Origin of the sequence: Bartonella sp. PS17NMGDW, from assembly GCF_042193555.1 — a bacterium.
Classification (GTDB): domain Bacteria; phylum Pseudomonadota; class Alphaproteobacteria; order Rhizobiales; family Rhizobiaceae; genus Bartonella; species Bartonella grahamii.
Genome location: NZ_JBHILY010000001.1, coordinates 1 through 115,343 on the forward strand (window position 1 = coordinate 1; position 115,343 = coordinate 115,343).

The window sequence follows — 115,343 nt, forward strand, 5'->3', positions numbered from 1 at the left end:
AACAAATTAGGTAAAATTATATAAACTGTAGAAGGTGGTCTAAAAGGTGGTCTGAAAATGGCTATTTAAAGAAAAAAGCTATATATTTCAATATGTTAAACACAAAAAGTGGTGCCCAGACGCGGATTCGAACCACGGACACGCGGATTTTCAGTCCGCTGCTCTACCAACTGAGCTATCTGGGCATGCTTCATAAAAAATATAAAGCGTTTGCGGTTATAACATTAAAATTTTCTCTGTCCAGTCATCAAAAGAAAAATAATTGATTTTTTAATAAGTTTATCTCCCTATTCTAGAGAGTTATCAATGAATCTTTATCATAAAATAAATTTGATAGGCATATTGGACGCGTTAGTGTATTGTTAGTAGAATGCTGTCTTATCGTGGTGATGATACAAAAAAATAAAAGAATCAATCGAGAAGCATGATTAAGAAAGATTTTTTTATAAAGTTTCCGTGAATTTTAAGCATACGAAATAATAGAAAATATTTTTGACTTTTTTCTAAAAAGATTATTGATTAGTCTTTATAATAATTTGTTTTTCTTTATAAAGAAAGAAAAACATCTAAAAGGGGAGAAATAATGATAATGTTACAAAAACCAAGCAGTCGTCCCAATAATACTAATTTTTCTTCAGGTCCTTGTAGCAAACGGCCTGGTTGGACTCTTGATGTTCTTAAAAATGCATTAGTTGGGCGTTCGCATAGATCTAGAGAAGCAGAATTAAAACTTGCTGAAGTTATTAATTTAACCCGTGAGATTCTTGAGGTTCCTTCTAATCATCGTATAGGAATTATGCCAGGTTCAGATACCGGTGCTGTTGAGGCTGCTCTATGGTCTCTATTAGGTGAGCGTGGCATTGATATGGCGGCGTGGGAAAGTTTTGGATTTGGGTGGAATAAAGATGTTGTCGAGCAATTAAAGCTTTCTGATGTACGTCGTTTTGAAGCTCCTTATGGTGAAATACCAGATTTAACACAACTTGACTTTGATCGTGATGTTGTTTTTACATGGAATGGGACAACTTCTGGTGTGCGTATTCCTAATGCAGATTTCATTCCCCATAAGCGGGCTGGATTGACCATTTGTGATGCAACATCTGCAGCTTTTGCGCAATATCTTGATTTTTCAAAATTAGATGTTGTTACTTTTTCATGGCAGAAAGTTTTGGGAGGTGAGGCTGCGCATGGTATGGTGATTTTAAGTCCTCGTGCTGTTGAGAGGCTTGAGAATTATGTTCCAGCTTGGCCTATGCCTCAACTTTTCTATATGACAAAAAATGGAAAATTGAACGAAGATATTTTTAAAGGAAAGATAATCAATACACCTTCTATGCTTTGTGTTGAGGATTTTCTTGATGGGTTGAAGTGGGCAAAATCTCTAGGAGGTTCAGCGGCATTAAGAGCACGGGTGGAGAAAAACTTTTCTGTACTTGATGCTTTTGTTCGCAAAACACCATGGCTAGAATATTTGGCAAAAGATCCTGAAGTGCGTTCTAACACCGCTATTTGTTTAGATATTGTGGATCCAGTGATTACTGCTTTGGATACGGAAAAGCGAGTATCTTTCATAAAAGCGGTTGTGAAACGTCTTGATGAGGAAGGAGTTGCTTATGATATTGGTTCGTATCGCGATGCTCCTCCGGGGCTTCGAATTTGGGCGGGTATAACAATTGAGGCTTCCGATCTTGAAATTTTAACACAATGGCTTGAGTGGGCGTTCCAAGTTGAAAAAGCACAGCTTTAAATAATTACTGGTGATTTTCACAACGTGTTTTTAAACAGAAAAAGAATACGAGAGATCATGATAATCTTTCGTATTCTTGTATCAGACAAACAGCCTCTAAATATTACATGAATTGTAAAAGATTAAGAGGAGGAATGAATGCTCTGTCAGGTGTTGGATACGCACAAATTAAAATCTCTAATTTTTTACTTTTTGTAGCAAAAATGACAGATTTAAAATATTTTGGTATTTGCTTATCTTTATTATCATAAATTTGAAAATTTAATCACTTGAAGATTGAGAAAAATCTGAAATGAGGAGTCGCACTTGCTCTAAGGTTTCGTTATAAAGAAGTATTTGTTTTTGAATGCTGGTTTTTTGACCAAACACGACGGAGAAAGTTATGGCCAATGTAGTTGTTGTCGGTACACAATGGGGTGATGAAGGCAAAGGTAAAATTGTAGATTGGTTGTCTGAGAGAGCAGATATCGTGGTGAGATATCAGGGGGGGCATAATGCTGGCCACACATTGGTTATTGATGGAGCTAGTTATAAATTATCACTTTTACCGTCTGGTTTAGTGCGTGGCAAATTATCAATTATTGGGAATGGTGTTGTAGTTGATCCCCATCATTTTGTAGCAGAGTTGAAAAAGCTACGTGATCAGGGCGTGGAAATTACACCGGAAATTTTACGTATTGCTGAAAATGCTCCTTTGATTCTTTCTTTGCATCGTGATCTTGATGCAATTCGAGAAAGCGGTTTATCTGGTTTAAAGATTGGTACAACAAAGCGTGGTATTGGACCGGCTTATGAAGATAAGGTGGGACGTCGTGCTATCCGAGTGATGGATTTAGCAGAAAAAGATACACTTATGGCTAAGATTGAGCGGCTTTTGAGGCATCATAATGCTTTACGTCGTGGGATGGGGGGGGAAGAGATTGATTCTCAAGCGCTTTATGATGAATTGATGCAAGTTGCGGATAAAGTTTTGCCCTTTATGGATTGTACGTGGCGTCTTTTAGATGAAGGTTATAGAGGAGGGAAACACATTCTTTTTGAAGGTGCGCAAGGTGCTTTACTCGATAATGATTTTGGAACTTATCCTTACGTAACATCATCGAATACAGTTTCTGGGCAGGCATGTACAGGTTCAGGGATGGGACCTAGTGCAATTCATTATGTTTTGGGTATTGCAAAAGCGTATACCACACGTGTTGGAGAAGGGCCTTTTCCTACAGAGCAGATAAATGATATTGGTGAATTTCTGGGAGTGCGTGGGCATGAATTTGGTGTTGTAACGGGTCGAAAGCGTCGATGTGGTTGGTTTGATGCTGTCTTAGTCCGTCAGATGGTAGTAGTTTGCGGTGTTCAAGGTATAGCATTGACAAAACTTGATGTTTTGGATGGTTTGGATGAAATAAAAGTTTGTATTGGTTACGAGCTTGATGGTAGAAGGATTGATTATTTACCTTCTTCCATGGGAGCCCAAGCCCGTGTGAAGCCTGTTTATGAAACATTAGAAGGTTGGAAGGAAAAAACAGCCCATGCATTGAGGTGGGAAGATTTACCAATGCAGGCTGTTAAATATATACGCTATATTGAAGAACTGATTAACACAAAAGTGGCTTTATTATCTACGAGTCCAGAACGTGAAGATACTATTCTTATTACAGATCCTTTTGCAAATTGATTATTATTTTTAGGTTTCCATATAGATCTTTTGTTCACTTCTATATCTTTTAACAAAAAGAGTTTTTAAGAGTGCGTGAAAGAAAGGTGTAAAATGACATTGTTTATTTTTCATATTCATTTTACACTATGACAATAGTTGTACCAATATAAATGACAATAAACTTATGAGCCTAAAATAAAGCTGTTTTAGCCTGAGTGCTAGGGTTTCTTTGCTTAGTTTAAGAGAGATTATAGAGGAAATGGTAGATTTCGTTGGAATCTTAAAAAAGGCAATTAATGCACAAAATAATGTTACACCACAAGTGCGTAAGCGGATTTATAAACGGGCTATCGAAACACTAGAATATCAATTTGTAACAGCAAAAATACCACAAGCAATAGCCGATGAACAAAGAAAGATTCTTCAGAGTGCTATTGCAACTGTTGAAGAAGAATATTTAGCAGTTGAAAAGAAGTTGCTTTCTTTAGTTATTGGGTGGAATCCCACAAATGTAAATGAAGATAAGAAATATACAAAAAAAACTATATTACCAAAGAATAATGAATTTTCAGTGGTAGACATAAAAAGAAAGCAGGATTTTGTTACACATCCAAAGGATAGCAAGTTATTTGATGAGCCTTGGGTATCAGATATACCAGATGCAGAGCCTGTTAATATGGAGGCTGATGTATCTTCTCAGCATGTTAATAGCTGTGCGTTAAAGATTTCTTCGTCGCAAGAAGATAATCCTCATATTGTTTCGCATATTTTTTCTCAGGCTTTACGTCGTGCTAATAAATCATTGGTGCAAAGGCGTATTGTGATAAGTGCTTTTTCTGTTGTTAGTTTTGCTGTTTTAACTATTGGTATTTTTTTTATTGGTGGGCGTGTATTTGTATCAAATGATCATCAGGTGTTAGGAGAAAATCTTCAAGTTTCTCACGAAGTACCAAAGGCACTTTCGGTTAAGAGAAAGTTAACACAACGTTTATTAGAGGATGGGAGTGAAATTGATGTCGGTTTAAAACAAGCGACAGATTCTTCGGATGAAGAAGGAATCTCAACCGTTGTTTCCAGCAATTTGCAATCGCTTGATAAATTAGGTGAAGCTGTTTTTTATCAAGCACGTACAAATTATGATGCAGAAAAGATAGCAACCGGAAGTGTTCGCTGGACGCTTATAAAGGAGTCTTATGTGAAAGGGGCTCCAGAAGAAACAGCCATACAAGGTGATATAACAATTCCTGATGAAGGGCTATCATTACGGTTAATTTTACGTCGCAATACCGATCGGTCATTTCCTGCTGCATATATTATGGATCTTATTTTTATTCTTTCTGATAAATTCTCAGGTAAAGCTATAAGCAGTGTTCAAGCATTAACCTTTAAAGCAAGCGAACAATCTATTGGGCAGCCTTTAGTAAGAACTATTTCTATAAAAATTAACGATGATTTTTTTCTTGTCGCATTGAGTGGTAATCATCCATTTCTTGATCGAAATTTACAATTGATGCGAGAATTAGATTGGATGCGTTTGGTGTTAACGGATAAAAACGGGCGTATAAGTGAACTAACCTTTGCAAAAGGACCAACAGGTAAGTCTATTTTTAATGAAGTTATTGGACAATGGCTTGCACAACAAGATAAGTTAACAGTTCTTGGTCAAAAAAATAAAACATAGATGCAAAAAAATAAACGGCTGTGAAGAATTTTCCACGACCGTCTTTATCAATTACATACCACATACATTCAATAAAGCTTTACATATCAATAACTTAAAGAATTCGATAGGCTAATTTACAAGTATAAAGCCAAGGCATGCTTTTTTTCATTTTCACATTTAAAGAATGAGCAAACCATTGGCTTTATACTTAACTCTAGGTTTTATACTTGACTTTGAGATAAAGTAGAATCTTTGATAGAGTTTTGCACTTTTTCAAATGCACGCATTTCAATTTGTCTTACTCGTTCTCGACTAATATTAAATTCACCAGAGAGTTCTTCTAGGGTTAGTGGTACATCGTTTAAACGACGCGCTTTAAATATACGCTTTTCGCGTTCATTGAGATTGTCCATGGCATTTATGAGCATGGAACGGCGATTTTCTAATTCACTTTTTTCAATTAAAATTTGTTCTTGATCGTTAGATTCATCCACCAACCAATCTTGCAACTCACTGTTTTCCCCTTCTTTTGTTCGAATTGGTGCGTTGAGTGAAGTATCGCCACCAAGCCTACGATTCATTGATACAACTTCATCTTCTGTGACATTCAACTGAATTGCAATTTTTTTCACTTGTTCTGCATTGAGATCGCCACTATCAAGTGCTTGAAGTTTACTTTTTAACTTACGAAGGTTGAAAAACAAACGCTTTTGATTAGCTGTTGTCCCCATTTTCACCAAACTCCAAGAGCGCAATACATATTCTTGGATTGACGCTTTAATCCACCATATTGCATAGGTTGCAAGACGAAAACCCCGCTCTGGTTCGAAACGTTTAACAGCTTGCATGAGTCCAACATTGCCTTCTGAAATGACTTCCCCAATGGGAAGTCCGTAGCCCCGATATCCCATCGCTATTTTAGCTACGAGACGCAAATGGCTGGTTACTAGCCTATGCGCAGCCTTTAGATCATTATGCTCACGGTAACGCTGAGCTAACATATACTCTTCTTTTGGCTCAAGCATTGGAAAACGACGCACTTCTTCCAAGTAACGGTTTAAACCACCATCACCTGTCATTACTGATAATAAATTCATATGGGCCATATAGCACCCTCCTTTTGTTTGAATTCCCTGATAAGGCAAATTCTATGTTTTAGATAGCTAACTATCCTCATGACCTCACTCTAGCATATTTTTCAATTTTGTTCAAAAAAAGATATTTTATTGTGAAATCTTGAGAAGGGGAAAAGTTTCAATTCATTTTTTTAAAAAGCTTAATAAGTTTAGCCATATCTTGAGGCAGTGGTGCGGAAAACGACATAACTTTACCGGTAGAAGGATGTTCAAAAGTAAGACTTGCAGCATGGAGTGCATGTCGGTTGAATTGATCGATTGCATTTCTAATAGTGGGGTTGAATGTGTTTGATTTTGTTTTAAAAGCGTTTCCATAAACTGTATCGCCTATGAGTGGATGCCCAATATGAGTCATATGAACACGGATTTGATGGGTGCGTCCAGTTTCCAAGCGACATTCCAGAAGGCTAGCAAAAGATGTTGAGTTTGCATGAGAGCCATATTTTTCAAGCAGAGAAACATGTGTAACAGCATGACGAGCATAAGGGTTTTGGTTATGGATGACAGCTTGCTTTGTCCGGTTATGGGGCGAACGGCCAAGTGATGCATCAATTGTCCAGACATTGCGCTGAGGTGTTCCCCAAATCAAGGCATGGTAGCGTCGATCTAATGCGCAGGTACGTCCATGATCAGAAAATTGTGCACTGAGACTTTTATGAGTTAGATCATTTTTTGCAACAACCATAACACCGCTTGTATTTTTATCAAGACGATGGACAATGCCAGGGCGTTTAACACCACCTATACCAGATAAACTATTCCCACAGTGGTAAATAAGGGCATTAACCAATGTACCGGTCCAATTGCCATTCCCAGGATGAACAACAAGACCAGCTGGTTTGTTAATAACAATGACATGATCATCTTCAAAAAGAATGTCCAATGCAATGGCTTCAGCGCTAGGTTCTGCATCACGAAGGTCAGGCATTTCCAATTCAATTATTTGGTTAGGTTTTAATTTTGTTTTTGGTTCCTTTATGAATTGCCCATCAATTTTAAGACAGCCTTCACGGATGAGGGTTTGCAAACGCGAACGTGAGAGCACATCATGATATTGTTTTGCGAGCCACTGATCAAGACGTTGCCCAAGAGCACCTTCATCCGTTATTTTCTGTATTACCATACGATTCCTATTAAGTTTTTAATAAGATTTTACCAGTACGAAATTGCTTTACTATCGAGAAATTCTTTAATTCCCCAATGTCCTCCTTCACGAGCGCGCCCAGAAAATTTTACACCTCCAAAGTAGCTTCCACTGGGTAATCCATGTCCATTAACTTCTACCATACCAGAGCGTACTTGTGCCGCAATACGACGACATTTATTGCGATCTTGCGATTGAATATAGTTTGTAAGACCATACTCAGTCTCATTCGCTAAAGCGACGGCTTCTTCTTCTGTACTAAAAGAAAGAATCGAGAGAACTGGACCAAAGATTTCTTCTTTAAAAATACGCATATGAGGTTTTACATCAGCAAAGACTGTTGGACGGACATAATAACCGCGTTCCATTCCTTTTGGTAAACCAGTCCCGCCTGCAACAAGAGTTGCACCTTCATCAATTCCCGATTGGATAAGATCTTGAATTTTATCATATTGTTTTTTTGAAACAACGGGTCCAATATGATTTCCTTCTTGGCAGTTTGGTCCTATTTTTGTTGTTTCTGCAATATCTTTGGCTATTTTTATGGCTTTGTCATAGATGCTCTGTTCCACAAGCATACGAGTCGGTGCATTACAACTTTGTCCACTATTATAAAAGCAATGTCGTGCACCACGTTGAATAGCATCTGAGTCGGCATCAGCAAAGATAATATTCGCTCCTTTTCCTCCAAGTTCCAGACAGACTCTTTTTAAAGTAGCGCTGGCATTTTTAGAAATATCTTTTCCTGCTCTAGTTGAACCAGTAAAGCTGATCATTTCTAAATCTGGATGTGCAGAGAGGTAAGAGCCGACAGTCGCACCATCACCATTGATTAAATTAAAAACACCGGCTGGAAGTGCGGCTTCATCTAAAAATTCAGCAAAAAGCATAGCAGAAAGAGGCGCAATTTCAGAGGGCTTTAACACCATGGTACAGCCAGCCAAGAGAGCAGGAATAACTTTAAGAGTTACTTGATTCATGGGCCAATTCCATGGTGTAATTAATCCTACGACGCCGATAGGATCGTAGTGAAGGATTGCTTGCTCATTTCCCTTTATTAAAGTTTCTTGGAACGAAAACTCTTTATAAGCTTCGATAAAATTGCGAATATGGGAACTTCCGGTTGCAGTTTGCGCATTAAGCGCCATATCAATCGGTGCTCCCATTTCCATTGAAATGGTTTTTGCCATGTCTTTGGAACGTTTTTCATAGATCTCTAGAATTTTTTCAACAAATCCAAGACGCTCATTTGGTGACGTTGTTTTCCATTTTTGAAATGCCTCTTTAGCCGCATTAATTGCTTTATCGGCATCTTTTGTACTTCCAAGGCTAATGACAGCACAAGCCTCCTCTGTTGATGGATTAATGACGTCAAAATCGTGAGGAATGCTTGGCTCATCCCATAGACCATTGATATAAAATTTCCGTTTATTAAACATAATTCACTCCCTTTTTTCTATTTGTATTTATGTAATTATGATTGTCTTAGTCTAAGCCTTTTTAAACGAGGATAACAAGGGTAATCTTATAAAAACGCGAGAAATTAGATTATATCGTGATAATTGAGCATGGAGAATTCAATAGAGCAATGCTTATATACCCATTTGTATTATTGGGACTAATTGCTTTTATGAAATAGGAGAGAAAGAGGGCTATAGACAATTTTCCTGAAGTTTTCTTCAAAACAAATGAAATACGAGCTCTATGACATCATAAACGAGACAATTTATATCGTAAATATTTATATCGTAAATATGCAGAAGGGGGATTATGAATATGCATTATGGCATTATTTTTTTCATTAAAAAGTGACCATCAGCAAAAGGTTATTAACCTTCGTATGATAGTTTCTACGAATTCTTTTTGAAAAGGTTATTTTTCTCATTGCTATAAATTTGTTGGGTGCCATGCATAATTCGAAAACAAAATCTATTTCTACGCCTTCTTTTTCTGATGATGGTACGAAAGGTGCATCAAGAGAAGATTTATCTGTTAAGATTACGGAGATATTTCCTTATCCGGAAGTATGGAAAAAGGCATTTACCCTCGGAAAAAATGTCCGTTTCACGCGAACCCCAGAAGTTGAGATTTTGCGTCGTCGTATAGAAACAGATCCAGTTTTTGCAAAGCAGTTTAAAATTTTTACGAAGCAAGATCAAAAAAAAATTACAGATACAGATATTGCACGTTGTAACAAGAAAACAACAAGCGTTTCATCGACAAAAAAAGTCATTAATCCTCAATCAATAGAAAATAAAACGTCGGTTTGTCATTCAACAGTTTTGAAGCAGTTGTCACGACAAGTTACTCGTATACCATCAGAAAATATCCCACTTGAGGAGGGTAAACAAGAACGTAAATTACAAGTGGAAAATGTGCTACAAAAAATAAAACCTGCTTTGCATCTTTCCGATGATGCATTTTTTGAGTGTGAATCTTTGATATTTGAACATATGGATACTCAAACTTCAAAAGAGGATCAAACATCGATTGACACGACAAATGAAATTACATCCGATATTCCTTCTATCTTTGATGAGTCAATAACTGCTCTTTACCGTGTTCTCGAATACCGCTTTCCGCAACTCTATGATTCAATTACATCAGAATCTCCAGCGGAAAGGATGCGAGGCGTTGAGCAAATTTCTGATTTAATGCATACGAATAATGATATTACTAAAGAATGTCATTCTAAGCTTTCTGTTGAAGATCCCGCTCATACGTTAAGTAATGCAAGGGCGTTAAACGATACTGTGGCACTAAGCGACGCTGAGTCTAATATAGAGACGAAAAAAACCAATAATAATATTGTCGACTGCATAACAAAGAATGTCACACCAAATTTAAAAGATTTGTCTGTGATGCAAACAAACGGTAAAACGAAAATATTGCAATCTGCCCGCGTGCCATTAAGCAATTATGATTCTGCTTTTATGCAAAATATTCAATCTATTGACAGTGATGCTTATGAGTTTCCTCCGATCAATTTATTACAGGAACCTGTTTTTCATGAAGGTACGATGATTCCTCAGGAAACATTGGAACGCGGTGCTGGGTTTTTGGAAAGTGTTTTGGAAGATTTTGGCATTAAGGGTGAAGTTATCCATGTACATCCAGGGCCAGTGGTTACAATGTATGAATTTGAGCCTGCTGCGGGTGTAAAGTCATCGCGCGTTATTAATCTTTCTGATGATATTGCGCGTTCTATGTCTGCTATTTCTACACGCGTTGCTGTCATTCCTGGACGGAATGTTATTGGGATTGAGTTACCCAATGCGGTTCGTGAAACCGTTTATCTACGGGAATTAATTCAAACACGTTCTTTTCGTGAAAGTGAATTTAAACTTGCTCTTGCTTTGGGGAAAGGGATTAGTGGTGAGCCGGTCATTGTAGAATTAGCAAAAATGCCTCATTTATTGGTTGCAGGAACAACAGGATCAGGTAAGTCTGTAGCAATTAATACAATGATTTTGTCGATTCTTTATCGTATGACACCAAAACAGTGTCGTTTGATCATGGTTGATCCTAAAATGCTAGAGCTCTCTGTTTATGATGGCATTCCACATCTTTTAACACCTGTTGTAACAGATCCTAAAAAAGCGGTAACAGCTTTAAAATGGGCGGTTCGTGAAATGGAAGAGCGTTATCGCAAAATGGCTAAGTTAGGTGTACGTAATATTGATGGTTTTAATGCACGTGTTGCACTTGCGGCTCAAAAAGGTGAAACGATCATGTGTACTGTACAGTCGGGTTTTGATAAGGAAACAGGGGAAATGCTTTATCATGAAGAAGCCATGGATCTTACGCAGCTTCCTTATATTGTTGTGATTGTTGATGAGATGGCTGATCTCATGATGGTGGCAGGGAAAGAAATAGAGAATGCCATTCAGCGCCTAGCACAAATGGCGCGTGCGGCTGGTATTCATCTTATTATGGCAACGCAGCGCCCTTCTGTTGATGTTATCACAGGGACAATTAAAGCGAACTTTCCTACCCGCATTTCTTTTCAAGTGACATCAAAAATTGACAGTCGTACGATCCTAGGTGAACAAGGTGCTGAAACGCTTTTAGGTCAAGGAGATATGCTTCATATGGCGGGTGGGGGGCGTATTGTACGCGTTCATGGACCTTTTGTCTCTGATGAAGAAGTTGAATCCATTGTTGCACATCTTAAACTGCAAGGAAAACCTGATTATTTAGCAACCGTCACAGATAACGAAGATGATAACAAAGAGGATGCTTCTGCCGATTCAACGGTTGAAGTTTCTGAGGAAGAAAATTTTGATGAAGAGGGAGAGGAGCTTTATAATCAAGCTGTAAAGATTGTTATGCGTGATAAAAAATGTTCAACATCTTATATTCAGCGCCGACTTTCAATCGGCTATAATAAAGCAGCTTCTCTTGTTGAGAGGATGGAAGAAAACGGCATTGTTGGAGCCGCTAATCATGTGGGAAAACGTGAAATTTTACTCAATACAGGGAAATAAAAAAGCACATTAAAATGTGCGATTTTTAAAATGTTTGACAGACATTATTTAAATAGCGAATGCTTGTTTTATTTTTTAAAGCAGATGTGACCATGTATTTATAATAATATTAAAAAATTGAATGAAGAGTAATAAAACAAAAGTGATCTTTTGACTGCTGATACCAAAAGGGGAGGTATTTTTAACATTTCTAGATGATCTGGGATGTAAAGAAATTAAACAAATCTTTATATGAGAACAGATGATTTTTGTTCTCTTTTCTGATTGCAGAAAAATTCTTTGGTTAAATAATGCAGTGGTATATTTTTTTGTTTTCTCTTCTATAGCGGTTCTGATGAAAGAAAGGTCTTTTGGGGATTATGGAGAGCATCATAAGAAGAGTATCTAATATGCAAGTTTTGTTGCATTGGGTGTTTTAAAGCACTATGCTAAATTTGTTATTATTTGATATTATTGGTACAAGAAAGGTGTTCTTACGAGAAACTTTATTTGAAAAAGAAATTTTAATTTCTATTTTTATAATGCAATTTATTGATTTATAATAATAATTTATCATTATAAATATTGAATGAAAGTTTCAAATATCGTAAGATTTTTTTATTTCAAATCTGTTTCTGTTGAAACAAATAAAACGATTTTCTTGCGTATCGTAATGAATGTAGGGGTAAAAAGTTAAAAAAAAGAAATAAAAATGCCGCTTATGAACGCCTTCAAATGCCAAGAACTATTGGTGACATTAGGGGTTAAAATTAGTATAATGATGGTCCTAACCAGCTCTTTTATAAGCATAAAAATGTAATGTACAATGCCTTGCTATCTGTTATGCGGGCCTTTACATTCTACCATTTACGGATGCCGTCGTAAAATAAGCTTGGGGAGCTTGGGGGATATCTTTTTAAAACAGGCACATGAATGCGTAAAATAAGTGTATTCTTTTTGAGTACTATTTATGCGAGGGAGATGTTACCATTATTGTAACAAGTTTGTTACAATAATGGGTGAATAAGCAACAGGAGTTGGAGGATTCTTTTTATTCTTGTTTTGTTGATGAAACAGTCAAAATTTTGCTACAGACAATTGATATGAGATATCAAGTTATTTTAACCAGAACAGGTAATTGTAAACAAATTAGCATTATTTATTTGAGAGTAAATCCAACACTTTTTAGTTTTAGTTATGCCATTAAAAGCAGATGAATTGAAGTTAAATACAAATGAATTAAAATGTCAGCAAGGAGCTTTTCGTTTTACACCAGAGCTTTTGCCTCGGCCTTTTACGTGGGAAATCGATCATAATGGTTTATTTTGTGAAGTCTCAAAAGAGCTAGCTGAAGTTGTTGGTCCTCTCTCTTCCTCTATTTTAGGATGTAGCTTTCATGAGCTTGCTCATCAATTTAATGATGATCGATATCTGGTTCTCAGTCATTTTATTGAAGCTGCTATGCCTTGGAGTAAAGAGATTGTTCAATGGCCTGTTGATGGTTGCTTACAATGGCTTGATGTTGAGTTGTCGGCTTTGCCAATTTTTGATGTTAAAAAGCAGCTTAAGGGGTTTCGTGGCTTTGGTGTTTTAAAAATACGAAAAGAAGTCCAAGAAAAAATAGATGAAAAGCTGGAAACAGAAATGCCATGTCTTACGGAGATAGAACGTTCAGCTTTTCATGAAATTGCAGAGAAATTACGTGATGAATTGAATTCATCGGTAAAAGAAAAAAAATTAGTTGAAGAAACAGCTATTCAGTTACCATATACACAAACATTGCCGGTAAATGCTATAGAACAAGCTCTCGTAAAAGAGCCCGCAGCAGTTTTATCATTGTTGGATACAGCAACAGATGGTGTTTTATGGTTGGATGAAGAGGGCTTTATTCAATCAGCAAGTAGGGCAGCCTTAGCATTAATGGGTTATGAAATAAATGAACTACGAGGACAGCCACTCTCTTCATTATTTACTTTGCAAAGCCGATTTTTTGTTGAAAAATATTTTAAATCAATCCGTGTGGAGGGGAAAAATCAGGTTTTAAATCGCAGAGAAACAGCTGATTTAATGACGAAAAATCATAAAAATATAACCGTTTTGATAACGATTGTATTTTTGGCACAGCAAGGCAATTATGCTGTTATGTTGCGTGATAGGGCACAAATAGTTCCATCAGGAGGAAAAAAAGCAGAAGAGGATAAAATTGTTGGGGTTGTTCATGAAATACGAACACCTTTGAATGCTCTTATTGGTTTTGCAGAAATTATGAGAGAAGGCCGTTTTGGTTCGATAGAAAATGAGCGCTATCGTGGATATTTACGCGATATTATTTCCTCTGGAAAACATATATTATTGCTGATTAATCAATTACTAGAGTGCTCGAAGATAAATTATTCTGTTTCCAATAACCAGATTGATTCTTCCATTATTTCTGAAACATTTGATGTGATATCTTGTTTACGTGCGACGATAGCTTTTCTTGAAACTCAAGCCAATCAGAACGGCATTATCATGCGTATTGTTGCTCCACCTCATGTTCCATTTATTCCTGTATCACAACAAGTGTTTCGCCAGATTATATGGAATCTTCTTTCCAATGCTATTCGTTTTACACCTTTGGGTGGACAGATCATTGTTCACGTTTCTTATAGAAAAGAACGTGTAAAAATTTCAGTGAGTGATAATGGTATAGGGATGAACGAAGAAGAGATTATAAAGGCACTGCAGCCTTATGGTCAAGTAGAGCGCAAAGATGGCCGATCTGGTGATAGCGCTTTTATAGGAACAGGTTTAGGCCTCCCAATGTGTAAAGCAATGGTGGAAGAAAGAGGGGGACAATTTTTATTGTTCTCAAAACCCAATCATGGAACAACTGTGGAAATGTTTTTTCCTCGTGTTCCATGATGTAAATCTTGCATAAAATTATTTTTTCTTAGCCAAAAGATCTCTAATTTCTATTAAAAGTTGTTCTTCTGAAGACGTTTTTTTTGGGCTTTCTTCTTCTTTTCTACGGATTTTATTCATAGCTTTAACGAATAAAAAAAGAACCCAAGCGATAATGAGAAAATTGATAAGTAAAGTAATAAAGTGTCCATAGCTAATGGTTGCTCCAGTTGCTTTGGCGGCACTCAATGTTGCTTGTTTTTCGCCAGCAAGTTGAATAAACATATTAGAAAAATCAATTCCACCTGTAATCAGCCCAATGATTGGCATAAAAATATCATTGACAATTGAGTTAACCAAGTTACCAAAAGCACCTCCTATAATCACACCGATAGCAAGATCAATCATATTACCTTTTAGGGCAAATTCTTTGAATTCTTTAAGCATTGCGTTTTCCCCTTTATGTAAGCGATATACGGTAATTTACTTACCGCTTTTGATGAAAAAGGAAAGGGCAGATTTTATTTTTAGGATTATATTACAATATTAATGTTATTTTCAAAGAACTTTATAAGGTTTAATAACGAGCATTAGGGCTCTATTTGAATGTACATAGAACCTTTCTGAGAGAAAAGCTTTTTTGATAAAAACTATATCTGCTTTTTTCAACAGAAAGTAGAAAACCGTAACTTAATTTATATAATTGCCTCAAGATTTTTATGATAACATTAAAAAAAAGATTTTCACAGAATACCACAAAATGAGCAGCGTTGAAAGTTGAGCTATCAGGACACTTCTCAGATGAAGTGCATATATTGGTATAACATATTGTTATAAAAAGATAATTTTTAAATAAAAAATATATTTCAGTATTGATGGAAGAAATGGATAGATGAGGCAGGAGAAAACTTATAATTTAGTTCCTCTTAATTTAGTAAGCGATAATGGCAATTAGGAGGGCATTATGGCTTATCTAAAAGCTATTTTTACTGGGGTGCATGAGCTAAAATGGCGATAATTCTGATGGAAGAAACACATTTCATCTACTGGAAGATTGTATTAGTTTATAAATAGCAGAGCTCTAGGGTTTGCAAGATCATTTTGGTTTGGAAATCGTTGGTATGATAGGTGGGAGTTCAATGATCAACTGTCATTACTTAAAATATATGTTAGACAGAGCACTTATAGATGCAGAATTATATTTAGCGCATCAGAAATGGCAAAGCAAACAATGCAGTTTCTTTAAAATTTTATCAATAGAGTACAAATGATTGAATACCCTGTTGCTAATAAATAGCGCAACAATAGTATGAATTTAGATAATTTTATGAACTATGTATTCTATAAATGCTAGGAAAAATAGCTTTATAGAGCAAGCTCTGTTTCTATTGGCAACAATATCACACAAAGGAACTGTGGGAATAGGGATAATTTGCGTGCATTTTTAAGAGAATTATGAGCTTTCCTGCATGAGATGTCACAAAAACATGGTTATGGTGAAGAGCCATTGATGTTTCAATTCATGCTGCATTCTATAAGATTAGGATTCACATTTTAATCTTTAAAAAATGTCGAAAAAGAGAAACGTTTTTTAAGAATAAAAATTTTTTACACAGTATACATCAAATAAACATGTATGGCTATTGTGTAATGAATTTTCTTCTAGAAGGGAAATGTTATTTGGATAATATGCTCTCTTTGATTGGTGATCTTTTGTGTTAAAAGATATAGGTGAGGTGCGATAGATCATTTTTATGTTGTGGAGAAGGATTGATGAGTTTTTTTCGTTGTATTGGCCGTTCTGCCTTATTTATGTTGGATCCAGAGCAAGCACACAGTTTAGCGATTCTCGGGCTGAAAAGTGGATTAAATGGCTGTCAAAAGGTTATCGATAAACGTTTGTGTGTAACTGTTTCTGGTCTTGAGTTTGAAAATTTTATTGGTTTAGCAGCGGGATTTGATAAAAATGCAGAGGTTGTGGATGGTATTTTTCGTTTAGGATTTGGTTTTACTGAAATTGGGACAGTGACACCAAAGCCTCAGATTGGAAATCCTAAACCACGGCTTTTTCGTTTAAAAGAAGATGAAGCGATTATTAATAGAATGGGCTTTAATAATGATGGACATCAAGTTGTTTACAACAGATTGCGTGCGCGTAAAAAAACTGGTGTTGTAGGAGTCAACATTGGAGCCAATAAGGATACGGTCGATAAGATTGATGATTATACTGTTGGTATTGCTCATTTTTATGATGTTGCTGATTATTTTACGGTTAATATTTCTTCTCCCAATACACCAGGTTTACGTGATTTACAGGCCCGTGACAGTTTGCATCTTTTGTTGAGTGCAGTTTCGCAAGCGCGAAATGAGCAAGAGAACAAGCATGGATTCTCCATTCCTATTTTTTTAAAAATTGCACCCGATTTATCAGAGAAAGAATTAGATGATGTTGCTGAAGAAATAAAACTTTCTGATTTTAATGGACTGATTGTTTCTAATACAACTCTTGCACGCCAAGGTCTTAGCAATAGTCACCTCAGTAATGAAGAGGGGGGGCTTTCTGGACGTCCACTTTTTGAGTGTTCTACGATTGTGCTTGCAAAAATGCGTAAAAAATTAGGGAAGGACATTGCAATTATTGGTGTTGGCGGTGTAAAGGATGCACAAACCGCTTTGGAAAAAGTAAAAGCTGGTGCAGATTTAATTCAATTATATAGTGGGATGGTTTATGAAGGTCCAAATCTTGCTATAACTATTCTGCAAGAGATTTTGCAGATGATGCAACAAGACGGTGTTGATAACATAAAAGACTATCGTGATCATAGTCTTGAGCATTGGGCAAAATGTTCTTTGTAAAAAAACGCTTTTTTCTTCACAAAAAATTGCGAGATTTTTTTAAAGGGGCTTGCAAACTTTGTTGATCTTCCTTATGTCACATAAGCGAAGAATAAATGTTTACGAAATCGTGAACAGTTATGATACATTTGCTTTTTATGCGGTTGTAGCTCAGTTGGTTAGAGCGCTGGTTTGTGGCACCAGAGGTCGTAGGTTCAAATCCCACCAACCGTACCATTTGTCTTGTTACAACTTTTCTAATTCTTATTTTTGGCGTTTTGTGAGGCGGTTAAAAGCCGTGCTTGGCGGGCTTTTTTGCGTGTGAGCTGTCACGGAGCAGAGACCTTGCGCGGATGATTTTTCTCAAATTTTGTCCAAAACGGAATGATACGATCAATAATCGCTTGAAATATAAACGGGTTAACTAAATCTATAATTCTGATTGCAATTGCAACAATAAATATCTCTATCAGTATATTTACATACTTTTAGTATATTTTGTAAACCAAGAGAATCTTATTTAACTTTCATTATTATTGCTCATAATATAAACTATTAAGTTTAAACACATAAAATAAGTAAGCATAAATTTACTAAAATATGCCATATTTTTGACACAATATCCTTGATTTTATCAACTATATATTATAAATGCGAACTTGCATGAAAGTGCATTCATATCTCTAGGGGGTGTTTCGGTGGTTGATTATGGTAAGCCATTCTGGCGCGGGGACATAAGTAACCTTGGGGGATTTATTTATGCACTAAATTGGAGAAAATAAATAGGAAGTTCAAATCGTTCGCACGATTATTGCAGTGCCGATAATTTTAGTAGCAAATATAACTCTGGTACTGCGTTTGGTAGCAAGTATGGTGGTAAGGTTGGCCTTGCGGGTGGTTTTTTCGCAGGATGGGCAGGGGGGCGTAATCCTATGGCTACCATGACCTCAGCAGGCTTTGGGCAAATTGTAGGCAATGAATTCGGAGACACCATAGGCGGTTATGCTGGTTATGGTATGGCTGCTGCCCAGTGTGGCACACAGTTGTTGGGTCAATCTTTTGCTAATTCAGGTGGTGGGATGTTGATGCACTTTTGATGTAGTTCTTTGGGTTATCCTAAAGCCTAGAACGGTGGTACTGTAAAAGGTGCCACCTTTATGTTTGGAATATTGCACAGGAGGAGCTATGGGCGCGTTTGGTTTAGTGCTCGCTTATTTTTGTCTGTGGTTTGGCATGTATCTATTCTTCAAAACTATTGCTATTAATGGAAAAAGCATGTTAGGCAGGGAGAACATAGTTGCATTCATAGTGGTGGCATTGGTTGCTCCTCCCCTCATGTATGTCTTTGAGTATATAGTTGGTGTGCCGATAACATCTCCTCATGTTGCTATAATTATGTTCTTTCTTTCTTTTTGCATTGAATTTATACCCAATATAGTAAACAATATAAAATGCTTTAGTTTGGCCATTATCGCAAGTTGCCCCATTTTTTTCATCGCAGCTGGTTTTATTGTTATGAGTGATGACCTTCTGTTAGATTTTTTTGATCTGCAGCTTTCGGGCTATATTTATCTGCTTTTCATTATTCCGTTGATGATAGGGGGGGCTCGCTATGTCCTAATTGCTAAAGCTTTGAAGGAAAAATCTATGTCAGTGCTAGATTTAAGCATTTGTATTGGCTGTGGGTTTGCCATAGGCATCTTTTTTGTGTCATCACTGCTTTTATCAGACCTTCGAGAAATCTATCAACAGATAGGTTTTGCAAACAGGGAGGCAGTGAAAAAAATGTTTGATTATGCGGTGTTTGGTTTCGCTATTCTAACGGGCCAAGTTTTTTTGACATTTTTGATGGTTCTCTTTGTTACTACAAAGAAATATTATTGGTTGGTCCTTGATGTTCTTGCAGAGCTGTTTTTTAGCCTCTTTGTTTCTTATTATGTAGCGTTTGTTCATACAGATGATGACTATAGAATGGTTAAAAATTGGATTTGTTTGCTGTTTGTTGTTTATGTGTACGCGCGTTACATTAAATCAAAGAATGTGAAGCTTAGCGTGATTAACCCGTTTAAAAAGAAAACTGAGTGAGAAGACAGGAGGCTATAGTTCTTTGGGTTATCCTAAAGCCTAGAGCAGCCAACCCAGGAGGGGCAGTTTCTGGAGCAATAGTAGGCAGGGTCCCGTGGCGCAGCCGCGGGTATTGCTAAAGCTGGTTAGGATTGTGCTCGCTCTAAGTGGTGAAATTGTTGTTTGACCTGGCTTTTTAACAAGGTAAAGGCCTTGCTAAGGGGTACACTATCAGCCTCTTAGCAGGGAGTTTTTCTCCCGCAATAATATCTTGGTATGCTTGGGAGGGCAAGGCGCTTTAAGGAAATTATATGTCTGACTTAATTTTTGGAATGCTGCTTAGTTTTGGGATAAGTTCCAGCCCTCGTCTCCTTAAAAACAATGGCTTGTTGGGCGAGCACGTCATTTTTTTTGGGGGGGGCTAGCTGGCCTTTCCTGCGCTATCATCTTCGCTTATCCACATAGTGAAAGTGGGCTTCCAGACTTATCTTTGCTTTTGGTATGTTATCTTGGCATTCTTTTAATTCTGCACGAGCACTACTTATATAAATATTTAGTTCTTGGGTTCTGTGGTGCAGTTGCTACCTTGTGTATTGGGGCAGGTTTTGTATATTTGAGCTCTTTGTTGCCATTGCCTGCTTTGTCTGCTGCTAATAATAGCCAGCAGCAGGTGGTGCATTACATGAGTTTGGTTGCTGCAAACTATCCCTTTTTTATCCTTTTGATATCAGTTTTAACTGCGGAGCTTTTGCGTTTGTGGTTGCTTCGCGTATATAAGCCAGAATTAGCTGCGCGTGAGGTCCTTTATTTCGGGCTGGGCTGTGGGGGTGTTCTAGACTTATGCTATAAGACCCTCCCAGCTCTTTTTCTTTACTTGAATTACCGTGTTGATAGGGCGCCACAAATGGTGGGCTATGTCGCATTTGAATCTTGTCCACAAGCGATCAGCTATCTTATTGCCGCGGGCATGATTGTATTGATGCATGTTGTAAATACGCGCTTTATGTATCTTGGTTTCCAAGATAAGCGCAAGGTCTATTCCTATCTGCCTTTTGTAATTCATTTTGCGGTTGGTCTTTTGTTTATGTTTGACATTTCTTCAGGCTATGCAATATTAATAAATTCTATTTTTGAGGCTTGCAATAATGCTTGACAAATTGACATTATCTGTTATCGGCGCCGTTTTTTGTCTGGTGCTGATTATTTTTCCTTTGATGAAGAAAAAAACATTGGTTGAACATTTGGTTTTCTTGCTCGTTGTTTTGTGTCTTGTTTTTCTTTATGTTTATGGCGCTACGAGTTATTTTCCTTATTATGTTTTGGCGCTTTCGCTTATATTGGGGTACCGCTGGTTACTCTCTTTGGTTAAAACGTTTAAAGGCACGAAGGCGATTATTGGGTCAAGCGCTGGTTGTTATGTGCTTTTGATTTTTTTTCTATACGGCTTTATGCGTATGATAGGCAGTTTGATTTTAGATTTTTCTGCTTATAGTACGCCTAATATTGTTTTTGCTGTTGGTCTATTCCCTATAGGCATGGCGATTATGCAGTTTTTTTTGCTCTCTCATTGGGTGGCAGAAGATAATGGCAATGGTGTAGAGGCAGGACTGGGCGTGGGAATGGGGATTTGGGGGGCTGCTATAGGGCTTGTACTGCTTACATCTCTACCAGAAACTGTGAAAATCCTAAAAGGGGCTTTTAGTCTTGATAGGGACGCCTTACTTTCTTTACTTGAGACGGTAATATATTATGCGTTTATTATAGGTCTGAATCTTTTATCAACTTTCTTAATGCTTGTGGTTTGCCTTGACAAGAAATGGCGTTTTTTTGTTCTTATCCTGCTTTTACAATGCTTGGCGGCTTGGGCGCGCTTTTCATGGCAGGCCGCTGAGCCAGAACTTCTTGCAATTGGGCATTATACAATCGCTACTATTCTTATGTTTGCTCTTATGCGGCAAATTTATGATTTTGTGCAAGACAGATTATCCATGAAGAAAAATAGCAGTTACGTTGTAGTAAATGAGGGGGCATAATAATGTTGGTTTTATTTATTACTTCGCTTCTCGCAGGCCTTATTTATGGCGCTGTCATTTATAATTTTTTTCGCTCTACGTTTAGTTGGATAAATGTGCTGTTGAGCGGCATAGTTTTTGGGGTGATTGTTCTGTTAGTATGGCGTTACTCGGAAACAGAACATAAACTTGATGCCTTACGTTTACTGCAAGTGCTTGGCGTTGTTTTTCTTCTATGTGTGTTTCATCATTTTCTGAAGTTCAAATTGGTTGTCGCTGGTGCTGTGGGATGGTTTGTTGCTAGCTGCATTGTTTTCGGGCTTATTGCTTTTTGGGAGCAATCTGTAATAAAAACGCTTTATATGATGAATATTGTTGAAACCAAGAGTCGTGCAGAGCAGGGGCTGGCGCTTGTTTTTTTATTTTTAACATTTTCGGTTTTTTTTGTTGTAGCAGAAGAAGCTATGCGTCGTTGGTTAGTTACTAAGTTTTATCGGTGCTCGCCTAGTTTTTTGTGGCGTTTGCCGCTGAATATTGGCATAGGCTGGGGTTTATGCGAATTAGTTTATAAGGCGCTAGGGCCTTTCCTTGTTTATAATGGCTGGCCTATTCGATCTAGTTTATTAGCCGGTGAATATGTAATTTTTTATTCCTGGACGCAAGCGAGTATTTTTTTGTGTGCTTTAATGAGCGTTATACTCATGCATATTTTCAATACATGCTTGGCGTATCGTGGTGTTGTTACGCGCTCTAAATTTTATGCGTGTGCGCCTTTTTTTGTCCACGCTATTGCTAACTGTTTCGGTGCAACAGTGATGGTTACAGAGAAGGTTTGGTTTAATGTTGGGGGCAGCTTGTTTATTCTACTTTGTGTGATATTGTTCGTATATTTTGAAAGCAAAAATCCTTTAATACAAAACATAAAATTGCGCGCTTAAAGTGTTGTAGAGTGATGAATAACTTTGCGTACTCTAAGTATGGCTAGAGAGCCTGATATGCGCTTTCTGTTCTGCAAAAAATAGAGAAGGTTAGCACCGGCGTAACGCGTCCAGTACCAAGAGCGACGTCATTTCTGCACTAATTGGGGGGAGGGTGTGCTAATGGCCACGCGCATATGGGAGCCTAAAAATATGCTATCATGCGACTTTCTAGTGTCCTCCATGAGATTGAAGCTGGGAATCTTGAGGCGGTGGTAACGCATTATTGCAAAAACAAACCCTGGCTAGGGTTTGGTCATTCGATTATGCAACGGGATGTCCGGGTTGATTTCTTTTTTTTACGCTTTCAGGCGCCTATGCGCCCCTTCAGTTCGCTTGCGCGATCTATTTTGGACAATACAGGACTGCAACCCAATGTCGATTTTCTAATTGCAAGCATCATGAGCAAACATCGGGCTGCTCCTGAGCTGGGATTGTTGGCTTTTTTCGTTTGTCGTATGCCTATACTTCTCGCGCACTATCAAGCGCGGTTTAGCACTCATTCCTTCAGTTTATCATCAAAGGATTTAAGAAAAAAATATAAAAAGGTCTCCCAATTATGGCTATAAAGCATCACACCGAGCCAAATTTCTTGGGTATATGTCAGAGTATCACCTTAACCACACCGATGCGTGCTTGCGGGCAAATCGATATTTCTCACTGGAATTTAGCCCATAACTATTTGAAACAGGGCTTGTTACTCGAAGCCTTGCATCAGTTTTCAGTTCGATTCGCCACCGTGGTGGCTAAAAACTCGGATCTCACTTATCGCTATCTCCCTGTTATAGTTGAACAGTTTTTCTCTACCGCCCATTTTGATAGCGATCGGTTGCGCGTTGAAGGACATATTGAACCCATTAATGAGGCCTACCGTATTCACTGTAAGGCCAGCACATATGACAATGGAAAGGCCGTTATTGCGCAGGCAATCATCATTGTCAGTAAGGTCTTCTTCCCTAGCTCGTGTTCTGAGAAAGCCGCTCTTCCATTACTAGGCGATTTATGTAAGATTTCCTCCGTAACCGGAGATTCTTGTACTTTTTCATTTAATGCGCATCACCCGCTTTTTGAGGAACATTTCCCCTCCCGCGCCGTATGTCCTGGTTCACTATTGATTGAGATGGTTCTGGCTTTGGCCACGCAGGGTAGGGCGACAAATATCGCATCTGTTGCGCTGAAAAAAGTAAAGTTCATTGAAGCAGTTTATCCGGGAGATACCTATCAGTTGACCATTAAACAGGATACAGAGGGTGAACCGGGTGGCGTTTTTTATATTCATACGGAAACTAAAAAACGAAGCACTTGCGGTAAGTTTTCTATCAAATATAAAAAGGGGGATGCGCCATGTTTAACATAATAATCTCTTTTATTCCGTGGAGTATTTACTCCTGGGTTATCAATGGAAACTTTTTAACTCTGGTCGAATGCTCTCTCATCTTGACTGTGCTTTTATTATTAATTATTGCTCTGAATATTAAATTTATCCGACAGGGAGAATCCGTGATGATTACGAACATTCTGGCATTTATTGTCCTGTTTGTTAATTATTTCGCTGGATGGTCTACACTTTTACTGAACTACCCCACAGTTTTTTGCTATCTGTCACTTGCTCTGGTTTCATTGATGAGCTTGCTGGTAAAGAAACCCTTTACCATTTTTTATGCTCCTGCTGGTGTTTCTGAAGAAAAACGCAAACATATCCTCTTTTATCTCATCAATAAATATATTACATGGATTTGGGTCATCATCTTTTTTGCCAATGGTCTTCTAGGGGCTTTTTTTACATGCTCCCCCCAGCTTTGGTTGATCACTATGGGTTTAATTTGGGTTGGTATTCTTTTTTCTAAATATCTTCCTAACATCATACAATATTTTTATCGCATCAAACATCATGGAGCATAATATGTCATTGTTTAATATTCTGACCGGAACCCCTTTATGGGCTTGGGTTTTGCTTATTTTTCTCATCGCGAGGGGAATAATCGCATTGAAAGATAGGGAAACGAAGGTTTACCGCCTTTTTCTCTTGCCGTTAGTCTTTCTTTTTTTGGGTGCAAGCGATGTGATTAACCAGCTGGCCTTCCCGCGCTGGGGAGCAATCGCAATGTTGGCAGGGCTGATGATCGGCTTTGGCGTTGGCTGGTTGCTCTGGCGTGCTACTCCGCGTTTAAAAATCAAAGAGGGAACGGATTTCATTATTCTGCCTGGTACACGGTTGACGCTGACATTTATTCTTATCGCTTTTGTCATCAAATTCACATTGATTGTTTTTCTCAAGGTTGAACCTGATTTGAAATATGCCTTTGATTTTAACCTTCTTTTTGGTCTTTTAAGTGGGTTTACTGGTGGTGTGTTGTGGGGCGGCACATTAAATTTATATATAGCATTTCGAAAGAATCCAAATTAATCCCTATACCATTAGCTGTGGGTGCTTCCCATTAGAACTATTTCAATAGAAGCTTATACCTAACAACAACGCTGCATACAAATGCAGCGTTGCCTCGTAGTTTCAGATTTTTTTATCCCAGCACGTGAAGAGGTGAGGGAAGTGATATATCTGACTATGCCCCCTTGGGGGAAGAGCGAGCCTAAAGGTTTAGAATGCTATGAGTTTGAGCTAGCTGGACTTTGAGCAGATGGTTTATCGCTCATGGGAAATCATTTTGTTTTACGATTCAAAAAGAGGATAGTGATGGTCTCATTGGCGTAGGTGGGCAAGAAAACTGTTAGCTTGGCAATGCGTCAACAATTTGTAGAACTATGTTGTGGAACCCCTACGCAAAGCCGTTGCTATGATGGCATGATGCTTTTGTCAAGCATTATGATATGGGGAGGAACCAGTGTTTAAGGGTGCAACTGCGGTCACTATACGATCCAGTAGCATTACGTTTTTACGTTTGAGTATTTAGGAGCGGTAGACTCTGTACAGGCTATGCGTACAATATGTGAAGCACGCTTGCGGGAATCAGTGTGTCATTATTGTGTTGTGCACGCAACCCTCTAGCGAGTACTTCATTGGTAAGGCTGTTTTTTGAAGCTAGTTGTAATTATCTGTGTGTTTTTAAAGAGAACGTTAGCACCGATGTATCGCGTGCAGTACCATTTTCCTTTATAAAACTATTCTCATTTCTTTTGTTTCTTTAAGAAATCTGCACTTCTCAGCCTTTTTTGCATATGATCGATAACGTAGCTCAAGTTCCTTGAGACAGTGAATTTTTCTCTCTTTTTGCTAAAAATGCCCAAACCATCTTATTTAGTCGAGACTTAGTTTAAGAAGGGATCTTCTAAATTTATTATTTTTTTCAATAGGATATAAATTTCTCGTTTTGGGTGCGCGGTAGACTTATAGTAGTAACAAGCTTAGGCGTATAGTTAGCAGATACCGTCATTATTGAGGAGTTTATTTAAATTGTGTTTGATCGATTGAGGTATACAGAAAAACGTGATCAATAAGCTTAGGTTTATTGGTTCTAAGCGTGGAGGGGGGTGAGCTATCCAATGCAAAAGAATAAATTGTTTTTTTGCGCTGAGCGTTGGTTATTTTTCGACATAATTGCATTTTGGTCTAACTTTGTGAACACACACTATTTCTGACTAATCGAGGAAATAGAACATTCATGTGTTGAGAGGATTAGACAATGAGTTGTAAACAATTAGAGCAAGAAATAGCCACTGTAAAGTATACGTCAATGTAGGAGTCCAAAGCCTTATGACACACTTATTTCAGTGACGATTATTTAGGACAAACGCATCATGTGCTTGTGGTGCCAAAAGGCTATCAATATGAGGGAAAGATTTACAAAAGCTTGAAAGCTATTGCCAAGCATATTACCGACATCAATTGGAATGGCCATTTATTTTTTGTCCTTTTAAGGCGTGGATGAGAGGGTGACAGGGGACAAGAAAGGTGCTTAAACAAGCGATAAAACCAATACGCGGCGCTATATATAGACGTAAATTCACCGAAGAAGGCTTAGGAGTTTAACTCACTGGATGACAAAAAGAAGCAGGCGAAAGCTTTGTTAAAGCTTATTGTCATGAAGGTTGGCAATGAATACCAACGTTGTTGATAATGTAAAAATCATGCCGCAATATATTTAAGGAGTGAGTGCAAGAGATTAATACATTCCTATGGCAGATTGTAGAAGCATGGTTTGCGATCCTAATTATATGATTGGTAAGGCCAAATCATTCAGGGACAAAATGATAAGAGCTATATTTTATTATGAATCTGACGCACAGTATAAAACCTATAAAGGTAAAGCGTTTTATAGCATGGGGAAGATTTTCAACATGTTGTCGGACGTTTGAGGGTGTTTTTACCCTCCGTAAAAGGTATTTTAGCAAATCTTGCTTGCACGGACAAGGGAGAACTAGAAGTGGATGCCGACATAATCCCTTGAGAAATTGGTTTTTATTGCATCGAAATAAATGATGAAGAAATTTATGTTTTAGTTGACAGTGATAGTACTTGTATGTGCTTGACTAAGCCACATGTGACGCAATTTTAAAATTACCTATGGTGGCATGTCGTCAAATTGACGATACAGCTCTTCGATTTGTCAGAAATAGGACAAGGCTAAAAGATAGACATATTTTGGATGTGCTTGTGCCAATTGATAAGCTTACTGATAATGTTTGTAAGTGCCATAATAGCACACAAGAAAAAATATAAAATCGCCGCATGTGGTAATGCGAATTGATCTAGCTGACTTGCGTAAGTAAAAAGAAATAAAACAAGCACAAGAAACTTTAAAAAATAAAGAGAACAGCTTATACGACACTTTGCATGGAAGTAAATTTGCAGAGGATACAGAAATAAATAGGATAAAAGGAATTGCGACGTACAAAAGAAATATTCATAGACATATTTTATACTAAGCGTAACGGAGAAGCGCAAAGATGAGTATAATAGCAGGTGAAGATAAAATAGAGGGCATGAGTCAAAGTCCAGTTAATCCAGACATAGAAAAGTTAAAAGCAGCCTTTCCGCAATGTTTTGCTGAGGGAAAGCTCAATATAGATCAGCTTCTTAATCTATGCGGCGAATATATTGATAATGATTTTGAGAAGTTCAAATTTGAATGGAAGGGCAAAGGAGCAAGTTTAAAGCTTGCTCAAAAGCCTTCATTTGCGACATTGCGCCCGAAGCGCGAGGAGAGCGTAAACTTTGATAATACACATAATCTTTATATTAAGGGCGATAATCTTGAAGTGTTAAAACTTATCCAGCGGGCTTATTTTGGCCAAGTGAAGATGATCTATATAGACCCGCCCTATAATACGGGTAATGATTTTATCTATGGTGATGATTTTAAAGACCCATTGGCGCGATATAAGGAAGTGACGAGCCAAACGACAAAATCGAATCCTGAGACAATGGGGCGGTTTCACACTGCGTGGCTCAATATGATCTATCCGCGCTTGCGTTTGGCACAGACCTTATTGCGTGACGATGGGGTGATTTTTATCTCAATAGATGATCATGAAGTTCATAATTTGCGCAAAGTGTGCGACGAGGTTTTTGGCGAAGAGAATTTTGTTGCTCAATTGGTGTGGAATTTGTCTAGCGGAACGCAAGCAGGGCATTTCACGCGGTCGCATGAATATATTCTTGTTTACGCAAGATATAAGACAGCCTTAAATTATTTTAAAGATTTAGACGGTGGAGTTATCAGTGATAGGGCAGTAAAAAAAATCTCGGCTGCAAATCCAGCGAGTGAAGTATTGTTTCCTAAAGGAAGCATTCAATTTGAAGGAACAGATGCAGAGTTTCCTGATGAGTTGGGGGGCTCAGAGAAGCAATATGTTGTTGCAGGTAAATTGCGCTTTGAGAATGGCTTATTAGCGGAAGATGTAACGATTAAAGCAGGGTGGGCTATGAAGAACCAGCTTATGTCATGGCTGGGCGGAAAAGAAACTTTTGATAGTAAGGGACAAAGAGTCACTCGATTTTATTTTAATGCGCAAGGTCGTGTTTGCTATGAAAAAGAAAGAGATACGGTTCATCCGAAAACAGTGCTGCCTCTGGAGATTGGGAGTACCAAAAAAGGCTCTTCGGAATTGATTCAATTGCTGGGTGCGAAATTATTGGAGTATCCAAAGCCTACTGCGCTGCTTGAGTATTTAATAAAGCACATTTGCACCAGCGACAACGACATCATTCTCGACTTTTTCGCTGGCTCTAGTACAACAGCGCATGCAGTGATGGCTTTGAATGCCGAAGATGGTGGTAATCGCAAATTCATCATGGTGCAATTGCCTGAATTATGTGATGAAAAGAGCGAAGCCTATAAAGCTGGTTATAAAACTATCTGCGATATAGGTAGCGAACGTATTCGTCGCGCTGGTACACAAATCAAGCAAAAGCATGAAGCAGAACTCACAAGCAAGCAGCCTCTAGACACCGGATTTCGTGTGCTAGAGCTCGATAGTTCCAACTTTTCCATATGGGACGATAGCCCGATTGATCCGAATGCACTTGACGTTAAAGAACAATTGCAAATGCGCTTGGATCATATTTTGCAGGGGGTGAATCCCGAGCGCTCTCATCAAGATATTATCTTCGAAATCATACTTAAATATGGTTGGCCACTGGATTTAAAAATTTATTCTTTACCAATCAATGGCAAAAAATTCTATTATATAGGCGAGAGCGAAGGCGATGTCTTGGTAATTATAGCTATAGACCCGCCCTTTGAACCCGAAGATGCGGAAGAGATGATAAAGTATTTGCCCGTAAAAATCGTAGCGCTTGATGCGGCCTTTAAAAGTGATGAGGCGCTTATTAATTGCGATTTTATCTTTAAAGACAATGAAGTAAGTTTTGATAAAATTTAAACTATAGAGAGACGATTGGGGCGGCGATATGAAACTTAAATTTAAACAACAAGAATTTCAAAATGATGCGGTTAAAAGCGTCATTGATTTATTTAAAGGCCAACCACGACGGAATTCTTCTATTTTCTTGCATTTAGAACAAGGACAATTAGCGTTAAATGAATTTGGTTGTGGTAATCAATTATTAATTAGTGATGAAAGCATATTAGCAAATCTACAAGAGGTGCAACAGAACAATAAACTCTTGGCGAGTGAGACGCTAGAGCAAAAGCAGTTTTCTATTGAGATGGAAACGGGAACAGGCAAAACTTATGTTTATAGCAAGACGATTTTTGAGTTAAATCAACGCTATGGCTTTACCAAATTTATTATTGTCGTACCAAGTGTTGCTATTCGCGAAGGGGTATATAAATCACTTCAGGTAACAAGAGAGCATTTTCAAGCAGAGTTTGATAATCTGCCCTATCGTTATTTTATTTATAATTCAAAAGATCTTTCGCAAATTCGTCAATTTGCAAGCTCTACCAATATTGAAATTATGATTATCAATATTGATGCATTTAAAAAAGCAGAAAATATTATCAACCTTCCGCAAGATAGACTGAATGGCGAAAGTGCTATGCGTTATATCCAAGACACAAATCCGATTGTGATCATAGATGAACCGCAATCGGTGGATAATACAGCAAAAGCGAAGGAGGCTATTGCAAGCCTTAACCCGCTTTGTGTTTTCCGCTATAGTGCCACGCATAAAGATGAGATTAATCTTTTATATCGTTTAACACCTGTTGATGCTTATCAAAAAGGACTGGTAAAGCAAATTTGTGTCTCTTCTAATCAGATAGAGCAAGATTTTAACCGTCCCTATATTGCCTTGAAATCCGTATCACACAAACATGGCTTTAAGGCGCGCTTAGAGTTGGATATTGCGGGAAAGAATGGCACTGTGAGCCGCAAAACAGTTACAGTGAGACAAGGCGATGATCTGTATCGCGTTACGGGCGGGCGTGAGCTTTATAGGGGTTATATTGTTTCGGGTATCAATTGCATGGCGGGGGATGAAGCAGTTGAGTTTTCTGATGCTGAAATTGTCAAGTTTGGTCACGCGCTTGGTGATGTGAATATAGTAGAGCTTAAACGCGCGCAAATTTATCGCACTATAGAAACACATTTAGATAAAGAATTGCGGCTTGCGCCTTTAGGGATTAAAGTTTTATCACTTTTTTTTATTGATGAGGTGGCTAAATATCGTAGCAATGATGAAGAGCCAGCACTTTATGAGCGTATGTTTGAAGAATGCTATGAAGAGCTGTTGGCGAAAAAGAAATATGCCTCCTTGCGAACTAAGTTTGCGCAAAATGTTCGAAACGTACACGGCGGTTATTTCTCGCAAGACAAGAAAGGCGTGTATAAGGATACAAAGGGCGACAGCCAAGCTGATGATGACACTTATAACACGATTATGCGCGATAAGGAGTGGTTATTATCTTTTGCATGCCCCTTGCGTTTTATCTTTTCGCATTCGGCATTAAGAGAAGGCTGGGATAATCCGAATGTGTTTCAAGTGTGTATGTTGATTGAGCAAAAATCGAATTTTACTGCGCGGCAAAAGATTGGTCGCGGTTTGCGTTTGTGTGTAAACCAACAAGGTGAGCGGGTGGAAGATAAAGATATAAATGTGCTGCATGTCATGGTGAATGAAAGCTTTGCTGAGTTTGTGAGTACATTGCAAAAAGAATTAGAGGCGGATATTGGTTATAAATTTGGTACATTGCAGATGGAGGAGTTGGTTGGCTGTGTTTATGAAGATGTAAAATATATAGCCGCTAAAGTGGAAGTGTCACAAGCACAAAAAATTATTAAAACGCTTGTTGCAAAAGATTTGATTGACGAGGCGGGTATGGTTAAAGCAAATCAAGATTTGGTAGCGAATGAATTTGAAGTTATAGGGGCGGAGGAAATGCCACGCGAATTGCGTCAAGAAATTGTGAAAAAAATTGATGCGGGCGCACTTATTAATGTTGAGACGCTGCAAGATCTGACGTATGTGACAGCTGTGACGGAAACAAAGTTTATGTCTTCGCAAGAGGCTGCTGATGTATTGGCTGAGTTGCGTGAAAAAGCCTTGCTTACATCAGAAGGAAAAATTACAGATACATTAAAAGCACAATGGGCAGCGGGGACATTGGATTTAAGTGAACGTTTTAGTAAAGGGCAAAAGCGGGCTGTGATGCAGGCGCTAGAGGCGATCCAAGCCATGCCGATTATTCGTAATGCTACGCGCGAGGTGCGGGTTAAGCTTAAAAAGCAAACAGTGGCTTCGCCCGAGTTTTTGTCCTTGTGGGAGAAGATCAATAAAAAGACCACTTATCGTGCAAAGCTTGATCGCACAGAGTTTGTTGCCAAAGCAGTGGATGCAGTGGAAAAAATGGCGCCAGTTGCGCCCGCGCATTTGGTTTATCAGACAGCAGAGATAGAACTGGATAGTGCTGGCGTGACCTATGAAGAGCAGTTATTAAAGCAGAGTGCGCTTAATTATATCTCGTGTGCACTGCCGGATATTGTACATTATTTGACCTTAAAGCTGAAATTAACCGCAAAGACAATTATTGGTATTTTGACAAAGAGTGGGCGTGAGCATGAGTTTGTGAAAAATCCACAAGCTTTTTTAGAGCGCATAGAAGAAATACTCAATAAAACCCATGTTAATCTTACAATTGATGGCATTAAATATTTAAAGCTGGTCGGGCAAGAATATAGTGTGCAAGAGCTTTTTACCAGTGAAGAGCTTGTGGCGAATTTAGAGCGTACAGCTGTTGTGAGTGAGAAGAGTGTGTATGATCATGTGGTTTATGAAAGCAGTGTGGAGAAAGAGTTTGCACAAAGTCTTGAAAATGATCCTGAAGTCAGATTGTTTTTTAAACTGCCAAGAAGTTTTAAAATAGCCACTCCCATTGGTTCTTATACGCCTGATTGGGCAGTTTTTTTAGAGCGGGATGGCGAACAAAAGCTTTACTTTGTGCTGGAAACAAAAGGGGCAAACAGCGAGTTTGATTTGCGTCTTAAAGAAATGCTGAAAATTAAATGCGGCAAAGCGCATTTTGCTGCACTGCAAACGAGCGTTGCATTTAACGACCAGCCGGTGACAAATTGGCGTGAATATAAGCGTACTTTGCCCGAAGCGGCGCATGAGTTTCCAAGTGCTGCGATGGTTGTTGCAGAATGATTGGTGCATGAAACACTTAACGTGAGCGCGGGGAGGACAGCCAAACTTTTTATATCAAAATAATAAATTGACAAAAGCTAGCTAAAAAGTAGCTATAATGTGTACTTCATGTGAAATTTAATTGTTTTCATTTAATACAGGAGGTAAAGTTATGAAAACTAAAAATATGTATAAACCACTGAAAAAATCAAATTAAGCGGGGTGATGTTACTGCGCTCAAAGCCCGAGCAAATGAGCAGAAAATAGCTGCTCGAAGCTCCCTTCTGAATTGAGGTTTTAAAATATATAAAGCTGCCAGCTTTATAGCTTTTGGATATATTAATGACGATAGATTATGAAGTTAAAAAGTTGCTCTATGGCTGTGCGGCAATGAGTGGGGTTCGGCTGATTACAGGTTCGTTCCATGCTTTTTTTTTCTTGTCTATGGGCGTTAGTATAACACAGTTAGCTTTATTGCAAATTGTATTTAGCGTCGCTATTTGTATTTTTGAAGTGCCTTGTGGGATTTTAGGAGATAAAATCGGCGTTAAACAAAATGTTATCCTATCATGTTTCTTTTTTTCGCTCTTTTTCTTTTTATGTATCTACGCACCTAATCTTTCTGTCTTAATTCCGGCAGAAATTATTTATGCTTTAGGCTTTGCTTTATGTTCTGGCGCTGATAGCACATGGATTAAAGGCTTAATCGATAGCGGTGGTTACAAAGGTAGTTTGGTCTACCACCAAGTAAACGCCTATAAGCGGGAACTAACGGCATTCATGAATACGGTTGCTGGTGCGCTAGGTGTTCTTATTGTTTTGTGTATGGATAATTATCAGTCGGCATATTATTTTTGTTCTTTCGGGTTTCTCGTGCTTGTATTCTTGTTTAGTCGGGTGACGGGGATAGCTATTGCATCCGTTTCGAGTAGTCAGTCAATAGACTCAGGTTCTTTGTTGCATGCAACAGAATCTTTTGCTTATTTAGTTACCTCAAAAATCGGGTTATATTATATATTGATATGTGGTTTTATTGTTGCTGCATTGCAGCCAATATTTCATTTTTGGCAACCTTTTATTTTGGGACAAACAGGAGTATTAGACAATGCAACAGGAAAGACTAAAATTCTTATTCTTGGCCTGTGCTTTGTGTCTTATACTCTCGTAAAATACTTATTTAATCGCTTTGTAATTAAATATCTTATGCAAAAATACGCTCCTATGGCGATAACTTTGTGCTCACTCGTCCTGAGTGCTGTTATTATGCTTGCTCTGCTTCTCATTGCAAACAGCTGGGCCCCCATTATTTTATTCACCATATTTCACAGTTTTTTTTCTGTCCCCGTAACGCAGTTTGAAGCAGAATTTTTTAAACATATTCAACAAAAGAATGCAAATACGGTTTTATCCATTGTTAGTTTTCTTGCACGTATTTTTGGTATTTTAGCGCTTGTGCTGATTGGTTGGTTGGCAAACAATGTTTGTATAGAAGCAGCTTTTTGTTTCACCTTGCTTTGTATATGTTTAATTATTCCGCTTAATTTGGCCTGGCTTTATACTGATAAAAAGTTAATAAAAGACGAGGAGGTTTGAAAGTGAAAATACAGTTGAATAGGGACTTGCCTATGACTTACATAAAGACACAAGAAAAAATAGTGTGTGGGTCATCTTATATGGATTGAGTTGAAATTAATAGCTGTCCATCGTTTTTAGTAGAGATGCTTATGATATTGATGTTTTGCTAAATAGTAGGCGCGTATTAGATTTTGCAAAAAAAACGCAAGCTTTTTTAGAGTGCGCGGAGGAAATCCTCGATAAAGCGTATGTCAATCTTACTATTGCTGGTATTAAATATTTAAAACTAGCTGGCCAAGACTATAGTGTGCAAGAATGTTTTGCAAGTAGCTAAATTTCGGCGAATTTAGAGCGTACAGTTCTGGTGAGTGAGAAGAGTGTATATGATCATGTGGTTTATAAGAGTAATATTGAGAAAGAATTTGCGCAAAATTAATGATAATGCCTCCGAAATAAAATTATTTTTTAAATTGCCAAGGAGCTTTAAAATCGTGGTGCTCATAGGCTCTTACACGCCGGATTTTTGGGTGTTTTAGAGTGAGATGGCGTGCAAAAGCTTTATTTTGTACTGGAATCAAAAGGAACGAATAGCGAGTTTGATTTGCGCCTTAAAGAAATGCTGAAGATTAAATGCGGCAAGGCGCATTTTACCGCCCTTGAGACTGGTGTGGTGTTTAACGAGGCACCGGTGATGAGTTGGCGCGATTCTAAGCGGGGGATGGTGGTAGAGAGAGTGGGGGGGCTGTGGTAGGAATGGGCGGCACGAATGACGCTGTCTTTAGTTGCGTACCGCCAAGCTAATTTTGTGCTTTGCGAAATTCACCAAGGCTTTTGGACGTACCGCGTTTACCGCGTAATAAAATCTTATGAATATCATGCAGAAGGCACGCAGAAATGGGTGATTGCGTGTCTAGCTTCCCAATGCCGTAATTAAGTACAGCCACATAATGAGATAGCTCTTCAATATCATCAGTCGCACTGATACTTTTTCTTTATTTTCAAACAATAATAGGCCAGATGGTAACGGTTATGTCCTTTCTATTTGAGAAAAGAGTAGCACCGCTTGCGTATATGCACGAGTAAAAGTCAATCAACATTGGTCTGAGGGAAAAACCGCCAATTATTTCTAATACACCTAAGGATTTCATAGCTTGCTCTAACGGTTTATATAAAGTCGCCCTTTTAAAAGGTGGATTGGGTGGAAAATTTATTGGGATATAGGCTTTATGAATCTCTCGAACTAAGCTTTCTACTATGCAGATCCTAAGGCGTGATTGCATATATGGTCGCATCTGTTGCTGCGTTGTGTAGGCAGAGATTCTAAATTAGGAAAAGAGGGCTGCTCTTTTAATTCCAAAGGAAGAATACGGCGCGTAAGTGCAGCAAAATGTATTTTGAGGAGCAGTAAAGGGGTGAGGCATTTGATATTCAGCGGGTGACGGATTAACTGGAGTATAAGTGGGCATTGCTAGGGCGGAGTTTTTAGTTAAGAATTGCGCTCCGTACGCTATAAGCTCTCTACATCCTTCATATAGGCGTTGAGATCATCGCCCAATGCAACGTAAAGGGGCTATTTTGCCTTTAACGCTTGTTTGGCTGCTTCCATTAGTGTCGCTGGCTCTATCAGCCATTACGGTTATAATTTCCTCGTCCAAAGAACAGGTCAATCGATTGCGTAATAGGGTATGTGTGCCTTTTTTGACCGTGTCTTTTTTAAAAGGCAGCTGTTACCTCGTGGCAGGGTTGGGTGTGTCTATATGATCAGCCTGCCAAAGAAATGGAAGCGTTATCGCGATAGCCACCAATAGTAGTCCAGCGATAAAGGCGGCAGCAAACTGCAATGATATAAAAGAACCAAGGACGCCGACCAAAAAGCTTCCGACCGGCATTCCAGCATAGCCGATCACCCGAAAAGCAGAATTAGCTCGCCCGAGAAGTTGCTTTGGTGTGAGGCGCTGCCTGAAGGCGGTAACACCAATAAACCATAAGCTTGCTCCAACGCCAGCGATAAAGGTGACGCCCCATACGACGACAGCACTTTTTGAAAAGGCTGGAACCAGCAGCAAGATAACCGTTCCTAACCCGTCAGTGAGAACAGCTAGGCGCACCGGTGCATAGCGTATATGTGGTGCAAATAGGGCACCTGCCATTGTACCAAGCGCGTAGGCTGCAAACATCACGCCATATTGGCTGCTATGTAGACCCAGATACCGACCGTCGGTAACGAAGAAGATGAACGAGGTTAGGAATGCTCCAAATACCACCGATAGAAAGAATGTGAGTAATGTAAGGGAGGTAAGATGCCGATTTGAAAAAATGAAACGAAAGCCGGCAATGATATAACGGAAAGTGATGTTTTCTTTATCAGGTGTTGGCGATGTCGGAACAGCACGGCGAGCAGTAAAAATCAATGTGATAAAAAGCACGATTAACAGGCCAAGAAATAGCAGTGTGCTATGCGCTAAAATGCTGCTTGTTATAACAGGGGCAAGAAAATAGGAGACCCCGAAATCTAAAAACAAGACAATTGAGTAGAAGGTCATCAATCGCTCTCCCTCCATGATAAGTGGTGGAATCGTCATTATATAAGCTTCGGCAGAAACGACGATGAATCCAGCAATGGTTGCATAGAAGAAAATTTGTTCGGCTGGAGCAATCTGTATCATGAGCAGTACGAACAGTACAATATGCAGTAGCATGAAGATGAAGAGAGCCGAGGTGGCAAGTTTTATTTTGTCGCAGTGATCAAGTAAAGCGCCTGCAAGGATGCCGAAAATTGGCCACGCTAATGAGAAGAGACCTTGCGCCCAACTTACTCCGACTACGCCATATCCAGATTGTCTTGCTAATAGCGGGATGGCAGTACGCAAAGCACCGCTGAGTAAGGCGAGCAGACTAACAGTTAGGCAAAAATAGCGTATGTTCTTATTGGCAAAAAGCGTGAACATTCTTTTCTCCTTAAGATGCCACACAGGTTTCCGCTGGTCCATCAAGTACGGCGGTTGTATTCAGCATGTTTGCGACATAGCCGTCCAAGATATTCCTATTTTCCTGAGGTAGAAGAAAATACATAAGGTTGGAATACCATTGCCAACCACGCTGAGTCAGCTGGAGATCGTTATCACTTTCTGCGACGAGACCTGCGCCTATGAGCTGTTGTAGGTTATTGTAAACGAAAGAGGGGAGTGCGGTCCAGTCAATTCTTTCTTTTTTGGCATAGCCGTTATAAGGTAGCCGCATACACAAAGCCTTGGAGGCTTGTTGCTCCGCTGATACCCAATTGTAGTATACTTTGGATTTGCCTTTAAGTTGTATGTCGGTAATGTATCCGCTTCGACTAGGATTGGCTCGTGTGACGAGTGAGCCGAGAATCGACATTGCTGACGCCCCGAAGCCAACCACATAATCGTCATGATAACCATGCAAATATTTGTGATAGCGGAAATAATTAGCTGAACTCGTTTTAGCGAGCGTTAGAGGAGTGTTATTGGCAATTTTGATATAGGAATGCCCATTACACGGCGCATAGCCGCAGCTGCGCATAACGATGTCGCTAAATAAGCGAAGCATCTGTCGATGCTGTAGGCTGGATGGCTTTAGCCCTTTTTGTGCGTAAGACTTATGCAGTTGCGACGTGATAGCCAGATTGTTGATTGCATAGAGGTTGATGGTTTCAGGATGAAGCTCGCTGGCTTGCTTCAAATCGTATAATAGTTCTTCAGTTTGCTGGCTGTGCATGCCATATAGTAGGTCGAAACCGACATGTCCAATGATCTCTTGTGACCAAGCCACGGTATTGTTGATTTGTTCACGTGTTGAGGTGAGGTTAAACAATGATCGGAAACGCTCAATGAAACTCTGTATACCGAAGCTGATCCGGTTAACGCCGATCTCACGGGCAGCATAAAGTTTATCACGTGTGACGCTCTTCGGTTCGCTTTCCAGTGTAAACTCGGTTAAGGAAGAGAGCTCAAATTCGGCATGCAATACTTTTCCGATGTGTCGGATATTATCTGTGGACAAAAGCGACGGTGTGCCGCCCCCTATATAGATGCTGCGGATGGTCCCTCTAAGCGAGCGAATGAAATTTCCTTTGGTTCTGTTCTCTGTGGTAAGCGCTGACATATAAGATTCGATTTGCTTAACGTGCTTGTAGGCCCCTTTCTGAAAGGGACAGAAGGAACAGATGGTTTCGCAAAAGGGAATATGCAAATAAAGAGAAATGGTACGCGCTTGTGGAATCTGCTTACTTTGCGCTAGTTTATTAAAGTCTAGGTAATCGTAAAATTCATTTGAAATAGTGCGAAATAACGGATATGTGAAGTTGTAAATCGGCTTGAGTTGATCGAATTTTACAAAAGGATGATCCACGAGTTGCACAGATTACCTCCCCCAATTTCTTAACTTGCACTGTACTATTGACGGGCGACTGGTGACCCAATCACCCGAGTGTATTACCAAAGATTTTCACGGAACATAATGAATCCTCCTTTTTTAATAAGTTATATGTATTATACATATAACTTATTATATGAACAGGCGAGCTTGTTTAAGAGGCAATATAAAGATAAAAATATAAAAGAACTTTCTCTTGCAGCCTTATGGTCTGATATTGTAATTGGTATCCTGTTTTACGTGGTCGGGCTATGAATGCCTAGAGCGAGAAAAAGCAAGGTGTTTTAATGGACGTGCGGGGCATCATTGTTATGTTGCTGGGACTTGGAATTTGCGTCTGGTTATGAAATATCATTAGCGCAAAAAGATGGTTTTAAAGGTAGAGATATATTTTTTAATATCCCTGTAAAACTTCGAGAAGAGATAGAATTATCTATTAGAAAACATATAAATGTCCAGTGTGATAATATTATCGAATTACATGACATCATCGCTCTTGCCCGCCATTTTGACATATTGCCTAAAATCTCATTGAGATTGTGCCATGTACTGGCAAACGGGGATAGATCGCGTTTTGATATGACTGCGGCGGAGTTACGTGCCGCATTATCTTTGCTAGAATCCAATAGGATTAGGCTTAATGTGGTGCCTTTGCATATGGGCTCTAATTTGAATTCGACTGAGTTAATAGTATCCACCTTAACTAAGGTTGGAAAGGATATTTACGCATTGAAGGATCAAAAAAGTTTTATCAGTCTAGGCGGGGGATATCCGACTTCCACAGCGTTCTGCTATGCCGTGACGATCAATGACGAATACCCTCGTAAAATTTATGAGGCATTATCACAATTGGGTTATGATTTACATAAGCTTACGGTAATTATTGAATCTAGGCGTATTATATCTGAAGATTATGGTTATTTATTTTATAAAAGAGCAGAGTGGTACGAACTTAATTACAATCTAGGCTTTGGGGATGTGTACTCAATCTGCACAGTATCACTAGGTCATAAGTCAAAGTATGTGAAAGCAACTGATACAAAAAAGATTTTATGACGGTGGAAGATCGACGATGAAGGACGTTAGTTCAAAGGAAATTGATATTATTGTGTTCTCATATCCTGATTTTTGGGGCTTTTTAGATATAAATAACACATCTCCTAGTGGGCTGGAGACTATCAAATATTGGATCACGCATGGCGCAATTAGCAAAAAATCCTATCTATTGGATTTGGTATGCTCTACTGTATTTTCAGCTCTAAATATTGTGTGCGAAGTGCAATGTCAAGCGGTGGGAATTTATATAAGTGCAGAGTCTATAGGTATCCGCTCAGAACAAGGTTGATAGCTCTATTATGCAGGGGATGGTTAAGTTTCATGTCGGAAATGCTGAGCGTATGTCTTATCCTGAAAATACATTTACGCATATTACGGCGTGGTGAGTGTTTGTAAGCATTAGTTGTAAAGGCATAGCTACTCACTATCCTAGGCTGTTTTCTTCTATGTGAATAACAATAGAGTTACAAAACTTGCTTCATATTAAAAGAAAAGTTTCTTTTCTTTTAATTAAGCATTGCTACGGCCAAAAGAAAATTAAATATCTCGCCTTTATTATTCTCGCCAATGTTTTCTTATATATGATTATTTGAATCGGAATTAGGTTACGTCCACCATGGTATTTCTCGCTGTTTTATATTAAGGAGAAGGTTCGCACCGATGTATCGCGTGCAATATCAACTTTTTCACTATGGTGATAGGATAGCTTGTTGAGCGTAAAGTTCTTTTACCTTGATAGATCTTATAGTATTCTTCAAAAATATCAGTTGATAATTTTTTTTCGTGTCGTTTATGCAGAGGCTGATACTATAAGAATAGAACTTGATTGTTTGTAAAGTTGGTATGTTATGGCTGTAAAAAATGGTAAACAAACGAAAAGTAAAAATTTTAAACCTGTCTCTCGTTTTCTCAAAAGTTTACGTGGTGTGCACAATTGGGAACAAGTTTCACAATGGCTTGCTTTCCGTAAGGTAGAGGATATTGAATGTATTACGCCTGATCAAGCAGGGGTACCACGGGGCAAGATGATGCTTTCTAAAAAATTTACATCGGAAACATCATTGGCATTGCCTTCAGCCGTTTTTATGGCAACAATTTCAGGGGATTATCCTGAAGATGGTCATGGTTTTGAATATCCTAAAGCAGATGGTGATTTACGCCTTGAACCTGATCTTTCTACGTTAAGCATTGTTCCATGGGAAGATGCTCCCACAGCACAGGTGATTTGTGATCTTGTGTATCAAAATGGTCAGATTGTGGATTACACACCACGCAATGTTTTACGAACGGTGGTTCATTTTTATACAAAAATGGGTTTAAGCCCTGTTGTTTCACCAGAAATTGAGTTTTATTTAGTACAGAAAAATCCCGATCCTGATTATCCGTTAGTTCCACCGGTTGGTCGTTCTGGGCGTTCAATTGGTGGTGGACAGGGGTATTCCATTGCTGGTGTTAATGAGTTTGATGATTTGATTGATGATATTTATCAATTTTCAGAGGCACAAGGATTGGAAATTGATACTCTCATTCATGAAGAAGGAGCAGGTCAGTTTGAAATTAACTTACGTCATGGTGATCCTATTGAATTAGCGGATCAAGTTTTTATGTTCAAACGAACAATTCGTGAAGCAGCTCTAAAACATAATATGTATGCAACTTTTATGGCAAAACCCATTCAAGGGCAGCCGAGTTCTGCTATGCATATTCACCAATCGGTTGTTGATAAGAAAACCGGTATGAATATTTTTACACAGGAAAATGGTGAAGAAAGTATCTGTTTTCGCCATTTTATTGGTGGATTGCAAAAACATATGCCAGGGGTACTTGTGATGCTTGCGCCTTATGTGAATTCTTATCGACGTCTTGTCCCTGATAATTCGGCTCCTGTTAATTTGCGATGGGGATATGATAATCGTACTACAGCTTTTCGAGTTCCCCGTTCTGCTCCTCAAGCGCGGCGTGTTGAGAATAGACTTCCTTCATCAGATGCGAATCCTTATTTAGCCCTTGCAGCTTCTTTAGCGTGTGGTCTTATTGGTTTGCAACAAAAAATTGAGCCGGATGAGCCAGCGACAAATAATGTAAACGCTGATAATATTGAGTTACCGCGTGGACTCATTGAGGCAGTCAATTTGTTTGAACAAGATACAGCAATACGTGCTATTTTAGGGGATGTGTTTGTCAGTACTTATGCTGCAATCAAACGACAAGAGTTTGAAACTTTTATGGAAGTAATTAGTCCGTGGGAGCGTGAATATCTTCTGCTGAATGTTTAAATTTTATGACGATGATTGATTATAATTCAATTTCTCCAGGAATTTCTTGGTATGAAGATACTTTAAAAGAACGTCCCTCTTATCCTTCTTTTTGTGAAAACAGACAGTGTGATGTGGTCATTATTGGAGGCGGATTTACGGGTCTGTCGGCTGCTTATCATTTAGTCAAGGCTGGAGTAGATGTTGTTTTATTTGAAGCATCACGTTTTGGTGATGGTGCTTCAGGGCGCAATGGTGGACAGCTGGGAACAGGGCAACGGCAATGGGTAGAAACATTAGAAAAAAAGTATGGTTTTGAGCGAAGTAAGGCTCTGTTTGATTTAGCAGAAGAAGCTAAAAGAGATATTTTATCTTTATGCGCGATGCCTAATTGTTCGTGTGATTTGATAGGAGGACAGCTTTCTGTGACACATAAAAGGCGTGAGCTTCTTTCTTATCAACGGCATATTGAGGTGATGCAGCGTTATGGCTATCATGCGCTTACTTTTATGGATAGGGCAGAAACATCTAGGCGACTTGGATCGTCTTTTTATTGTGGTGGTATTTATGATGCGGATACCGGCCATATAAATCCCTTAAAATTGATTGTTGGATTGGCAAAAAAAGCTAAAGATGCTGGTGCTAAGCTTTATGAGAAGTCACAAGTAACGACAGTAAAGCGCAAGGGAGCCCATTGGAAAGTGATAACAGAAAAAGGCAGTGTAACAGCAGAGCATGTTTTACTTGCAACAAATGGGTATAAACTTGGTCTGGAGCGTTTTATTGAAAAAAATATTGTTTCTATTCGTTCTTATATTGGAGCAACGGACCCATTACCAAAGCACAGTTCAATTCTCGCAGGCGGGGAATCGGTTGATGATTCCCGTTTTATGGTTCGCTATTTTCGCAAAAGCATTGATAATCGTCTCTTATTTGGTGGCGTAGAAAGTTATGATAATAAACATCCTTTGAATTTAGATGAACGTATAAAACGGCAAATTGCTGAAATTTATCCTCAATTACATTCTATCAATTTAAGCCATTGTTGGGGAGCAACGGTTGCCATCACAGTTGAGCGCATGCCCTATGTTCGACAACTTTTCTCAAGGATGACTTATTGTGGTGGTTATTCAGGGCATGGCGTTATGCTGGCTCCTTTCATAGGAAAATTATACGCAGAATGGTTGACTGGAAAATATGAACGTTTTTCCTATTTCCAAGACTTAAAGATTTCATCTTTTCCGGGGGGAGGAGTTTTGCGTTATCCGCTTATATTTTTAGCAATGCGTTGGTTTTCTTTAATGGATCGCCTTTAATGGAAACATTGCTTGAAATGAAGAAAATTAATGGCTTATTTAGTATCTGTCTGCTTTAATAATGGAAGCTTTTATAAGTGATATGGGATTTCATAATCGAATAGAAAAATAAACAAGTTCATGGTGCGTAAAATTATTCCAGTTTCTTCCTTTGATTGTATTGTTTTTGGTGGCAATGGTGATTTGGCGTCGCGCAAGCTTTTGCCGGCTTTGTATCATTGTCAGTGTGTTGGTCAATTCAGTGAGCCAACACGTATTATTGGGGCTTCCCGCACTTCCTTAAGTCATGAAGAATATCAAAATTTTGTCCGCACTTCTTTAGAAAAACATATCCATCCAAAAGATCTCAATTCAACAGAACTCAATCGTTTTCTTGCACGTTTAACTTACGTTTCTGTTGATGTTTCCTCAAATCGAGGGTGGGAGGATTTAGCTCTCCTTCTGTCACAAGATTCAGCGAATATTCGAGCTTTTTATTTGGCTGTTAGTTCGTCACTTTTTGCTGATATTGCGATGAAGTTGGGAAAAAATGATTTGGTGACACCACAAACACGGATTATCATTGAAAAACCAATTGGTTGCGATGTAAAAACAGCTGTTTCACTTAATGATGCATTTGCAAGCGCCTTTAATGAAGAGCAGATCTTTCGTATTGATCATTATCTTGGGAAGGAAACTGTTCAAAATTTAATGGCATTGCGGTTTGTTAATACACTTTATGAACCGCTATGGAACTCCAACTATATTGATCATGTTCAAATAACCGTTGCTGAATCTTTAGGGTTAGAGGGGCGTACAGAATATTATGAAAGCACTGGTGCTCTACGCGATATGGTGCAAAACCATATGCTACAATTACTTTGTTTAGTTGCTATGGAAATACCATTTACCAACAGTGCTAATGCTGTACGTGATGAAAAACTTAAAATTTTACATTCTTTAACACCGCTTGATGTACATAATGTAGGGCAGCATACTGTACGTGGGCAGTATCTTTCTGGTCTATCAAATGGTATATCTGTAGAGTCTTATTTTGATGATCTGGGAAGAGTGAGTAAGACTGAAACATTTGTAGCGCTTAAGGTTAAGATTGATAACTGGCGTTGGGCTAATACGCCTTTTTATTTACGAACAGGTAAGCGCATGTTCACGCGAATGTCTGAAGTTGTTGTGGTTTTTAAACCTATTCCTTATAATATTTTTAATGTGGATTTAGATGAAATTTTTTCTAATCGGCTTGTGATTCGTCTCCAACCTGATGAGGGTGTAAAACAATGGTTGATGATTAAGGATCCAAGTTACGGCGGTATGCGGTTTCGTCACATTCCATTAGATATGAGTTTTGCTTCCGCATTTTCTGAACGTAATCCTGATGCTTATGAACGTTTATTAATGGATGTTATTCGTGGAGATCAAACGCTGTTTATGCGCCGTGATGAAGTTGAGGCTGCTTGGCGTTGGATTGATCCAATCATTGAGGGGTGGGAAGAAATAAAACAGCCTTTTCACAGTTATAACGCTGGTTCGTGGGGGCCATCTGCTTCGGCGATTCTCATGGAACGTGATGGGCGTATATGGAACAATTTAGTTTAGAGCAATAAGTATGTATAGAATGAATATTGACCGTTTAGATTTTGAAACCCCTCAGACTTTAGCCTTGGCATTAGCAGATCGAGTAGCCGCAGAGCTTAGTGTATCTGTTCTTGAGCGTAAGAGAGCAGTTTTAGCGGTGTCTGGTGGTAAAACACCAGAATTGTTTTTTCATTATTTGTCAAAAGCGGATATTGATTGGAAAAATATCATTATTACTTTGGTCGATGAACGTTTCGTTCCTACACACGATGAACGTTCAAATGAGCATATGGTACGGTGTCATTTGTTACAAAATTTTGCCGAAAAAGCGCGTTTTGTAGGGCTTTATCATAAAGCGATTACTGCTGAACTTTCAGCTTTTTCAGCGGCGAGTCGTATTAATACTTTGCCTAAACCCTTTGATGTTGTTGTTTTAGGAATGGGGGGTGATGGACATACGGCTTCTTTTTTTCCTGATGCTGATCGTTTAAAGCAAGCGCTTGATCTGCGAACACAAGCACTTGTTTTGCCCCTTCATGCTAAGAGTGCTGTTGAGCCAAGACTCTCACTAACTTTGCCAGTTATTATGCAGTCTCGTTGTATTATTCTCCATATCGAAGGTTTTCAGAAACGCGATTGTTTTGAAAAAGCTTGTCAAGACGGGTCTGAAATAGAAATGCCTATTCGGGCAATTTTGCGTAATTCCCCTCATCTCGTTCAGGTTTATTGGTCGCCTGCAGAAAATGAAATAAGTGAATCAAAATATGCGACACAAGGTGAATAAAAACGTAATCTCTCTCAATGAATGAGGGGCAGCAACAATGAAAGGGGGAGAGAAATATGGCACTTTCCAAGACAATTGCCACAGTTACACGAAGGATTTATGAACGTTCTCGATCAACACGAGAAACTTACTTAGATCGTATTGCAAAAGCACAAGTTCATCGCCCCAAACGAAGTTTTTTAGGATGTGCCAATCAGGCGCATGGCTTTGCTGCTTGTGGTGCAATAGATAAAGAGCGTTTGAAGGGAAATATCGTTGGGAATATTGGCATTATCACGGCATATAACGATTTACTTTCAGCTCATCAACCTTTTGAAAAATTTCCTCACTTAATTAGAGAGTCGGCCCGTATGGTTGGTGGTGTTGCGCAGGTTGCAGGTGGTGTTCCCGCGATGTGCGATGGTGTTACGCAGGGAAATGCGGGGATGGAGCTTTCCCTTTTTTCGCGTGAAGTAATTGCAATGGCGACAGCTATAAGCTTATCACACGATGTCTTTGATGCAGCATTGTATCTTGGAGTATGTGATAAAATTGTACCAGGTTTATTGATTGGTGCACTAACATTTGGTCATTTACCAGGAATTTTTATACCAGCTGGTCCTATGACAAGTGGTCAAGGTAATGATGAAAAAGCGAAGATACGTCAACTTTACGCGGAAAATAAAATAGATCGCCAAACACTTCTAGCATCAGAAGCTCGTTCTTATCATGGACCAGGAACATGTACATTTTATGGAACCGCTAACTCTAATCAGGTGATACTGGAGATGATGGGGCTTCATATGCCGGGAGCTTCTTTTGTTAATGCGAATACACCGTTGCGTGATGCTTTAACAAAAGAAGCTACGAAACGTGTACTTGAAATGACAGATCTTGGTGATCATTATAGTCCACTTGGTATGATCATTGATGAGCGTTCTTTCGTGAATGCCATTGTAGGATTAAATGCAACAGGAGGTTCTACCAATCATACGATTCATTTGATTGCTATGGCTGCTGTTTGCGGTATTAAATTGACATGGCATGATATTGCAGAAATTTCTTGCCATGTGCCTCTTTTAGCGCGCATTTATCCTAATGGTTTAGCGGATATCAATCATTTTTATGCTGCTGGGGGGATGGGATTTATTATTCGCGAGCTTATCGATGCAGGTTTAGTACATGAAGATGTTTCAACGGTTTTTGGTAAAGATCTCAATGCTTATGCAATTGAAGCAAAGCTTTCTGCTGATGGTCATGTGGTGCGTGAAGCGGCTCTCAAGGAAAGTGGTGATCATAAGGTGTTAGCAGGGTGGAGAAAGCCATTTCAGCCTGACGGTGGTCTTCGTGTTTTATCGGGAGATTTGGGAACAGCTATTATAAAAGTTTCCTCTGTTAAACCAGAGTATTGGCAGATTAAAGCACCAGTCTTTGTTTTTAATGATCAAGAAGAACTACAAAAATCTTTTAAATCTGGAGTGTTGTATGATAAAGATTTTATCGCTGTCATTCGCTATCAAGGACCAAAAGCCAATGGTATGCCAGAGCTTCATAAATTAACGACCATTTTAGGCGTTTTACAAGATCGCGGTCAAAAGGTAGCATTGATAACCGATGGGCGTATGTCAGGGGCGTCAGGAAAAATTCCTGCTGCCATTCATGTGACACCGGAAGCAGTGGATAATGGTCCCATTGCACGTTTGCAAGATGGTGATATTGTTTTTCTTGATGCTCATGAGGGTAAATTAACTCTTTTGGAGGATTTAGCAAAATTTAACGTACGAAAAATCATACCTCCTGATCTTTCAAAAAACGAACACGGTTTTGGACGCGAACTTTTTCATGTTTTTCGTCAATCCGTTAATCGTGCAGATCAAGGAGCATCTGTTTTTATGACATGAAAAATGCAAAAATAAACAAGCTTAATCATGTACAATAAAACCATATACAAGGAATTGTTATAATTCTTAGAATTTTGGCATAGGCAGATTGTGTGATCGCGCGGCGGCTTTGAGTGTATTAACCATAAGCATGGCAATTGTCATTGGTCCAACGCCTCCTGGAACAGGGGTGATCGCGGCAGCTTTTTCTTTTACGTTTTCAAAATCGACATCACCAACAAGACGTGTTTTCCCTACACCTTTTTCTGGTGCAGCAACGCGGTTAATACCGACATCAATAACAATTGCACCATTTTTGATCCAGTCTTTTTTAATCATTTGTGGGCGGCCTACAGCTGCGACTAAAATATCAGCGCTTCGACAAACATCATCAAGGTCACGGGTACGACTATGGGCAATTGTCACAGTGGCATTGGCTGCTGTTAAAAGGGCAGCCATAGGTTTTCCAACAATATTAGAGCGTCCAACAACGACAGCATCAAGTCCAGATAAATCTTGCCCACAGTGTTGTTCGATCATCATCATGGCACCAGCTGGTGTGCAGGGAATAATCGCATCTTCAAGTGCATTTGCCGCGAGTTTTCCTACATTAATATAATGAAAACCATCAACATCTTTTTGGAAAGCAACGGCTTGTGTTATGCGATTTGTATTCATATGAGCAGGGAGAGGCAGCTGTACCAAAATACCATGAATTTTTGGATCAGAATTTAATGTTGCAATAAGTTGAAGGAGTTCTTGTTCTTGTGTTTCTTTGGAAATGACATGTTTGATTGAAAGAAACCCACATTCTTCGGCTTTTTTATTTTTTGAGGTGACATATACTTGACTTGCGGGATCATCTCCAACAATAATAACAGCGATACTAGGTTGTATATTATAGTGATGGCGGAGCTTTGTTGTTTCGGCCTTAACTTTCGCAATAATCTCTTCAGCAAGTTTTTTTCCATCGATAATATTATTCATTCAGAGATCCTTTCGGTAAGGCTGTTTGTTTTTTTGTAAAGCATTTTCTAATAATACGATAGAGTTTTATAGCAATATTCATATGAGAACAGTAAGAATGGTTTTATAATGTTGTGGATTTATAGTTTTGAAGATTTTTAAATAATTGCTTTATAAAGAAGCAGCAACATTGCTGTTTGAATAAATTTTGGATAAAGAACAAAAATAATTAAGATACAAAGTGGATATAGTGAATTATAGGGTTATAAAAACTTTTTTTGATCATTTAAGTTTGTTTTTAATCTGTTATAGGGGGATAAATATAGAGGGATATTGTGCGCATCAGAATAATAAAATTTTTGAGCGGAATTTTTATTACAATTATCTTTTTATTTGGAGTGGGGATTCTCGTTTTACCTTATCTTATCTCTACAGATGCGATTCGCATTCGTTTAGCGCAGGATTTGAGTGCATGGACCGGTTACAATGTGCAATTGCGTGATCCACCGCGGTTACATCTTTTTCCTTATCCTAAAGCATTTCTTTCTGGTGTTACTTTAACATCTAAAATGGATGATGTTGGGCCATTAATGGAAGCTGAATCAATAGAAGTTGATCTTTCTGTCGTCGATCTTCTTTGGGGACATGTTTCTTTTTCAGAGACGCGGATTATGCGTCCTCAATTTGTTATGGAAAAGCCTGTTAAAACAATAGCAGATTTTTTTGATCGGTTTTCTCGCTCACAAGGTGCATTAGGGTTGGCAATACGCAATACGCGTGAAATATTAAAACATAATCCTGAACATCCAGAAATAGAGCACCTTTTAAAACAACCTTTTGGGCGGATTGTCATTAAAAATGGTGTTCTTGTGTATCACGATAGTTTTTCAGGATTAGCAGAAAAAATAACAGGATTAAATGCGACTTTAGATTGGCCGGAATCGACTCGGGAAGTACGGTTACGTGCAGATGCGCGTTGGCGCGGAGAATTTACAAAGTTATCAATTGATGCTTCTCAAGCATTGCTGCTTCTTGCAGGAGGAAAAAGTCATATTAGGGCAAGTCTCAATTCTGTACGTGGGGGAATAACTTTTACAGGAAAGGCTCGGTTATCTGAATATTATATTTTTGACGGAAAAGTATCGATGCGTTCTCCGGGATGGAATCAGACATTGTCTTGGGTTGGTGGAAATCAGTTTTGGGGATATAAATTAAAAATACCCATTGTATGGGAATCTCATTTTTTAGCGCAGCCAATGCATATTCAAATGAACAATGTTACATTTACGATGGGGAAAGCCAATGCGCGAGGAGCTTTAAAATTCGATTTTCAAGATTATGTACCAAATGTTATGGGTTCGTTAGCCTTTGATAACCTAGATCTTAGCCTCTTGGGTTCAATGTTTTTTTCAGGTAAAAAGAAAAATTCCTTCTTTGATATGACAATTTTTCATCGTATTGGCGTGGATATACGACTTTCTGCGCCACAAGCTAAAATAGGAAATATTTCACTCACAAATTTAGCTGCTGCAATACAAATAAGAAATGGGCATGGTATTTTTGATCTTGGACATGCGAATATTTTTGGTGGATCCGTGCAAAGTAATATTGAAGTTACGCCAGCTGGACAGAAAGTGCGTATAGGAGGAAATATTTCAGGTGCTTCTATTGATATGCAGGAGACTTTAGAAACCTTGGGATTTATTCCATTTATACAAAGCAAAACGAATTTTACTGCAACGGTACGAACACTTGCTGATTCTTGGCGAGAAATTTTTACAAAAATGCAGGGTGAATTAACACTGAAGATGTCTTCTGGTCGGCTCTTAGGGTATGATTTGAACGAATTACAAACAAGACTTTTAAATAAACAACAATTTCTTTTAATGACTAATGATACTTTTTCAACAACATTTGATCACTGGGATATTCAGACAAGCTTTTCAGAAGGTATGATGAAGGTGACAGAGTCATTAATGCGTACAGCAGACTCGAGCTTATCCATTCAAGGAACCGTTGCAACTGCTATTACGCAAGGGAAGCAGAATGAATTGATATTACAGGCACAACTACGCAAAAATTATAGATCAGAAACTTTATGTAAAGATGTCCAATGTCTCGCTAATAGCCTTGCATGGCCTTTTACATTTTCTCTAAGCTCTAAAGGACAAAATCATGGTAACTTTTGGGTTACAAAAGACATTGACGCAGATTGAGAATTGTTTTTTATCTATATAACATTCTATCTTATAATGGTAATCCATCTTTTTGTAACTTAAAATTGTCTTTTAAATTTAAATCAGAGGTCTCACTATCGGAAGATTTTCTCATTTTAAATCCGTTCGTGATGAAGCAGTAAAAATCGTTCTCTCTGTCATAAGTGTGGTTGATACAGATAAATGATTAAAGAGAGAAATAAAAATCCTTCTTATGGAATCTTTCAAATACAAGAAATTCATAATATTGATGCAAGTTCTTAGAAAAGTTTCTAAAAAACATTAAATTTTTAAGAGGGATGTCGGCCAGTGCTTACTGAATCCCAGAAGAAATACCATAGCCATCTTTGGTAATTGTATGCTTCCCATCTGCTCCAACAGAACCAATTCCCACTGTAATCAAAATAAAGGCTAAGAGGGTTGTAATCGTAATAATTGTAGCTTTTTTAGCAGACATATTTTTCCTCCACGGATGCATCAATGACTGAATGCAAAGATGAATGGTGCATTATTTAAACTTTTATGAAAGTAGAATCACTTAAGGATCTATAAGTTCCTATTATTATCTCATAAAGCTAAAAAAACTCTATAATTCTTTAATATATTATAGTTCTATAGATATAATTTTTTCTTTTTGCTATATATTTTTCTTTATTTTCTCGATGACGATAGTGAGCATTGGCAAAATTTTTATGCGCATAAATTATAAACTTAAAAGATTATTTATACGACAGACATTGGCTCTGAATGAAGAAATAAAGATAGAGGGGGCACAAGCTTCTTATCTTGTGCATGTTTTGCGTATGAAAGAAGGAGCAGAAATTTTACTTTTTAATGGACAGGATGGTGAGTGGCTTGCTAAACTTATCATTGTTAAGAAAAAATTTGTTGTGGTTCAGCTTATCCATCAAGAAAGATTACAAACGACGCATTCCAGTCTTATCTATTGTTTTGCTCCACTCAAAAACGCGCGGTTGGATTATATGGTGCAGAAAGCTGTTGAAATGGGGGTATCGGTTTTGCAGCCTGTTATAACGCATCATACGCAGGTTACGCGTATCAATATGGCGCGTATGGAAGCCAATGTTATTGAAGCTTCTGAACAGTGTGGTATTTTATCTCTCCCTGAATGCGTATCTGCTCTATCATTAGCAGAACTTTTAGCACGATGGGATGAGACACAGCCTTTATTCTTTTGTGATGAAGAGCATAAATCGCATAATCCATTACCTTCTTTTAAAAAGCGTGACGTTACAACACCTGGTATTCTTATTGGACCGGAAGGTGGCTTTAGTGAAGAAGAGCGGAGCTTTTTAAAAAAACATCCTTTTGTGGTTCCAATATCATTAGGTCCGCGTATTTTACGCGCTGACACTGCCGCTGTTGCTGCTTTGGCTCTTCTTAATGCTACCGTGGGGGATTGGGCAATGGATTGAGAAATCTGTAAAATCATTCTAAACAATTCATTTAAGATGATGATACCAATGATAGGATACGATAAGTTATGGCGCTTGATATAACTGATGAAAGTGAAATTTATAACTTAGATTCCTTGGTTAGTTATTTCCAAGGGGGGTATAAAGCAGAAGATGATTGGCGTATTGGTACAGAACATGAAAAATTTCCGTTTTATAAAGATGGTTTTCACCCTGTTCCATATGAAGGAGAGAGGGGAATCCGAGCGCTTTTAGAGAGGATGCAAAGTGCCTTAGGATGGAAACCTATTTTAGATGATGAGAATATTATTGGGCTCGTAGGATCAGTTAATCAGGGAGCCATTTCTTTGGAACCTGGAGGACAATTTGAATTATCTGGTGCACCATTAAAATCAGTAGGCCATACATATCACGAGTTGATGGAGCATTTAACTCTTCTCAAAAAAATTGCAGAACCATTGGGTATAGGTTTTCTAGGTCTTGGAGCTAGTCCAAAGTGGACTTTAGCTGAAACGCCGCGAATGCCTAAATCACGTTACCAGATTATGACTGATTATATGCCTAAAGTGGGGCATAATGGTCTTAATATGATGTATCGCACATCAACAGTTCAGGTTAATCTTGATTTTTCATCTGAAAGTGATATGCGGCGAAAAATGCAAGTGTCCATGAAATTACAGTCCATTGCAACAGCATTATTTGCAAGTTCACCTTTTACAGAAGGACGCCCAAATGGCTTTTTGTCGTGGCGTTCTGAAATTTGGCGTAATACGGATAATCAGAGGACAGGCGTTCTTCCCTTTATATTTTCTGAGCGTTTTGGTTTTGCTGATTATGTTGAATGGGCTCTTGATGTTCCAATGTATTTTGTTGTGCGGGATGGTCGTTATTATGATTGTACACATATAACATTTCGTCAGTTTATGAATGGAGCATTAAAAGGACAAGTTGCAAATTCAATTCCAAACATGGGAGATTGGATTAATCACTTATCGACGTTATTTCCTGAAGTCCGCTTAAAAAGATTTTTAGAAATGAGAGGAGCTGATTGCGGTTCTTGGAAGCGCATTTGTGCGTTGTCGGCTTTTTGGGTCGGGCTTCTGTATGATAGGGAAGCACTTAATGAGGCAGAAGCTTTGACAAAAGATTGGTGTTTTGAAGAAGTTTTAGATGTGCGCCAACGCGTTCCTAAAGAAGGGTTAAGAACTCCTTTTCGTCAAACTATTCTTTTAGAGTTAGCACGACAAGCTCTTGCTATTGCCCGCAAAGGCTTAAAAAATCGCAAACAGTATGATACGAATGGTTTTGATGAAACAAATTTTCTTAATCCTTTAGAAGAGGTTGTTGCAATGGGACAAACAGATGCTGAAAAATTTTTGTCTCACTACTATTCTATTTGGAATGAATCTGTAGAACCTTTATTTTTAGAATGTGCCTATTAAATTTGAAGAAAAGAGGCTTCCTACTTTTTAAAAAATGCATATCACCGTGGTGGCTCATCCCACTTATGAATAGGTTTGAAAATAATATTTTTCACTTTTAAAAGGGATAAAAAAATATAATTTGCGTTTAAAGGAGGAAATATACCAAAAATCATTTTTAATGGATAATTTCTTGAAATTATGTTGCTAATATGAATGTTTCTTTATGTCTTATTATTCTCACTCCATGTATTTGATTATATTATAGCAATATGTGTTATTCTTTTGTTACAAGAGTAAAGTATGGAATAAAAATAAAAAATTTCGGTTTTTGTAGAGACGGGCAACAAAAACTTTTTTGTTAGTTAAACATATCTAGTGCACTTTTAAATTTTTCTTCTTCCATTTTTTAGTAGCCAGATCTCAAGGGGCTTTTATACCTTTTTGTACCATTATACGATATAGTTATACACTCATCATGAAGGCAATAGATGTATTTTAAAAACGGGTAGGAAAATTACAGGAGATCATTTTCTCTATACAGATAATTTATTCTTTTACTATTTCCTCTTTTTAGCGATATTCTGAATCTCTATAGTTGTTATTTGAGGTATGACTGATAAAGTTCGTTGTACGGATCGAGATCATTTACTTTGGTATATCCAAGTGATATTAATACAGCGAACAAAACGATCAATAGAGAAGATAAAACAATAAATGTTACGGTACGTTTCATGAGTGATTTAACTCCTTATCTTCGATAAATAGGTCGGTATTGAATACGGGGCTATTACGACGGTTGATATCATTTAATTTGGTTATATCAATGGTATATGTGATATTTTTGTTGGTATTGTGTTTCAAATTATATTGAATGATATGTAGATTACGAGTGGCGTTGCATTTCCCATAAAAGGGTATTGTATGGCATAGCTACATCCGACAAAGTACTCATATACTAACAAAAACATAAAAGACAGTCAGTATTTTAAAGGTATGGAAAATGCTTTTTCGTAACATATAAACTAATATATCTAGAATTTATGTAACACGATACGTATTTATTGTAAATAAATATTTTACAATTTTATATTTTTTAAATATATTATGTGTAAATATTGTTTATGTGCTTATTACTTGATTATTTTTTATTATGTATTTTAAAGATATATTGTGTAATTTATTAAACAATTGCGTTATTTATTATCTATAACATTAATAATATTTATAAACGCTCTCATCATGCGTATTTTTAGCTTTATAACGTATCAGTTTTTTACTAAATGATTTTAATGATTTTTGTAGATTTTGTTTATAAGGGGCTCTAATTTGAACAACTTTAATAGGCACCGCGTTCTTTATAACCAACGCGTTCATTTGCATTGTGATTATGAAAACCTGTTTTTTCACGCATGCTCTATAGCTATTATATTTTTTATAGTCGTGGCATCATTTTTCATTTTCATAATATAAATAATAAAGATGATAATGCGCTTTATTGCCTGTTATAAAGACATCTAAAGAGAGACTGATAATTATAGAGGTCAGAAAACTCCCTTTTAATAGACTTTTGTCATTTTTCTGTCAGTAAATTGAACCGACAAAATAGATCATTTTAGTGAGTGATTAAATATATCTTATGATAAGCATGTGATCCTTTAAAGCCATTTCAAAAGATAGGTTCTAGTCATAAAAAATGCTATTAAGACCATTATGGTTATTAGTTTTGAGGTTCTTGAAGATTTTGAGGATTTTAGACACCTTCAAAATCTATAAGTAAAATGAATACATATAGCTCTTTTTCAACAGAGCTTTTGAAAACAATAAAGCTATCATTTTAGATTATGATATAATCTTTTAAAAGCAATCCAAATAACAGTGTCTAAAAGTGCAAAGCCTTGTCTTTAGAATAACACATATAAACTATCCTTTTAAGATTGTAGGTAATAAACTTAATAAGATGGTTAAAGTTATAGACTGCCGTTTTAAAGCAATACACAAGAGATCTTTATGAGGTGTGTTAACCTCATAAGTCTATTCGGTTTCTCACACTTCTAATTTTGGTAGTTTTTTAACAATTTTCATTGTTTCTAAACTTATAGTATGATCCTTTGAAACAACTCTAATGGATAAGCAGGGTTACCAATGGTTCCAATAGCATAGCGATTGGCATCATTAACGATGCCACTCTTTTTATCTATCTTTACACATTGACGCTCCATAACCCATTCAAGAGTGGGGTTGCCATTAACGATATACTCATAAGCTTCAAGAGGGATGTTTTTCATGATGATATTGCTGTTGTAAATAACAGTAGATTTATCCTTTTTAAAGGTCACAAGATAAGGCTCCACACTTTCATAATTTATGTGCAAGTGATCAAACTCACACTCTGTTGTCCACAATATCCTGAAATCTTCAGCGCTTTTTACACAGGGGATACGAGGCAATTCTTTGCATAAATTATGAGCATAGCGAGTACGGTAATCTTTTGAATGCAATAATCCGTAAGCTTAATAGAATAGATCATCTTTAGTTATGGTCTCACTAGGATAAGCAGCTTAAAATGCGTTAATCCTTTATCAGTGATGGCATCACGCCTCTGTAAACCAGATGTTTTTCTTTCCTTTATTGAATTTGTAAACAAATGGGATTGTTTCTCATCATGATCAGTTATAGAAGATTCAACATTTTTATAAAAATACTGTGGAAAGCATTGGCCTGTATCTATTGCATCTAGATTAGGTAAATTCTTAGCTATCAACACAGAAAAACAGCTTCGTGCTCCTATGCTTGTAATTTCTATGACTCTATTTTCTACTGCTTGCCCCATAGGGAATACATGTGGTATCTGATCAACTCCGTCATTTAAGATACGATTATAATAAAGTCATAGTCGTGTAAAAGGACGATACGAACTTTGCGTGAGACATATCTCTTCAAATTCAAAAACCCTTCCTCTGATTAGTTCTTGCTTAACATTATAACTACAACTTATCTTTTTTACATCTAAAGTGATAAAATTATCTACGGTACGTGCACGTGTTGTTCGATCAGCATATAGATAGGTATCATTAAAACATTTTACTGCACTATTATAAAAAGCCATCATATTATTTATATTTTCTGCCCAAGCTCCGCCCTCCAATGTTGTGATAGCTCTTGAATTAAGACGTTTCATAAGAAGTATTTCTACTCCTTTCTTATACATTTTTTATTTACACGCCAGCCCTGCTTGTGACGTGCAAGCAAGTGATTTTGATTGATTCAAGATAAACAGGTTTGAAATAAGAGAATCTTACGTTATTCGGGACTCTCATTTAATATGCAAAACAGTAAATTATTTTTATAAATCAATATTTTGTCATTCAATAGGTATTGTGGCGTTCAAAGTCTTTTTTATGACTATAAAAAGAATTTCGAAAAATAAAAAAGCTTTCATTGAGAGCAAAGAAAGAATGTATGAAAGGTCTTTTCAATAAAATAATTATATTTGAAATGCTGGTCAAAGCTGTTGAGAGTACAGTCCATAAAATTAGCAAAAGTAGCTTGTTGGTGTATTTTCTAGAAAAGTCATGAATGTTCGATTGTTAATTCATCCTTTCTTGGAAAGCTCGCTTCAGTTCAAATAGAAAAAGAGAGAGGTAAGGATATTGATAGGATAAGATATGCTGGAATTATTCAGTATTAAGACGCAATGAATGTTGTTTATATTTCTCTTTTTTAACTATTTTATGAGAGCGTAAATTTAAAGAATAGGAAAATAATTTTATTTATTTTATTTAAACAGTTATTAGTAGATAAAAAGTTCTCTTTTAATCGATAAATTAAAAAAATAATGATTTTGTAAAATCCTGGTAAGCTTTATGTTAATTTTAAATATCATGCATTGATTTTGAATTATGCAGATTATTGACGTCAATCATAACAATAGTAAGTGAGCATAGACAATGACATTTAATTTTTTCGTCAATTTATTTCTATTTGTTATTTTTTTATTGTTGGTTTCTCAAAGTAAGAGAATGCAATGGAGTCTTTCACTACGTGTTATGCTAGGGCTTATCCTTGGCTTGATTTTTGGAAGTGTTTTGCAGTTTGTTTATGGAGAGGGTGAAAGCACTTTATTGAAATCCGTTGAATGGTTTAACATTGTTGGTGAGGGCTATATCTTATTGTTGCAAATGATTGTTATGCCACTGGTTTTTATCTCTATTGTTTCAGCAGTTGCTCATTTACATTCTGTTTATGCTGTTGGAAAGATGAGTATAATAACAATTTCAATATTGCTTTTTACAACGGCTCTTTCAGCATTGGTTGGTGTGCTTGTGGTTAATTTTTTTGGATTAACAACTGATGGTTTGGTGCATGAAGGGCAAAATGTTTCTGCTCTTCTTGAAGGTCATATTTCTAAACTTGGAGATATGAATATACCAAAGATGATTTTGTCTATGATTCCTAAAAATCCATTTGCTGAGTTGAGTGGAGCCAAACGTACGTCAATTATCAGTGTTGTTATTTTTGCGTCATTTTTAGGTGCAGCGGTTCTTCTTTTAAAGAAAGATGAGCCAGAAAAAGGAGAAAAAGCGCTTTTATTTATTCAAGTGGGACAAGCTTGGATTATGCGGTTAGTCCGTATTGTGATTGCTTTGACGCCTTATGGTATTTTTGCACTTATGACGAAAGTAGGAGGAACATCGCGTATTGCAGATATTTTAAATTTACTGGTTTTTATCATTGCATCTTATGTCGGTATTATTTTAATTTTTGGAATTCATGGTGTATTGCTTGGTATTTCTGGGGTTAATCCCTTTCGTTTTTTCAAAAAGGTTTTACCGGTTTTAACATTTGCTTTTAGCAGTCGTTCAAGTGCTGCAAGTATTCCTTTAAATATTGAAGCGCAAACACAGTGGATAGGTGTACCACAACCCATTGCGAGTTTTGCAGCTTCTTTTGGGGCAACAATTGGACAAAATGGTTGTGCTGGTCTTTATCCAGCGATGCTTGCGACCATGATTGCACCGTCTATGGGTATTAATCCTCTTGATCCTACTTGGATTGCTACGCTTATTGGGGTCGTGACGTTGAGTTCTATTGGTGTTGCTGGTGTGGGGGGAGGCGCTATTTTCGCTGCATTGATTGTGTTACCAATTATGGGGCTTCCTGTTACTTTGGTTGCTGTACTTATCTCTATCGAACCGCTAATTGATATGGGACGTACTGCTCTAAACGTGAGCGATTCAATGATAGCTGGAACGGTTACCAGTCAAATATTACGGACAACAGATAAAAGTATTTTTAAAAAATAATTTTAGATTATATTTTTTTGGGCTGTAAAACATCTGTAAGAGATATTTGCGCTGAACCAGGTTGTAGGGGTTTTTGTTGATGGGGATGAGGAGCCCAACCAGAGAGCCAGATGAAAGAAAAATGTGCACGAATACGTCCATCAGGATCACTAAATCGTTGTGCATAGATTTCAGCTGCGCGGAGAAAAAAACGTTTAGATACAGGGCGTCGTGAACGATTGATGAGTGCATTTTGCATTCCCATAGCTTTAAGATCGTGCATAAGGTCAAACATTGTATTATAACGTATTGTGATATCTTCAACGTCTGCTACAGGCAGAGCAAAGCCCACACGCTGTAAAAGAGCGCCTGCATCACGAATGTCGGCAAAAGGATAGATTCTAGGGCTTGCTCCACCATAAATTTCACTTTCAGCTTGCAGCAGGCTTTCCCGCAATTCTCTTAATGTACCAGCTCCTGCCATAACAGCAAGAAATAAGCCATCTGGTTTAAGGGTATTTTTTATCTGGCTTAGAACACCAGGGGTATCATTGGTCAATTGTAATGAAAGAAGTGAAATAATAAGGTCACAGTAACTTTGAGGTAAATCAAGAAATTCTCGATGACGTAAATGAAATTTTTTATCATGGCTTTGGTAAAGCGTATCGGTCTCAATACGTTCTATAGAACAAACTTTTCCAGATTTCATTAAAGCTTGCGCAGCAAGGTCTGTATGGCTGTGTAAATCGAGAGCTAATGTAAAGAGGCGATCAACAGTGCTAAGACGTTTATAGAGATCTTCTGCCATGTGAGAGAGTAAAAAGTCGTATCCTTTTTTTGCTTTTTGAAAGGCACGTTTTCGGAATTGTTCAATGCGGTTATGATCAAAAATTAAAGGATGCGACATATTGTGGAACACTTTCGATCTATGGAAGAATATATTTTGAAAAGGTTCATTATTTGTGCAAGCTCTGTCAAGTTTATAATATAAAAGAAAAATAAATTTATAGAAGGTAAGAGTTTTTAAAGGAATTAAAATTATAAATTGAGGAAATACAAAGGAACTTTTGTTCTGAGGGAAACTTGTAAAAGCCTAAATTTATAATGTTGTATTTTCGAGAAGCGGCGTTAAGTAGTGGGGATATACTAAGTAAGTTCATTGAACGCTTGAAAACTGTGCTTTATCCACCAATTTGTCCTGGATGTAAGCAAAATGTTTCTACCTATGGTACGATTTGCTCCGAATGTTGGAAAGACCTTCAATTTATCACAAAACCTTATTGTCCTGTTATGGGGACTCCTTTTGTTTGTGATATGGGGGATGGTTTTCTTAGTGGTGAAGCACTTCGTAATTCCCCTCCTTTTTCACGTGTTCGCTCAGCTATTGTTCATAAAGGGCTTGCACGAACTTTAGTAACGCGCTTAAAATATGGTGATCATATAGAATTGGCATCATTTATGGCCAATTGGATGATGTTTTCTGGACGCGAGCTTATTGATGATTGTGATGTTATTATTCCCATTCCATTGCATTTTCGTCGTTTTTGGGAGAGGCGTTATAATCAATCTGCTGAGCTTGCACGTTATATTGCAGCATCACAAAAAAAGCTTTTAAAACCAAGTTGGCTTGTTCGTTGTCGGCATACCCGTCCGCAGGTTAGTCTTTCTTCAAGAGAAAGAAAACTTAACGTAAAAAATGCTTTTAAGGTTTCGCATAAGGTTAAAAAATATCTCAAAGGATGTTCTGTTTTGCTGATTGATGATGTATTTACAACGGGTGCAACAGTTACAGCAGCAGCTGCTGCATTAAAATATGCAGGTGCACGACAGGTTGATGTGCTAACATTTTCGCGTGTTCTCAAAGAAGATTCTATTTTTCCCTCCTCGTAAGAGGGCTTTAAAGTGAATATTATTTAAAAATATTGGAGGATAATACTATGAAAGAGATAATAATTTATACACGCCCTAACTGTCCTTATTGCACAAAAGCACGTGATTTGCTTGATAAAAAAGGCGTAAAGTATACAGATATTGATGCTTCCACATCCCTTCGCCAAGAAATGGTACAGCGTGCAAATGGACGTAATACATTTCCACAAATTTTTATAGGTGATTATCACGTTGGCGGTTGTGATGATCTTTATGCTTTAGAGGCTGAGGGAAAGCTCAATTCTTTATTACAAGGCGTATAATATTTGTAAATTACATATCCTTAAGACCGTTTTGCGAGAAGGAGATAGTTAACGCTCATGTCTTTTGAGCGATTCCAGCTGTCATTTAATGGGTTATAAGTAATACCTATCTCATCAATGACAGTCAGAGCGTTTTTTGATAAGAAATTTTTAAGTTCTAGAGGTTTTAGGAATTTTTTATAATCATGTGTTCCTTTAGGAAGCCAACGTAGAATATATTCAGCACCTACAATAGCAAGCCCCCATGATTTCCACGTGCGGTTGAGTGTTGAGACAAACATTAACCCTTGTGGTTTCAACATTTTTGCTGTAGCTGCTATGAAGAGATTAACATCAGCGACATGTTCAACAACTTCCATATTAAGGATAATATCAAACTTTTCTCCTTCATTGGCAAGTACTTCTGCTGTCGTCGTGCGGTAGTCAATGGAAAGGTCATTTTGAGCTGCATGGGTTTTTGCGACTTCAATATTTGTTTGTGCAGCATCAACGCCTACGACCATAGCGCCAAGACGTGCCATTGGTTCAGATAACAAGCCTCCTCCACAGCCAATATCAAGAATTTTCAAATTGTCAAAGGGCGTAAGCGAAAAAGGGTCGCGATTAAACTCTAAACAGATTTTTTCTCTGATGTAAGCAAGGCGTGTTGGGTTAAATTGGTGAAGAGGTCGAAATTTTCCTTGTGGATTCCACCATTCTGTAGCAATACGTGAAAAATGATCAATTTCACTTTGATCAATAGTTGTTTGTGTTTCATCTATCATGTTGCCTGCCTTTTATTTTTAATGATCAAGTCCAGTAGATTTTATACAAAGTCAAGAGAAATTAATATAATCATAATGAAACTTGCACAAATGATAGATATTCGCTATGTCGAGAAAATGGTTAGTTGATACAGCATCTAATTCTCATTACCGTTTGAGATAAGAGATGTAAAGGTAAGAGTGTTATTAATGGCGCGCATTGTCATGAAATTCGGTGGAACATCTGTAGCAAATATTGAATGTATTCATAATGTTGCACGGCATGTCAAAAGAGAGATTGATGCAGGCAATGAGGTTGCAGTTGTCGTATCTGCGATGGCTGGTAAAACCAATGAGCTTGTTCAGTGGACGTGTGATGCTTCCTCCAAGCATAGAGATGCTCGTGAATATGATGTTGTGGTTGCTTCTGGTGAACAGGTTACTTCAGGTTTGTTGGCTTTGACACTTCAAGAAATGGGTGTGAATGCACGTTCATGGCTTGGTTGGCAAATTCCCATTCATACAGACAATGCGCATGGACGTGCACGTATTACTGATATTGATGGATCTTTTTTAATCGAGTGTTTTCAGGAAGGTCAGGTTGCTGTTATTGCTGGTTTTCAAGGGTTAGCTCCAGATAACCGGATTTCTACCTTAGGGCGTGGGGGATCAGATACAAGTGCTGTTGCTATAGCCGCGGCTGTACAAGCTGATCGCTGTGATATTTATACGGATGTAGATGGTGTTTATACAACGGATCCACGTATAGAACCGAAAGCGCGTCGTTTACCGAAAGTAGCTTTTGAAGAAATGCTGGAAATGGCTTCTCTTGGTGCAAAGGTTTTACAGGTTCGTTCTGTTGAATTGGCAATGGTTCATAAGGTTCGTACCTTTGTGCGTTCAAGTTTTGAGGATCCTGATGCGTTAGGCATGGAGGATCCAAAGAGTTCTTCTGGAACACTTATTTGCGATGAGGATGAAATCGTGGAACAACAAAATGTTACTGGTATTGCTTTTGCTAAGGATGAAGCGCAAATTTCCCTTCGTCGGCTTGCCGATCGTCCAGGGATTTCGGCAGCAATTTTTGGTCCCTTGGCTGAAGAGCGCATTAATGTTGATATGATTGTGCAAAATATTTCTGAAGATGGCTCAAAAACGGATATGACTTTTACTGTACCATCATCAGATGTAGAAAAAGCTGTTGCACTTCTTGAGAAGAATCGCAAAGAAATTGGATTTGATGTTCTCCAATTTGAAAGTGATCTTGCCAAGGTATCTGTGATTGGTATTGGAATGCGTAGCCATGCAGGTGTTGCCGCTACAGCATTTAAGGCTTTGGCTGAAAAGGGTATTAACATTCAAGCAATTACGACCTCAGAAATTAAAATTTCTATTTTGATTGATAGTGCTTACACTGAACTTGCGGTTAGAACATTACATGCTGTTTATGCACTTGATAAGGGATAAGCATTTTTTAGTTTCAATAACATAAAGCTTTAATATATATTAATAATTTTTGTTAAGGATAATTTATATTTTTAACTTAAATAGAATATTTAATACAGCAAAACTCTCTTATTTTAAACTTGTTCATGATGAATTTAAAAATGGTTGCTTATACATTACAAGAGAAAGATGTTTGGATAAAACTGTTTAAGAATGGATATAAAATATGCCGTTTATAAACGTTTTAGAGCCTATAGATAGGGATGGAGAAGTCTTTACAATAAGCTTTAATAGAAGAAGGAATAATGCACTGCGTTTATTCAAAGGATGCATGTTGCATGAGGGACAGCCTCGTGAATACAGATTTAATGTTATAAATCTTAGAGAAATTTGAGCTTATTGGATTAGTGACGGCATTACTAAAAATAGAATTGAAGATGTATTTTCTAGAGATATTTAGCTTGTCTCAAATGGTTGTTTATGGCTTTATATATATCTTGTAAATTTAATTTTTTCTGTATTATGAGGCAATAAAAAATATATCTCTATAGACAATATTTATGTTGCGCTATAAGTTATAAAATTACTATATCTTATGCGTTTGTGGCTTATAGAGCTCTTCAGAAGCACTTTTCATAAAATCATGTAACGATAGATCAAAATTAAATGATAATGTTATAGCGTGTTGCTTTCATTACTTAAATTTTTTCTTATGTCTATTTGTCTTTTTTTGAATTATGATTAAGATTTTTAGAGTTTTCGATACCTCCGTATATTCTTTAGGTTAACTTTCTTCTCTTAACTACTCTATTACAAGTATTTTCTTTGTCATACTGCCAATTACGCATGAAATACATTCTTTCATTTATGCCGTATATCGTGCTAGTTTCTTATCATGTTTACATATTTTTCCCACAATTTGTTTTTATTCAGTATATGAATGCGAAACGTATTCTCTTGTTTTGTAATTACTTTTTAATAGCATAATGCATTCGAATGGGGATATCCATTTGAAGTGAATATAAGATATGTTATCAAAGTGCAGTAATTAATACGTTTATTCCCAATAAAGATATTTTTATAAATATTATTTTACTCTTATTATATTTAATGTAGCGTTGTATAATTCGAAAGTCTCGGAAATATTGTTTTTTAAATTATCTGTAAAGAGTATTTTATGGTATCAAGAAATATAGAGCTAACTCCGTAAACAAAAAGAAAATAAATATCAACTAAGAGCGGGAAAAGGGGAGAGCAGCGGTATATACGCTCTATTTTTCTCCTGATCGTATGTTTTAGAATAGTCTAAATGACTAATTTTTTCCCGCGAGTTAATTACGTAAACGAGAGTGCTCCCTATGGAAGCATGCTTCAAGTTTAATTCTTTCATGGAGTGAGACAAGCGATGTGTTTATGATAAAAAACGAGGATATTTTTCCACTCCATTGTCAATCGAGTAGTGATTTTATGACGTTGTTATTCCAAATAAATCTTTTGTTTTTTGTTACCTGTATCAATATCTAATGTCAGCGTAGATGCATGTTGGACGATATATATTGAGACGAATAAGGGGACTACGAGCAACTCCTGTTTTTGTATGCCAGATAGGAACAAGGATGTTGCGTATACTTGTTGGGGGAATCTCTGAAATGGAGATAAAAGCTAATTGGGGGAGAATATAAAGCCATAAAAGTGAAAACCAGTTTCCATTTTACAATTTCCTTTTAATTCTGCTTTACAACTTTCAAAGGTATTGACAGAAATATCTTTTAAATAATGGATATTACATATTGGTTCACGTTTTTGTTTATTACGTTAAATAAATCGTATATGCCTTTCACGTAAAACAAAAACGCTATTATATTGCCAATTTACGCGCTTGTTTTAAAGAAATATTTTTACCAAAAATAATGTGCCTTTTAAGAAGATAAAAATTAAAGTTGTTTAAAATACCAGCAATAAAATCAGTAACGAGAAGGGTGGTTTATTGGGAAAAATAAGCCATGGAATTACTTAACTGATTACGGAATTTTGTTTATTCTTATCTGTTTCTTATAATTGAACATAAGATATTGATTTATAACAATTAAATTTTTATTTATAGTGAATAATTTTTCCGACGAAAGGCAGCTTCTCTGAAACCACGAAGCCTTTTATATTGAAACAATTAAAATCATTCCTGTGTATATCACGAGTGGAGTTGGTGTATGAATAAAAGATTATTGAAGAAAGGAATAAAAATATTTCTTATGAATCTTCTTAAGTGTCAAAGGTATTGCGACATTAGAGGTTAGTAAATAGTATGATGATGTTAAATTTCTCCTTCATAAGTGTAAAGATGAGGTGAGACAACGGATTTCACATTAAATATTGTCCGAATCCAACAAATGAGCAAAATTACTTTTTAAAAGTTTTGCATAAAAATGTATTTTCAATTAGCTCGTCAGGAGCTACGGGAAATTCCTTTATTGCGCTTAATATAAATAAATCCATATCCCAGACCGATAAGAGCAGATAAACCAGAGCCACAAAGGACCCCAATTTTTGCAGCATCAAGCAGAACAATATCTTTAAAAGCGAGCATTGAAACAAAGATAGACATTGTAAAGCCAATTCCTGCTAAAAAACCAATGAGTAAAACGCCTGTCCATGTCATATGAGGGGGTAGGCGGCATAGCCCTGATTTTACGGCTATATAACTGGCTGTGATAATACCAAGAGGCTTACCAACGAAAAGACCAATGACAACACCCAAAACAATCAAGAATGATTTGTCAGAAGAAAGATCAAAGTTTGCAAAACTTACTCCTGCATTTGCGAAGGCAAAGATTGGCATGATACCGTATGCAACCCATGGATGCAACGCTTTTTGAACGCGTGTTACTGGAGCAATCATGGCCCGTTGTCCTTTGCGCATTTTTTTCAATGCGGTTGAAATATGATGCAGATCTGTTTTTGTATTTTTTTCTTGAAGAATTTGCATAGCGTTACTGAGCATGGTGAGTGGCGCTACAAGAGTACGGGTAGGAAGAACGGGAGTCATCATCCCTAAGATTACACCAGCAAGTGATGGGTGAACACCTGTTACCATTAAACCCCACCAAATGATTGCACCAGGTAAAATGTAAAGCCATGCTGATGCAAGCCCGATCCACTGAAAAAATAGCACTAAAGTAATACCTGCTCCTGCAATCATTAAACCGCTAGGATCAATGTTTGTTGAGTAGAAAAAAGCAATAATAAGAACAGCGATAATATCATCAATAATCGCTAATGATAGAAGAATAATATGAAGATTAGAAGGAATTTTTTTTCCAAGAAGAGCAAGAATACCTAGAGCAAAGGCAATATCTGTTGCTGTTGGCACAGCCCAACCGCGTATATGCCCCTCGTTAAAGTTGAAGATAAAGTAAATAATTGCGGGAACACAAACGCCTCCTATTGCGGCAACAATTGGTAAGATTGCCTGTTTAAAATCGGCAAGAGCACCTTCATGAATTTCGCGTCGAATTTCCATTCCTGCGACGAGAAAGAAAATAGTCATAAGAGCATCATTAACCCAGAAATGTAAATCCCATGAAAGAGTGAAATGACCCAAATTAAAGCCAAGAGGTGTATGCCAAAAAGATTCATAGAAAGCAGCATATTTAGAATTGGCAAAAATAAGTGCAGCAGCAGCAGCTAATAAAAGAACAATACCACTAAGAGCTTCAATATGGAGAAAACGCTCGATCGCAGAAAGCGCTTGATTGGTGACACGAGAAGCGCGATTAGGCAGGCGATTTGAAGATAAATCAGACATGAACAACTCCAAGCATCGACAATTTTAGGATTCTATATTCTCTGTGTAAATGACTTTATATGATACCTTCTGTATCATATAAAAGCAAAAAGAGGAATAAAGTTCTTAATTTATAGACAAGATCATCATATTTAAAGCACAAAATGTTTAAGGTGATGCTTCATTTTTAATAGTGAGATGTACTTTGTTTAAAGCCTTGGATAGATCATTTTGTAGAGCTGATTCGAGATCAACCATTGTGAGCCCTTTATTATCTTTTGCTTTAATTTTAACAATCAATGTTTGTGGATTTTTAGCAAATTCCCCTAAGGATTTTGAAATTTTTTCTGCTTCGTCATGATTTTTTAGCAGCATTTTTGGGGTCTGCGTCATCATTAGATAGAAATCGTCATAGAGTTCCTTTTTAAGATCATGTTGGCTGTCATTAAGATTTTGCGCAAGATAAGAAAAAAGCTTATCAATGAAACCTGCATCCCTATATTGCACATCAATTTCATTGATGCCAAAGTCTTGAGAAGCAGCAATCATTACATTTTGCTGACCAGAAAAAAGCTTTTCATCAACATCAATAACCTTAGCCGATATGTTACCAGATCCAACGTCTTTCATATTGAAAGACATTGCATCAAGAAGGAGCATACGTTTTTTTTCATCGTAAGAAATATCAATTTTTCCTGAAATGTCAAAGCGCTCAAAGTTCAGATTTTTGAAGAACTCTAAGTCTTTTTCATTCATTTTTTTAGGTAGAACGGAAAGGTTATTGAGAGAAAGAAAAAGCTTTTTGGGGATAGGTTGTTTCCACAAGGTTGGTTTAAATTGGAGTGATTCGAGTGTTGCTTTCAACTGCGGTATATCAACGGTGACATTATCAACTTTGGCATCCGCTGAGGTAATGGCGAGCAGTATGTTTAGAAGAAGACCATTTTGTGCTATTTTTTCAGCGATTTTATTATTCTCTTTTCTTGCATTAAGATAAGCTTTGATTAATTTTTCAGGAGTTTGTTCAAGCGGCTTCATTTTTAAACCAGATGTTTTAAACTGTCCGAGGAAGAAAGAACTACTTTTTCCCGCTTCTTCAAACACATCGATACTTACATTATTCAGAGAAATGGGGCCAGTAACGGCTTTATCTTGGTTAAGAGCGTTGTTTTTTCCAAAAATGATAGAATAGGCATAGTTGATGTCGATATCATGAGCTTTTATTGTATCACTTTTAGCCATAAGCTGCATCTGTTTGGCACCATTTACTGCAACTGTTTTAAGATCCATATTTTTAATACTAACTGAACGGATATGGCCATTTTTAAAATCAGAAAGCTGGAAATTCTTGACTTCAACCGTTTCTATTCGGTTATTTTTATTTTCTATAGAAAGTTGTATATTGGGAGCAATAATTGAGGAAAGCTCAATACGCATCATTGATTGTAAAAGCCGTGATGTTATCGTTCTATCTTTTTCTTTTAAGGATACACTCCGAAGAGAAATTTGGGGAATTTGCACATGAATATTATTATGCTTTAAATCAACATTATAAAATGTAAAAGTTCCGGGAATAAAGGAAAGGGGAGGACGGGCAGAAATGGCACCAATTCTAAGTGATGTACCAGCTGGGACGGGTAATGTCACATTCTTCAAATTGACTCTACCTAGAATGCTTACTTCAGATGTTAGGGCTTTTATACCACGACGGGCTATTTCTTGTTTTACAAAACTGTCAAGATAGGGTTTTGCGATATAAAATCCACCAACAATTATAATTGCCAAGATAGCAACAAATCCAATAATACAAGTGAGCCAATATCTGAGGTTACTTTGATACCCACTATTAAGATTGACCATTCTTTCTTCTTTCATTTTTATCACTCTTTGAATTGAGAGTGAAGATAAATTCTTTTAAGCAACGACAAAGGTTTAAATATAGCGTGTACCAGTTTCAACAATTATCTACTCTCTATATTAGAGTTATTCTCATCTTTTTTGCAATATAGCTTGATCAACTTTTATCAATTTTCTTTGAGTTTAGCACTTTATAGAAAAGAACGCATAATAAGGAGAGGTAAGTTTATGCGCATCATAATTTTTTATCACTTTAAGATTATCCTAAAATATTCCGATGTCTGCTTTTATCTTGCTGCTGTTTATAGGAATATTTAAAACATAAAAGATATGTTTTTGTACATTATAATTTAATGGGGAGAGGTGAGTGTTATGACAGAAAATCAAATAATGGCTTTTTCGATCATTGGTCTCATGATGGTTGTTTTTATTTGGGATCGATTTCGTTATGATCTTGTTGCTATTTGTACGTTATTAATAGCTTGTGCTCTTGGTCTTGTCAGTCCGAAGGAAGCTTTTGGCGGTTTTAGTAATGATATTGTTATTATCGTGGGGAGTGTGTTTGTTGTCAGTACGGCCGTATCGCGCTCTGGTATAATGGAATTTATTATTCAACGGATATGGCCAGACGTGAAATCTGTGCGTCTTCAATTAGCTTTTTTAGTTCTTTCTGTTGTCGTATTATCAATGTTTGTTAAAAACATTGGTGCTTTGGCGATTATGCTTCCGATAGCTTTTCAGTTTGCACGTCGTTCTCAGGTTTCTCCTTCTGTCTTTTTGATGCCCATGGCCTTTGGTTCTTTGTTGGGGGGGCTTATGACACAGATAGGAACATCTCCCAATGTTGTTATTTCAGCGATGCAAGAACGTTTAGCAGGAACACCTTTTACTATGTTTGATTTTACACCAGTTGGTGCGGTTATTGCGACGGCTGGTGTTGTATATTTGGTCTGTTTTTATTGGCTTTTGCCTGTGCGTGTGCGTTCAGGTGCATCATTTGATGATGCCATTGATATTCGTAATTATGTTGCAGAAGTGCATATTCCAATAAATTCACCGATTATAGGGAAAAATATTGTTGATTTGGTTAAGCCATCAAGTGGTGACGTTATGGTGATTCAAATCATCCGAAACAAAGTATCTATTTCGCCATTACCAGATTTTGTTTTGTCTGAAAATGATATTATTTTGCTGGAAGGGTCGCATACAGGGTTAGATAGCGTGATGAACTCTGCTCGTTTAGAGTTTTCTAAAGGGCGAACTATCGCTGCAGGTGATAAGGACAGTGACATTGATATTATTGAAGCAGTCATTACCCATAATTCACCTCTTATTGGTATTAGTGCGAAAGAGTTTTCTCTATTTGATCGCTATAATGTAAATTTGCTTGCGTTAAGTCGTCAACATGAAAGGGTGCGGGGAAGACTCGATGATATTATTTTTCATCTTGGCGATGTGATTGTTTTGCAAGGACAGGATGCAGTTATTCCAAATTTATTAAGAGAATTGAAATGCTTGCCCCTAGCAAAACGAAATATTGTGTTTGGAAATTTACGACATGGTTTCATCTCTTTAGCTGTTTTATTTATAGCCATTATTTTTACAGCTTTTCATATTGTTCCAGTTGCTTTTTCTTTCTTTTCTGCTGCTGCTGCAATGGTTATCTTTCGCGTTTTGCCTGCGCGTGATCTGTATCAGGCATTAGATGGCCCAATATTGGTACTATTAGCGGCTCTTATTCCAGTGAGTGAAGCGTTAGAGAAAACAGGATGTACAGATCTCATTGGTCAATGGCTGAGCCAATTGGCAATATTTTTTCCGCCATCTGGTGCCTTAGCACTTATGTTGGTGACAGCTATGTTGGTCACGCCATTTTTGAATAATGCAGCAACAGTGATGATGGTAGCACCAATTGCGTCAAGTTTTGCTCATTCCCTTCATTATAAGCCTGAAGCTTTTTTGATGGCTGTTGCAATTGGTGCAGGCTGTGAGTTTCTTACACCTATTGGACATCAAAGTAATATGCTCGTGATGGCACCAGGAGGATATCGTTTTAGTGATTATCCACGTTTGGGTGCTCCATTGGCGGTGTTGATCGTTATTATTGCTGTTCCAATGCTTATGTGGGTTTGGCCCTTACAATAGGATATTTTTAGAAACTTTAAGGATCAATTACAAAAGGTTGTTAATCGTATGAAGATAAGTTGAAGGGATACATTTTGTATAAAGAGCTTTAACTGAAGATTTGAAATTATACCACACTTTATTATGGCACTTCGGTATTTTTGATACAGATAAGATTTATCTATTTGGTTTTAGTAGGTATTCGTGGAAATTTATTTTTTGTTCAAGTTTTTAAAAGAATTGTCTTTTCTATTATAATTCTATAATCCAATACTATCAACGATTGCGTTGAAGACTTTAAAAGATTATCTCTCTATATAATGTGGAGAAAATCCGCTTGAGATGATAGGCAATCATGATAAATATTAAAACAGTGAATTTTTTATAAGACTCAAGACAATATATGTAAAAGCTGTAATGTGAACAAACAGGGCGTTTACATCATTTTCGATTAAGACTGTTGCAAAAATCCGATTTATTTGGCTACATGTTGATTTAAAATAAATAAACGAGCAATTTAAATATTTTTAGTTAATTAGGACTACCATCTTGGTCCATTTATGCGTAAAAGCACAGATAAAGTAACTTTTTTCAAGGTATGATATATGTCGTATGATAGTTTTATTGCTGAAGTGAATGCAGAATTTCGTCAGGAAAAGGCGCTTGCTTTTTGGAGACGGTATGGTTTTTCAATTATTGGAGCAGCTATTCTTTTTATACTCATGATAGTTGCTTATCAAATTTACCATTATCAGCAAATAAAGAAAGCCGGTTATATTGGTGATGCATTTGTAAAAAGTCTTGATTTTGCGGATACACGTCATTTTGATAAAGCGATAAAGCAATTAGAAACTGTTAAAACCTCTCATTTTGGAGGGTATCCTTTTCTTGCTCGTTTACGTGAGGCTTCTTTACTCATGGAGAAGGGTGACATTATTAAGTCAGTGGAGATCTTTGATTCTGTTGCAGCGGATGAGAAAGCACCAGAGATTTTGCAGAAAGTTGCAAAAATTCGGGCGGCTTATATCCTAGTTGATACAGGGACGTTAGCTGATGTTGAAAAGCGTATCAAAGATATGACAAGTGATACCGATCCTATGCATATGTCTGCAAGAGAGGCTTTAGGTTTAGCTGCTTATAAGGCGGATAAAATGGATGAGGCGGTTTATTATTTTAAGAAAATTTCTGAAAAAGGTGCTTCGGGTTCAAAAATAACAGATCGGGCTCGAATAATGCTTGAGCTGATACAAGCTGAGGGCAAGGCAAATAAGGAATAAATCGATGAGCCTTACCATTGCTATCGTTGGTCGTCCTAATGTTGGGAAGTCAACACTATTTAATCGTTTGGTTGGGCAAAAATTGGCTTTGGTTGATGATAAGCCTGGTGTAACACGTGATCGACGTATTCATGCGGCAAAACTTCAAGATCTACGTTTTGATGTGATTGATACAGCTGGGCTGGAAGAAGCAGGTGATCATACACTTGAGGGGCGAATGCGTTCTCATACAAAAGCTGCGATTGATGAAGCGGATCTTATTTTATTTGTATTTGATGCAAAGAGCGGGATAACACCAAGTGATTTAAATTTTGCTTCATTGGTTCGCAAATCAGGAAAGCCAATTGTGCTTGTTGCTAATAAGTCTGAGTCAAGAGCGGCAACAGGAGGAGAGTATGAGGCGTGGTCATTAGGTTTGGGGGAGCCGTGCCCAATATCGGCTGAACATGGTTTGGGACTTAGTGATCTGCGTGATGCAATTATAGATGCTGTGGGGTCAGAGCATGCTTTTGGCAACAACAAAGAAGAAGATATTACGATACAGCCTGCATCTGTTGGTGATGATGTAAACGATTTGGAAGAAGAGGAGCTTATTTACGATGAAAGTAAGCCCATTAGGATTGCAATTGCGGGGCGTCCAAATACAGGAAAATCGACTCTTATCAATAGTATGTTGAAACAAGAGCGCTTGTTAACAGGACCAGAAGCAGGACTTACGCGTGATTCTATTTCTGTAGATTGGGAATGGCGTGGTCGTCATATTAAACTTTTTGATACTGCAGGTTTACGTCGAAAATCGAAAATTCAGGAAAAATTAGAAAAATTATCTGTTGCAGATACTTTGCGTGCTATTCGTTTTGCAGAAGTGGTGGTCATTGTTTTTGATGCAACGATACCTTTTGAAAAGCAGGATTTACAAATTGCTGATCTTGTGATTCGTGAAGGGCGTGTTCCAGTTATTGCTTTCAATAAGTGGGACCTTATTGAAAATAGTCAGACCACATTGATTGATTTGCATGAAAAATGTGCGCGATTTCTTCCTCAAGTTCGTGGTTTGAGAGCTGTTCCTTTATCAGGACAATATGGTCAAGGGATCGATAAACTGATGGAAAATGTCATGATGATGCACCGTGTATGGAATCGTCGCATTTCGACGGCTAAATTGAACCAATGGCTTGGAACTGTTGTGGCTCATCATCCACCTCCTGCGGTTTCTGGACGTCGACTTAAGGTTAAATACATCACACAGGTTAAGACACGTCCTCCTGGATTTATGATTTCTTGCTCGCGCCCCAAAAGTATGCCCCAGTCCTATTTGCGCTATCTTGTCAATGGGTTACGTGAAACATTTGATATGTCTGGTATACCCGTTCGCATATCATTACGAGCCTCTGATAATCCTTTTGCGACACGTTCCAAAAAGAAATGATAACTCTTTAATTTTTTAAGTGAATGAAATCTATACTTAAGAATCTTAAAAATAAGTTTTTTCAATGATCTTTCTTTTCATAAAATAAAAAATTTTTATTTGCTAAAGTTTTAATTTTATTCATAATCATTTACCATGAGCGCTATTGAATAGAGTTCTCTCATCTTGATAAAGATCATTTATTTGTATGTTATGAGAAGAGTGTGATAGGGAGTATTTAAGAAAGAGTACATCATCCTCTTAATGGGTTATTTAAATGCAAGAATAGATGCAATATGAGGGTAGGGGAATATAGTTATGATGCTCGTTTGAAAAGAAGCATTAAATTATCGCTTCATAAAAATAAAGGCTATGAATAAGCGCTTTTGCTCACAATAGTTTGTTTAAATAAAAAGAAAAAATATTTGCTGAATCGACCAATATTCAATCATAGGGCAAAATTCAAAAAAGTGGATTAAAATTGTATAAAGTGGTATGGTGATCTTATTTAAATTTTATTGTGTTCTATTGGCTTGATCTATTTAAAATTTTAGATTTATTAATATCTCGTATTTAAAGAAACCTCTCTTAATACCCTCAAGCTCATTGAGTGATGGGTTCTGTGATGGCATATGTAAAATACTTTGCGAATAGGATCATATAAAAACCATTGATTATTATCATTTTCATAAAATAAAAAGTGCAAGTTTATTTGAATAAAAGGAGCAAAACAACGCTCTCATAATGTTTTTTAGTTTTTTATGTTCTCTTTCAAAACTAGGATTGATATAAAATTTGGAGCCAGAAAATAAGATGGTGTCAGTTTACGCCTTTTGTTAAGTGTAAAAAAGGCTATTCTATGAGTTTTATATTATTCATGGGAGCTGTCGTGAAGTCGGTTTAGGTGCTCAGAATATCTTTTTAAGAAAGCATGTAAATTGAAAAATACGTTATTTATACAATAAAATTTATACGATAATTTGTGATAGATTTTTTTTAGTATCTTGACGAATAAATTCGGGAACAATATGATGCACACGGTTTTATGAAATGCATTCTTACTTTGCTTTTAATTAAGGAGCCAATGATGGCGGTGGGCGAGAGACCCGTTATAAGCCGTAAGGAGGCTGAAGAGGAAAAGCAAGGAGAATGTCTTCATTCAGAGGATTTGGAATGTCGTAGTAGGAACTTAAGCGTAGCTTTAGTGCGCAAGCAGGCATTAAAGAAGCGGGAGCATAAGAATAAGCGGGAAAAATCACAAGGAGGGATGGCAGATGCAATTAAGCTTTCCAGTGAGTTTCTGGCGAGTGTTATAGTTGGTGTTGTTTTGGGGTTGGGGTTTGACAAGTTAGCAGGTTCGTATCCTTGGGGATTGGTATTTTTCCTCTTCTTTGGATTTGCTGCTGGTATAGTGAGTATTCTTCGGTCTGTGGGGTATGTTTCCTCCAGTCAATTGGGAAAAAAAGGCGTATCGCGCCAAGATAAACAAGATAAAGGGGCCAATGAGAGGTCCGATAAATGAGGTTGAAGTGACAGCGCACGCTCCAGATCCTATTCATCAGTTTGAGATTTCAAGGCTGATTAAGATTTCCATAGGAAATATGGATTTATCGTTTACAAATGTATCATTGTTTACAGTCCTCACGGTTGTTATAACTTCTATTTTTCTCTTTATTTCATCATCGAGTCGTGGATTGGTTCCAACGCGGATGCAGTCTCTTTCGGAAATGGCATATGAATTTGTAGCATCGACTCTGCGGGAATCATCTGGTGTGCAGGGAATGCAGTTTTTTCCTTTAGTTTTTTCTCTGTTTACTTTTATTTTGGTTGCTAACTTTATTGGTCTCTTTCCTTATTTTTATACGGTTACGTCTCAAATCATGATCACGTTTTCGTTAGCAATGGTGGTAATTTTGACGGTGATTGGTTATGGCTTTTATAAGCATGGGGTCAGTTTTTTGAAACTGTTCGTTCCCAGTGGAGTTCCTGTTGTGGTTTTGCCTTTGGTGACAATGATTGAGGTTATTTCTTTTCTCTCCCGTCCAATTAGTCTTTCTCTTCGTCTTTTTGCGAATATGCTTGCTGGTCATATTACGCTTAAAGTGTTTTCTGGGTTTGTTGTTTCAATGATTGGGGTAGGACTCGTAGGTGTGGGTGGTTCGATTTTACCGCTTATTATGACTGTAGCAATTACTGCTCTTGAGTTTTTGGTCGCATTTCTTCAGGCTTACGTCTTTACGGTTTTAACTTGTATGTATCTTAATGATGCAATTCATCCAGGACATTAATAGAATTGGCGGTTTTCCGTCGAATAATGCAATTTCGCTTTAAAGGAGAATAACATGGAAATGGTGCTTGCAGCAAAATATATTGGCGCTGGTCTTGCTTGCTTTGGTATGGCTGGAACAGCTTTAGGACTTGGTAATATTTTTGGTAGCTATCTTTCTGGTGCATTACGAAATCCATCAGCGGCAGATAGTCAGTTTGGACGTCTCGTCTTTGGTTTTGCTGTAACAGAAGCTTTGGGAATTTTTTCACTGCTCATTGCTTTACTACTTCTTTTTGGGGTTTAATCATCATCAAAAGGGTATATCTGTTCTTGCACGAGGAAAGGTTTACCCTTTTAGCTCTTAACCAGAGAGATGCCAGAGAGAGATGCCAGTCAGTTATCATCGGTTATAGAGGGCTTTAATAAGCTATTTAAAGGGTGAAAGAAGATGTTTGTTTCAAGCGCTTATGCACAGAACACTGAAACGTCGATAGAACATGTTAAAAAGGTGGCAGAGCATGCAAATCGTGTGTTTCCACCTTTTGATTTTGTACATTTTGGTTCGCATTTTTTCTGGTTGGCAATTTCTTTCGGACTTTTTTATCTTTTTATCTCTCGTGTAATTGTACCACGTATTGGTGGTGTTATTGAAACACGGCGAGATCGAATCGCATCTGATTTAGATCAGGCAATGCGCATGAAGCAGGAAGCAGACATTGTTGTTGAAACTTATGAGCGGAAATTAGCAGAAGCGCGTTTGAAAGCGCATGCTATAGCGCAGGTGGCTAGTGAAGAATTAAAAGAAAAAGCAGAGCTTGAACGAAAAGAAATTGAAGAGAGTTTAGAAAAAAAACTCGCAGATGCTGAAAAACAGATAGCAAAAATTCGGGATAAAGCGATGCAAAATGTTGGTTCTATCGCTGAAGAAGTAGCTCTTGAAATTGTGAAAAAATTGATTGACGTTGATATTAGCAAAGAGGCTGTTCGTTCAGTTGTTAAAGCTGCGGATTATTGAGGAAGAGAAAAATGACTGATACTTTTTGGGCATTTGTTGGGTTAGTTCTTTTTTTAGCTCTTTTAGTCTATTTCCAAATTCCACAGAAGCTTATACACCATCTTGATGCACGCGCGAAGCGTATCAAAGATGAGCTGGATGAGGCTCTGCGTCTTCGTGAAGAAGCACAGGAAATATTGGCTGAATATCAACGCAAACATGCAGAAGCAGAAAAAGACGCGCAAGAAATTATTGCAGCAGCAAAACATGAAGTTGAATCTGTTATTGCTGAGGCTCGTACAAAAGCAGAAGAATATGTAAAAAACCGCAATAAATTGGCAGAGCAAAAAATCGCTCAAGCAGAAGCGGATGCGATACGCATGGTTTCTTCGTCGGCTATTGATTTGGCAATTTCTACAGCACGTATCCTTATTGCAAAGGAATTAGATTCTAACAAGGCAGATGAACTTATTAAAGAGTCTCTTGAGAAAGAATCATTTATCAAAATGAAAACATATCTTAATTAATGATATTTGAGAGATAAAAATGGCCTCTTTGGTTGCATAATTTTCTCAAGATTAATTAATAAAAGTCATAAAAAAGAAAAATTTATCTTCATTATTTTTACCAGTTAATAGGACATTTTGATTCTAAATGACAAGTTTTGAAAAATCCGCAACCGATTGTGTAACAATGTGAGTACGTTTGAGAAGAGCAAGACGGTTAGCACGAACATCAGGTTTTTTATCATTCACCAATACCTTTTCAAAAAATATATCAATCAATTTCCCAAGTGGCGCTAGCACACTGAGTGCAAATGATAAATTTGTCGCATTGATGGGAGCAAGAGCTTGTTTTTCTACTTCACAGATTGCATGATAGAGCTGCTTTTCTTCTTTCTCGACAAAGAGCTCAGGATTAATTTCATTCGCTATTGCCGTGCTTTTTTGAAATTCATTTTCAAGAATATTGGCAGTACGTTTTACAGAGGCTACAAAGTTCATTCCATCATGGGTATTGATAAAAGCGATAAGCGATTCGACACGACGTGCAACCAATAAAAAATCATCAGAATCTTTATTTAAAATCGCTTCAAGAGCGTCATAACGAGCACCTTCCTCTTTTAGATAGATTTTTAAACGGTCATGAAAAAAGAATAACAGGTCTGATAAAATATATTTTGTTTTTTCTGGAAGCAGATTCAGCAATTGTGAATTTTCTCTTTGAGAAATCTCATATTTATTTTTTTGTTGTAAGAAAAGATTCATTGCGAACTGAAACAGTGGCATAAGATTGATTTTCCAATCTCGCGAAAGTACAAGCCTAATAACTCCCAATGCTGCTCGTCTTAACGCATAGGGATCTTTTGAGCCCGTTGGTTTTTCATTAATGAGCCAAAAGCCAACGAGCATGTCAATTTTGTCGGCGAGCATAACGGTTATAGCAAGCGGTTCTTGTGGAAGACGATCTGTTGGTCCTTGAGGTTTATAATGGTCCTCGATTGCTACAGCTACGCGAGGATCTTCCCCTTGAAGAAGGGCATATTTTTGCCCCATAACCCCTTGTAGTTCAGGAAACTCTCCGACAATTTCTGTTTGCAAATCAGCTTTTGCAAGGATTGCTGCACGTTTTGCTAAAAGAGGATCTGTCTGTATTAAAGGTGCAATTTCTTGTGCGAGTGTAGCAATGCGTTCTACTCTTGCACCTTGGGTACCTAATTTAGCATGAAAAGTTACATTCAAATGATCAAGTCGCGCCATTCTTTGATCGAGAGGTTTTTTTATATCAAGATCAAATTTTTTTATAGAAGATTCTAATTGTTGAATATCAGGCAAATCACGCTGATCGGTTTGCCAAAAATAAAGTGCATCAGAAAGACGGGCACGGACAACCTTACTATTTCCTTTTGAAATTTCTTTGCCTTCATCATTTGAAAGAATATTAGAAACGAGAATAAAATGATGAGAAAGTTTTACTTTTTCTCCTTGTTTACGGGTAACAAAACATTTTTGATTAGCTCGAATGGTCAAGCGAATAATTTCTGGAGGAATATCAAGGAATGATTGGTCAAAATCACCCATCAGGATAACAGGCCATTCAACAAGACCAGCAACTTCTTCTAGGAGGGGATTGTCTTGAACTAGTTCTAAACCGTTGGCAAAGCAGAGATTTTGGGCATCAGCTAAAATAATATTCTTTCGTCTCTCGGCATCCAGAATGACTTTATGGGTTTCAAGTTGAGTAACATAATCATCAAAGCGGCGCACTTGAAATGGCTTTCCATCACTTAAGAAACGATGACCATAAGTTAAATTATTGCTTTTAAGAGAACCAATTGTAAACGGAATAACATGTGTTTCACCAATTTCTGGTCCGAAGACGCAAAGAATGTTTTGTAAAGGTCGAATCCACTTCAGAGCACCATTTTGTGCTGAATCTTTTCCCCAACGCATAGATTTCGGCCACGGAAAGTTGCGGATAATATTCGGTAAAATATCGGCAATAATTTCTTCTGCAGCTCGACCTTTTTTAACAATTTTAGCAATATAAAAATGACCTTTTTTATCATCATGTCCAATATGTGCTTCAGAAATATCGTTTAATCCTGTTGCACGTAGAAAACCATCAATTACATGCTGTGGTGATTTTATACTAGGACCTCTTCGTTCTTCATGGATATCTTTTGAGCGTATTGAAAGTCCGCGTATGTCCAATGTTAGCCGACGAGGTGTCCAATATTCACGAGCAGCTTCATAGATCAATCCAGCATTCACAAGTTGATCTGTAACAGATTTTTTGAGATCAGCAGCAGCTTTTCGTTGCATACGTGCGGGTATTTCTTCACTGAAAAGTTCAAGAAGAAGATCAGACATTAGGCTTCTCCAGTATATATTTGTCCAGCTTCTGTGAGTAAGAAGGCTTCCCCACAACGGCGCGCGAGATCACGAACGCGAAGAATGTAGTTTTGTCGTTCGGTTACAGAAATAACGCCACGTGCTTGCAAAAGATTAAAGATATGGCTCGCTTTAATACATTGATCATAGGCAGGAAAAACACAGCGATGTAATATATTTTCTTTATTTGGTTTTCCAGCATCAAGAAGTGCGCTGCATTCGCGTTCTGCATCGATAAAGTGCTGATGTAGCAGTTTTGTATCAGCAAATTCGAAGTTGTAATATGAGTATTCCTGTTCTGCCTGTAAAAAAATATCTCTATAACTTATTTTGTTTTCTCCCTCCAAACCATTAAAGTTAAGGTCATAGACGTTATCAACCCCTTGGATATACATCGCTAGACGCTCAAGACCGTATGTGAGTTCCCCTGAAACTGGAGCGCATTCAATGCCACAAACTTGTTGAAAATAAGTAAATTGAGAGACTTCCATTCCATCGCACCAGCATTCCCATCCAAGTCCCCAAGCACCAAGGGTGGGACTTTCCCAATCATCTTCAACAAAGCGAATATCATGCAGTTTTGTATCAAGCCCGATAGCTTGTAGCGACTTTATATAAAGTTCTTGTAGATTGAGCGGAGAGGGTTTGAGAAGCACTTGGAATTGATAATAGTGTTGTAAACGATTTGGATTCTTACCATATCGGCCATCTGTTGGACGTCGAGAGGGTTGGACATAAGCAACTTGCCAAGGACGTGGACCTAGAGAGCGTAATGTTGTTGCGGGATGAAAAGTCCCAGCTCCGACTTCCATATCGTAAGGTTGCAAAATTGCACATCCATAGTGTGCCCAATAATTTTGCAAAGTTAAGATTAGTCCCTGAAAAGAACGTTTGGGGTTAAGATGTTCAGGCAGTTTCACGCTTTATACTCTTTATATTGGACTAAACAAAAAACCAAAATAATTTTAGTTTCTCTGTTTATTATTTCATGTGGTTTATGGTTAAGCGTCGTTTATTGCAAACCAAATTTCAACTTTTCTTGAATTTGTTCAGAATTTTCTGGTTTTCCATCAATTGCGTGGTTCCATTGAAAGATTGCTTCACGTTTACGCCCAACTTTCCAATAGGCATCCCCTAAATGATCATTCAGTGTTGGGTCCTCTGGTTGTAATCTGACAGCATTTTCTAATATTTGCACTGCTTTATTATATTCTTTTAGTTTATAATAAGCCCATCCTAAAGAATCGAGAATATGACTGTTGTGAGCTTGCAAAGCAGAAGCTTTTTGCAGCATACGGAGCGATTCTTCAAGCTTTTCACCACGTTCTACAAGGGAATAGGCTAAATAATTAAGAACCTGCGGTTGGTTTGGAAAAAAATCAAGTGATTTTCTCAAGTCAATTTCTGCTTTTGGCCATTGCTTTAAACGTTCAAAAGCAATACCACGCTGATAAAAGAGTTTCCAATCGTCCTGCTGAAAGTTTTTTATCTGGGCAATAGCGGTGTCTAGAGTTTTAATGGCCTCAAGAAATTTATTGTCCTGCATATAAAAAGCAACGAGCGTTATCAAAATATTACGATCATTGGGAAATTTTTCATTTAACAATGTGAGTAATTTTATTGCTTCTTTGTAATTGTTGTTATTGGCAAGAAGGAATGCAAGATGAAGTTGTCCATCTTTATAATAAGCAGATTTAGGGGATAATGCGCGATAAAGTTTAATTGCTTGATGAGGATCACTCAATTTAGCAGAGATGTGTGCGAGCTGAAACAGTGTTGCGTCATTTTGAGGGTATAAGGCGAAAGATAATTGCTTAAAAATACGTGCGATTCGTCCTGAGTTTTTGTGGTTGAGGGCAGTTCCAAAATTATATAATACCTCGGCTGCTCCTTGTTGAGGTGTTTTAATAACTCTCTCTAAGAAAGAATTTTTTTCAATTTTTTCTCGAAAGTTTTTAAGGACTTCTCGACCTGACAACATTTGTTCGCCATGTTGGATTGTTTGAAGAGCTTGGTTACGCATATTATGGCGCAATTGGAATGAGGCATAGGCTATGATAATACGTTCATAGGTATTGGGAGCGATAAGAGTCCCCTGTTTGTTACTAAGTGCTTTAATGAAATATTTTTTTGCATCCTTTGGCTGTTCTGCGAGATCGCTCATAAGTGCTAGATGATAAGATATAAAAAGGTCATACCAGACGGGACCTTTGAGTTTCTTAAGATCAGCGATTGCCTGAGATTTTTGTCCAGATCCAAATTTAATCCAAGCACCGATGAGTTCAGGTATTGGATTATTGGATTTCGGAGGTTCTTTTGATTGCAGAAGAAAATTGGCATTCTTATAGTCTTTTTTGATGAGACTTTCTACTGACAAAGTTAAGGAAACAAAGGGAGTTATAACATCTTGCTCTTTGAGTTTTTGGGCTTGTTGGACAGCTTCTTTAAAGTTTCCGACCGAGAGCATAGCTTCAAGGAGCTCTTTTTGTGTTTCAATGTTATCAGGTTGATAAACGAGTGCTTGTTTAAAGTAATTGATAGCAAGTTCTGTTTTATTTTCATGATTTGCAACCCTTCCAGCTAAATAAGCACCTGTAAATGAGCTTGTATGAATTGCGGTGCTTATTTTACTGTAGGTGGGGAATGGCATCAGCATGATACCCACGATAAAGAGGGTAAAAAGTCGGGATACCGTTGCAGAGCACATGGAGCTAATCCTTTTCAAGATAATTAATCGATGGTGTTGTTTATAGGTCATATCTCATTACTTTATTGAGAAATACTGTGATTCTTGCAAAGAATTCAGTTTACGCGCGCAATACAAAATTCAACAGTTTCAACGAGAGCATTGTAAGCAAGATTTTCGTTCATGGGAACAAGAGCATCAATTGCATGTTTTCCGTAGATGCGTGCTTGTTCTATTGTATCTGTGATACTATCATACTTTTCTATTAAGTGTTGCGCGTGTGCGAAGGCTTCATTATTGTTATTGCCATCTTCAAGTGCTTGTTTCCAGAAATTTTTTTCTACTATATTTCCACGTTCATATGCGATAATAACAGGCATTGTTATTTTTCCTTCTCTAAAATCATCCCCTATATTTTTTCCTAAGTTTTGAGCACTACCGCTATAGTCAAGTGCATCATCAATCAATTGGAAAGCTAAACCTAAAGATGTTCCATATTCACGTAATGAAGAACGCTCTTTATGTCCATAGCCAGCAACAATCGGTCCTACTTCAGCGGCTGCTGAAAAAAGGGCGGCTGTTTTGGCATTGATGATTTTGAGATAGTCTGAAGGGCTGGTTTTGATATTTTTTGCAGCAGAAAGTTGCATAACTTCTCCTTCAGCAATAATTGCAGCAGCATTCGCTAGGACAGAGAGCGCTTCTATGGAACCGACATCGACCATCATTTTAAAAGCCTGACCCAACAGGAAATCACCAACAAGTACACTTGCTTGATTTCCCCAAATCATCCGTGCCGTGGATTTTCCACGTCGCAAATTACTTTCATCAATCACATCATCGTGTAGTAATGTGGCTGTATGCATAAATTCAACAGCTGTTGCGAGTTTTATATGCCCGTCACTTTGATAACCGAACATATGAGCAGAAGCGAGCGTAATCATTGGACGTAATCGCTTTCCACCTGATAAAATAAGATGGTTAGAAATTTCAGGGATCATCTCAACCTCTGATTTTGCCATAGAGAGAATAAATTGATTTACGCGCTCCATATCTTTTTGAGTAAGGTTGACAAGAGATTGAAGAGAAATTTGATTATTTCTTATTTGTTCTGGTTTGATAGCTGCGCTCAATGTGTTTACTCCTAGAGTATTGCAATGGACATATATAAAATTTACTTTATTTACTAGCATAAAGGGGGTTTGGTTTTGACTCAAGCTTTTGATGTCATTTAAAAGTGTTAGCTTGGAATGTTGTTGGCAAGAAATGTTCTTTAGCGAGTGTAATCTTATTGTTATGAAATAATAAAAAATTTAAAATAGCAGCTGAATGGCAAAAATGCAGTTTATAAAGGTGAGCATTAGGCTTTTAAATGGATAAAGCAGCGAATCAGAGTGGTGAAACAATTGACAGTTTTCACCGCGGGAAATTTTATTTGGTTCAACCCCATAAATATGGTCATCGTTCTGGAATGGATGCGATGTTGTTAGCTGGTTTGGTTCCAAGTAATTTAAAGGGCAAGGTTGTTGATTTAGGTGCAGGCGCTGGAGCTGCAGGGTTGGCTGTTGCTTCGCGTTGTCTGAAAGTTCATGTTACCTTAGTTGAACGTTCAGCTTTTATGGTATCTTACGCTCAAAAAACGCTTATGCTAAAACAAAATAAACAATTTTCTAGCCGAGTTTGTTTGCTAGAAGCAGATGTTACCTTCAAAGGGAATGCCCGTATAAAAGCAGGTTTGATAGATAATAGCTTTGATTTTGCGATTATGAATCCACCTTTTAATAATCCTACTGATCGCAAGACACCTGATAAACAAAAATCTGAAGCACATGTTATGTCTGAAGCGATGTTTGATAACTGGTTGCGGAGTGCAGCAGCCATTGTTAAGCCAGGTGGATACTTAGGGCTTATTGCACGTCCACAATCGCTGACAGATATTTTGCGTGCTTTAGAAGGGCGTTTTGGTGGTATTTGTATAATTCCTGTGCATGCACGTGCGAAAACAGCAGCAATTCGTCTTTTATTTTACGCAAAACGAGGAAGCCGAGCAGCTTTATCTATTTTACCGGCATTGATTATACATGAAGGTAATGACCATACTTTTTCACCCCGAGTTGATGCAATTAATAATGGATATATAAGCTTGTGGGAACTTTTCTAATAGTATCTTGTGTTTTTTAGTTTATTATTTAAAGTCTACACTTTGTCATTAGGGAGGTTTAGCTTTTGGGTGAAGTTATATTTCTGGTTGTAATGTGGGGATTGATTGGCGCTTTTGGATGGTATCACGTTGTTCCTTTTTGTTGTCCTTGCCTATTTAATTGTTCTTAATTTATAAGGAGATTTTGTTTTGATGGATTTTATTAAAAGTTTTATTCCACGCCGTTTTTCTTCCGATAAACTTGAAATTCCTGTGGTGCGCCTTCAAGGAGCAATTATGGATTCATCAGCATCTATATCCCGGACCCTTTCCCTCAGTAGGTGTGCAAATCTTTTAGAGAAGGCTTTCGCACACAAAAAGTCACCGGCTGTTGCACTTATTATTAATTCTCCTGGTGGTTCACCTGTACAATCGCGTTTTATCTTCAAGCGTATTCGTGACTTGGCAGAAGAAAAAAATAAAAAGGTTCTTGTGTTTATTGAAGATATTGCAGCATCCGGTGGTTATATGATTGCTTGTGCGGGGGATGAAATTTTTGCAGATCCTTCTTCAATTGTTGGTTCCATTGGAGTGGTTTCAGCTTCTTTTGGTTTTCCGGAGCTTTTGAAGAAAATTGGTATCGAACGGCGTGTATACACGGCAGGAAAGAACAAAGTTACATTAGATCCATTTCAGCCAGAAAAAAAGGCGGATATCGAGCATTTGAAATCTCTCCAACTTGAAGTGCATCAAACTTTTATCGATTTGGTTAAAGAACGGCGTGCTGAAAAATTATCAGATGATTCGAATCTCTTTACAGGAATGTTTTGGAGTGGAAAACAAAGCGTTGAGCTTGGTCTGGTTGATGGATTAAATGATGTACGTTCTGTTATTAAGGAGCGCTTTGGTAATGATGCAAAACTTCGACTTATTATGCCTCCAAAAAGTTTCTTAGGACCTAAAACGCCTTCAGGAGTGACGGCACATACGGTTTATACAGTCGTTGACAGTGCATTGATGGCAGCAGAAGAGCGAGCACTTTGGCAGCGTTATGGTTTGTAATGGAAAGGATCATTCAAGCCAGAGGGATTTTTATCTAAAAACAGATTTTAGAAGAAAAAAGGCTTGAAATGATACGAATGAGAACATGTCGTTTATTTTGTATGAGTGCTCTTCATATTTATTGTTTGTTTAGAAAACGATTAAGAATATTCCAAACTGTTTATAGTGCTTGTGCTAATAAAAAATATGGATAAAAGGGAGGAGTTTGTAAAAGAACCCTGTGTAGGTGGATATTACGTCATATGATATCAAATGTACAAGCTTCGTCCAAAAGACATTCCTATTTATTTACACCTATTAAATTGAATTTAGCTCTACATGTTGTGGGGCAACGTGCTGATGGGTATCATTTAATAGAAAGCTTGGTTTATTTTAGTCTTAGCGGTGATTGTTTACACTATGCACCTTGCGAAAATAATCAGTTTGTTTTGACGGGACCGTTTGCAAAAGGCCTTGTGTCTCATTTAGATAATTTGGTTATTCGCGCACGGGATTTTATGCATAATACTTTTTCTGAATGTGCTCAACCTGCTTTTTTTCGGCTTGTAAAAACATTACCTGTTGCTTCAGGCATTGGTGGTGGTTCAGGTGATGCAGCTGGGGTTATAAGCATGTTGCGTCAACAGTGGAATCTTGATTGCTCTTACCAAGAATTAGCAAAAATGAGCTTAGTTCTTGGTGCTGATGTTCCCATGTGTCTTTATGCATTAGAATATCAGCAGCCGCTTTTGGTCAAAGGAATTGGTCAAGAGATGATACAACTAAAGGGAGCCTGTTCTCTTGCAATAGTATTGGTTAATCATGGACAAGAGATTTCAACACAAACTGTTTTTAAAGCGTTAGAGAAGCGTCATAATCCTTCTTTAAAAATTAATACAGACGCTTTAAAGAGTGTTGATTCATTGGTTGAGGCTTTACAAGAAACGCGTAATGATCTTTTTTCTTCTGCATTAAAAATAGCACCTCAGTTAGCTGAAGTGTTATCTGTATTAGATGAATGTGGCGCTCTTTTTTCCCGCATGTCTGGAACGGGAGCAACTTGCTTTGGCATTTTTAAAAATAAACAAACAGCGCAACAAGCAGCTCTTTTTATCAAATCAATGCACCCAAATTGGTTTGTAAAACCGATCATGACTTTAGGAAATATCTGATAAATAAATATAAAAGCGTTTATTTCGTCATGATTTTATTATACACAATGAAAAAGGGTAACCAAAGAAATGTGTTTTTTATCTTTTGTGCAAGAATTTGCAGAATGTTTGGAGAGCCATTTAAAACTGTAATGCTTGCAAAAAATGATTAGGCTACAGAAATAGATGTATGTTTGTTGTATTTGTGATTTATCAAAGATGTTTAATGTTCCGCTTCAACCAAATTTTTCGTGCGAATTGGATTTGCAAAAACAGGGTTTTTTTCATATAGCAGGTGTTGATGAAGTAGGACGGGGGCCTCTCGCTGGACCTGTAGTAACGGCAGCAGTTATCTTGGATAAAGACCATATTCCTAATGGGTTAAATGATTCAAAAAAACTTTCTTTTCTCCAACGAAATAGACTTTATCATGAAATTTTGCAAAGTGCATTAGCGGTTTCAATCGCTAGTCTTTGTGCTCGTACAATTGATCAATCTAATATTAGAAAAGCAACTTTAGAGGCAATGCGTCGCTGTATTATGGGGTTAGCCATTTCAGCCCACTATGTCCTTGTTGATGGACGTGATATTCCTTCTGAGTTGTCCTGTCCTGCAATGGCATTGATTAAGGGCGATCAGCGTTCGGTTTCAATTGCAGCCGCATCTATTATTGCGAAAGTAACGCGTGATCGGATGATGGAGTGTGCAGGACAAGTTTATAAAGGGTATGGTTTAGAGAAGCATGTAGGTTATGCAACACTAGCGCATCGTACAGCTCTTGATAAATATGGACCAATTATAGGATTACATCGTTATAGTTTTGCACCACTAAAAGAGTGTTATAGAAATGATGTGTCATGACGATTCTACCACTTAATAGTGCTTCGATAAGAGAGGCAATAGCGCTTCTTGAACAAGGGAAGTTAGTAGCATTACCAACGGAAACTGTTTATGGATTAGCGGGCGATGCAACCAATGGGAGGGCAATTTATTCTATTTTTTCTACAAAGAGTCGTCCGCAAATTAATCCTCTTATTGCGCATGTCAGCGGCATCGAAATGGCGGAACGTTATGTTAAAATTGACTTTCTTTCACGCCAATTAATGGAGGAATTTTGGCCAGGGCCTTTGACATTGGTTTTGCCTTTAAAGGAACAGCATAATATCCATCCTTTAACAACCTCTGGTTTGAATACCTTGGCTGTTCGTTTTCCAGACAGTCGTTTTGCGGAAGTAGTACAACATTTTGGCCGACCACTTGCTGCTCCTAGTGCGAATCAGTCGGGGCGTCTTAGCCCTACTTCAGCTGAGGCTGTTTTTGCATCTTTGGGGGAATCTGTTCCTTTGATATTGGACGGAGGACCTGCTAAAATAGGGCTTGAATCAACGATTATTAAGATTTGTGATGAAAATATTTATCTTTTGCGTCCAGGGGGGCTTGCGGCTGATAAAATTGAAGAAATTGTGGGGAAGTCTTTAAAACGGATAGATCAAAGGGCGGCAATTGAAGCTCCAGGGATGTTAAAGTCGCATTATGCTCCCAATGCCACGATTCGTTTGAATGTAGAAAAGGTGGAAAGTGGTGAAGCGCTTTTAGCATTTGGTTCAAAGCGCGTTATGGGGGCTGAAAATGCCGTTTCTATTTTAAATCTTAGCGAAGATGGAAAGTTGGAAGAGGCAGCCTTTCATTTATTTCAATATATGAAGGAATTAGATTCATTTAAAGTGAGATGTATCGCAGTAGAACCTATTCCATCATACGGATTAGGGGAGGCGATCAATGATCGTCTTATACGGGCTGCGGCTCCAAAGGAGAAACAAACATGGAGCAGAAATTAATTGAGGGTTTTAGAGAAATTGTTGGTGCTAAGCATGCTATAACAGATCAAGCGTTGATTGCACCATATTTGCTTGAAGAGCGTGGGCTTTTTCATGGAAAAACACCTTTACTTTTACGTCCATCTTCTTGCGCACAGGTCTCATTGATTATGCAGCTAGCGAGCAAAACACGCACACCGATTGTGCCACAGGGTGGAAATACAGGGCTTGTGGGGGGACAACAACCAGATGAAAGAGGAGGGAGCGTTCTTTTATCCATGGAACGATTAAATAAGATTAGAACTATAAATATTGAGGGAAATTTTGTTGTTGTAGAGGCTGGTGTTATTTTACAGGATTTACAGAAAAAAGTGGATGAATCAGGTCGTTTTTTCCCTCTTTCTTTGGCATCTGAAGGTTCTTGTCAAGTAGGAGGAAATCTTTCGTCGAATGCTGGAGGGACAGCTGTTTTAGCCTATGGCAATATGCGTGATCTTTGTCTTGGTTTGGAAGTTGTTTTACCAGATGGCCGTATTTTAGATGATTTGCGTTTTGTTAAAAAAGACAATAGTGGTTACGATTTGAAAAATCTTTTTATTGGTGCAGAAGGCACATTGGGTGTTATAACCGCAGCCGTTTTGAAGATGTTTCCAAAAATAAAAGGAAAAGCTGTTGCTTTGGTGGGATTATATAGTCCGGCGAAGGCTTTAGAGTTTTTATCTCTGGCTCAAGAATATGGAGGAGGGATGTTGACAGGTTTTGAGCTCATGGGAAATCTCAGTTTGCAAATGGCTTTAGATTATAAGATGTGTGAGAAGCCTCCTCTTCAGCGGGAGCATGAATGGTATGTATTAATGAACATTTCATCATTGCAAGGCGATGATGAGGCGTTATCAGTACTGAGTATTATTTTAGAAGAAGCTTTAAAGAGTGCGGTGATAGAAGATGCAATTGTTGCACAATCTTTAAAACAGCAAGATTTTTTTTGGCAGTTGCGGGAAAGTATATCCTATGCACAAAAGTTAGCAGGAGGGTCCATTAAGCATGATATTGCGGTTCCACTTGCTTCTATTCCTGATTTTATTGCTGAGGCAGCGCTTATTGTTGAAGATATTTCTCCAGGAGCACGGGTGATTTGTTTTGGACACATGGGCGATGGAAATTTACATTATAATATTACACAACCTGTAGGAGCTGATACAACGGTGTTCTTGCAGTTATGGTCAAAAATGAATCATCGCATTCATAGTTTAGTAATGGACTATAGAGGTGCATTTTCTGCTGAGCATGGAATTGGTCAGCTTAAGCGCGAAGAACTTCGTTCTTTTAAATCGCCTGTTGCATTGGATATTATGCAAGGGATTAAAAAAACGCTCGATCCTTTAGGGATAATGAATCCCGGAAAAGTATTATAATTCAAGAATAGTGATCATGTATTTTTGTTTAGATTTTAATAACCAAAAAAGAAACCAGTTGTTTTTTATTCAAACTTTTAATAATCCAATGAGAAAAAGCTGCTAAAGGGTGTATGTTATTTAAGATAAATTGGGATATGTATATGGCTAATCAATGCTTTAATCAGGCAAAAGCGGTGCTTGAATTTCGGTTAGATCCGTGCCATTTGCCACAAACGACGACATATTTTTCATCCAAAACGGGTAATCAGGTTATTTGTTCGTTAAATGAGCGTGGTGTTTCTTTTAAAACGGATATGCCTTCAAGCTTATCGCATTTAATACCGCCTTATCATTTCCAAGGAATTGCAGCACGTACCGTAAAAACGCGTTCAGGAGAAAGAGCTGTTGCATTAGAATTACTTCATGCTGATGAGGAAGCTTGTATACCGCTTTTGGTTTCCAGAGATTTGAATAATGTTCTTCTGGATTGGCGATTATGGGCGGATACTTATGGCCTCCCCATGCTTATGATCAATGAAGATAATCGCATTCTGGTTGTAAAAGATCGTTCTGATTTACATCGTTTTTTTGGTACAACAGCACATTCTAAACAAAAGCGTTTCTTACTTCGTTATAGCAATCCGTTAGGCTTGCGTTTGGTGATTGCGAATCGAGTTGCACTCCAGTAATATTAATATGCATTCATTTTTGTACTACCGTAAGCATTTATCTTGTTGTGCCGTAAAACATCGTTGTTTGGGCGGTAATATAAGGCATGTAAACTTCATACATGAAGTATTTTTAGAGGACATGGCGAATATTCTTAAATGTCGGTCTTTGTGTAAGTGAAGCATATGAGTGGGAACCAAGAGGAACCTGCTCAATGAGAATCCAGATGTTTCCAGATGGGATTTGGTGTGACTTTTGGTTCTTTAAGGCAAAGAGGAAGTCAATGATTGTAAATGAGAATTTTTTGACACCATATATTTGCAGCAGGAATCGGTTATGTTAAACGCTTTTCTCGGAGAGGTAAAACGACTTTCATAACAATAGAAACCGTTTTTTTGGCGGTGTAATTTTTGGTTTTTGCCACATCGTTAAAACACCAGAAGATTGCTGGAAGTGTTTTTGATTTTTTTTATAAATCATTTCTCCATGTTGAATGAGAGCTTTAAATATTACAAAATATTCTTATTTCATCTCTCTCTCTTATAATCAAAAGCATTTAGATAGAAAGGGTTATCGTAATATTGAGAGTTGGAAAATACAATGATGGTATCGGTTTTTATCTTTATTCAAGAAAGATGGCAGTATGGATTTATACTATTTGCAGGTAGTATCGTAAAATGGGAGTGACGAGCATGAGGGGTATTGTTTAAGAATCTGTACGTGAATAACATCAGTATCTTTTTTTTGGCATTTTATTTTTCGTAAAAGCGGAATTTCATTAAAAAACGCGATAAATAAAAGAAATGATAGTATATATGTTTTTCGTCAAGATTTTATAATAAAGAAAGTATTTATAAAAGTGATGAGAAAATACGTTTAAAGTAAATACAACAGTAAAATGATCAGTTTATATGACAGTGTCATATTCAGAGAAATTTCCTATTTTATCATGAGTAGATATCCTATTTACAATATTTGATTGTTCAAAGGAAAGCACACTCATTTTTTCAAAATTATGATCAACGTAAAACAGTGAGAAAATTTTTGTACTATGCTCTTATATAAAATAATCAAATCGTAAAAAAGAATATTCAAAGGATTTAGTTTTCTCGCGCAATGGCTCTCCATCCGATATCACGACGAACAAAACCTTCTGGCCAATCAATACAATCAACAGCTTCATAAGCACGTTTTTGTGCATGCGTAATCGTTTTTCCTGTTGCTGTTATATTGAGAACACGTCCACCATTTGCAATGAGTTCTCCATCACGCAATACTGTACCAGCTTGAAAAACTTTCACATCGGGAAGAGTGTTTACTTTATCAACGTTACGGATGACAGTACCTTTTTGGGGAGAGTCTGGATAACCATTGGCAGCCATAACAACGGTGAGAGCAGTTTTTTCAGACCACCGAAGAGGCTTATGTTCAAGTTTTCCTTGAGCTGCAGCAAGAAAAATTGGCAAAATGTCATCTTTGAGACGCATCATTAAAACTTGACATTCAGGATCACCGAATCGTACGTTAAATTCAATTAATTCGGGTCCTTTTTGCGTTATCATTAATCCGACGAAGAGAATACCTTTAAAGGGGGCGCCCATTTCTTTCATGCTTTTTAAAGCTGGTTCAACAATTTCTTTGAGGGTACGCTTCACTATTTCTTGGGTCATGATGGGCGCTGGTGAATAAGCACCCATACCACCGGTGTTTGCTCCAATATCCCCATCACCTACACGTTTATGATCTTGGGCAGATCCAAAAGGAAGAGCAATTTTACCATCACAAAGGCAGAAGAAGCTTGCTTCTTCACCTTCAAGAAAAGATTCTACAACAATTTTGTTTCCTGCATCTCCAAATGCACTTTTGAAGCAGGCATCGACTGCGTTAAATGCTTCTTCCATAGTTGTTGCAACCACGACACCTTTGCCAGCTGCTAAGCCATCAGCTTTAATAACAATGGGAACACCTTGTTGATGAATGTAAGCTTTAGCTTTAGAAGCATCATTAAAGCATTGGTAACTTCCTGTAGGAATGTTATTCTTACGACATAAATCTTTTGTAAAAGCTTTTGAACCTTCTAGTTGAGCAGCTTTTTGAGTAGGACCAAATACACAGATGTTAGCGCTATTAAGAGAGTCTGTTATACCCGCAACCAATGGTGCTTCTGGTCCTACAATCACAAGATCAATAGAATGTTTTTTACAAAAATCAATAACAAGGGGATGGTCATCAATGTTTAAATTAATATTTTCACCAAATTCTGTTGTTGCAGGGTTTCCAGGAGCACAATATAACTTTGTTAGCAGTGGTGATGCTGCTATTTTCCATGCTAAAGCATGTTCTCGTCCACCTGAGCCAATAAGAAGAATATTCATTGCTTGCTCCTCTCATAAAAGATGATTAATCTCATCTCTTTCTCATAAGAATGAAATGTCTCTATCGCAAGACCAAAGGTAAATCATTTGATGAAAAAAAATAAAAATATCGCGCATGTTCAATCCTGTGAGAGTCAGGGACGGGTTATGGACGCATCTTCCAAACAATGGGTCTACAATTTCCTTCCCTGTTCTTTATGGTTTTATGCGCAATTGGCGCGTTGGGATCGGCCTATCGGATGGCAATTGTTGATGTGGCCTTGTTTTTGGTCAACAACAATGGCTTTTTTCTCTTATAACATGCATTACGATACTCTTTTATCAATGTTTCTTCATTGGGTTTGGTATCTTTTTCTTTTTTTTCTGGGATCTATTGCTATGCGAGGGGCAGGATGTACTTGGAATGATCTTATTGACCATAAAATTGATGCTCAGGTAGAAAGGACACGTTCTCGTCCATTGCCGACAGGTCATGTGAGTCGGTTTCAAGCCAGAGTTTTTATACTTATGCAATGTTTGGTTGGTTTAGTCGTTTTATCACAATTTAATAGGTTTAGTTTTTTTCTAGGTATTTCGTCATTGATAGCTGTTGCGTTTTATCCTTTTATGAAACGCGTAACATATTGGCCGCAGTTTTTTTTAGGCGTTGCGTTTAATTGGGGGGCATTAATGGGGTGGGCTGTTGTCTTTGGAAGTTTAAGTTGGGCCCCAATCTTGCTTTATGTGGGATCAATCTTGTGGACCATAGGATACGATACAATCTACGCACATCAAGATAAAGAAGATGATGCTACTGTTGGTGTCCGTTCTACGGCTCTTCTCTTTGGTAAAGGAACCAAGCGTGCTTTAGTATTTTTGTATGGTGGTTTTGTGGTGTTCGTTAGTCTAGCATTTTATTTATCTGGAGTCCCTGTTCTTAGTTTTTTGGGGATTTTTGCGGCAAGCATCCATATGTTTATTCAAATTAAAGTCATTGATATAGATGACAGTTCACAATGCCTCAAGCTTTTCAAATCTAATTCGCTTATTGGTTTTGTGATTTTTGCTGGTTTGGTATTTGGGGGTATATGGACGATATTTTATCCTGCGATCTAAAAATAAGTTAGCTAAAATCATAGTTTCTGCTGAATACAGTATTTTCTTTTAAATAAGTTTGTTGCTAATCTGTTTTAAGCGATACAGTAGAAAATATTACCAATCAACTTTTACAGTGAAAATGAAATTCTTCTATTTAAATAAACTAAATCATCTTCTTTTAGAATTTTTCAAATAAAAAATATTTTTTTAACTGTCGGGAAGAAAAAATCTTTATAACGATGAAGTTTGAAGGATTAGGGATAAAGTTTTTGTCTTTTCCAATCGCTGTGTTCAACACAATCGCGTGTAAAAAGCAGACGATCATGTAAACGAAATGGGCGATCGCACCAGAACTCTATAGAAAGGGGTTTAACACGAAACCCAGACCAATAAGGTGGTCGTGGAATATTGCCTAGAGCATAACGTGCAGTATATTGAGCAATTGCTTTTTCGAGCACAAAACGATTGTCTAAAGGTTGAGATTGTTTAGATGCCCATGCACCAATTCGACTACCACGTGGTCGCGATTGGAAATAGGCATCGGCTTCCTGTTGACTTACTTTTTCAACAATTCCTCTAATTCTGACCTGACGACGGAGCGATTTCCAATGAAAACCTAAAGATGCTTTCATTGATTTTAAAATTTCTTGTCCTTTACAGCTTTCATAATTGGTATAGAAGACGAAGCCTTGGGGACTGTAGTCTTTGAGGAGAACCATACGAACATTAGGGAGTCCTGTTTCGTCAACTGTTGCTAATGCCATAGCATTTGGATCATTTATTTCACTTATCGTTGCTTCTTCAAGCCACTTTGCGAAAAGTTCAAAAGGTTTTTGCATTTTCATAAAATGATCATCTGTTGGTATTTTGTTGCTCATAGTTTCTCCAAATATCAGTGAGCATGGGTAAGGCATTTTCTCATTTACTTTATCATCAAAAAGTTACAGTACTATTTTTTCTTATTTTCAAAAAGCCAATGCTATTGTGTATTTCTATGGTAGTTTAATTATTTTTACTTTAGCATAGACTACAATGAGCTATATTAAATAAATGTCTCATTTTATCTGGTATTTTAGTTTATTGATAGACATATAAAGAGGAAAGAAGAAATTATTCTCTAGAATAGACTGATGAAGATATAAGGGATATTGAACAACGGATCAGTTGATATTTTGAAACCGAAAAAATTGAAAAGAGGGCAATATGCGTGATCCCTACACGATTCTGGGTGTGGCACGTACCGCAAAATCACAAGAGATTAAATCGGCATTTAGAAGACTAGCAAAGAAGTATCATCCAGACCATAATAAAGATGATACAAAGGCTAAAGAAAAATTTGCTGAAATTAATCAAGCTTATGAAATTATAGGTGATAAGGATAAAAAGGCACAATTTGACCGCGGTGAAATTGATATGGAAGGAAAACCGCTTTATCAAGCCTATGGTACTGGTGAAAATTTTAGCAATAAACAAAATCCCTTTTCAGGAAGAGCAAAGGGATTTGATTTTTCCTCTTCAGGTGGTGCAGGTTTTGATGCGAGTGATATTTTTCGGGATCTGTTTGGAGGAGGTGGTAGCTTTTCGAATTCCACACACTATAACCGTCCCCAACAAGGAGCACATGTTCGTGCTAATCTTGCTATAACATTAGAGCAGATGGTTGGCGCAGAAAAGGTGGAAGCTGTTTTTCCAAATGGAAAAAAGTTAAAAATTAAACTTCCAGATTATATTGAAGACGGACAGACTATTCGATTAAAAGGTCAGGGAGAAGAGGTACCTCTTGGGCAAGCAGGAGATGCGTTGATAACCATTCAGATTCAAAAACATCCTCGTTTTCGGGTTGAAGGAAGAGCACTCCATCTTGATTTACCAGTTTCTCTTAAACATGCTGTTTTGGGAGCAAAAGAAGAAGTTGAGACATTGGAGGGACGTGTGGTTTTAACGATTCCTGCTTGGTCAAGTTCTGATCGCGTTTTACGGTTGAAAGGGAAAGGGCTTCGTTTAAAAAATGGTACAAGAGATGATCTTTATGTGCATGTTCGCATTATGTTGCCAGAAGGTAAAAATGCCGCGCTAGAACAGTTTTTGCAAATGCAACAAGATTAATTTTAAAATTTTTTATATATAAAAGCGTAGTTTTTGTTTGATTTTAAACCAATTACTTGAAGAAAAAGTTGACCTGTGTCATAGGCAGATGAATAATATTAATTTTAAGTAACAATGGGGCAGTGCTGATGGCTAAGGGTAATGGTTTATTGTACGGTAAGCGTGGTTTAATTTTGGGGTTGGCCAATAATCGCTCCATCGCTTGGGGAATCGCTAAAGCGGCAAGTAGCGCAGGGGCAGAGCTTGCTTTTACCTATCAGGGTGAAGCAATGAAAAAGCGTGTTGAGCCTTTGGCTGAAGAATTAAAGGGATTTGTTTGTGGACATTGTGATGTTTCTGACAGTGTCTCTATTGATACGGTCTTTAGAGAAATAGAGAAGAAATGGGGAAAGCTCGATTTTTTAGTTCATGCTATTGGTTTTTCTGATAAAGATGAGTTAAGTGGTCGTTATATTGATATCAGCGAATCAAATTTTATGATGACCATGAATATTTCGGTTTATTCCCTAACAGCTCTAACGAAGCGTGCAGAGAAATTGATGTCAGATGGTGGTTCAATCTTGACACTGACCTATTATGGTGCAGAAAAGGTTGTTCCCAATTATAATGTAATGGGGGTTGCCAAAGCAGCTCTTGAAGCGAGCGTGAAATATTTAGCGGTAGATTTAGGTCCTCAAAATATTCGTGTTAATGCTATATCTGCTGGACCAATTAAAACGTTAGCGGCTTCAGGTATTGGTGATTTTCGTTATATTTTAAAATGGAATGAATATAATGCTCCATTACGTCGTACGGTAACAATTGAAGAGGTTGGTGATTCTGCGCTTTATTTTCTTTCAGATTTGTCTCGTTCTGTTACCGGTGAAGTCCATCATGTCGATTCGGGTTATAATATCATAGGTATGAAAGCCGTTGATGCACCAGACATTTCTGTCGTTAAAGAATAAAGTTTGGTTTATAGGATTTTATTGGACAGCAGTAATTTGACCAAATTTAAAGTGGCTGAGAGTATTTGGGAGCAAAGAGCTACCTTGTGTATGGCACACAACATACGTTGTCGTTGTAATATTTGACAGAGAAACGGATATTTTTTCATGTCGCATAATACATTTGGTCATTTGTTTCGTGTAACAACATGGGGTGAAAGTCACGGTGCTGCTCTTGGTTGTGTCATTGATGGTTGTCCACCTGGAATTATTTTTACTCTTGCAGAAGTTCAAGCTTATCTTGATAAACGCAAACCAGGACAATCAAAGTATACAACACAGCGCCGAGAACCAGATGAAGTAGAGATCCTTTCAGGAGTTGTTGTTCAAGACGATGGGACGACATTGGTGACAACAGGTACACCAATTTCTCTGTTGATTCGAAACACAGATCAGCGTTCGAAGGATTATAGCTCGATTGCCCATCAGTATCGTCCAGGACATGCGGATTATACTTATGATATTAAATATGGCATTCGTGATTTTCGAGGTGGGGGACGTGCTTCAGCACGGGAGACGGCCGCACGTGTTGCAGCGGGTGCATTTGCTCGTAAAATCGTTCCTGGTTTGATTGTACGAGGAGCAGTGATAGCAATTGGTCCTCATAATATTAATCGTGATCGTTGGGATTGGTCAGAGGTTGATAATAATCCTTTTTTTACAGCTGATGCAGAGATGGTTCACATTTTTAGTGATTATATCAGTAAACTCCGTAAAGAGGGGACATCTGTTGGTGCGGTTGTTGAGATCGTTGCAGAAAATGTTCCGGCAGGTTTAGGAGCCCCTATTTACGCAAAGCTTGATCAAGATATTACATCATTACTTATGTCGATTAATGCGGTAAAAGGAGTGGAAATTGGTGATGGTTTTGCGGCAGCCCGCTTGAGGGGAGAAGAAAATGCCGATGAAATGCGAATGGGAAATGATGGAAAACCGCTTTTTTTATCCAATCATGCTGGTGGTATTTTAGGGGGAATATCGAGTGGACAGCCAATTGTTGCACGTTTTGCTGTAAAGCCTACTTCATCAATTTTAACGCCTCGTCGCTCCATTGATGTTGATGGTCATGATATAGATGTTATAACGAAGGGACGTCATGATCCATGTGTTGGGATTCGTGCCGTTCCTGTTGGTGAAGCGATGGTTGCTTGTGCTATTGCTGACCATTATCTAAGACATCGCGGTCAAATTGGGTGATTGAGAAGGTGAACAATGGCGTATGATGAAAAAAAAATTGTTTCTGCACTTAAAGCTTTTGAACGCGGTGAAATTGTTGTGGTGACAGATGATGATGACCGTGAAAATGAGGGTGATTTAACTCTTGCTGCAGTGCATTGTACAGAAGAAAAGATGGCGTTTATTCTTCGTCACACAACAGGTATTGTGTGTACACCTATGCCAAAAAAAGAAGCACAACGGTTTAATCTTGCTCCTATGGTACCAGATAATAAATCTGCACATGGGACGCAATTTACTGTTACTGTGGATTTTAAACATGGGATAACGACGGGTATTTCCGCACATGACCGCACATTGGCAGTTCGTAATCTTTCTAATCCAAATGCTGGTGCTCACGATTTTGTCCGTCCAGGACATATTTTTCCTTTGATTGCGCATGAAGGGGGGGTGCTCATGCGTTCAGGTCACACGGAGGCCGCTGTTGATTTATGTAAATTAGCTGGTTTGCCACCAGTTGGTGTTATTGGTGAGTTGGTCAATGATGATGGCAGCGTTAAACATGGCGATCAGATCATGCAATTTGCGCAAGAACACCGGTTGCATATGATAACGGTTGCAGATTTAATTGCTTACCGCCAACGTAAGGAAATATTGATCAAGCATGTTGGAGAAATGCCTATTGAAACATCTGTAGGTCCCGCTATTGTTCATAGTTATCAACTCCCTTGGGAAGCCGTTCAGCATATTGCAATTGTTTTTGGTGATGTCCGTGAGGGTGGTGATATTCCTGTGTATTTACATCATGAAAACATTATAAATGACGTTTTTTGTCAAGCTTCAGATATTATGGTGATGATGCGGCGTATGATGGAAAAAGAAAAACGTGGCGTATTTATTTATTTGCGTAAAGGCTCTGTTATGCAATCAACTATTGATATTCAAAATATGGCAAGAGACAGTTCAGAAAACCATGTGCAGGCGATTGAACGCGAAGAAGAATGGCGCAAAATTGGTTTAGGATCACAAATTTTAAAATATCTAGGAATAGGCTCTGTTATTGTTTATGCTGCTAAAGAACATCATTATGTAGGTTTAGAAGGTTTTGGAATTCGTATATCCAGAACAGATATTTTTTGAGGTTCATATGAAAAAAGAGATACAAGAGGGGGATATTACGACTTTAAGCTTTGAGCAAGCGCTTCAGCAACTTGAAGTTATTGTCGAAAATTTGGAACGTGGCGATGTGCCTTTGGAACAATCCATTGATATTTATGAACGCGGTGAAGCGCTTAAAAAGCATTGTGAAAAACTCTTAAGAGTTGCTGAAGCTAAAATTGAAAAAATACAGCTTTCAGAAGAAGGTTCTCCAGAAGGAGTAGAACCACTTGATGCTAAATAATATTAAATATTTTGGATATTTATTGTGAAACGAGGAGATATAATAACCTTTTTTATAGAAAATTAAATCGATTGATTTCTTTTTTATAAAATAAGTTAAAAATGAGGAAGTTATAGCTCATCTCAAATAGAAAAGAACATTTTTGAGTAAAAAAGATGCAAAACTATAAATAAGAGTAGAGAAGATACATTTTTATCGTTGCGTTTTCTTGAGTTAAGATAATAGGAAGGTTTTTTTGTCTCAGGTTTTAACACCATTGCTTGACCGTATTTGTTTTCCGCAAGATTTGCGGGCATTGCCTGAGTCTGATTTGGTACAGTTGGCTGATGAGTTGCGGACCGCAACAATTGATGCGGTTTCTGTAACAGGTGGTCATCTTGGGGCAGGACTTGGTGTTGTTGAGCTCACTGTTGCATTACATTATATTTTTAATACACCAGAGGATAGGATTATTTGGGATGTTGGTCATCAAACCTATCCACACAAGATTTTAACGGGGCGTAGAGAAAAAATTCGCACATTACGTCAAGAGGGCGGATTATCAGGTTTTACAAAACGTTCAGAAAGTGTGTATGATTCATTTGGAGCGGGTCATTCGTCTACTTCTATTTCAGCGGGGCTTGGCATGGCGGTGGCAAGTGCTTTGAAAGCAGAGACAAGACGCAATATCATAGCTGTCATCGGTGATGGTGCAATGTCTGCGGGCATGGCTTATGAAGCAATGAATAATGCTGGCGCTTTGGATGCACGCTTGATTGTTGTTCTTAATGATAACGATATGTCTATCGCACCACCTACAGGTGCTATGAGTGCACATCTTGCACGATTAGTATCTCGTCCTTCTTATCGTCATTTGCGTGAACGCGTAAAGATGTTGAGCGAAAAATTGCCAAAGTTTTTTTTGGATAAGGCGCGTCGTTCAGAGGAATTTGCGCGTGGACTTTTGGTTGGGGGAACTTTATTTGATGAGCTTGGCTTTTATTACCTTGGACCCATAGATGGGCACAATTTGGGGCATTTATTGCCTGTTTTAAAAAATGTTCGTGAATATCCTAGTGGTCCTGTTTTGGTGCATGTTGTCACACATAAGGGAAAGGGATATCCACCTGCAGAAGCATCACCTGATAAATATCATGGTGTTAATCGTTTTGATGTCACGACAGGAAAACAGGTTAAAGCATCAAGTAATATTCTACCCTATACCAAGGTATTTTCTAAAGCTTTAATAGAAGAAGCTCGCCATGATGATAAGATTGTTGGCATAACAGCAGCGATGCCAACAGGGACAGGTCTTGATTCTTTTGCAAAAAAATTTCCTGAAAAAATGTTTGATGTTGGTATCGCTGAGCAACATGCCGTAACTTTTGCGGCAGGACTTGCTTGTGAAGGGTACAAGCCTTTTGTTGCAATTTATTCTACTTTTTTACAGCGTGCTTATGATCAAATTATTCATGATGTATCAATTCAAAAATTACCGGTACGTTTTGCTATTGACCGCGCAGGTTTTGTGGGGGCAGATGGTGCAACACATGCTGGAAGTTTTGATATTGTTTTTTTGTCCACTCTTCCTGGGTTTGTTGTTATGGCACCTTCTGATGAGCTTGAACTGATGCATATGGTGCGTACAGCTGCAGCTTATGATCAGGGACCAATTTCTTTTCGTTATCCACGTGGTGAGGGTATTGGTATAGATTTACCGCAACGTGGTGAGTTATTAGAAATTGGAAAGGGGCGTGTTCTGCGTGAAGGAAATAGGATCGCTTTGGTTTGTTTTGGAACGCGGATGTCAGAAGTGTTGCAAGCTGCTGATGCGTTAGAGGCTGAAGGATTATCTACAACGGTTGCAGATGCACGGTTTGCGAAACCTTTAGATAAGGATTTGATGTGTCGTTTGGCACGTGAGCATGAAGTATTGGTGACAATTGAAGAAGGGGCAATCGGTGGTTTTGGAGCGCACATATTACAATTTTTAGCGCAAGAAGGGCTCTTAGAGCATGGTTTGAAAGTTCGTACACTAAAACTTCCTGATGAGTATTTGAATCATGGTGCACCAGAAAAAGTTCTCTCAACTATCGGGCTTGATGCTATGGGTATTGTCAACACGGTTTTTGCTGCTTTAGGCCGCGAGATTCGAACAGGATAAAAAATTCGAGTATGATATGGCTGCCAGAAAAAGGCTCGATATTCTCTTAGTTGAAAAAAACTTTTTTACGACACGTTCACGCGCACGTGATGCTGTCATGCGTCAAACTGTTAAAGTTAACGGCGAAATCGTTTTTAAAGCTGGGCAAATTGTTTTTGGTGATGCAGAGATTGCTGTTTGTGATCCAGCGCAGAATTATGTTTCTCGGGCAGCGTTAAAATTGATTGCTGCACTTGATGCATTTCCGATTATAACAGATAAAGTGACGGCCATTGATGTTGGTGCATCAACAGGTGGTTTTACACAAGTTCTCTTAGAACGTGGATCGGCTCATGTAATTGCCGTTGATGTTGGGCATCATCAATTTGATAAACGTTTATTGGGCAACAGTGCTATAACGTTATTAGAAGGCTTGAATGTTAGAGATTTTCAACATAACCATTTAGGTGGGCGAGAAATTGATCTTATCGTTTCAGATGTTAGCTTTATTTCTCTCAAACTTGCATTGCCTCCCGTTTTGTCTTTAGCCAAGAAGGGCGCTCAAGCTGTTTTACTGGTAAAGCCTCAGTTTGAGGTTGGTCGTAAACACTTTAGTAAGAGGGGAATATTAAATCCATCAATAGCTAAAGAAACTGCTGAGGCGCTTTTTGTTTGGTTAAATACACAAACAGGGTGGAGCGCAAGAGGTTTAATTCCTTCCCCTATTACAGGTGGTGATGGCAACGTGGAATATTTACTATTCGGAGAAAAACAAGAGTGAGTGACAATGTCATAATCGACCATATCGGAGCAAATGGGTATGGTACTTCTAGGACGTCTCGCGGCTTCGTTTATGTTCCTTTTACTTTACCAGGAGAGTGTGCTGAAATTACTGTTCATGGAAAATATGCAACATGTATAGCATTAAAAGAAAAATCATTAGAACGCATTGATACTCTTTGTCAGCATTTTGGAGAATGTGGAGGGTGTACTCTTCAGCATTGGCATATGGATGCTTATCGCGTATGGAAACAACAATTGGTTGTTGATGCGCTTAAAAAGTATGGACTTAATAATGTTGTTGCGCCTTTAATAGAATGTAAACCTTATAGCCGACGGCGGATTACTCTAACAGCATCTATGACCCCACAGGGGCAAAAAGTTGGTTTTAACCGTTATCTCTCTCATGAGATTGTAGCTCTTGAGGAATGTCCAGTAAGCTGTCCAGAGCTTATTTCTCAGTTGCATAATATCAGAGAGCTCTGTGCTTTTCTAAGCAGCTCTGCCAAACGGTTTCATGTTACAATAACACGTGTTGAAAATGGTTTAGATGTTGCTTTAAGCGGTTGCATTGTACACCATGAATCACTTCGTCAGAAAATGATCAGTGCTGCTCTTTCATATGGGATTATACGTTTATCTGTTGATGGTGAAGTTTTGGTTGAACGAGAAAAACCAGAGATTTACTTTGGAGATGTCCGTGTTGAATTTCCTTCTGGTGGTTTTCTTCAAGCAACCTGCGAAGCTGAAAATATAATGGGCAATATTATTTTGACTCATTTAAAAAAAGCAAAGAATGCTGTTGATTTGTTTTCAGGGATAGGAACATTTACTTTGCGTATGGCAAAAAAGATGAATGTTCATGCAGTAGAAAATAATGAAGATGCATTAAGAAATCTAAATACAGCAGCACGTTTTGCGACTGGTTTAAAAACGGTCACTTGTGAAAAACGTGATCTTTTCCGACATCCCCTTTCTGTAAAGGAACTTGAGTGTTTTGAGAGTGTTGTTTTTGATCCTCCCCGTGCTGGTGCAGAGCAACAAGTACGTGAATTAGCTAAGACGACAGTATCACGTGTTGTGGCAATTTCCTGTAATCCTACTACATTTGCTCGTGATTTATCTCTTCTTGTTGCAGGGGGGTATACAGTAGAAAAAATCATACCGATTGATCAATTTTTATGGTCACCACATGTCGAAATTGTTGCTGTTTTGAGCAAAAAGAAAAAAAAGAAAGGTTGGAAGCTTTAGCTTAAAAATTTTTTAATGCCATGAAGATTTTTTTTAAAGTTTACTTGAGTATTATTATAAAATCTCTCCAAAAATTATCTATAATAATAACCTTTTTCTCGTTGAATTAAGAGCACTGAATGTAGAAAGTGTTTTTTATTTTGAACTTTTTATTATGAAATATAAAAGGCAAATTATCCCACACAAAAGACTAATGTATTAAGAAGAAGATGTGTCTGAACAAGCCGGTGCCAGTGTTATATTTGTCATCTTCCAATGTGGCTATAACTCTTGTTACTTGAGACGGTCCATAAGAGGAATCTTTGGTCCTTTCTTGTACAGGTTTTATTCATATGACTCTCCCCATCTGTAACGTACAAACGAATGATTTTGATTGATTCAATATGGAACAGATTTGAAATGAGAGAATCTTATGGTATTCAAGGTTCTAATTTAATATGAACAACGATAGATTATCTTTATAAATCAATGTATTGTAACCTCCTCACAAAATGGTCGTGATAGATGATAAGGAGGCAATATTGGGAAGGAATGAGAAAGCTTATTCTTTTATAAGCGCAGTTCCACCGATTGTCATATTATTGATTCGAAGATGAGGTTGACCAACACCAACAGGGACATTTTGGCCAGCTTTTCCACACATACCGATACCATTATCAAGTTTACTATCATTACCAATCATTGTAATACGTTTCATAGCATCCGGTCCATTTCCAATAAGAGTTGCGCCTCTGATTGGTGCTACAATTTTACCATTTTCTACTCGGTATGCTTCAGTACATTCAAAGACGAATTTTCCAGAAGTAATATCAACTTGTCCTCCACCAAATGAAACAGCATAGATACCATGTTTGAGTGAAGAAAGGATTTCTTCAGGTGTTTTATCTCCTCCTAGCATGATTGTATTGGTCATTCGTGGCATTGGTGCATAAGCATAAGATTCACGCCGTCCATTTCCAGTTGATTTACCTCCCATAAGCCGTGCATTAAGCCTGTCTTGCATAAAACCAACGAGCTTTCCATCTTCAATGAGAACGTTATATCCTGAAGGGGTCCCCTCATCATCGACAGTGAGAGAGCCACGGCATTGTGGAATTGTTCCATCATCAACAACTGTAACACCTTTTGCCGCAACTTGTTGTCCTAAAAGTCCAGCAAAAGCGGATGTTTTTTTACGGTTAAAGTCACCTTCTAAACCATGACCTACGGCTTCATGGAGCATAACGCCAGGCCATCCATTGGCTAAGACAACATCAAAAGATCCTGCAGGTGCTGCTTCTGCTTCTAAATTTGTTAAAGCCATACGTAAGGCTTCATCCGCAGCTTTTTTCCAATTGTCTTCATGAATAAATTGGTCAAATGCTTGTCGCCCTCCACATCCATAAAAACCATTTTCACGTCGATTGCCTTCAGCTGCGACCACAGATATAGAAAGTCGCACAAGGGGACGAATATCACGAACCAAATAACCATCTGCACGTAAAATTTCAACATGTTGTAGCGAGCCGGAAAGAGAAGCAGTCACTTGATGCAATTTATCATTTTTAGCACGTAAATAGGCATCAATTTTTTGCAAAAGAGCACTTTTTTCCTCAAATGATGGAGCATCAAGGGGATTATGCGGTTGATAAAGTTTTTTGTTTGTTTGTTGAGGTGCTATGCTATAAGTTCCCGCATGATTATTATAGGTAATAGCTTTAGCTGCTTCACTAGCACGTTTGAGTGCAGCAGCTGATAATTCACTAGAATATGCATATCCGGTAGCTTCTCCAGCAACGACACGCAGCCCAAACCCCATATCTTGATGGAAAGAGCCGTTTTTAAGCTGTCCATTATCAAATAAAAGAGCTTCGCTTTCTGTATACTCAAGGTAAAGCTCACCATCATCAGCATGATGAAGCGTTTCTTGTACAAGTGATTGCACTTTAGAGGAAGTAATATCAAAATGATCTATCAGCGATTTCATAAGAATTATCCTATTTTTATGGGAACTTAGAAGATTTTTATTAATCTAATTTAAGAAGCTTTCAAAATATACGATGAGATTTTAATCGTCTAAAGTGTATCGATTTCATTCATGTAGGTAAGGTTGCATAGGCGTCGGCAAGACCATGAAGGTCAACAAAACCTCCAATCCCTTGTTCAGGAGTTGTAAAGATAAAATAGGTTGCCATTTTTCCTTTTAAAAAGAGCTGCAATATGTCTTCTTTAAGAAAGGCTTCAGCAACACAATTATCACCAAGACAACGACGATATTCCATTCTGCCCATATTTTTATCGTCAATTTTAATTCCAACGCCAGGACGTAATTCAACGCGAATCGGAACAAAAACACGCATCAAAGCACCTTGCTTTTGAGGAAGTTTATAAAATGTAACACGCAAAGTAATATCATGACGACCTTGTGTATGAACGTTTTGTACAACTTCACACTGCATGTTAGGTGTACCTGGCGGTAGAGCACAAACTTTTGTCCATGCACCATAGGTTTGTGGAGCAGGGACATTTTGCGCATAAGGTGTTTGTGCAAATGCATGATTGATAAAACTACTATAAAGTGTGTAAAGAACAGCACCAATAAAAAAAGTTTTTTTGAGTAATTTATAAAGTATCACAGAAAATCCTACCCGACTCAACACACATACAACCATACATAGATTTACATAAAAAAATGAATTCCCCACATAAAAACTATAACACAAAATCAGTATTTACCCAAATATATTAATCCATAGGATATATTTTTATGATACATTTGTAATGTAGGAGAGAATGTTGATTGAAAAAATGTATTTTTGTTGCCAATATTCCATCTATTTTTAGGGGATACGTGCGAACGAGGTATTTCATATTTTCTCAAAAATACGATTGGTCTTAATTGATCATTTCCATACGCTAGATAATATTGGTTTGTGAATGACAGAAATGGAAAAGGGCTTTGAGCGGAATGTCAGTTTCAGGAGAGTTATCGGTCGTGAATAGTAAATCAACGCCACCAAAATCCGGTATTAGTGATTATATCACGTTATTAAAGCCACGTGTTATGTCTCTTGTGGTCTTTACGGCTCTAGTTGGTTTGCTTGTATCGCCAGTTTCTATCAATCCGTTGTATGGTTTTTTAGCGATTTTATGTATTGCCATCGGTGGTGGCGGTGCGGGAGCACTGAATATGTGGTATGATGCTGACATTGATGCCGTGATGGAACGGACCAAAAAGCGTCCTATTCCTATGGGTAAAATCAGTTCCCGAAAAGCATTTATTTTTGGCATAGTTCTTTCTATGCTTTCGGTATTGGTTATGGGGAGCTTCATTAATTGGTTTGCAGCATTTTTTCTTGCGTTTACGATTTTCTTTTATGTCGTTATTTATACAATTTGGTTAAAACGTATCACACCACAAAATATTGTTATTGGTGGTGCTTCTGGGGCTTTCCCACCAATGATTGGATGGTCCGTGACAACAGGGACAGTGAGTATTGATAGCTTTTTATTATTTTTAATCATTTTTATGTGGACCCCCCCTCATTTTTGGGCTCTTTCTTTATTTTCATCCCTTGATTATGAGGCTGCAGGTATTCCTATGATGCCTAATGTTCGAGGTGAACATTCAACAAAAAAGCAGATTTTATTTTATACTATTTTGATGGCATTGTGCGCTGCTGCTCCTTGCTTTACTGGTCTTGGCGGAATTTTTTATGGTATTTTTTCAACAATTTTAAGCATTATCTTTGTTTATTTTGCCTATCGTTTGTGGAAAGCTGATACACATAATGAAACTATTTTGATGGCAAAAAAACTGTTTTTCTTTTCGTTACTTTATTTGGCAGCTATCTTTGGAGTTCTTTTGATTGAATCTCTTGTTTGGTATTTTATCGCTCTTTAGGCAAATAAAATGAAAAAGCAAATTTAAAAAGAGCTTTGCTGCAAGAAAATCTCGTAAGAAAACACGATAGAGTGTGTTCTTATGCAAAAGATGCTATTGCCAGTTTTTTTTACATTGCTTATTCGTGTATAATGATAAGTTGTTTGAATATATAGCTAAAACTATAGAGATTAAGGATGATTTATGTCTGGACTTCCCCCTTTAACGATACGTCTTTGTGGTCCACGTGGATTTTGTGCAGGGGTTGATCGTGCTATCCAGATTGTTCTCCTTGCATTAAAAAAATATGGTGTTCCAGTATATGTTCGTCATGAAATTGTACACAACCGCTACGTGGTTGAGGGATTACAGCAACGGGGAGCTATTTTTGTTGAAGAACTTGATGAGATTCCAGAAGAACATCGCAATCAACCGGTTGTTTTTTCTGCTCATGGTGTACCAAAATCTGTTTCAGAAGAAGCACGATGCTATAATTTGTTTTATCTCGATGCAACATGTCCGTTGGTCTCGAAAGTTCATAAACAAGCGATACGACATCAACGTCATGGTCGTCATGTTATATTGATTGGTCATGCTGGTCATCCTGAGGTGATAGGGACAATGGGACAGCTTGAAGAAGGGGCTGTGACGCTTATTGAAACGATAGAAGATGCTTTGCATTATCTCCCCAATGATCCAGATAAATTAGGATTTGTTACACAAACAACGCTTTCTGTTGAAGATACGGCAGGAATTCTCGATATATTACAACAACGTTTCCCTACATTAGCAGCCCCAGCGGCTGAGTCAATTTGCTATGCTACAACGAATCGACAAGATGCGGTTAAGGCAGCAGCAAAGGGGAGTGATTTGTTTTTGATTGTTGGAGCGCCAAATTCTTCTAATTCACGACGTTTAGTAGAGGTTGCCGAAAAGTCTGGTGCGCGGCAAGCTATTTTAGTTCAGCGCGCTGATGAAATTAATTTTGAAAACCTAAAAGCTCTTTCTATTGTCAGTCTTTCAGCAGGGGCTTCGGCTCCTGAAATTATTATTGATGAAATTATTTCAGCGTTTCGTGAGCGTTATAATGTCACAATAGAATTAGCTGAAACAGCAGTAGAAACGGAAAAATTTTTAGTGAGTCGCGAATTACGTGACGTCATTTTAACGTCGCAAGATATGGCTTTCGTCAATGGTCAAGCAAATAATGCAAAAAATGAAAATCAGAATACAGACATGTCTACAACGAAAGCAGAATAATGGCCGTTTATACAGATATTCATTCAAATGATTTAAAAGTGTTTTTAACACGTTATGCAATAGGGTCACTTTTGTCTTATCAAGGTATAGAGGAGGGGATTGAAAATTCTAATTTTCTGTTAGAGACAACACAAGGGCGATTTATTTTAACACTTTATGAAAAGCGTATTTCGAAAGATGATTTACCTTTTTTTTGTCGTTTGATGCAGCATTTAGGACAGCGTGGAATTCCTTGCCCTCAACCTGTTATTCAAAATGATGGAATGATGATCTGTGAATTAGCAGGACGCCCTGCTGCTATTATTACTTTTCTGGAAGGAGAGTGGGTCCGCCAGCCCACTATAGATCATTGTGGCGAAGTGGGGATGGGGCTCGCACAATTACATTTAGCAGGACAGGACTTTACACTTAGTCGTAAAAATACTCTTTCTGTTATGGATTGGCAGGTATTGTGGCAACGTTGTCAAACAAAAGAAGATGCATTATTAAAAGAATTTGGGCAAAAAATTGAGTTAGAATTAGCTTTTTTACAGGAAAATTGGCCGCTCAATTTACCAATAGGCATTATTCATGCAGATTTATTTAATGATAACGTCTTTTTTGTGAATCATCGTCTTTCTGGGATAATAGATTTCTATTTTGCTTGTAATGACTTTTTTGCTTATGATTTAGCGATCTGTTTAAATGCTTGGTGCTTTGAGCTTGATCATTCTTATAATCTGGCCAAAGCACGTAAGTTATTGGAAAATTATCAAAAAATAAGACCATTGATCCCTTTAGAATTGGACAAGATTGTTTTGTTAGCTCGTGGTGCGTCTTTACGTTTCTTACTCACACGTCTTTATGATTGGTTTAATACACCGCCTAATAGCTTTGTTATTAAGAAAGATCCATGGGAGTATTGGCACAAGCTTTGTTTTTTCAGTAATGTAAATTCGCTAAGTGAATTAGGTTTTTAAATTTTATGGCAACTCAACAAAAAGTCGTTGAAATTTATACAGATGGTGCTTGCTCAGGGAATCCTGGAATTGGAGGATGGGGAGCAATTTTACGCTGGAATGGTCATGAACGTGAGCTTTATGGCGGTAAGGTCCATACGACAAACAATCAAATGGAACTCATGGCGGCAATTTGTGCATTAAAGGCACTTAAAGAGCCCTGTTTGGTCGACCTTTATACAGACTCAGTTTATGTGCGTAACGGTATATCTAAGTGGATTGAAGATTGGAAAAAGAATAATTGGCGCACTGCATCAAAAAATCCTGTTAAAAATATGGAGCTATGGCAAGCTCTTGAGGATGCTTGTTCTTGTCATACAGTCAGATGGCACTGGGTAAAAGGACATGCGGGACATCCAGAAAATGAACGCGCAGATGCCCTTGCTCGCAAAGCAATTTCTCAATATCGCGAAAATGGATGTTTTCCAGCATAATTACTGTTTGAGAGTTTTTTCTTTTATCGCGGAGTCGCAAGAGGGGGTGGCTGCGTATGGAATATGAATGTTCCACTTAAGGCGTAATCTTTAAAAGAAACTGTATAAAAAATTTTTTGGTTTATTTCTTCTGGTGCGAAATAGAGTGGAGCACTGAAGAGTGTATATTCTGCGTTATCACTGACTTTTTTTGCTGCTCCAATTTGCATTTCTCCTCCATCTAAAAAGAGAGAGGAAGGAGTGGTCTTGTTGTTATTTTGTATTTTTATAAGAAGGGTACTGTTATTTTTTTCGGCACTTATTTTTAGTGCATTCTGCATCATGCGGGGCAAAGAATCTTGGGCATTTTTTAAGAAGGAAGCAGGAAGATGTTTATTTTTAAGAGCAGATGGGGAAAAATCAAAGTTAACAGTAAATGGAAGACAGATTTTATTACATAATCCAAGAGTGAAAGCACCACTTAAATTTTTGCTTGAACCAGAAAGATTGAAGGGCAATATTACTTTATCTTTATAGCCTAATGACCAATCATTTTCTGTTTCAAAAAGCTGTGGGGTAGGATAAAAGATTTCATAAGAAACCTGTTGGTTGAAATTAAAAAACGGTGCCATGCCAGAATTACCTGGATTACGCCAGTAAGTTTTCCATCCTGGTTTAAGCACAATCTCAATAATGCCTTCTCTTATTCCAGAAAGAGAAGGTTCGGTGATTGCTAATCGGATACGACCACCATCTGATTCATACCAAGATGTTGCGAAAAGCTGGAGTTTTTGTTCTTTTTGAGCATTTACAGGAATGTTAAGTAATTCTAAAACTATGAATGTTAAGCTTAAAGTAACTAAAAGATTTTTATAAAAGAAAGTTGCGATATTTTGTAAATTTGTAAATACATGACTTTTTTTCATTGGATTTTTATTTTCCTAGTGTACTAAATGAACAAACTTTTATCATGTAAATTATGGAGAATAACAAATTAATGAAGCGGTGTAATGGCTTTTTAGGTGGACAATTACTCATAGCAATGCCTGGGATGAATGACAAACGCTTTATTCGTTCTGTTATTTACATTTGCGCGCATTCTGATGCTGGTGCGATGGGCATTATTCTCAATCAATTGCATCATATTGATTTTCCAGATCTTTTGCTTCACTTGGGAGTCATAGACAGGGGCCAAAAAAAAAGTCTTTCTGAACCAATAAAACAGTTTCCAGTTCGCTATGGTGGTCCTGTTGATCCTTCGCGTGGTTTTGTCCTTCATTCAGATGATTATGCTTGTGAAGAAACTGTTTTTATTGCAGATAAGGTCTGTTTTACTGCGACTATTGATATATTAAAAGCGATCAGTTGCGAACAAGGTCCGCAACATGCACTGGTAGCGCTAGGTTATGCTGGATGGAAAGCGGGGCAACTTGAGGCAGAAATTTCTACAAATGGTTGGCTAATCAGTTCTACATCACCTAGTTTTCTTTTTGAAAGTGATTTAAGCTGCAAGTATGATAAAAGTTTAACACGCATGGGTATCGATCCAACTTATCTTGCTTCTGAAATGGGACACGCGTAGAGTTTTTTCTAAGCTTTTTAACTTTACACGTTATTTTATCCCTTATGTTTTTATTTTATAAGGGAAATGGCTTTGAACGAGCGTAATTAATTCTTCTATGGCAATCGGTTTCGTTACAAGTGTGCTTTGAACATATTTACAGCCTTCTTGACGGAGGAAGATTGCTTCTTTTTCATTTTCAACACCTTCTGCGATAATTTGCAAATTAAGATCTGTTGCCATATTAATGATAGACTTAAGAACAATTTTCTTCTTAAGGGAGTCGATTGAAATAAGTGAACGATCAAGTTTAACCATATCAAATGGATAACGTACGAGATAGGTCAGAGACGAATAACCTGTTCCAAAATTATCGAGTGCGAGATTCATTCCAAGTGTTTTAATTTGTTCGAGAAAGTGCGCTGATTGTTCAGGATTATTTCTTAAGACAAATTCAGATATTTCAATCATCAAACGCCCTTTGTGGAGCGGATGACGAAGCAGAGCGGCGCGCAATTGACTAATAAAACGAGGATGAATCATTTCTGCGCTTGGTAAATTAATTGAAATAAAGAAAGATTGTTGGGAAAACTTTTCTTGTACATTTATAAGATCGATAATGGCACTATCGATGATAAATTGTGACAAATTCATAACAATTTGTTCATTTTCTACGATTTTTATAAAATCAGAGACATTTAAATTTCCATAAGTGGGATGATGCCATTCTACAATTGTTTCAAAACCAATAATATGTCCGTCTGATAAATTAAGAATAGGATGGTAGAGGATTTTTATCTCATTACGTTTTATGGCATAATGAACATCTTTTTCCAGAGTATTATGTTCGAGACCCAAAGTGCGAAAATTAGGACGAAAAGGTTCTATATGGTTTCCACCCATTTGTTTTGCGCGAATCATCGCTAATTCACTGTCATTAAAAATATCTTTAGCTGTCGATCGGCTTTCACTCCATGTAACCAATCCGATAGACGTTGAAAGAATTATTTTGTTTTCTGAAAGTGAAATAGGTGCTGAAATTGTTTTGTGCAAATGATCTGCAAATGCTGCAATTTTTTGTGGTTCAGTTTCACTGAGTAAAATAATTGCAAAGCGGTCTGCTGAAAGTCGCGACAAGGTGTCTTGAAAGTTAATGAGACGGTTTAAACGACGTGCGATTATAAGCAGTACAGTATCCCCAACTGCTATGCCTAATTTGCGATTAATTTTGCGAAAATTGTCCAAATCAATCATAAAGACAGTCGGTCTAATTTTGATATTTGCTTTCGCCAAAGAGGTATAATTTTGTAGTCTATCAAAGAAAATTTGTTGGTTCGGAAGGCCGGTTAAACTGTCGTGGATTGCATCATGCAATAAGCGTTCTTCGGATTTTTTATGGTTAGTAATATTGACAATGGTTCCAATGACACGTGTGATTTTCCCATCTTTTTGCATAGCCGGGCGTGCACGAAGAGAAAACCAATGATAATAACCACCACCGGAAGAAAGCCGAAAAATTTGATCAATGCGCCCTTTTTTATTTTTAAGAATGATATCTAATACGGCTTGAAAGCGTTCACGATCATCATGGTGCAAGGCTGAAATCCAGTTGCGCATAGGTCCATTGAGGTTATGAATTTCAGTACCAAAAAGAGTCGCCATGTTTGGATGTACAACAATACGGTCACGCTCAATATTCCAATCCCAAATAATATTTCCAGCTCCCTTTGCTGCGAGTACTTGTTGTTCAAGATCGGAAAATATTCCTTCATGGAAAGCGTCATTAGAAAAAGTTTGTTGCAGGACAGTAAAGCTGATGAGAAGAACAATGAGCACTAATCCCCCCGCTAATGCCGGCTGGATAATATCATTGTTTAAATATCCAGCTATGCAGGCATAGGCTCCAACACACCAAAAGCTAATGAGCAACCATGTTGGAATAAGCATAATGGCGCGGTCATAGCTTCTGATCGAGAAATAGATGATTAATATTATACCAAGCACAGCGGTAAGGCCAAAAGACAAACGCGCAATTCCAGCTGCTCTGATTGGATCATAAATAGCAAAGGCTCCTAGACTACAAAAGGCAATGGTCCAAGCGATAGCACCGTAACTAAAATGATAATGCCAGCGGTTAAGGCTGAGATAGGTAAAAAGAAAAATGAAGAGTGTAGCAGTAAGTGCTACTTCTGTACCAGCACGCCAGATTGGTTGTGTTGTGAGTGTAACTGCAAAGAATTTATTTAAAAAGTTGAAGTCAATACCAATATAAAAAAGCACTGCCCAAGCAACAGCAGCTGTTGCAGGAAACAGTCCTGTTCCACGGACAACAAAGAGTACAGTTAACAAAAGCGCTAAGAGACCTGATATCCCAAGAAGAATACCATGATAAAGCGTATAAGAATTAATTGCATCTTTATAAGCTTCAGGTTGCCATAAATAGATTTGCGGTAGATTTGCAGAGTTAAGTTCGGCCACAAATGTAACAACAGCACCAGGGTTAAGGGTAATACGAAAGATATCAGAGTTTGCACTAAGTTGACGATCGAGGGAAAAACCTTCGCTTGGCGTTATGGATTGAATCCTTGCTGATCCAAGGTCTGGCCAAAAAAATCCAGAACGCGCCATGCGGTAGTGGGGGGCAACGATGAGACGATCGATTTGTTCATCTGTTGGATTTGCAAGAGAAAAAACTGCCCAATTTCCGGAAAATTTTTCATTTTTTGCCTGCACTTCAATACGCCAAACAATACCATCTGGTCCTGGCGCTGTACTTGTTTGAAAAATAGAGCTGTTTGTATGGTGAATTTCAATTGCTTGTGAGAGATCAAGAGCAGCATCCTGAGAAGAAATTTTAACTGGCTCAATTGCTTGTGCTGATGTAAGATGGACAAGAGAACTAACGACTACAATGAAAATGATGTCAATTATTTTACGCAAACTCTTCACAATGTCCCACTCTCAATATTTTAGGATGTTTAACTTTCATTTCGATTTTTGAGAAAAAACGTCCACCTTTTATAATTTATTTACATAATAAATTGTTATCACTTTTTCTTAAGTTATGTGGTTTTATATACAAATAGACCACATGTCCATTTGCTTCAATGGAACTTGAAGCGAATGAAGTTTTATATTTTAAAAGGGCAAAGTTAAACCATGAATTTCCAGATTTCACGGATATACCTTCACTCATTAGAATCTTTATCACATGAAGTATGAATTGGGTAGTTTTGTACGCTTCTTTGCCCAATATTTCCAAAACTTATTTAATGAGAAGAGCTTTTGTGGTAAATTTTACGATAAAATATGTGTATGTTTATGTG

General features: G+C 37.7%; 87 protein-coding genes, 2 tRNA genes and 2 pseudogenes. 66 read left to right on the forward strand and 25 right to left on the reverse strand.

Annotated elements, in window-relative coordinates; all coding sequences use genetic code 11:
• Window positions 1–109 precede the first annotated feature (109 nt).
• Window positions 110–185, reverse strand: a tRNA-Phe gene (locus ACFIJK_RS00005).
• A 398-nt stretch (window positions 186–583) separates the two neighbouring features.
• Between ACFIJK_RS00005 and ACFIJK_RS00010 the strand changes: the two genes are divergently transcribed.
• The 3 genes from ACFIJK_RS00010 (at window position 584) to ACFIJK_RS00020 (ending at window position 5,082) form a co-directional block, all read left to right on the forward strand.
• The gene (locus tag ACFIJK_RS00010; protein WP_375625598.1) at window positions 584–1,747 is read left to right on the forward strand and encodes a phosphoserine transaminase; all 1,164 of its coding nucleotides are present in this window, start codon (window positions 584–586) and stop codon (window positions 1,745–1,747) included.
• Window positions 1,748–2,129: 382 nt separating this feature from the next.
• On the forward strand, window positions 2,130–3,419 hold the full coding sequence (locus tag ACFIJK_RS00015) for an adenylosuccinate synthase (protein ID WP_375625600.1): 1,290 nt from the start codon (window positions 2,130–2,132) through the stop codon (window positions 3,417–3,419).
• Between the two features lie 241 nt (window positions 3,420–3,660).
• On the forward strand, window positions 3,661–5,082 hold the full coding sequence (locus tag ACFIJK_RS00020) for a hypothetical protein (RefSeq protein WP_375625602.1): 1,422 nt from the start codon (window positions 3,661–3,663) through the stop codon (window positions 5,080–5,082).
• 203 nt (window positions 5,083–5,285) lie between these two features.
• On the opposite strand, the gene rpoH is transcribed toward ACFIJK_RS00020, so the two are convergent.
• The 3 genes from rpoH to ACFIJK_RS00035 form a co-directional block, all read right to left on the reverse strand.
• On the reverse strand, window positions 5,286–6,170 hold the full coding sequence (gene rpoH, locus ACFIJK_RS00025; RefSeq protein WP_273790355.1) for an RNA polymerase sigma factor RpoH: 885 nt from the start codon (window positions 6,168–6,170) through the stop codon (window positions 5,286–5,288).
• Window positions 6,171–6,318: 148 nt separating this feature from the next.
• Window positions 6,319–7,323, reverse strand: a complete 1,005-nt coding sequence (locus ACFIJK_RS00030; RefSeq protein WP_375625604.1) for an RluA family pseudouridine synthase — start codon at window positions 7,321–7,323, stop codon at window positions 6,319–6,321.
• Between the two features lie 29 nt (window positions 7,324–7,352).
• Window positions 7,353–8,783 carry an aldehyde dehydrogenase family protein gene (locus tag ACFIJK_RS00035; protein WP_375625606.1) on the reverse strand — a complete coding sequence of 477 codons (1,431 nt, stop codon included), beginning with the start codon at window positions 8,781–8,783 and terminating at the stop codon, window positions 7,353–7,355.
• A gap of 468 nt (window positions 8,784–9,251) precedes the next feature.
• Here ACFIJK_RS00035 and ACFIJK_RS00040 point away from each other — a divergent pair, with 468 nt between their 5' ends.
• Complete coding sequence (locus ACFIJK_RS00040) at window positions 9,252–11,831, forward strand: DNA translocase FtsK (RefSeq protein WP_375625608.1); 2,580 nt, start codon at window positions 9,252–9,254, stop codon at window positions 11,829–11,831.
• 1,176 nt (window positions 11,832–13,007) lie between these two features.
• Window positions 13,008–14,714, forward strand: a complete 1,707-nt coding sequence (locus tag ACFIJK_RS00045) for an ATP-binding protein (RefSeq protein ID WP_375625610.1) — start codon at window positions 13,008–13,010, stop codon at window positions 14,712–14,714.
• Between the two features lie 18 nt (window positions 14,715–14,732).
• Here ACFIJK_RS00045 and mscL read toward each other — a convergent pair whose 3' ends face one another.
• Window positions 14,733–15,140, reverse strand: a complete 408-nt coding sequence (mscL, locus tag ACFIJK_RS00050) for a large conductance mechanosensitive channel protein MscL (protein WP_375625612.1) — start codon at window positions 15,138–15,140, stop codon at window positions 14,733–14,735.
• 1,326 nt (window positions 15,141–16,466) lie between these two features.
• Here mscL and ACFIJK_RS00055 point away from each other — a divergent pair.
• The 18 genes and pseudogenes from ACFIJK_RS00055 (at window position 16,467) to ACFIJK_RS00140 (ending at window position 34,952) form a co-directional block, all read left to right on the forward strand.
• Window positions 16,467–17,549: a quinone-dependent dihydroorotate dehydrogenase gene (locus tag ACFIJK_RS00055; RefSeq protein WP_375625614.1), complete on the forward strand. Its 1,083-nt coding sequence runs from the start codon at window positions 16,467–16,469 to the stop codon at window positions 17,547–17,549.
• A gap of 139 nt (window positions 17,550–17,688) precedes the next feature.
• A tRNA-His gene (locus ACFIJK_RS00060) sits at window positions 17,689–17,765 on the forward strand.
• A 695-nt stretch (window positions 17,766–18,460) separates the two neighbouring features.
• Window positions 18,461–18,625: a hypothetical protein gene (locus ACFIJK_RS00065; RefSeq protein ID WP_375625616.1), complete on the forward strand. Its 165-nt coding sequence runs from the start codon at window positions 18,461–18,463 to the stop codon at window positions 18,623–18,625.
• An 88-nt stretch (window positions 18,626–18,713) separates the two neighbouring features.
• Entirely contained in the window at window positions 18,714–19,613 is a 900-nt protein-coding gene (locus ACFIJK_RS00070) for a hypothetical protein (protein WP_375625618.1), read from the forward strand.
• A gap of 592 nt (window positions 19,614–20,205) precedes the next feature.
• Window positions 20,206–20,745 (forward strand): hypothetical protein, encoded by a 540-nt coding sequence (locus tag ACFIJK_RS00075; RefSeq protein WP_375625620.1) that lies wholly within the window; start codon window positions 20,206–20,208, stop codon window positions 20,743–20,745.
• Complete coding sequence (locus tag ACFIJK_RS00080) at window positions 20,738–21,625, forward strand: hypothetical protein (protein WP_375625622.1); 888 nt, start codon at window positions 20,738–20,740, stop codon at window positions 21,623–21,625. The genes ACFIJK_RS00075 and ACFIJK_RS00080 overlap by 8 nt, the downstream gene beginning before the upstream one ends.
• A 2-nt stretch (window positions 21,626–21,627) precedes the next feature.
• Window positions 21,628–22,542, forward strand: a complete 915-nt coding sequence (locus tag ACFIJK_RS00085) for a hypothetical protein (protein ID WP_375625624.1) — start codon at window positions 21,628–21,630, stop codon at window positions 22,540–22,542.
• Between the two features lie 200 nt (window positions 22,543–22,742).
• A complete protein-coding gene (locus ACFIJK_RS00090; protein WP_375625626.1) occupies window positions 22,743–23,150 on the forward strand; it encodes a hypothetical protein in 408 nt (135 codons plus the stop codon).
• Complete coding sequence (locus ACFIJK_RS00095) at window positions 23,141–23,938, forward strand: beta-hydroxyacyl-ACP dehydratase (protein ID WP_375625628.1); 798 nt, start codon at window positions 23,141–23,143, stop codon at window positions 23,936–23,938. Before ACFIJK_RS00090 ends, ACFIJK_RS00095 begins: the two co-directional genes overlap by 10 nt.
• The gene (locus ACFIJK_RS00100) at window positions 23,926–24,483 is read left to right on the forward strand and encodes a hypothetical protein (RefSeq protein ID WP_375625630.1); all 558 of its coding nucleotides are present in this window, start codon (window positions 23,926–23,928) and stop codon (window positions 24,481–24,483) included. The genes ACFIJK_RS00095 and ACFIJK_RS00100 overlap by 13 nt, the downstream gene beginning before the upstream one ends.
• A gap of 1 nt (window position 24,484) precedes the next feature.
• Window positions 24,485–24,988 (forward strand): hypothetical protein, encoded by a 504-nt coding sequence (locus ACFIJK_RS00105; protein WP_375625632.1) that lies wholly within the window; start codon window positions 24,485–24,487, stop codon window positions 24,986–24,988.
• Between the two features lie 303 nt (window positions 24,989–25,291).
• Window positions 25,292–25,429, forward strand: a complete 138-nt coding sequence (locus tag ACFIJK_RS00110) for a hypothetical protein (RefSeq protein WP_375625634.1) — start codon at window positions 25,292–25,294, stop codon at window positions 25,427–25,429.
• Between the two features lie 892 nt (window positions 25,430–26,321).
• A pseudogene (locus ACFIJK_RS00115) lies at window positions 26,322–26,465 on the forward strand (DUF2924 domain-containing protein); the annotation flags it as partial.
• A gap of 1,018 nt (window positions 26,466–27,483) precedes the next feature.
• Window positions 27,484–29,421 (forward strand): site-specific DNA-methyltransferase, encoded by a 1,938-nt coding sequence (locus tag ACFIJK_RS00120; RefSeq protein WP_375625636.1) that lies wholly within the window; start codon window positions 27,484–27,486, stop codon window positions 29,419–29,421.
• A gap of 28 nt (window positions 29,422–29,449) precedes the next feature.
• The gene (locus tag ACFIJK_RS00125; RefSeq protein ID WP_375625638.1) at window positions 29,450–32,647 is read left to right on the forward strand and encodes a DEAD/DEAH box helicase family protein; all 3,198 of its coding nucleotides are present in this window, start codon (window positions 29,450–29,452) and stop codon (window positions 32,645–32,647) included.
• A 321-nt stretch (window positions 32,648–32,968) separates the two neighbouring features.
• Window positions 32,969–34,219 carry an MFS transporter gene (locus ACFIJK_RS00130; protein WP_375625640.1) on the forward strand — a complete coding sequence of 417 codons (1,251 nt, stop codon included), beginning with the start codon at window positions 32,969–32,971 and terminating at the stop codon, window positions 34,217–34,219.
• A 371-nt stretch (window positions 34,220–34,590) separates the two neighbouring features.
• The gene (locus ACFIJK_RS00135; RefSeq protein ID WP_375625967.1) at window positions 34,591–34,737 is read left to right on the forward strand and encodes a hypothetical protein; all 147 of its coding nucleotides are present in this window, start codon (window positions 34,591–34,593) and stop codon (window positions 34,735–34,737) included.
• A gap of 11 nt (window positions 34,738–34,748) precedes the next feature.
• Window positions 34,749–34,952 (forward strand): hypothetical protein, encoded by a 204-nt coding sequence (locus ACFIJK_RS00140; protein ID WP_375625170.1) that lies wholly within the window; start codon window positions 34,749–34,751, stop codon window positions 34,950–34,952.
• 46 nt (window positions 34,953–34,998) lie between these two features.
• Here ACFIJK_RS00140 and ACFIJK_RS00145 read toward each other — a convergent pair whose 3' ends face one another.
• From ACFIJK_RS00145 to ACFIJK_RS00155, 3 genes are all read right to left on the reverse strand, one after another.
• Window positions 34,999–35,145 (reverse strand): hypothetical protein, encoded by a 147-nt coding sequence (locus tag ACFIJK_RS00145; protein WP_375625169.1) that lies wholly within the window; start codon window positions 35,143–35,145, stop codon window positions 34,999–35,001.
• Between the two features lie 783 nt (window positions 35,146–35,928).
• Window positions 35,929–37,149, reverse strand: coding sequence for an MFS transporter (locus ACFIJK_RS00150; protein WP_375625642.1), 1,221 nt, complete (start codon window positions 37,147–37,149; stop codon window positions 35,929–35,931).
• Between the two features lie 10 nt (window positions 37,150–37,159).
• Window positions 37,160–38,581 (reverse strand): coproporphyrinogen-III oxidase family protein, encoded by a 1,422-nt coding sequence (locus ACFIJK_RS00155; protein ID WP_375625644.1) that lies wholly within the window; start codon window positions 38,579–38,581, stop codon window positions 37,160–37,162.
• A 339-nt stretch (window positions 38,582–38,920) separates the two neighbouring features.
• On the opposite strand from ACFIJK_RS00155, the gene ACFIJK_RS00160 reads away from it, so the two are divergent.
• The 7 genes from ACFIJK_RS00160 to edd all read left to right on the forward strand — a co-directional run bounded on the left by ACFIJK_RS00160 (window position 38,921) and on the right by edd (window position 47,459).
• The gene (locus ACFIJK_RS00160; protein WP_375625646.1) at window positions 38,921–39,652 is read left to right on the forward strand and encodes a hypothetical protein; all 732 of its coding nucleotides are present in this window, start codon (window positions 38,921–38,923) and stop codon (window positions 39,650–39,652) included.
• 16 nt (window positions 39,653–39,668) lie between these two features.
• Window positions 39,669–39,941, forward strand: coding sequence for a hypothetical protein (locus ACFIJK_RS00165; protein WP_375625166.1), 273 nt, complete (start codon window positions 39,669–39,671; stop codon window positions 39,939–39,941).
• 559 nt (window positions 39,942–40,500) lie between these two features.
• Window positions 40,501–41,928, forward strand: a complete 1,428-nt coding sequence (locus ACFIJK_RS00170) for a glutamine synthetase family protein (protein ID WP_375625165.1) — start codon at window positions 40,501–40,503, stop codon at window positions 41,926–41,928.
• A gap of 11 nt (window positions 41,929–41,939) precedes the next feature.
• Window positions 41,940–43,223 carry an NAD(P)/FAD-dependent oxidoreductase gene (locus ACFIJK_RS00175; protein WP_375625193.1) on the forward strand — a complete coding sequence of 428 codons (1,284 nt, stop codon included), beginning with the start codon at window positions 41,940–41,942 and terminating at the stop codon, window positions 43,221–43,223.
• Between the two features lie 120 nt (window positions 43,224–43,343).
• On the forward strand, window positions 43,344–44,816 hold the full coding sequence (zwf, locus tag ACFIJK_RS00180; protein WP_375625648.1) for a glucose-6-phosphate dehydrogenase: 1,473 nt from the start codon (window positions 43,344–43,346) through the stop codon (window positions 44,814–44,816).
• 10 nt (window positions 44,817–44,826) lie between these two features.
• Window positions 44,827–45,579 carry a 6-phosphogluconolactonase gene (gene pgl, locus ACFIJK_RS00185; protein WP_375625650.1) on the forward strand — a complete coding sequence of 251 codons (753 nt, stop codon included), beginning with the start codon at window positions 44,827–44,829 and terminating at the stop codon, window positions 45,577–45,579.
• Between the two features lie 56 nt (window positions 45,580–45,635).
• Window positions 45,636–47,459, forward strand: coding sequence for a phosphogluconate dehydratase (edd, locus tag ACFIJK_RS00190; protein ID WP_375625652.1), 1,824 nt, complete (start codon window positions 45,636–45,638; stop codon window positions 47,457–47,459).
• Window positions 47,460–47,525: 66 nt separating this feature from the next.
• Here edd and folD read toward each other — a convergent pair whose 3' ends face one another.
• Window positions 47,526–48,425: a bifunctional methylenetetrahydrofolate dehydrogenase/methenyltetrahydrofolate cyclohydrolase FolD gene (folD, locus tag ACFIJK_RS00195; RefSeq protein WP_375625161.1), complete on the reverse strand. Its 900-nt coding sequence runs from the start codon at window positions 48,423–48,425 to the stop codon at window positions 47,526–47,528.
• 314 nt (window positions 48,426–48,739) lie between these two features.
• Here folD and ACFIJK_RS00200 point away from each other — a divergent pair, with 314 nt between their 5' ends.
• Window positions 48,740–50,620 carry an AsmA family protein gene (locus tag ACFIJK_RS00200; RefSeq protein WP_375625160.1) on the forward strand — a complete coding sequence of 627 codons (1,881 nt, stop codon included), beginning with the start codon at window positions 48,740–48,742 and terminating at the stop codon, window positions 50,618–50,620.
• 313 nt (window positions 50,621–50,933) lie between these two features.
• On the opposite strand, the gene ACFIJK_RS00205 is transcribed toward ACFIJK_RS00200, so the two are convergent.
• Window positions 50,934–51,077: a hypothetical protein gene (locus ACFIJK_RS00205; protein WP_012754785.1), complete on the reverse strand. Its 144-nt coding sequence runs from the start codon at window positions 51,075–51,077 to the stop codon at window positions 50,934–50,936.
• A gap of 235 nt (window positions 51,078–51,312) precedes the next feature.
• Between ACFIJK_RS00205 and ACFIJK_RS00210 the strand changes: the two genes are divergently transcribed.
• Entirely contained in the window at window positions 51,313–52,056 is a 744-nt protein-coding gene (locus ACFIJK_RS00210) for a 16S rRNA (uracil(1498)-N(3))-methyltransferase (protein ID WP_375625159.1), read from the forward strand.
• A 68-nt stretch (window positions 52,057–52,124) separates the two neighbouring features.
• Window positions 52,125–53,498: a glutamate--cysteine ligase gene (locus ACFIJK_RS00215; protein ID WP_273787880.1), complete on the forward strand. Its 1,374-nt coding sequence runs from the start codon at window positions 52,125–52,127 to the stop codon at window positions 53,496–53,498.
• A 2,025-nt stretch (window positions 53,499–55,523) separates the two neighbouring features.
• Here ACFIJK_RS00215 and ACFIJK_RS00220 read toward each other — a convergent pair.
• Window positions 55,524–56,607: pseudogene (locus ACFIJK_RS00220) on the reverse strand (type ISP restriction/modification enzyme); the annotation flags it as partial.
• 820 nt (window positions 56,608–57,427) lie between these two features.
• On the opposite strand from ACFIJK_RS00220, the gene ACFIJK_RS00225 reads away from it, so the two are divergent.
• Entirely contained in the window at window positions 57,428–58,783 is a 1,356-nt protein-coding gene (locus ACFIJK_RS00225) for an L-cystine transporter (RefSeq protein ID WP_375625656.1), read from the forward strand.
• Between the two features lie 7 nt (window positions 58,784–58,790).
• On the opposite strand, the gene ACFIJK_RS00230 is transcribed toward ACFIJK_RS00225, so the two are convergent.
• Entirely contained in the window at window positions 58,791–59,669 is an 879-nt protein-coding gene (locus tag ACFIJK_RS00230; protein WP_375625658.1) for a methyltransferase, read from the reverse strand.
• Window positions 59,670–59,866: 197 nt separating this feature from the next.
• Here ACFIJK_RS00230 and ACFIJK_RS00235 point away from each other — a divergent pair, with 197 nt between their 5' ends.
• Together ACFIJK_RS00235 and grxC are read left to right on the forward strand one after the other, a co-directional pair.
• Window positions 59,867–60,652, forward strand: coding sequence for a ComF family protein (locus ACFIJK_RS00235; protein ID WP_375625660.1), 786 nt, complete (start codon window positions 59,867–59,869; stop codon window positions 60,650–60,652).
• A gap of 47 nt (window positions 60,653–60,699) precedes the next feature.
• Window positions 60,700–60,954, forward strand: coding sequence for a glutaredoxin 3 (gene grxC / locus ACFIJK_RS00240; RefSeq protein WP_375625662.1), 255 nt, complete (start codon window positions 60,700–60,702; stop codon window positions 60,952–60,954).
• Between the two features lie 20 nt (window positions 60,955–60,974).
• On the opposite strand, the gene ubiG is transcribed toward grxC, so the two are convergent.
• On the reverse strand, window positions 60,975–61,718 hold the full coding sequence (ubiG, locus tag ACFIJK_RS00245; RefSeq protein WP_375625664.1) for a bifunctional 2-polyprenyl-6-hydroxyphenol methylase/3-demethylubiquinol 3-O-methyltransferase UbiG: 744 nt from the start codon (window positions 61,716–61,718) through the stop codon (window positions 60,975–60,977).
• A gap of 189 nt (window positions 61,719–61,907) precedes the next feature.
• Between ubiG and ACFIJK_RS00250 the strand changes: the two genes are divergently transcribed.
• Window positions 61,908–63,164, forward strand: coding sequence for an aspartate kinase (locus tag ACFIJK_RS00250; RefSeq protein ID WP_375625153.1), 1,257 nt, complete (start codon window positions 61,908–61,910; stop codon window positions 63,162–63,164).
• 2,422 nt (window positions 63,165–65,586) lie between these two features.
• Here ACFIJK_RS00250 and nhaA read toward each other — a convergent pair.
• Window positions 65,587–66,945 (reverse strand): Na+/H+ antiporter NhaA, encoded by a 1,359-nt coding sequence (nhaA, locus tag ACFIJK_RS00255; protein WP_375625667.1) that lies wholly within the window; start codon window positions 66,943–66,945, stop codon window positions 65,587–65,589.
• Window positions 66,946–67,092: 147 nt separating this feature from the next.
• Entirely contained in the window at window positions 67,093–68,799 is a 1,707-nt protein-coding gene (locus tag ACFIJK_RS00260) for a hypothetical protein (protein WP_375625669.1), read from the reverse strand.
• Window positions 68,800–69,153: 354 nt separating this feature from the next.
• On the opposite strand from ACFIJK_RS00260, the gene ACFIJK_RS00265 reads away from it, so the two are divergent.
• The 8 genes from ACFIJK_RS00265 to ACFIJK_RS00300 all read left to right on the forward strand — a co-directional run bounded on the left by ACFIJK_RS00265 (window position 69,154) and on the right by ACFIJK_RS00300 (window position 77,380).
• On the forward strand, window positions 69,154–70,926 hold the full coding sequence (locus tag ACFIJK_RS00265) for an SLC13 family permease (protein ID WP_375625671.1): 1,773 nt from the start codon (window positions 69,154–69,156) through the stop codon (window positions 70,924–70,926).
• Between the two features lie 584 nt (window positions 70,927–71,510).
• Window positions 71,511–72,182, forward strand: a complete 672-nt coding sequence (locus tag ACFIJK_RS00270; protein WP_375625149.1) for a tetratricopeptide repeat protein — start codon at window positions 71,511–71,513, stop codon at window positions 72,180–72,182.
• Between the two features lie 4 nt (window positions 72,183–72,186).
• On the forward strand, window positions 72,187–73,611 hold the full coding sequence (der, locus tag ACFIJK_RS00275; RefSeq protein WP_375625148.1) for a ribosome biogenesis GTPase Der: 1,425 nt from the start codon (window positions 72,187–72,189) through the stop codon (window positions 73,609–73,611).
• Between the two features lie 1,066 nt (window positions 73,612–74,677).
• Complete coding sequence (locus ACFIJK_RS00280) at window positions 74,678–75,112, forward strand: AtpZ/AtpI family protein (protein WP_375625147.1); 435 nt, start codon at window positions 74,678–74,680, stop codon at window positions 75,110–75,112.
• Window positions 75,113–75,119: 7 nt separating this feature from the next.
• Complete coding sequence (locus ACFIJK_RS00285) at window positions 75,120–75,878, forward strand: F0F1 ATP synthase subunit A (protein ID WP_375625192.1); 759 nt, start codon at window positions 75,120–75,122, stop codon at window positions 75,876–75,878.
• A 54-nt stretch (window positions 75,879–75,932) separates the two neighbouring features.
• A complete protein-coding gene (locus ACFIJK_RS00290; RefSeq protein WP_005773968.1) occupies window positions 75,933–76,163 on the forward strand; it encodes a F0F1 ATP synthase subunit C in 231 nt (76 codons plus the stop codon).
• A gap of 144 nt (window positions 76,164–76,307) precedes the next feature.
• Window positions 76,308–76,874, forward strand: a complete 567-nt coding sequence (locus tag ACFIJK_RS00295) for a F0F1 ATP synthase subunit B (protein ID WP_375625674.1) — start codon at window positions 76,308–76,310, stop codon at window positions 76,872–76,874.
• Between the two features lie 11 nt (window positions 76,875–76,885).
• On the forward strand, window positions 76,886–77,380 hold the full coding sequence (locus ACFIJK_RS00300; protein ID WP_375625676.1) for a F0F1 ATP synthase subunit B: 495 nt from the start codon (window positions 76,886–76,888) through the stop codon (window positions 77,378–77,380).
• 123 nt (window positions 77,381–77,503) lie between these two features.
• On the opposite strand, the gene glyS is transcribed toward ACFIJK_RS00300, so the two are convergent.
• From glyS to ACFIJK_RS00320, 4 genes are all read right to left on the reverse strand, one after another.
• Window positions 77,504–79,726, reverse strand: a complete 2,223-nt coding sequence (gene glyS / locus ACFIJK_RS00305; RefSeq protein ID WP_375625144.1) for a glycine--tRNA ligase subunit beta — start codon at window positions 79,724–79,726, stop codon at window positions 77,504–77,506.
• Window positions 79,726–80,667, reverse strand: a complete 942-nt coding sequence (locus ACFIJK_RS00310) for a glycine--tRNA ligase subunit alpha (protein ID WP_375625678.1) — start codon at window positions 80,665–80,667, stop codon at window positions 79,726–79,728. Before ACFIJK_RS00310 ends, glyS begins: the two co-directional genes overlap by 1 nt.
• Before the next feature lie 92 nt (window positions 80,668–80,759).
• A complete protein-coding gene (locus tag ACFIJK_RS00315) occupies window positions 80,760–82,454 on the reverse strand; it encodes a tetratricopeptide repeat protein (protein WP_375625142.1) in 1,695 nt (564 codons plus the stop codon).
• A gap of 95 nt (window positions 82,455–82,549) precedes the next feature.
• The gene (locus ACFIJK_RS00320; protein WP_375625680.1) at window positions 82,550–83,626 is read right to left on the reverse strand and encodes a polyprenyl synthetase family protein; all 1,077 of its coding nucleotides are present in this window, start codon (window positions 83,624–83,626) and stop codon (window positions 82,550–82,552) included.
• Window positions 83,627–83,805: 179 nt separating this feature from the next.
• Here ACFIJK_RS00320 and ACFIJK_RS00325 point away from each other — a divergent pair, with 179 nt between their 5' ends.
• From ACFIJK_RS00325 to ACFIJK_RS00355, 7 genes are all read left to right on the forward strand, one after another.
• Window positions 83,806–84,594 carry a tRNA1(Val) (adenine(37)-N6)-methyltransferase gene (locus ACFIJK_RS00325; RefSeq protein WP_375625682.1) on the forward strand — a complete coding sequence of 263 codons (789 nt, stop codon included), beginning with the start codon at window positions 83,806–83,808 and terminating at the stop codon, window positions 84,592–84,594.
• 192 nt (window positions 84,595–84,786) lie between these two features.
• The gene (locus tag ACFIJK_RS00330; protein WP_012754808.1) at window positions 84,787–85,635 is read left to right on the forward strand and encodes a S49 family peptidase; all 849 of its coding nucleotides are present in this window, start codon (window positions 84,787–84,789) and stop codon (window positions 85,633–85,635) included.
• 242 nt (window positions 85,636–85,877) lie between these two features.
• Window positions 85,878–86,786: a 4-(cytidine 5'-diphospho)-2-C-methyl-D-erythritol kinase gene (locus ACFIJK_RS00335; protein WP_375625139.1), complete on the forward strand. Its 909-nt coding sequence runs from the start codon at window positions 85,878–85,880 to the stop codon at window positions 86,784–86,786.
• 165 nt (window positions 86,787–86,951) lie between these two features.
• Window positions 86,952–87,626 (forward strand): ribonuclease HII, encoded by a 675-nt coding sequence (locus ACFIJK_RS00340; protein WP_375625685.1) that lies wholly within the window; start codon window positions 86,952–86,954, stop codon window positions 87,624–87,626.
• Complete coding sequence (locus ACFIJK_RS00345; RefSeq protein ID WP_375625687.1) at window positions 87,623–88,603, forward strand: L-threonylcarbamoyladenylate synthase; 981 nt, start codon at window positions 87,623–87,625, stop codon at window positions 88,601–88,603. The genes ACFIJK_RS00340 and ACFIJK_RS00345 overlap by 4 nt, the downstream gene beginning before the upstream one ends.
• Window positions 88,588–89,997, forward strand: a complete 1,410-nt coding sequence (locus tag ACFIJK_RS00350) for an FAD-binding oxidoreductase (protein ID WP_375625136.1) — start codon at window positions 88,588–88,590, stop codon at window positions 89,995–89,997. The genes ACFIJK_RS00345 and ACFIJK_RS00350 overlap by 16 nt, the downstream gene beginning before the upstream one ends.
• Before the next feature lie 143 nt (window positions 89,998–90,140).
• Complete coding sequence (locus tag ACFIJK_RS00355) at window positions 90,141–90,668, forward strand: DUF6101 family protein (protein ID WP_273787899.1); 528 nt, start codon at window positions 90,141–90,143, stop codon at window positions 90,666–90,668.
• 1,080 nt (window positions 90,669–91,748) lie between these two features.
• Here the strand turns inward: ACFIJK_RS00355 and purD are convergent.
• Window positions 91,749–93,023, reverse strand: a complete 1,275-nt coding sequence (gene purD / locus ACFIJK_RS00360) for a phosphoribosylamine--glycine ligase (protein ID WP_375625690.1) — start codon at window positions 93,021–93,023, stop codon at window positions 91,749–91,751.
• 90 nt (window positions 93,024–93,113) lie between these two features.
• Between purD and ubiA the strand changes: the two genes are divergently transcribed.
• Entirely contained in the window at window positions 93,114–94,118 is a 1,005-nt protein-coding gene (gene ubiA, locus ACFIJK_RS00365) for a 4-hydroxybenzoate octaprenyltransferase (RefSeq protein WP_375625692.1), read from the forward strand.
• Window positions 94,119–94,354: 236 nt separating this feature from the next.
• Here the strand turns inward: ubiA and pdxH are convergent, their stop codons facing one another.
• Entirely contained in the window at window positions 94,355–94,978 is a 624-nt protein-coding gene (gene pdxH / locus ACFIJK_RS00370; protein ID WP_273787902.1) for a pyridoxamine 5'-phosphate oxidase, read from the reverse strand.
• A 325-nt stretch (window positions 94,979–95,303) separates the two neighbouring features.
• Between pdxH and ACFIJK_RS00375 the strand changes: the two genes are divergently transcribed.
• The 8 genes from ACFIJK_RS00375 to ACFIJK_RS00410 all read left to right on the forward strand — a co-directional run bounded on the left by ACFIJK_RS00375 (window position 95,304) and on the right by ACFIJK_RS00410 (window position 103,923).
• On the forward strand, window positions 95,304–96,206 hold the full coding sequence (locus ACFIJK_RS00375) for a J domain-containing protein (protein WP_273787903.1): 903 nt from the start codon (window positions 95,304–95,306) through the stop codon (window positions 96,204–96,206).
• A 128-nt stretch (window positions 96,207–96,334) separates the two neighbouring features.
• Entirely contained in the window at window positions 96,335–97,153 is an 819-nt protein-coding gene (fabI, locus tag ACFIJK_RS00380) for an enoyl-ACP reductase FabI (protein WP_375625132.1), read from the forward strand.
• Window positions 97,154–97,300: 147 nt separating this feature from the next.
• Complete coding sequence (aroC, locus tag ACFIJK_RS00385; RefSeq protein WP_375625695.1) at window positions 97,301–98,389, forward strand: chorismate synthase; 1,089 nt, start codon at window positions 97,301–97,303, stop codon at window positions 98,387–98,389.
• Between the two features lie 15 nt (window positions 98,390–98,404).
• Entirely contained in the window at window positions 98,405–99,508 is a 1,104-nt protein-coding gene (gene ribB, locus ACFIJK_RS00390) for a 3,4-dihydroxy-2-butanone-4-phosphate synthase (protein WP_375625130.1), read from the forward strand.
• Window positions 99,509–99,515: 7 nt separating this feature from the next.
• Window positions 99,516–99,770: an exodeoxyribonuclease VII small subunit gene (locus ACFIJK_RS00395; protein WP_375625129.1), complete on the forward strand. Its 255-nt coding sequence runs from the start codon at window positions 99,516–99,518 to the stop codon at window positions 99,768–99,770.
• Between the two features lie 235 nt (window positions 99,771–100,005).
• On the forward strand, window positions 100,006–101,913 hold the full coding sequence (gene dxs, locus ACFIJK_RS00400; RefSeq protein WP_375625698.1) for a 1-deoxy-D-xylulose-5-phosphate synthase: 1,908 nt from the start codon (window positions 100,006–100,008) through the stop codon (window positions 101,911–101,913).
• Between the two features lie 16 nt (window positions 101,914–101,929).
• A complete protein-coding gene (locus tag ACFIJK_RS00405) occupies window positions 101,930–102,673 on the forward strand; it encodes a TlyA family RNA methyltransferase (protein ID WP_375625127.1) in 744 nt (247 codons plus the stop codon).
• Window positions 102,670–103,923 (forward strand): class I SAM-dependent RNA methyltransferase, encoded by a 1,254-nt coding sequence (locus tag ACFIJK_RS00410; RefSeq protein WP_375625700.1) that lies wholly within the window; start codon window positions 102,670–102,672, stop codon window positions 103,921–103,923. Before ACFIJK_RS00405 ends, ACFIJK_RS00410 begins: the two co-directional genes overlap by 4 nt.
• A 541-nt stretch (window positions 103,924–104,464) precedes the next feature.
• On the opposite strand, the gene tldD is transcribed toward ACFIJK_RS00410, so the two are convergent.
• Together tldD and ACFIJK_RS00420 are read right to left on the reverse strand one after the other, a co-directional pair.
• On the reverse strand, window positions 104,465–105,889 hold the full coding sequence (gene tldD / locus ACFIJK_RS00415; RefSeq protein ID WP_375625125.1) for a metalloprotease TldD: 1,425 nt from the start codon (window positions 105,887–105,889) through the stop codon (window positions 104,465–104,467).
• Between the two features lie 109 nt (window positions 105,890–105,998).
• Window positions 105,999–106,574, reverse strand: coding sequence for an invasion associated locus B family protein (locus tag ACFIJK_RS00420; RefSeq protein WP_375625703.1), 576 nt, complete (start codon window positions 106,572–106,574; stop codon window positions 105,999–106,001).
• A gap of 296 nt (window positions 106,575–106,870) precedes the next feature.
• On the opposite strand from ACFIJK_RS00420, the gene cyoE reads away from it, so the two are divergent.
• The 4 genes from cyoE (at window position 106,871) to rnhA (ending at window position 110,477) form a co-directional block, all read left to right on the forward strand.
• Entirely contained in the window at window positions 106,871–107,806 is a 936-nt protein-coding gene (cyoE, locus tag ACFIJK_RS00425) for a heme o synthase (protein ID WP_375625705.1), read from the forward strand.
• A 183-nt stretch (window positions 107,807–107,989) separates the two neighbouring features.
• A complete protein-coding gene (ispH, locus tag ACFIJK_RS00430; RefSeq protein ID WP_375625122.1) occupies window positions 107,990–109,045 on the forward strand; it encodes a 4-hydroxy-3-methylbut-2-enyl diphosphate reductase in 1,056 nt (351 codons plus the stop codon).
• Window positions 109,045–110,004, forward strand: a complete 960-nt coding sequence (locus ACFIJK_RS00435; protein ID WP_375625707.1) for a homoserine kinase — start codon at window positions 109,045–109,047, stop codon at window positions 110,002–110,004. The genes ispH and ACFIJK_RS00435 overlap by 1 nt, the downstream gene beginning before the upstream one ends.
• A 5-nt stretch (window positions 110,005–110,009) precedes the next feature.
• The gene (gene rnhA, locus ACFIJK_RS00440) at window positions 110,010–110,477 is read left to right on the forward strand and encodes a ribonuclease HI (protein ID WP_375625120.1); all 468 of its coding nucleotides are present in this window, start codon (window positions 110,010–110,012) and stop codon (window positions 110,475–110,477) included.
• A gap of 23 nt (window positions 110,478–110,500) precedes the next feature.
• Here rnhA and ACFIJK_RS00445 read toward each other — a convergent pair whose 3' ends face one another.
• On the reverse strand, window positions 110,501–111,382 hold the full coding sequence (locus tag ACFIJK_RS00445; RefSeq protein ID WP_375625710.1) for a protein-disulfide reductase DsbD domain-containing protein: 882 nt from the start codon (window positions 111,380–111,382) through the stop codon (window positions 110,501–110,503).
• Window positions 111,383–111,453: 71 nt separating this feature from the next.
• Between ACFIJK_RS00445 and ACFIJK_RS00450 the strand changes: the two genes are divergently transcribed.
• Window positions 111,454–112,038, forward strand: a complete 585-nt coding sequence (locus ACFIJK_RS00450; protein ID WP_375625118.1) for a YqgE/AlgH family protein — start codon at window positions 111,454–111,456, stop codon at window positions 112,036–112,038.
• A gap of 42 nt (window positions 112,039–112,080) precedes the next feature.
• Here ACFIJK_RS00450 and ACFIJK_RS00455 read toward each other — a convergent pair whose 3' ends face one another.
• Complete coding sequence (locus tag ACFIJK_RS00455) at window positions 112,081–114,966, reverse strand: EAL domain-containing protein (RefSeq protein ID WP_375625712.1); 2,886 nt, start codon at window positions 114,964–114,966, stop codon at window positions 112,081–112,083.
• Between the last annotated feature and the right edge of the window lie 377 nt (window positions 114,967–115,343).

Excerpts from the sequence above, each read along its gene's own strand:
- ACFIJK_RS00295 (WP_375625674.1), top strand. The coding sequence starts at position 76,308 with ATGTTTGTTTCAAGCGCTTATGCACAGAACACTGAAACGTCGATAGAA.
- ACFIJK_RS00205 (WP_012754785.1), bottom strand. The coding sequence starts at position 51,077 with ATGTCTGCTAAAAAAGCTACAATTATTACGATTACAACCCTCTTAGCC.
- ACFIJK_RS00355 (WP_273787899.1), top strand. The coding sequence starts at position 90,141 with ATGGCTAATCAATGCTTTAATCAGGCAAAAGCGGTGCTTGAATTTCGG.
- mscL (WP_375625612.1), bottom strand. The coding sequence starts at position 15,140 with ATGCTTAAAGAATTCAAAGAATTTGCCCTAAAAGGTAATATGATTGAT.
- ACFIJK_RS00125 (WP_375625638.1), top strand. The coding sequence starts at position 29,450 with ATGAAACTTAAATTTAAACAACAAGAATTTCAAAATGATGCGGTTAAA.
- ACFIJK_RS00130 (WP_375625640.1), top strand. The coding sequence starts at position 32,969 with ATGACGATAGATTATGAAGTTAAAAAGTTGCTCTATGGCTGTGCGGCA.
- ACFIJK_RS00395 (WP_375625129.1), top strand. The coding sequence starts at position 99,516 with ATGAAAAAAGAGATACAAGAGGGGGATATTACGACTTTAAGCTTTGAG.
- ACFIJK_RS00015 (WP_375625600.1), top strand. The coding sequence starts at position 2,130 with ATGGCCAATGTAGTTGTTGTCGGTACACAATGGGGTGATGAAGGCAAA.
- cyoE (WP_375625705.1), top strand. The coding sequence starts at position 106,871 with ATGTCAGTTTCAGGAGAGTTATCGGTCGTGAATAGTAAATCAACGCCA.
- ACFIJK_RS00045 (WP_375625610.1), top strand. The coding sequence starts at position 13,008 with ATGCCATTAAAAGCAGATGAATTGAAGTTAAATACAAATGAATTAAAA.
- ACFIJK_RS00105 (WP_375625632.1), top strand. The coding sequence starts at position 24,485 with ATGTCATTGTTTAATATTCTGACCGGAACCCCTTTATGGGCTTGGGTT.
- ACFIJK_RS00095 (WP_375625628.1), top strand. The coding sequence starts at position 23,141 with ATGGCTATAAAGCATCACACCGAGCCAAATTTCTTGGGTATATGTCAG.
- ACFIJK_RS00030 (WP_375625604.1), bottom strand. The coding sequence starts at position 7,323 with ATGGTAATACAGAAAATAACGGATGAAGGTGCTCTTGGGCAACGTCTT.
- ACFIJK_RS00260 (WP_375625669.1), bottom strand. The coding sequence starts at position 68,799 with ATGAAAGAAGAAAGAATGGTCAATCTTAATAGTGGGTATCAAAGTAAC.
- ubiG (WP_375625664.1), bottom strand. The coding sequence starts at position 61,718 with ATGATAGATGAAACACAAACAACTATTGATCAAAGTGAAATTGATCAT.
- ACFIJK_RS00135 (WP_375625967.1), top strand. The coding sequence starts at position 34,591 with ATGTGGTTTATAAGAGTAATATTGAGAAAGAATTTGCGCAAAATTAAT.
- ACFIJK_RS00010 (WP_375625598.1), top strand. The coding sequence starts at position 584 with ATGATAATGTTACAAAAACCAAGCAGTCGTCCCAATAATACTAATTTT.
- ACFIJK_RS00085 (WP_375625624.1), top strand. The coding sequence starts at position 21,628 with ATGTTGGTTTTATTTATTACTTCGCTTCTCGCAGGCCTTATTTATGGC.
- der (WP_375625148.1), top strand. The coding sequence starts at position 72,187 with ATGAGCCTTACCATTGCTATCGTTGGTCGTCCTAATGTTGGGAAGTCA.
- ACFIJK_RS00215 (WP_273787880.1), top strand. The coding sequence starts at position 52,125 with ATGGCGCTTGATATAACTGATGAAAGTGAAATTTATAACTTAGATTCC.
- ACFIJK_RS00055 (WP_375625614.1), top strand. The coding sequence starts at position 16,467 with ATGAGTTTTTTTCGTTGTATTGGCCGTTCTGCCTTATTTATGTTGGAT.
- ACFIJK_RS00120 (WP_375625636.1), top strand. The coding sequence starts at position 27,484 with ATGAGTATAATAGCAGGTGAAGATAAAATAGAGGGCATGAGTCAAAGT.
- ACFIJK_RS00225 (WP_375625656.1), top strand. The coding sequence starts at position 57,428 with ATGACATTTAATTTTTTCGTCAATTTATTTCTATTTGTTATTTTTTTA.
- ACFIJK_RS00100 (WP_375625630.1), top strand. The coding sequence starts at position 23,926 with ATGTTTAACATAATAATCTCTTTTATTCCGTGGAGTATTTACTCCTGG.
- ACFIJK_RS00230 (WP_375625658.1), bottom strand. The coding sequence starts at position 59,669 with ATGTCGCATCCTTTAATTTTTGATCATAACCGCATTGAACAATTCCGA.
- nhaA (WP_375625667.1), bottom strand. The coding sequence starts at position 66,945 with ATGTCTGATTTATCTTCAAATCGCCTGCCTAATCGCGCTTCTCGTGTC.
- grxC (WP_375625662.1), top strand. The coding sequence starts at position 60,700 with ATGAAAGAGATAATAATTTATACACGCCCTAACTGTCCTTATTGCACA.
- ACFIJK_RS00020 (WP_375625602.1), top strand. The coding sequence starts at position 3,661 with ATGGTAGATTTCGTTGGAATCTTAAAAAAGGCAATTAATGCACAAAAT.
- folD (WP_375625161.1), bottom strand. The coding sequence starts at position 48,425 with ATGAATAATATTATCGATGGAAAAAAACTTGCTGAAGAGATTATTGCG.
- ACFIJK_RS00235 (WP_375625660.1), top strand. The coding sequence starts at position 59,867 with ATGTTGTATTTTCGAGAAGCGGCGTTAAGTAGTGGGGATATACTAAGT.
- ubiA (WP_375625692.1), top strand. The coding sequence starts at position 93,114 with ATGAAAAAAAATAAAAATATCGCGCATGTTCAATCCTGTGAGAGTCAG.
- glyS (WP_375625144.1), bottom strand. The coding sequence starts at position 79,726 with ATGTCTGATCTTCTTCTTGAACTTTTCAGTGAAGAAATACCCGCACGT.
- ACFIJK_RS00070 (WP_375625618.1), top strand. The coding sequence starts at position 18,714 with ATGGGCGCGTTTGGTTTAGTGCTCGCTTATTTTTGTCTGTGGTTTGGC.
- ACFIJK_RS00350 (WP_375625136.1), top strand. The coding sequence starts at position 88,588 with ATGGAGCAGAAATTAATTGAGGGTTTTAGAGAAATTGTTGGTGCTAAG.
- ACFIJK_RS00320 (WP_375625680.1), bottom strand. The coding sequence starts at position 83,626 with ATGCTAGTAAATAAAGTAAATTTTATATATGTCCATTGCAATACTCTA.
- ACFIJK_RS00290 (WP_005773968.1), top strand. The coding sequence starts at position 75,933 with ATGGAAATGGTGCTTGCAGCAAAATATATTGGCGCTGGTCTTGCTTGC.
- pdxH (WP_273787902.1), bottom strand. The coding sequence starts at position 94,978 with ATGAGCAACAAAATACCAACAGATGATCATTTTATGAAAATGCAAAAA.
- ACFIJK_RS00375 (WP_273787903.1), top strand. The coding sequence starts at position 95,304 with ATGCGTGATCCCTACACGATTCTGGGTGTGGCACGTACCGCAAAATCA.
- ACFIJK_RS00080 (WP_375625622.1), top strand. The coding sequence starts at position 20,738 with ATGCTTGACAAATTGACATTATCTGTTATCGGCGCCGTTTTTTGTCTG.
- ACFIJK_RS00345 (WP_375625687.1), top strand. The coding sequence starts at position 87,623 with ATGACGATTCTACCACTTAATAGTGCTTCGATAAGAGAGGCAATAGCG.
- ACFIJK_RS00265 (WP_375625671.1), top strand. The coding sequence starts at position 69,154 with ATGACAGAAAATCAAATAATGGCTTTTTCGATCATTGGTCTCATGATG.
- ACFIJK_RS00090 (WP_375625626.1), top strand. The coding sequence starts at position 22,743 with ATGCGACTTTCTAGTGTCCTCCATGAGATTGAAGCTGGGAATCTTGAG.
- ACFIJK_RS00300 (WP_375625676.1), top strand. The coding sequence starts at position 76,886 with ATGACTGATACTTTTTGGGCATTTGTTGGGTTAGTTCTTTTTTTAGCT.
- ACFIJK_RS00165 (WP_375625166.1), top strand. The coding sequence starts at position 39,669 with ATGAAGGACGTTAGTTCAAAGGAAATTGATATTATTGTGTTCTCATAT.
- aroC (WP_375625695.1), top strand. The coding sequence starts at position 97,301 with ATGTCGCATAATACATTTGGTCATTTGTTTCGTGTAACAACATGGGGT.
- ribB (WP_375625130.1), top strand. The coding sequence starts at position 98,405 with ATGGCGTATGATGAAAAAAAAATTGTTTCTGCACTTAAAGCTTTTGAA.
- ACFIJK_RS00065 (WP_375625616.1), top strand. The coding sequence starts at position 18,461 with ATGGCTACCATGACCTCAGCAGGCTTTGGGCAAATTGTAGGCAATGAA.
- ACFIJK_RS00170 (WP_375625165.1), top strand. The coding sequence starts at position 40,501 with ATGGCTGTAAAAAATGGTAAACAAACGAAAAGTAAAAATTTTAAACCT.
- rpoH (WP_273790355.1), bottom strand. The coding sequence starts at position 6,170 with ATGGCCCATATGAATTTATTATCAGTAATGACAGGTGATGGTGGTTTA.
- zwf (WP_375625648.1), top strand. The coding sequence starts at position 43,344 with ATGGTGCGTAAAATTATTCCAGTTTCTTCCTTTGATTGTATTGTTTTT.
- ACFIJK_RS00445 (WP_375625710.1), bottom strand. The coding sequence starts at position 111,382 with ATGAAAAAAAGTCATGTATTTACAAATTTACAAAATATCGCAACTTTC.
- ACFIJK_RS00210 (WP_375625159.1), top strand. The coding sequence starts at position 51,313 with ATGCGCATAAATTATAAACTTAAAAGATTATTTATACGACAGACATTG.
- edd (WP_375625652.1), top strand. The coding sequence starts at position 45,636 with ATGGCACTTTCCAAGACAATTGCCACAGTTACACGAAGGATTTATGAA.
- ACFIJK_RS00405 (WP_375625127.1), top strand. The coding sequence starts at position 101,930 with ATGGCTGCCAGAAAAAGGCTCGATATTCTCTTAGTTGAAAAAAACTTT.
- purD (WP_375625690.1), bottom strand. The coding sequence starts at position 93,023 with ATGAATATTCTTCTTATTGGCTCAGGTGGACGAGAACATGCTTTAGCA.
- ACFIJK_RS00035 (WP_375625606.1), bottom strand. The coding sequence starts at position 8,783 with ATGTTTAATAAACGGAAATTTTATATCAATGGTCTATGGGATGAGCCA.
- ACFIJK_RS00420 (WP_375625703.1), bottom strand. The coding sequence starts at position 106,574 with ATGGTTGTATGTGTGTTGAGTCGGGTAGGATTTTCTGTGATACTTTAT.
- tldD (WP_375625125.1), bottom strand. The coding sequence starts at position 105,889 with ATGAAATCGCTGATAGATCATTTTGATATTACTTCCTCTAAAGTGCAA.
- pgl (WP_375625650.1), top strand. The coding sequence starts at position 44,827 with ATGTATAGAATGAATATTGACCGTTTAGATTTTGAAACCCCTCAGACT.
- ACFIJK_RS00435 (WP_375625707.1), top strand. The coding sequence starts at position 109,045 with ATGGCCGTTTATACAGATATTCATTCAAATGATTTAAAAGTGTTTTTA.
- ACFIJK_RS00330 (WP_012754808.1), top strand. The coding sequence starts at position 84,787 with ATGGATTTTATTAAAAGTTTTATTCCACGCCGTTTTTCTTCCGATAAA.
- ACFIJK_RS00340 (WP_375625685.1), top strand. The coding sequence starts at position 86,952 with ATGTATGTTTGTTGTATTTGTGATTTATCAAAGATGTTTAATGTTCCG.
- ACFIJK_RS00315 (WP_375625142.1), bottom strand. The coding sequence starts at position 82,454 with ATGTGCTCTGCAACGGTATCCCGACTTTTTACCCTCTTTATCGTGGGT.
- ACFIJK_RS00270 (WP_375625149.1), top strand. The coding sequence starts at position 71,511 with ATGTCGTATGATAGTTTTATTGCTGAAGTGAATGCAGAATTTCGTCAG.
- ACFIJK_RS00175 (WP_375625193.1), top strand. The coding sequence starts at position 41,940 with ATGATTGATTATAATTCAATTTCTCCAGGAATTTCTTGGTATGAAGAT.
- ACFIJK_RS00150 (WP_375625642.1), bottom strand. The coding sequence starts at position 37,149 with ATGTTCACGCTTTTTGCCAATAAGAACATACGCTATTTTTGCCTAACT.
- ACFIJK_RS00250 (WP_375625153.1), top strand. The coding sequence starts at position 61,908 with ATGGCGCGCATTGTCATGAAATTCGGTGGAACATCTGTAGCAAATATT.
- fabI (WP_375625132.1), top strand. The coding sequence starts at position 96,335 with ATGGCTAAGGGTAATGGTTTATTGTACGGTAAGCGTGGTTTAATTTTG.
- ACFIJK_RS00335 (WP_375625139.1), top strand. The coding sequence starts at position 85,878 with ATGATATCAAATGTACAAGCTTCGTCCAAAAGACATTCCTATTTATTT.
- ispH (WP_375625122.1), top strand. The coding sequence starts at position 107,990 with ATGTCTGGACTTCCCCCTTTAACGATACGTCTTTGTGGTCCACGTGGA.
- rnhA (WP_375625120.1), top strand. The coding sequence starts at position 110,010 with ATGGCAACTCAACAAAAAGTCGTTGAAATTTATACAGATGGTGCTTGC.
- ACFIJK_RS00040 (WP_375625608.1), top strand. The coding sequence starts at position 9,252 with ATGCATAATTCGAAAACAAAATCTATTTCTACGCCTTCTTTTTCTGAT.
- ACFIJK_RS00325 (WP_375625682.1), top strand. The coding sequence starts at position 83,806 with ATGGATAAAGCAGCGAATCAGAGTGGTGAAACAATTGACAGTTTTCAC.
- ACFIJK_RS00450 (WP_375625118.1), top strand. The coding sequence starts at position 111,454 with ATGAAGCGGTGTAATGGCTTTTTAGGTGGACAATTACTCATAGCAATG.
- ACFIJK_RS00280 (WP_375625147.1), top strand. The coding sequence starts at position 74,678 with ATGGCGGTGGGCGAGAGACCCGTTATAAGCCGTAAGGAGGCTGAAGAG.